At 49.7% G+C, this 115,343-nt stretch carries 98 protein-coding genes and 1 pseudogene (2 of these 99 running past the window's edge); 47 read left to right on the top strand and 52 right to left on the bottom strand.

The window, feature by feature from the left end; genetic code table 11:
• Window positions 1–16, bottom strand: the 5' portion of a protein-coding gene (gene tadA, locus ACYZZ0_RS11510) for a tRNA adenosine(34) deaminase TadA (RefSeq protein ID WP_461536772.1). It extends 488 nt beyond the left edge of the window; the window shows 16 of its 504 coding nt (coding positions 1–16); its start codon is at window positions 14–16; its stop codon lies beyond the left edge, outside the window.
• A 310-nt stretch (window positions 17–326) separates the two neighbouring features.
• On the opposite strand from tadA, the gene ACYZZ0_RS11505 reads away from it, so the two are divergent.
• From ACYZZ0_RS11505 to sctU, 9 genes are all read left to right on the top strand, one after another.
• Window positions 327–821 (top strand): type III secretion system chaperone, encoded by a 495-nt coding sequence (locus tag ACYZZ0_RS11505; protein WP_461536771.1) that lies wholly within the window; start codon window positions 327–329, stop codon window positions 819–821.
• A gap of 169 nt (window positions 822–990) precedes the next feature.
• Window positions 991–2,322 (top strand): type III secretion system ATPase SctN, encoded by a 1,332-nt coding sequence (gene sctN, locus ACYZZ0_RS11500; RefSeq protein ID WP_461536770.1) that lies wholly within the window; start codon window positions 991–993, stop codon window positions 2,320–2,322.
• Window positions 2,323–2,333: 11 nt separating this feature from the next.
• Entirely contained in the window at window positions 2,334–2,798 is a 465-nt protein-coding gene (gene sctO / locus ACYZZ0_RS11495) for a type III secretion system stalk subunit SctO (RefSeq protein WP_461536769.1), read from the top strand.
• A gap of 58 nt (window positions 2,799–2,856) precedes the next feature.
• Window positions 2,857–3,510 carry a type III secretion HpaP family protein gene (locus ACYZZ0_RS11490; protein WP_461536768.1) on the top strand — a complete coding sequence of 218 codons (654 nt, stop codon included), beginning with the start codon at window positions 2,857–2,859 and terminating at the stop codon, window positions 3,508–3,510.
• Window positions 3,510–4,571, top strand: coding sequence for a type III secretion system cytoplasmic ring protein SctQ (gene sctQ, locus ACYZZ0_RS11485; protein WP_461536767.1), 1,062 nt, complete (start codon window positions 3,510–3,512; stop codon window positions 4,569–4,571). The genes ACYZZ0_RS11490 and sctQ overlap by 1 nt, the downstream gene beginning before the upstream one ends.
• A gap of 88 nt (window positions 4,572–4,659) precedes the next feature.
• Window positions 4,660–5,313 carry a type III secretion system export apparatus subunit SctR gene (sctR, locus tag ACYZZ0_RS11480; RefSeq protein ID WP_461536766.1) on the top strand — a complete coding sequence of 218 codons (654 nt, stop codon included), beginning with the start codon at window positions 4,660–4,662 and terminating at the stop codon, window positions 5,311–5,313.
• Between the two features lie 20 nt (window positions 5,314–5,333).
• Complete coding sequence (sctS, locus tag ACYZZ0_RS11475; RefSeq protein WP_461536765.1) at window positions 5,334–5,600, top strand: type III secretion system export apparatus subunit SctS; 267 nt, start codon at window positions 5,334–5,336, stop codon at window positions 5,598–5,600.
• 2 nt (window positions 5,601–5,602) lie between these two features.
• Window positions 5,603–6,409 (top strand): type III secretion system export apparatus subunit SctT, encoded by an 807-nt coding sequence (gene sctT / locus ACYZZ0_RS11470; RefSeq protein ID WP_461536764.1) that lies wholly within the window; start codon window positions 5,603–5,605, stop codon window positions 6,407–6,409.
• Between the two features lie 15 nt (window positions 6,410–6,424).
• Window positions 6,425–7,477: a type III secretion system export apparatus subunit SctU gene (sctU, locus tag ACYZZ0_RS11465; protein WP_461536763.1), complete on the top strand. Its 1,053-nt coding sequence runs from the start codon at window positions 6,425–6,427 to the stop codon at window positions 7,475–7,477.
• 7 nt (window positions 7,478–7,484) lie between these two features.
• Here sctU and ACYZZ0_RS11460 read toward each other — a convergent pair whose 3' ends face one another.
• The 7 genes and pseudogenes from ACYZZ0_RS11460 to gyrA all read right to left on the bottom strand — a co-directional run bounded on the left by ACYZZ0_RS11460 (window position 7,485) and on the right by gyrA (window position 19,639).
• Window positions 7,485–9,428, bottom strand: coding sequence for an inositol phosphate phosphatase SopB (locus ACYZZ0_RS11460; RefSeq protein WP_461536762.1), 1,944 nt, complete (start codon window positions 9,426–9,428; stop codon window positions 7,485–7,487).
• Between the two features lie 152 nt (window positions 9,429–9,580).
• Window positions 9,581–11,257, bottom strand: a pseudogene (rpsA, locus tag ACYZZ0_RS11455) (30S ribosomal protein S1); the annotation flags it as partial.
• A gap of 201 nt (window positions 11,258–11,458) precedes the next feature.
• Window positions 11,459–12,148, bottom strand: coding sequence for a (d)CMP kinase (gene cmk, locus ACYZZ0_RS11450; RefSeq protein WP_461536761.1), 690 nt, complete (start codon window positions 12,146–12,148; stop codon window positions 11,459–11,461).
• An 88-nt stretch (window positions 12,149–12,236) separates the two neighbouring features.
• Entirely contained in the window at window positions 12,237–14,486 is a 2,250-nt protein-coding gene (locus tag ACYZZ0_RS11445) for a bifunctional prephenate dehydrogenase/3-phosphoshikimate 1-carboxyvinyltransferase (protein WP_461536760.1), read from the bottom strand.
• Between the two features lie 30 nt (window positions 14,487–14,516).
• A complete protein-coding gene (gene pheA, locus ACYZZ0_RS11440) occupies window positions 14,517–15,659 on the bottom strand; it encodes a prephenate dehydratase (protein WP_461536759.1) in 1,143 nt (380 codons plus the stop codon).
• Window positions 15,660–15,795: 136 nt separating this feature from the next.
• Window positions 15,796–16,878 carry a 3-phosphoserine/phosphohydroxythreonine transaminase gene (serC, locus tag ACYZZ0_RS11435; protein WP_461536758.1) on the bottom strand — a complete coding sequence of 361 codons (1,083 nt, stop codon included), beginning with the start codon at window positions 16,876–16,878 and terminating at the stop codon, window positions 15,796–15,798.
• 169 nt (window positions 16,879–17,047) lie between these two features.
• Window positions 17,048–19,639, bottom strand: coding sequence for a DNA gyrase subunit A (gene gyrA, locus ACYZZ0_RS11430; protein ID WP_461536847.1), 2,592 nt, complete (start codon window positions 19,637–19,639; stop codon window positions 17,048–17,050).
• Between the two features lie 269 nt (window positions 19,640–19,908).
• On the opposite strand from gyrA, the gene ACYZZ0_RS11425 reads away from it, so the two are divergent.
• Complete coding sequence (locus tag ACYZZ0_RS11425) at window positions 19,909–21,228, top strand: TRZ/ATZ family hydrolase (RefSeq protein WP_461536757.1); 1,320 nt, start codon at window positions 19,909–19,911, stop codon at window positions 21,226–21,228.
• A gap of 45 nt (window positions 21,229–21,273) precedes the next feature.
• Here ACYZZ0_RS11425 and ACYZZ0_RS11420 read toward each other — a convergent pair whose 3' ends face one another.
• Window positions 21,274–22,158: a hypothetical protein gene (locus ACYZZ0_RS11420; protein ID WP_461536756.1), complete on the bottom strand. Its 885-nt coding sequence runs from the start codon at window positions 22,156–22,158 to the stop codon at window positions 21,274–21,276.
• Between the two features lie 115 nt (window positions 22,159–22,273).
• On the opposite strand from ACYZZ0_RS11420, the gene ACYZZ0_RS11415 reads away from it, so the two are divergent.
• Window positions 22,274–23,464 carry a MalY/PatB family protein gene (locus tag ACYZZ0_RS11415; protein ID WP_461536755.1) on the top strand — a complete coding sequence of 397 codons (1,191 nt, stop codon included), beginning with the start codon at window positions 22,274–22,276 and terminating at the stop codon, window positions 23,462–23,464.
• 44 nt (window positions 23,465–23,508) lie between these two features.
• Here the strand turns inward: ACYZZ0_RS11415 and ACYZZ0_RS11410 are convergent, their stop codons facing one another.
• The 4 genes from ACYZZ0_RS11410 to ACYZZ0_RS11395 all read right to left on the bottom strand — a co-directional run bounded on the left by ACYZZ0_RS11410 (window position 23,509) and on the right by ACYZZ0_RS11395 (window position 31,338).
• A complete protein-coding gene (locus ACYZZ0_RS11410; protein ID WP_461536754.1) occupies window positions 23,509–24,576 on the bottom strand; it encodes a DsbA family protein in 1,068 nt (355 codons plus the stop codon).
• A 148-nt stretch (window positions 24,577–24,724) separates the two neighbouring features.
• The gene (locus ACYZZ0_RS11405) at window positions 24,725–25,222 is read right to left on the bottom strand and encodes a GAF domain-containing protein (RefSeq protein WP_461536753.1); all 498 of its coding nucleotides are present in this window, start codon (window positions 25,220–25,222) and stop codon (window positions 24,725–24,727) included.
• Window positions 25,223–25,313: 91 nt separating this feature from the next.
• On the bottom strand, window positions 25,314–26,465 hold the full coding sequence (locus ACYZZ0_RS11400) for a radical SAM protein (protein ID WP_461536752.1): 1,152 nt from the start codon (window positions 26,463–26,465) through the stop codon (window positions 25,314–25,316).
• Window positions 26,466–26,514: 49 nt separating this feature from the next.
• Complete coding sequence (locus ACYZZ0_RS11395) at window positions 26,515–31,338, bottom strand: NAD-glutamate dehydrogenase (protein ID WP_461536751.1); 4,824 nt, start codon at window positions 31,336–31,338, stop codon at window positions 26,515–26,517.
• Window positions 31,339–31,481: 143 nt separating this feature from the next.
• Here ACYZZ0_RS11395 and ACYZZ0_RS11390 point away from each other — a divergent pair, with 143 nt between their 5' ends.
• The 7 genes from ACYZZ0_RS11390 (at window position 31,482) to gltS (ending at window position 38,589) form a co-directional block, all read left to right on the top strand.
• The gene (locus ACYZZ0_RS11390; RefSeq protein WP_461536750.1) at window positions 31,482–32,606 is read left to right on the top strand and encodes a tyrosine-type recombinase/integrase; all 1,125 of its coding nucleotides are present in this window, start codon (window positions 31,482–31,484) and stop codon (window positions 32,604–32,606) included.
• 35 nt (window positions 32,607–32,641) lie between these two features.
• Complete coding sequence (locus ACYZZ0_RS11385) at window positions 32,642–33,070, top strand: adenylyltransferase/cytidyltransferase family protein (protein ID WP_461536749.1); 429 nt, start codon at window positions 32,642–32,644, stop codon at window positions 33,068–33,070.
• A 344-nt stretch (window positions 33,071–33,414) separates the two neighbouring features.
• A complete protein-coding gene (locus ACYZZ0_RS11380; RefSeq protein WP_461536748.1) occupies window positions 33,415–33,690 on the top strand; it encodes an HU family DNA-binding protein in 276 nt (91 codons plus the stop codon).
• A 232-nt stretch (window positions 33,691–33,922) separates the two neighbouring features.
• Window positions 33,923–34,825 (top strand): DNA replication terminus site-binding protein, encoded by a 903-nt coding sequence (locus ACYZZ0_RS11375; protein WP_461536747.1) that lies wholly within the window; start codon window positions 33,923–33,925, stop codon window positions 34,823–34,825.
• Window positions 34,826–34,978: 153 nt separating this feature from the next.
• The gene (locus tag ACYZZ0_RS11370; RefSeq protein WP_461536746.1) at window positions 34,979–35,932 is read left to right on the top strand and encodes a hypothetical protein; all 954 of its coding nucleotides are present in this window, start codon (window positions 34,979–34,981) and stop codon (window positions 35,930–35,932) included.
• A gap of 119 nt (window positions 35,933–36,051) precedes the next feature.
• Window positions 36,052–37,116: a hypothetical protein gene (locus ACYZZ0_RS11365; protein ID WP_461536745.1), complete on the top strand. Its 1,065-nt coding sequence runs from the start codon at window positions 36,052–36,054 to the stop codon at window positions 37,114–37,116.
• A 276-nt stretch (window positions 37,117–37,392) separates the two neighbouring features.
• Window positions 37,393–38,589 (top strand): sodium/glutamate symporter, encoded by a 1,197-nt coding sequence (gene gltS / locus ACYZZ0_RS11360; RefSeq protein ID WP_461536744.1) that lies wholly within the window; start codon window positions 37,393–37,395, stop codon window positions 38,587–38,589.
• A 67-nt stretch (window positions 38,590–38,656) separates the two neighbouring features.
• On the opposite strand, the gene ACYZZ0_RS11355 is transcribed toward gltS, so the two are convergent.
• The 5 genes from ACYZZ0_RS11355 to ACYZZ0_RS11335 form a co-directional block, all read right to left on the bottom strand.
• On the bottom strand, window positions 38,657–39,604 hold the full coding sequence (locus ACYZZ0_RS11355) for a Bug family tripartite tricarboxylate transporter substrate binding protein (RefSeq protein WP_461536743.1): 948 nt from the start codon (window positions 39,602–39,604) through the stop codon (window positions 38,657–38,659).
• Window positions 39,605–39,728: 124 nt separating this feature from the next.
• The gene (locus ACYZZ0_RS11350; protein WP_461536742.1) at window positions 39,729–41,249 is read right to left on the bottom strand and encodes a tripartite tricarboxylate transporter permease; all 1,521 of its coding nucleotides are present in this window, start codon (window positions 41,247–41,249) and stop codon (window positions 39,729–39,731) included.
• A 14-nt stretch (window positions 41,250–41,263) separates the two neighbouring features.
• A complete protein-coding gene (locus ACYZZ0_RS11345) occupies window positions 41,264–41,731 on the bottom strand; it encodes a tripartite tricarboxylate transporter TctB family protein (RefSeq protein ID WP_461536741.1) in 468 nt (155 codons plus the stop codon).
• A 168-nt stretch (window positions 41,732–41,899) separates the two neighbouring features.
• The gene (locus ACYZZ0_RS11340) at window positions 41,900–42,889 is read right to left on the bottom strand and encodes an ornithine cyclodeaminase family protein (RefSeq protein WP_461536740.1); all 990 of its coding nucleotides are present in this window, start codon (window positions 42,887–42,889) and stop codon (window positions 41,900–41,902) included.
• A gap of 60 nt (window positions 42,890–42,949) precedes the next feature.
• Window positions 42,950–43,837 carry an EamA family transporter gene (locus ACYZZ0_RS11335; protein WP_461536739.1) on the bottom strand — a complete coding sequence of 296 codons (888 nt, stop codon included), beginning with the start codon at window positions 43,835–43,837 and terminating at the stop codon, window positions 42,950–42,952.
• A 281-nt stretch (window positions 43,838–44,118) separates the two neighbouring features.
• Here ACYZZ0_RS11335 and ACYZZ0_RS11330 point away from each other — a divergent pair, with 281 nt between their 5' ends.
• On the top strand, window positions 44,119–45,051 hold the full coding sequence (locus ACYZZ0_RS11330; RefSeq protein WP_461536738.1) for a LysR family transcriptional regulator: 933 nt from the start codon (window positions 44,119–44,121) through the stop codon (window positions 45,049–45,051).
• A 95-nt stretch (window positions 45,052–45,146) separates the two neighbouring features.
• Here the strand turns inward: ACYZZ0_RS11330 and deoD are convergent, their stop codons facing one another.
• The 3 genes from deoD to ACYZZ0_RS11315 form a co-directional block, all read right to left on the bottom strand.
• Window positions 45,147–45,857 (bottom strand): purine-nucleoside phosphorylase, encoded by a 711-nt coding sequence (deoD, locus tag ACYZZ0_RS11325; protein ID WP_461536737.1) that lies wholly within the window; start codon window positions 45,855–45,857, stop codon window positions 45,147–45,149.
• An 80-nt stretch (window positions 45,858–45,937) separates the two neighbouring features.
• Window positions 45,938–47,164, bottom strand: coding sequence for a phosphopentomutase (locus ACYZZ0_RS11320; protein WP_461536736.1), 1,227 nt, complete (start codon window positions 47,162–47,164; stop codon window positions 45,938–45,940).
• A 383-nt stretch (window positions 47,165–47,547) separates the two neighbouring features.
• Complete coding sequence (locus tag ACYZZ0_RS11315) at window positions 47,548–48,774, bottom strand: NupC/NupG family nucleoside CNT transporter (RefSeq protein ID WP_461536735.1); 1,227 nt, start codon at window positions 48,772–48,774, stop codon at window positions 47,548–47,550.
• A gap of 747 nt (window positions 48,775–49,521) precedes the next feature.
• On the opposite strand from ACYZZ0_RS11315, the gene ACYZZ0_RS11310 reads away from it, so the two are divergent.
• The 7 genes from ACYZZ0_RS11310 to ACYZZ0_RS11280 all read left to right on the top strand — a co-directional run bounded on the left by ACYZZ0_RS11310 (window position 49,522) and on the right by ACYZZ0_RS11280 (window position 57,291).
• A complete protein-coding gene (locus ACYZZ0_RS11310) occupies window positions 49,522–50,502 on the top strand; it encodes an AAA family ATPase (RefSeq protein ID WP_461536734.1) in 981 nt (326 codons plus the stop codon).
• 29 nt (window positions 50,503–50,531) lie between these two features.
• Window positions 50,532–51,464 (top strand): DUF58 domain-containing protein, encoded by a 933-nt coding sequence (locus ACYZZ0_RS11305; protein WP_461536733.1) that lies wholly within the window; start codon window positions 50,532–50,534, stop codon window positions 51,462–51,464.
• Window positions 51,461–51,958, top strand: coding sequence for a DUF4381 domain-containing protein (locus tag ACYZZ0_RS11300; RefSeq protein ID WP_461536732.1), 498 nt, complete (start codon window positions 51,461–51,463; stop codon window positions 51,956–51,958). Before ACYZZ0_RS11305 ends, ACYZZ0_RS11300 begins: the two co-directional genes overlap by 4 nt.
• Window positions 51,951–53,003, top strand: coding sequence for a vWA domain-containing protein (locus tag ACYZZ0_RS11295; RefSeq protein ID WP_461536731.1), 1,053 nt, complete (start codon window positions 51,951–51,953; stop codon window positions 53,001–53,003). The genes ACYZZ0_RS11300 and ACYZZ0_RS11295 overlap by 8 nt, the downstream gene beginning before the upstream one ends.
• Window positions 53,004–54,983 carry a VWA domain-containing protein gene (locus ACYZZ0_RS11290; protein ID WP_461536730.1) on the top strand — a complete coding sequence of 660 codons (1,980 nt, stop codon included), beginning with the start codon at window positions 53,004–53,006 and terminating at the stop codon, window positions 54,981–54,983.
• Entirely contained in the window at window positions 54,980–56,779 is a 1,800-nt protein-coding gene (locus ACYZZ0_RS11285; RefSeq protein ID WP_461536729.1) for a BatD family protein, read from the top strand. The genes ACYZZ0_RS11290 and ACYZZ0_RS11285 overlap by 4 nt, the downstream gene beginning before the upstream one ends.
• Window positions 56,780–56,982: 203 nt before the next feature.
• The gene (locus ACYZZ0_RS11280) at window positions 56,983–57,291 is read left to right on the top strand and encodes an RNA recognition motif domain-containing protein (protein ID WP_461536728.1); all 309 of its coding nucleotides are present in this window, start codon (window positions 56,983–56,985) and stop codon (window positions 57,289–57,291) included.
• Between the two features lie 352 nt (window positions 57,292–57,643).
• Here the strand turns inward: ACYZZ0_RS11280 and ACYZZ0_RS11275 are convergent, their stop codons facing one another.
• Window positions 57,644–59,995, bottom strand: coding sequence for an efflux RND transporter permease subunit (locus ACYZZ0_RS11275; RefSeq protein WP_461536727.1), 2,352 nt, complete (start codon window positions 59,993–59,995; stop codon window positions 57,644–57,646).
• Between the two features lie 21 nt (window positions 59,996–60,016).
• Window positions 60,017–61,108, bottom strand: a complete 1,092-nt coding sequence (locus ACYZZ0_RS11270) for a WD40/YVTN/BNR-like repeat-containing protein (protein WP_461536726.1) — start codon at window positions 61,106–61,108, stop codon at window positions 60,017–60,019.
• A 569-nt stretch (window positions 61,109–61,677) separates the two neighbouring features.
• Between ACYZZ0_RS11270 and ACYZZ0_RS11265 the strand changes: the two genes are divergently transcribed.
• Window positions 61,678–62,472, top strand: a complete 795-nt coding sequence (locus ACYZZ0_RS11265) for a fimbria/pilus periplasmic chaperone (RefSeq protein ID WP_461536725.1) — start codon at window positions 61,678–61,680, stop codon at window positions 62,470–62,472.
• On the opposite strand, the gene ACYZZ0_RS11260 is transcribed toward ACYZZ0_RS11265, so the two are convergent.
• The 9 genes from ACYZZ0_RS11260 to ACYZZ0_RS11220 all read right to left on the bottom strand — a co-directional run bounded on the left by ACYZZ0_RS11260 (window position 62,423) and on the right by ACYZZ0_RS11220 (window position 73,478).
• Entirely contained in the window at window positions 62,423–64,888 is a 2,466-nt protein-coding gene (locus ACYZZ0_RS11260; RefSeq protein WP_461536724.1) for a TcfC E-set like domain-containing protein, read from the bottom strand. The two genes, ACYZZ0_RS11265 and ACYZZ0_RS11260, sit on opposite strands and share 50 nt — an antisense overlap.
• A gap of 3 nt (window positions 64,889–64,891) precedes the next feature.
• Window positions 64,892–65,851 (bottom strand): hypothetical protein, encoded by a 960-nt coding sequence (locus ACYZZ0_RS11255; protein ID WP_461536723.1) that lies wholly within the window; start codon window positions 65,849–65,851, stop codon window positions 64,892–64,894.
• A 151-nt stretch (window positions 65,852–66,002) separates the two neighbouring features.
• Window positions 66,003–66,572, bottom strand: a complete 570-nt coding sequence (locus ACYZZ0_RS11250) for a hypothetical protein (protein ID WP_461536722.1) — start codon at window positions 66,570–66,572, stop codon at window positions 66,003–66,005.
• 133 nt (window positions 66,573–66,705) lie between these two features.
• Complete coding sequence (gene pepN / locus ACYZZ0_RS11245) at window positions 66,706–69,348, bottom strand: aminopeptidase N (protein ID WP_461536721.1); 2,643 nt, start codon at window positions 69,346–69,348, stop codon at window positions 66,706–66,708.
• Between the two features lie 103 nt (window positions 69,349–69,451).
• On the bottom strand, window positions 69,452–70,318 hold the full coding sequence (locus ACYZZ0_RS11240) for a DUF2797 domain-containing protein (protein WP_461536720.1): 867 nt from the start codon (window positions 70,316–70,318) through the stop codon (window positions 69,452–69,454).
• A gap of 24 nt (window positions 70,319–70,342) precedes the next feature.
• Window positions 70,343–70,609 (bottom strand): YeaC family protein, encoded by a 267-nt coding sequence (locus tag ACYZZ0_RS11235; protein WP_461536719.1) that lies wholly within the window; start codon window positions 70,607–70,609, stop codon window positions 70,343–70,345.
• Window positions 70,599–71,498, bottom strand: coding sequence for a rhomboid family intramembrane serine protease (locus ACYZZ0_RS11230; RefSeq protein WP_461536718.1), 900 nt, complete (start codon window positions 71,496–71,498; stop codon window positions 70,599–70,601). The genes ACYZZ0_RS11235 and ACYZZ0_RS11230 overlap by 11 nt, the downstream gene beginning before the upstream one ends.
• A gap of 97 nt (window positions 71,499–71,595) precedes the next feature.
• A complete protein-coding gene (locus ACYZZ0_RS11225) occupies window positions 71,596–72,591 on the bottom strand; it encodes a metallophosphoesterase (protein WP_461536717.1) in 996 nt (331 codons plus the stop codon).
• A 5-nt stretch (window positions 72,592–72,596) separates the two neighbouring features.
• Complete coding sequence (locus ACYZZ0_RS11220; protein WP_461536716.1) at window positions 72,597–73,478, bottom strand: NAD(+) kinase; 882 nt, start codon at window positions 73,476–73,478, stop codon at window positions 72,597–72,599.
• A 96-nt stretch (window positions 73,479–73,574) separates the two neighbouring features.
• Between ACYZZ0_RS11220 and ACYZZ0_RS11215 the strand changes: the two genes are divergently transcribed.
• Entirely contained in the window at window positions 73,575–74,492 is a 918-nt protein-coding gene (locus ACYZZ0_RS11215; RefSeq protein ID WP_461536715.1) for a DUF1853 family protein, read from the top strand.
• On the opposite strand, the gene yqfB is transcribed toward ACYZZ0_RS11215, so the two are convergent.
• Window positions 74,477–74,788 carry a N(4)-acetylcytidine aminohydrolase gene (gene yqfB, locus ACYZZ0_RS11210; protein WP_461536714.1) on the bottom strand — a complete coding sequence of 104 codons (312 nt, stop codon included), beginning with the start codon at window positions 74,786–74,788 and terminating at the stop codon, window positions 74,477–74,479. The genes ACYZZ0_RS11215 and yqfB overlap by 16 nt on opposite strands.
• Window positions 74,789–74,968: 180 nt before the next feature.
• Between yqfB and ACYZZ0_RS11205 the strand changes: the two genes are divergently transcribed.
• Window positions 74,969–75,592 (top strand): HAD family hydrolase, encoded by a 624-nt coding sequence (locus ACYZZ0_RS11205; RefSeq protein WP_461536713.1) that lies wholly within the window; start codon window positions 74,969–74,971, stop codon window positions 75,590–75,592.
• Window positions 75,593–76,018: 426 nt separating this feature from the next.
• Here the strand turns inward: ACYZZ0_RS11205 and ACYZZ0_RS11200 are convergent, their stop codons facing one another.
• Window positions 76,019–77,950, bottom strand: coding sequence for an ATP-binding cassette domain-containing protein (locus ACYZZ0_RS11200; protein ID WP_461536712.1), 1,932 nt, complete (start codon window positions 77,948–77,950; stop codon window positions 76,019–76,021).
• A gap of 234 nt (window positions 77,951–78,184) precedes the next feature.
• On the opposite strand from ACYZZ0_RS11200, the gene hmgA reads away from it, so the two are divergent.
• The 3 genes from hmgA to ACYZZ0_RS11185 all read left to right on the top strand — a co-directional run bounded on the left by hmgA (window position 78,185) and on the right by ACYZZ0_RS11185 (window position 81,765).
• A complete protein-coding gene (hmgA, locus tag ACYZZ0_RS11195) occupies window positions 78,185–79,495 on the top strand; it encodes a homogentisate 1,2-dioxygenase (RefSeq protein ID WP_461536711.1) in 1,311 nt (436 codons plus the stop codon).
• Window positions 79,496–79,498: 3 nt separating this feature from the next.
• Window positions 79,499–80,815, top strand: coding sequence for a fumarylacetoacetase (gene fahA, locus ACYZZ0_RS11190; RefSeq protein WP_461536710.1), 1,317 nt, complete (start codon window positions 79,499–79,501; stop codon window positions 80,813–80,815).
• A gap of 107 nt (window positions 80,816–80,922) precedes the next feature.
• Complete coding sequence (locus tag ACYZZ0_RS11185; protein WP_461536709.1) at window positions 80,923–81,765, top strand: FkbM family methyltransferase; 843 nt, start codon at window positions 80,923–80,925, stop codon at window positions 81,763–81,765.
• 163 nt (window positions 81,766–81,928) lie between these two features.
• Here the strand turns inward: ACYZZ0_RS11185 and bcp are convergent, their stop codons facing one another.
• Window positions 81,929–82,402 (bottom strand): thioredoxin-dependent thiol peroxidase, encoded by a 474-nt coding sequence (gene bcp, locus ACYZZ0_RS11180; RefSeq protein ID WP_461536708.1) that lies wholly within the window; start codon window positions 82,400–82,402, stop codon window positions 81,929–81,931.
• Between the two features lie 226 nt (window positions 82,403–82,628).
• Here bcp and ACYZZ0_RS11175 point away from each other — a divergent pair, with 226 nt between their 5' ends.
• From ACYZZ0_RS11175 to ACYZZ0_RS11165, 3 genes are read left to right on the top strand one after another with little or no spacing between them, the layout of a single operon-like run.
• Window positions 82,629–83,039 (top strand): DUF350 domain-containing protein, encoded by a 411-nt coding sequence (locus ACYZZ0_RS11175; protein ID WP_461536707.1) that lies wholly within the window; start codon window positions 82,629–82,631, stop codon window positions 83,037–83,039.
• Between the two features lie 14 nt (window positions 83,040–83,053).
• Window positions 83,054–83,578 carry a DUF1190 domain-containing protein gene (locus ACYZZ0_RS11170; protein ID WP_461536706.1) on the top strand — a complete coding sequence of 175 codons (525 nt, stop codon included), beginning with the start codon at window positions 83,054–83,056 and terminating at the stop codon, window positions 83,576–83,578.
• A 3-nt stretch (window positions 83,579–83,581) separates the two neighbouring features.
• Window positions 83,582–84,763: a glutathionylspermidine synthase family protein gene (locus tag ACYZZ0_RS11165; protein WP_461536705.1), complete on the top strand. Its 1,182-nt coding sequence runs from the start codon at window positions 83,582–83,584 to the stop codon at window positions 84,761–84,763.
• A 33-nt stretch (window positions 84,764–84,796) separates the two neighbouring features.
• Here the strand turns inward: ACYZZ0_RS11165 and pssA are convergent, their stop codons facing one another.
• On the bottom strand, window positions 84,797–86,143 hold the full coding sequence (pssA, locus tag ACYZZ0_RS11160) for a CDP-diacylglycerol--serine O-phosphatidyltransferase (RefSeq protein WP_461536704.1): 1,347 nt from the start codon (window positions 86,141–86,143) through the stop codon (window positions 84,797–84,799).
• A 291-nt stretch (window positions 86,144–86,434) separates the two neighbouring features.
• On the opposite strand from pssA, the gene ACYZZ0_RS11155 reads away from it, so the two are divergent.
• The 4 genes from ACYZZ0_RS11155 (at window position 86,435) to ACYZZ0_RS11140 (ending at window position 92,884) form a co-directional block, all read left to right on the top strand.
• The gene (locus tag ACYZZ0_RS11155) at window positions 86,435–86,914 is read left to right on the top strand and encodes an FKBP-type peptidyl-prolyl cis-trans isomerase (protein ID WP_461536703.1); all 480 of its coding nucleotides are present in this window, start codon (window positions 86,435–86,437) and stop codon (window positions 86,912–86,914) included.
• 165 nt (window positions 86,915–87,079) lie between these two features.
• A complete protein-coding gene (locus ACYZZ0_RS11150) occupies window positions 87,080–89,869 on the top strand; it encodes an SET domain-containing protein (protein WP_461536702.1) in 2,790 nt (929 codons plus the stop codon).
• A gap of 224 nt (window positions 89,870–90,093) precedes the next feature.
• Window positions 90,094–91,674 carry an SET domain-containing protein gene (locus tag ACYZZ0_RS11145; RefSeq protein ID WP_461536701.1) on the top strand — a complete coding sequence of 527 codons (1,581 nt, stop codon included), beginning with the start codon at window positions 90,094–90,096 and terminating at the stop codon, window positions 91,672–91,674.
• A 337-nt stretch (window positions 91,675–92,011) separates the two neighbouring features.
• On the top strand, window positions 92,012–92,884 hold the full coding sequence (locus ACYZZ0_RS11140; RefSeq protein ID WP_461536700.1) for a glycosyltransferase: 873 nt from the start codon (window positions 92,012–92,014) through the stop codon (window positions 92,882–92,884).
• Window positions 92,885–92,959: 75 nt separating this feature from the next.
• Here the strand turns inward: ACYZZ0_RS11140 and ACYZZ0_RS11135 are convergent, their stop codons facing one another.
• The 5 genes from ACYZZ0_RS11135 to ACYZZ0_RS11115 form a co-directional block, all read right to left on the bottom strand.
• Window positions 92,960–93,322 (bottom strand): PBPRA1643 family SWIM/SEC-C metal-binding motif protein, encoded by a 363-nt coding sequence (locus tag ACYZZ0_RS11135; RefSeq protein ID WP_461536699.1) that lies wholly within the window; start codon window positions 93,320–93,322, stop codon window positions 92,960–92,962.
• A gap of 93 nt (window positions 93,323–93,415) precedes the next feature.
• Window positions 93,416–94,240 (bottom strand): sulfate ABC transporter permease, encoded by an 825-nt coding sequence (locus ACYZZ0_RS11130; protein WP_461536846.1) that lies wholly within the window; start codon window positions 94,238–94,240, stop codon window positions 93,416–93,418.
• Window positions 94,241–94,262: 22 nt separating this feature from the next.
• Window positions 94,263–95,066, bottom strand: a complete 804-nt coding sequence (gene cysT / locus ACYZZ0_RS11125) for a sulfate ABC transporter permease subunit CysT (RefSeq protein ID WP_461536698.1) — start codon at window positions 95,064–95,066, stop codon at window positions 94,263–94,265.
• 24 nt (window positions 95,067–95,090) lie between these two features.
• Complete coding sequence (gene cysP / locus ACYZZ0_RS11120) at window positions 95,091–96,122, bottom strand: thiosulfate ABC transporter substrate-binding protein CysP (protein WP_461536697.1); 1,032 nt, start codon at window positions 96,120–96,122, stop codon at window positions 95,091–95,093.
• Between the two features lie 140 nt (window positions 96,123–96,262).
• On the bottom strand, window positions 96,263–97,519 hold the full coding sequence (locus ACYZZ0_RS11115; RefSeq protein ID WP_461536696.1) for an MFS transporter: 1,257 nt from the start codon (window positions 97,517–97,519) through the stop codon (window positions 96,263–96,265).
• A gap of 547 nt (window positions 97,520–98,066) precedes the next feature.
• Between ACYZZ0_RS11115 and ACYZZ0_RS11110 the strand changes: the two genes are divergently transcribed.
• Window positions 98,067–98,879, top strand: a complete 813-nt coding sequence (locus tag ACYZZ0_RS11110) for a phytanoyl-CoA dioxygenase family protein (RefSeq protein ID WP_461536695.1) — start codon at window positions 98,067–98,069, stop codon at window positions 98,877–98,879.
• Here the strand turns inward: ACYZZ0_RS11110 and ACYZZ0_RS11105 are convergent.
• Window positions 98,842–99,561 carry a TSUP family transporter gene (locus ACYZZ0_RS11105; protein WP_461536694.1) on the bottom strand — a complete coding sequence of 240 codons (720 nt, stop codon included), beginning with the start codon at window positions 99,559–99,561 and terminating at the stop codon, window positions 98,842–98,844. The genes ACYZZ0_RS11110 and ACYZZ0_RS11105 overlap by 38 nt on opposite strands.
• A 117-nt stretch (window positions 99,562–99,678) precedes the next feature.
• Between ACYZZ0_RS11105 and ACYZZ0_RS11100 the strand changes: the two genes are divergently transcribed.
• On the top strand, window positions 99,679–100,350 hold the full coding sequence (locus ACYZZ0_RS11100; RefSeq protein ID WP_461536693.1) for a hypothetical protein: 672 nt from the start codon (window positions 99,679–99,681) through the stop codon (window positions 100,348–100,350).
• A gap of 75 nt (window positions 100,351–100,425) precedes the next feature.
• Here the strand turns inward: ACYZZ0_RS11100 and sixA are convergent, their stop codons facing one another.
• From sixA to ACYZZ0_RS11085, 3 genes are read right to left on the bottom strand one after another with little or no spacing between them, the layout of a single operon-like run.
• Window positions 100,426–100,893, bottom strand: a complete 468-nt coding sequence (gene sixA / locus ACYZZ0_RS11095; protein WP_461536692.1) for a phosphohistidine phosphatase SixA — start codon at window positions 100,891–100,893, stop codon at window positions 100,426–100,428.
• Window positions 100,894–100,895: 2 nt separating this feature from the next.
• Window positions 100,896–101,234, bottom strand: coding sequence for a DUF4389 domain-containing protein (locus tag ACYZZ0_RS11090; RefSeq protein ID WP_461536691.1), 339 nt, complete (start codon window positions 101,232–101,234; stop codon window positions 100,896–100,898).
• Complete coding sequence (locus ACYZZ0_RS11085; RefSeq protein ID WP_461536690.1) at window positions 101,231–102,286, bottom strand: NAD(P)H-dependent glycerol-3-phosphate dehydrogenase; 1,056 nt, start codon at window positions 102,284–102,286, stop codon at window positions 101,231–101,233. Before ACYZZ0_RS11085 ends, ACYZZ0_RS11090 begins: the two co-directional genes overlap by 4 nt.
• Before the next feature lie 551 nt (window positions 102,287–102,837).
• Between ACYZZ0_RS11085 and fabA the strand changes: the two genes are divergently transcribed.
• From fabA to ACYZZ0_RS11070, 3 genes are all read left to right on the top strand, one after another.
• Window positions 102,838–103,350 (top strand): 3-hydroxyacyl-[acyl-carrier-protein] dehydratase FabA, encoded by a 513-nt coding sequence (gene fabA, locus ACYZZ0_RS11080; RefSeq protein WP_461536689.1) that lies wholly within the window; start codon window positions 102,838–102,840, stop codon window positions 103,348–103,350.
• Window positions 103,351–103,373: 23 nt separating this feature from the next.
• Complete coding sequence (gene fabB, locus ACYZZ0_RS11075; protein WP_461536688.1) at window positions 103,374–104,591, top strand: beta-ketoacyl-ACP synthase I; 1,218 nt, start codon at window positions 103,374–103,376, stop codon at window positions 104,589–104,591.
• A 135-nt stretch (window positions 104,592–104,726) separates the two neighbouring features.
• Window positions 104,727–105,653 (top strand): hypothetical protein, encoded by a 927-nt coding sequence (locus ACYZZ0_RS11070; RefSeq protein ID WP_461536687.1) that lies wholly within the window; start codon window positions 104,727–104,729, stop codon window positions 105,651–105,653.
• Window positions 105,654–105,701: 48 nt separating this feature from the next.
• On the opposite strand, the gene htpG is transcribed toward ACYZZ0_RS11070, so the two are convergent.
• From htpG to ACYZZ0_RS11050, 4 genes are all read right to left on the bottom strand, one after another.
• Complete coding sequence (htpG, locus tag ACYZZ0_RS11065) at window positions 105,702–107,612, bottom strand: molecular chaperone HtpG (protein WP_461536686.1); 1,911 nt, start codon at window positions 107,610–107,612, stop codon at window positions 105,702–105,704.
• Between the two features lie 98 nt (window positions 107,613–107,710).
• Window positions 107,711–108,139: a PaaI family thioesterase gene (locus ACYZZ0_RS11060; RefSeq protein ID WP_461536685.1), complete on the bottom strand. Its 429-nt coding sequence runs from the start codon at window positions 108,137–108,139 to the stop codon at window positions 107,711–107,713.
• Complete coding sequence (locus tag ACYZZ0_RS11055) at window positions 108,136–108,597, bottom strand: PaaI family thioesterase (RefSeq protein WP_461536684.1); 462 nt, start codon at window positions 108,595–108,597, stop codon at window positions 108,136–108,138. The genes ACYZZ0_RS11060 and ACYZZ0_RS11055 overlap by 4 nt, the downstream gene beginning before the upstream one ends.
• Window positions 108,598–108,669: 72 nt before the next feature.
• Window positions 108,670–110,703 (bottom strand): S9 family peptidase, encoded by a 2,034-nt coding sequence (locus ACYZZ0_RS11050; RefSeq protein ID WP_461536683.1) that lies wholly within the window; start codon window positions 110,701–110,703, stop codon window positions 108,670–108,672.
• A 207-nt stretch (window positions 110,704–110,910) separates the two neighbouring features.
• On the opposite strand from ACYZZ0_RS11050, the gene ACYZZ0_RS11045 reads away from it, so the two are divergent.
• Together ACYZZ0_RS11045 and ACYZZ0_RS11040 are read left to right on the top strand one after the other, a co-directional pair.
• Window positions 110,911–111,327, top strand: coding sequence for a hypothetical protein (locus tag ACYZZ0_RS11045; protein ID WP_461536682.1), 417 nt, complete (start codon window positions 110,911–110,913; stop codon window positions 111,325–111,327).
• A 56-nt stretch (window positions 111,328–111,383) separates the two neighbouring features.
• The gene (locus ACYZZ0_RS11040) at window positions 111,384–112,148 is read left to right on the top strand and encodes a class II glutamine amidotransferase (RefSeq protein ID WP_461536681.1); all 765 of its coding nucleotides are present in this window, start codon (window positions 111,384–111,386) and stop codon (window positions 112,146–112,148) included.
• 48 nt (window positions 112,149–112,196) lie between these two features.
• Here the strand turns inward: ACYZZ0_RS11040 and ACYZZ0_RS11035 are convergent, their stop codons facing one another.
• Entirely contained in the window at window positions 112,197–113,621 is a 1,425-nt protein-coding gene (locus ACYZZ0_RS11035; RefSeq protein ID WP_461536680.1) for an arylamine N-acetyltransferase, read from the bottom strand.
• 132 nt (window positions 113,622–113,753) lie between these two features.
• Here ACYZZ0_RS11035 and soxR point away from each other — a divergent pair, with 132 nt between their 5' ends.
• Window positions 113,754–114,242: a redox-sensitive transcriptional activator SoxR gene (soxR, locus tag ACYZZ0_RS11030; RefSeq protein WP_461536679.1), complete on the top strand. Its 489-nt coding sequence runs from the start codon at window positions 113,754–113,756 to the stop codon at window positions 114,240–114,242.
• A 56-nt stretch (window positions 114,243–114,298) separates the two neighbouring features.
• On the opposite strand, the gene ACYZZ0_RS11025 is transcribed toward soxR, so the two are convergent.
• Entirely contained in the window at window positions 114,299–114,751 is a 453-nt protein-coding gene (locus ACYZZ0_RS11025; protein WP_461536678.1) for an NfeD family protein, read from the bottom strand.
• A protein-coding gene (locus ACYZZ0_RS11020; protein ID WP_461536677.1) for an SPFH domain-containing protein crosses the window boundary here: on the bottom strand, window positions 114,752–115,343 show its 3' portion. The gene runs 332 nt beyond the window's last position; the window shows 592 of its 924 coding nt (coding positions 333–924); the start codon falls outside the window, past its right edge; its stop codon occupies window positions 114,752–114,754.

Below are 115,343 nucleotides of genomic sequence, written 5' to 3'. Positions count from 1 at the left end.
TTTTTTGTATTGTCATGCCCTGCTCTGAAATTCAATGCCATAGCTGACCCTGTTGTTGAAAAGAGTCTGCCAACCTGTTGATTTTATTAAAATTCGACTGCAGCGAGGATATGAAAAAAGCGAGATTATCAGCACCGGATCACGTATGGAGCCGACAACTACCCGCCGAAAACCCCACACTCCCGGAATCACGATATATACTAAAACAAAGGTACTATTATTCCAGTCTGATTACCTGAACCCGATACAGCCTCATACCCGAAGCAACAGGTCAGACAGCGGAAGCAACAAATTGCCCAGTTACATGCCAGCGGAGGGTATGTTCAATGTCTTACAAGTCCCATGTTGAGGAAAACCTGCAAAAGTTTGCCGAGACCATCGGTCTGGGAGAACTGAGCCTCAACGAACACGGCGCCTGTGGTCTGTGTTTTGATGAAACCCTGATCGTCAACATGGAATACCTGGAAGAAGATGAAGCGCTGGTGTTTGTATCTTCCGTCAAGCCAATGGAAGCACATGCCAAAGGCAAGGAAGCCCAGTACGAACATCTGCTTTCGCTGAATCTGCAACATCACAGTATGCAGGGTGCCTTCCTGGCGCTGAATCACGACCAGACAGAAATGCTGCTGATTCGCTCTATGGTCGCTTCAATCGATTACGGCCAGTTTGAATCCACCTTGGAAAAATTTGTTAATACGCTGGAATGGAGTGTCACCGAAGTCGACAACTTTGAAGGTGGTGACGGTAGTAGCACCGGCGGTCAGGCCCCATCCCAGACTCCGCCTCCGGGACCGGGCAATGACATGGGCATGATGGTTTAAACCACCATTTATATCCAGCAGACTTCACCGCAACACAAAAAGGGCAGCACTTCAGCTGCCCTTTCTTTTTGGCAAGCTATGAAGATGTTAGTGGCGACCCAAGTGTTATCTAATCAGTCAGCCCGCCGATGTATATCAGGGATATCTTGAACGGGAAAGGGAGTCCGGTGTGTCACAGGCATTGAATTACCTCACCGAAGCATTGGAAACGGCGGTTACTACCAGTCGCCTGGTCGATATTCGTGGCCGAGTGACAGAAGTACAGGGGATGATTATCAAGGCTGCTGTACCGGGCGCCAAGATTGGTGAACTGTGCGAGCTGGTTACCCCCGGAGAAACTGAAGTCAGCTATGCCGAAGTGGTTGGCTTTCAGCAGCACGATGCAATTCTTTCCCCTCTTGGTGAAATGATGGGAGTTTCTTCCAACACCGAGGTTATTCCTACTGGTAAGGTCCACCATATTGGTGTGGGCGACCACCTGCTGGGGCAGGTACTTGATGGCATGGGTAACCCGATCAACCCTGATCTGTTCCCTCACGACGTCGAGCCTGATGCATTCTATCCGGTATATGCGCCCTGCCCCGACCCCATGACACGAAAAATCATCGATAGCCCGATGCCACTCGGATTGAGAGTACTGGATGGTGTTTTGACTTGTGGCGAAGGCCAGCGGATGGGTATCTTCGCTGCAGCCGGCGGAGGTAAGAGTACCTTGCTGTCCATGCTGGTTAAGGGAGCGGACGTCGATGTTACGGTGCTGGCCCTGATCGGTGAACGTGGACGGGAACTAAGAGAATTTATTGAACACGATCTCGGCCCCGAAGGTGTTAAAAAATCGGTTATTGTCGTCGCCACCTCGGACCGCTCTTCCATGGAAAGAGCCAAAGCCGCCTATACCGCCACAGCAGTAGCTGAATACTTCCGTGACCGGGGACAACGTGTACTGCTGCTGATGGACTCAGTCACCCGTTTTGCCCGGGCCCAGCGTGAGATTGGTCTGGCAGCCGGTGAACCTCCAACCCGTCGGGGTTTCCCACCCTCCGTATTTGCCACCCTGCCTAAATTGATGGAACGGGCGGGTATGAATGACAAGGGTTCGATCACCGCACTTTATACCGTGCTGGTAGAAGGTGACGATATGAGTGAACCAGTCGCGGATGAAACCCGATCAATTCTCGACGGCCATATTATTCTTTCCCGCAAGCTGGCAGCCTCCAACCATTACCCGGCTATTGATGTACTCAGCAGCGCCAGCCGGGTTATGAATGCCATCACTTCTGATGAACACAAGGCTGCAGCAGGCAAGCTGAGGGAACTGCTGGCCAAGTACGAAGAAATCGAGCTGCTGGTCAAGGTCGGCGAATATAAGGCCGGCGCTGATGCGGTTGCCGATGAGGCATTGCAGAAAATCGATGCGATCAAAGCTTACCTGCAGCAACGCACTGACGAGCTGTCTCCCTTTGAGACCAATGTGGAACAGCTGCAGCAGCTGATCGGATAACGGACTGAGTTATGCTGCATGATCTGTTGAAGATAAAACGTATTCGGGAGAAGTCAGCCCAGGATGAAGTCAGAAAGTGCCGGCATCATCTGGATGCAGCACGGGCCGAAGTACTGAAGCGGGAACAGGAACTGGAAGAGTACAAAATCTGGCGCTATAAAGAAGAACAGCGCTTATATGATAATATTATTAATACAGAGGTTAAACAAAACGACCTGAGTGGCCTGAAAGCAAAAGTCGCCAACCTGCGGGCAAAGGACTTTCAGCTTGAGCAGGCGATAGATGACGCCAAGGGACAAGTCGTTAAAGCAGAGCAAACGCTGGCCGCCGCTGAAGAAGCGTATCGCAAGGCAATGCAGGCCACCAAAAAGTTTGAAGAGTTTACCCGGGTGCTGGACGAAGAGAAGCGCAAGGAACAGGAAAGGCTTGAAGAACTGGAACTGGAAGAGTTCACCGTCAAGCCCAATCACTTTTAGCACATGGGCATTTTTAGCACATGGACAGTGACATACAGGGACTGCAAGGAGCGCAGCAATGAGCAGAATTGACGGGAGCAGTGCGCCTCAACAGAATAATCAGCCCGATGAGCCGAAAGAAGCCAGTCAGAAGGACAGTGACGACTTCAGCAAGCGCATGGAAGAAGACGGTAAAAAGTCCGGCAAGAAAGATGAAGCCAAGCTGAAAAAGCAAAGCCCGGAAGAATTGATGCGGGCGATGCAGAAGAAAAGTCAGGGCATGGAAGAGCAGATGGTCGGCATTGAAGCCCGTGGCCAGATGCAAACAGGCCCCGGTGAAATGATGCCCGGCAAGGTTGCTGTTCAGCAGGCTCGCGGCAGTGAGAATATGGCCAATGATATGCGTCAGCTGGCCGACAGAATTGCCACCACTGCCGATGCTGCCAAAGGCACCTCCGAAGTTAAAATTTCCCTCAAGAATGACTTTCTACCCGGTACGGACATCACCGTTAAACAGGTTAATGGTGAGCTGAAAGTCAACATTGTCACCAACAACCCTGACGCCCATCAGGTGATCAGCGCTGGACAGGAACAACTGCTCAGCAACCTGAAAGAAAAGTTCGGTGAAGTTTCAGTTGATCTGCAAATGGAAAGCAATGACCGGGATCAGGATGATCCTGATGGCCGTTCCCGTGATCAGCGTGACTACGAAGAAGACGAGGATGACAGCTGATGGCAGCCGCCCGCTCGCTTCCCCTGCCCCGGCTGGCAACCGAGCAGGTAAGACTGGACAACCTGATCTGCCGGCATGGAGAGCCGTTCGATCTGCAGCTGGGTAAACACCATGTTGAAGTCCGGTTGCAGCCAGCGGGCCCCAGTCATGACTACAAGTACCGTATTGATTTTCAGCAGGACGATACCACCCAGAGCCTGCGTCTGAGCGAACAGTGCTTTGATCTGATTCTGCCCGGCAAACTGACCGCCGAGAATGCAGTCAAGATGCCGGAAGAGCTGATGCTGGCTGCTCTCAGTTACAGCTTTGATCAGGCCCTTGGACAACTGGCCCAGACTTTGGGTATTCAGTTTGCGATACAAAATGCCGGTACTGACCAGCAGCACCATGATGCAGCAGAAGCCGGAGTATTACTGGAAATCCGTACCGATGAGGGTTTTACCAGCGGTTTTCTCACCTACACACCATTACTGGAAAAACTGCTGGAACAGATGCCTGCAGCGGCAGCAGGCTGGCAGCCCGATATTACCGTACCGGTTTACTGTCGTGCCGGTGAAAGCACAATTAACGGTGAAGAACTTAAAAGCCTCGGGACCGGTGATATTGTTTTAATGTCACATTGTGACTTTGAGGACGAATCAACAGTTAAAGTGTCGATAGCCAATCACCTGCTGTTTGATGGCTCGCTTTCCGGCAACACAATCACATTGGGTGAAAGGGTTCACAACGCCATGGAAGAGTCAGAAGAAATGGCCTCCCCGGAAGAGGCTCTGGAAGCACAGCACGAAATGGTCGATGACATGGAGCATATGGCTGAAGAGTCAGCGGCAGAAGCTCCGGTTAATCTGTCAGAACTGCCGGTGCAGCTGACATTCGATATTGGGCACAAGGAAATCAGCCTCGACGAGTTGCAACGCTGTCGTCCCGGCATGACCTTCGAGCTGGATCGGGATGCTGAAAGCCCGGTGATCATTCGGGCCAACGGCAAAATTATTGCCGAGTGTGAACTGGTTCAGGTGAACCGCCATATCGGCGCCAGGATTACCCGCATGCGCTCATAGGCAACTATGAGTACTCAAAGGTAACCGAAGCAAGGATAACAGGGGCCTGCAGTAAAAGGACGTTCCCCGGCAGACAGGCAGGCAATTCATGGATCTGAATTCACTTACCAGTCCCTTTTATTTAATGCTGCCGCTGGCAGCATTATCGCTGGTGCCGTTTATCGCCATTATGGGGACGTCCTACCTCAAGCTGGTGGTAGTGTTCAATATCCTGCGAAATGCGACCGGTCTGCAGCAGGTACCACCCAACATGGCCCTGAATGCACTGGCTATTATCCTGACCCTCTACATCATGGCACCCATTGGTTTTGATGCCTACGAAGACCTGAAAGACCGGGAGTTCAGCTTTAATGACATGTCCTGGGTAGAAGCCTTTGATGATGCTTCTGTTCCGTATCGCCAGTTCCTGATCAAGCATACCAGCGCTGCACAGCGTAATTTCTTTTTGAAATCCGCCCGCACCCTGTGGCCCAAAAAGTATCAGGGAGAGCTAACCGGTGACAGCATGCTGATCCTGCTGCCGGCATTCTGTATTACCGAGCTGACGCGCGCTTTCCAGATCGGGTTCCTGCTCTATCTGCCGTTTATTGTTATCGATTTGATTATCTCAAATATTCTGTTGGCCATGGGTATGATGATGGTGTCGCCCATGACCATATCACTGCCCTTCAAGCTGCTGCTGTTTGTGCTGCTGAATGGCTGGACCCGACTGATTCACTCACTGGTATTGAGTTACTACTGACCACTGCAAGGAGGCGGTGTATGTTTGAAACAGACGTTCTGACGCTGGCCGGACATGCTTTGCTGCTGGTCCTGATCCTGTCCATGCCACCCATTATTGCCGCCGCCGGTGTTGGCCTGCTGGTGAGTTTGCTGCAGGCACTGACCCAGATTCAGGAGCAAACCCTGCCTTTCGCCTTCAAGCTGATTGCAGTAATTATCAGCATCTTTGCTACTGCGCGCTGGCTGGGGATTGAGATCTATAACTTTTCGGTCAGGCTGTACGATATGATCCCCGAGATCCAGTAACCGTGTTTGATCCTCCGGCTGAAATGGTCGTCCAGATGAAGGACTGGACGACGGCCTACTCCATGGGGCTGCCACGCATCCTTGCCCTGTTTGCTTTTGTACCGGTTCTTAACAGCAAGATTATGGGCGGCACCATGAACCGCAATGGTGTTGCTGCTGCATTGGTACTCTGCGTTCTGCCAGTCATCAAGGCCGGCAAACCTGAAGTCGATCTTGATGCCTGGATGTATTTTGCCATTGTGATGAAGGAAACCATGATTGGAATGATCATTGGTTTCTGTATTGCCATTCCCTTCTGGGCGCTGGAAGCCTGTGGTTTCTTTATTGATAACCAGCGGGGTGCTTCCATGGCCAGTACCATGAACCCGATGTCTGGTTCGGAAACATCGCCGATGGGCCTGCTTTTCTCCCAGACGTTCAATACCATTTTTATTTTGAGCGGGCTGTTTCTGTTATTGCTGGAACATCTATTTAAAAGCTATGCCATGTGGCCGGTGTTTTCGTTTTACCCATCAATGGAAAGCAGTGGTACCCTGTTTATCCTGACCCAGTTTGACCTGCTGATTACTATTGCCATGTGGCTGGCGGCTCCGGTCGCTATCAGTATGTTTATCACCGAATTTGGCGTTGCCCTGATCAGCCGCTCTGCCCCCCAGTTAAACGTGTTTGTACTGGCCATGCCGATCAAGAGTGGCGTGGCCGCCGCTGTACTGGTGGTTTATGTATCATCCCTGATGGTGCTGGCCAAAGGCCATCAGACCCGCAGTCTTGGCAGTATTTTCGATCAACTGAAAGTCCTGTTCCAGTAACCGGGGGAAGAGATCATGAGCGGTGAAAAGACCGAAGAACCCACCCCGAAAAAACTGCGAGATGCACGAAAAAAAGGTCAGGTCGCCAAAAGCAAGGAAGTATCGGGTACCGTAGGTATGGTTGCTGTCCTGGGCCTGCTCTGGGCCATGAGCGACACCTACATGAATGCCATCAAAGAAATGTTGCTGCTACCACCCAGCGTTTATAACGAAGAGTTTCTTGAGGCACTTGAGCTTGTGGTTGAAGGTATTCTCGAACAGGCCCTGACACTGATTTTACCGCTGGTTGTTGTTGCCATGTTTTCAGCGATCATTGGTAATGTAATGCAGTTTGGTTTTCTGATTGCTTTTGAGTCGATCAAACCGGATATCAAAAAAATCAGCCCGGTTGCTGGTGTAAAGAAAATCTTTGCGATCAAAAACCTGGTTGAGTTTCTTAAGTCAATTCTAAAAATTGCCCTTCTATCCGTTGTTGTCTATTACGTAATCCATGGCAGTATTGGCGATCTGATCAATCTGCCTTATTGCGGCTCAAGTTGCATTCTTCCTGTTGTCGGCGTACTTATGAAAAAATTGCTGATGTACGCCATGATCGCCTTTGTCATTATTGCCGTTGCTGATTTCATGTTTGAAAAACAACAGTTCACCAAACAAAACAAGATGAGCAAGGATGAGGTAAAACGCGAGCACAAAGAATCTGAAGGTAACCAGGAAATTAAGGGTAAGAGGAAGCAGATTCATCAGGAGATGATTAACTCCACTGATGATGTCAAAAAATCAGATGTTGTCATAAAAAACCCGACCCGAATCGCCATTGGCCTGCACTATAAAAAAGGTAAAACCCCTCTACCGATCGTAATGGCCAAGGGAACGAATACCAATGCTAAATATATCCTCGCAATCGCCAAGAAGTACGATATTCCGGTTATGGAAAATGTACCACTGGCTCGTAACCTGATGGCTCATGCAGAACTGGCATCCTATATTCCGGCAGATCTGATTGAGCCTGTGGCAGAGGTGTTCAGGTGGGTTCAAGAGCTGAAAGACCAGAACACACCTGAAGACTAGAAACCTCTCAAGCCTGTACAGCGCCTGATAGTCCTCTGACTCGAGCTCGATATGCCTTGAACTCTTCTTTACTGAGATATTCTTTACCGATGTGCTCATCAATAGAATCGATACCCTCAGTCTTGTACCCTTCAGCCCCCGTATTATATTCCTGTATCTTGAGGTTTTGACTGTGAATCAGGATTTCCCTGAACAGGGCTGCATCTTCAGGAGATAACCGTGCACCAGGCTCAGGCACCTTACCATCACGCTCTGTCATCGTTGCCAGCAATTTAACTTCAGCATCAAGCATTCCGGTACGGTCTTTACCACTCTTGCAGTTTGATAAGGGAACGCCTTCTATCAGGCTTGTTAGTAGCAGAATACGGGCAGGCATCTTATATGTGTCATGTCCTTCACTATGATGAGCCTTGCTATTGAAAATAGAACGAGTCTGGGCTGCAAGTTGCTCTACTACACGCCTCTGATTCAGCATGTCGCCAATCTTTGCACTGATTTCAGCTTTTTTCTCAATAGGAACCTTGTCATCGGCATACTCTGCAGTCAGCTCATTAATTTGCGCTTGCTGTTTGGCTAGATAATCTCCAACAATACCTTTTATCTCACCCGGTTTGGTACTACCCAGCAGATTGGTTAAGCCCTGCTTGTTATACTTGTCTGATGTTTTCCAGCCGCCCACAAAAGGGGTAAGGTATTTTTTCTGGGCTCCTTTATTTACACCAAAATTAAAGGTTGCCATGCGAAAATTTACCCTTATTGTTGTTGCTTTGCCATTCTGATCAACCACTGTTAATTTCAATGGCCGCTGAGACGACAGCTGATCAAACGCCTCCATCTGTTCTTTCAGCATTTTGGCTTCACTCTTGGCTCCTTTTCTGATGGCATCAGGTGTCACCAACGAAGTGGAAGTCAGATCAAGTTGTATAGATTGCTGAGGATTGGCAAGCGCTTTTCCAAGTAACTCCGGTTTTAATGTCAAGGCAGCAACCAACGACTCTTTAGCCCGGTTTATATTTGCCTCTTTCCTTGTTGCGGCATCTTTAATACCAAATGCCGAGTGAATACCATGCCGAACCCCATTGTAATTAAATTTACCTTTTGGTGTTTTAAATGAGGAGGTCCATAAATCAACCGCATGTACCCTTGAATCTGTTGTCTGTGAGCTTATCCCACCCAGTCCGTCGTAAGATTCTTCATGAATATCACGCCCCCCTTGCGCCCCATCAACTCCCTGCAGCTGCATTTTGGCTGCGGGGACTTGTCTATGTTCAAGGCGTCCCGCATTTGTGTCATGCACTTTATGCAGGACTTTCCACTCGCGCTCATTAAGTTTTTTATTGAGTTGATATTTATAGTTTGAGTCAACTACAGTTTCTGGAATCCCGGCGCTCGCTAGTCTGGAACGGAGATTCTCACCCAGTTTTTTAGCATGTTTGATATCTGGCTTAGAAGCGCCCTGCTCCCCCTTTAATAGCAGCTGCTCCCGCTGGAGTTTTTTTTCATTTTTCAGCTGCTGCTCAAGATTCAGGATCTTTTTATCCGAATATCCTCCCGCCTGAGTATCTTTCCAAAGCTCAAGCACTCTTAATGCAGAGTCATAGTGACGTTCTTCAAGGGTAAACAGTTTTGCCAGTGTATGTCCCTCTGCGTCATCAAAGACTTTTTGCTCACTAAGTAATTGACGCGATTCGGTTAAATGCTGGATATCTCGAGATTCTATTGGGCGGTTGAGTGGCGGACGAGGGACCGTGCCTTTAGGATGGTATCGGGCTTGATGAATGGCAGTTCGGATCGGGGATACAATGGCTTTTTTTATTCTTTTGACAATACGATGCCTGAAACTTCCTTCATCATGTCTGACACCTTCTTGAAGCTCTTCTTGCTGGAGAGGCTGGAGCTCTGTTTGATTAACATTATGGCTGGAGCCACCTATCCTCGGAGAATCACCCATTGCCAACAATCCCTGTCGCAATTTTTATATCTTTAATATAGAAACAGGATTAAAGGCAGAAAACAATTCCGGGTATTTTTATTCATAAAAAAAGGGCGGTCATAATGACCGCCCTTTTTCAGAACAATTCAGCGTTCGCTATAAATAGCTGCTTACTTGTCCATTTGCGCCTTGATCAGGTCACCGATGGTAGTCGGACCAGCGGTCTCAACTTCCTGCTTGCGCAGTTCCTTCATCGCTGCCTTCTCTTCGACTTCGTCCTTAGCCTTAATGGACAGACCGATTACGCGGCTCTTGCGATCGATGCTGACAATCTTGGCTTCAACGCTGTCGCCTTCTTTCAGGACGTTGGTCGCGTCTTCAACGCGATCACGGCTGATGTCGGTAGCCTTCAGGCGGCCGATCACTTCTTCAGCCAGCTCGATCAGAGCTTCCTTGGCACTTACTTCCTTAACAGTACCAGTGACGATGTCGCCTTTCTGGTTCATGTCAGCGAAAGAGGCAAACGGATCTTGTTCCATCTGCTTGATGCCCAGGGAGATGCGCTCACGCTCAGGATCGATCGCCAGGATTACAGCTTCAACGTCTTCACCCTTCTTGAACTTGCGAACGGCTTCTTCGCCGGTCTCGTTCCAGGAGATGTCAGACAGGTGAACCAGGCCGTCGATGTTGCCTTCCAGACCGATGAAGATACCGAAGTCAGTGATAGACTTGATCTTACCGGAAACGTGGTCACCCTTGTTGCAGGTGCTGGCAAACTCTTCCCAAGGGTTAGCCTTGCACTGCTTGATACCCAGGGAGATACGACGACGCTCTTCGTCGATATCCAGAACCTGAACTTCAACCTCATCACCCATGGAAACAACTTTGCTCGGGTGGATGTTCTTGTTGGTCCAGTCCATTTCGGATACGTGAACCAGACCTTCAACACCTTCTTCCAACTCAACGAAGCAGCCGTAGTCGGTCAGGTTGGTTACACGGCCGGATACACGGGTACCTTCCGGGAAGCGCTGCTTGATGGCGATCCACGGATCTTCACCCAGTTGCTTCAGACCCAGGGATACGCGGTTGCGATCACGGTCGAACTTCAGAACCTTGACGTTGATTTCGTCGCCAACATTCACGATTTCGCTCGGATGCTTGATACGCTTCCAAGCCATGTCGGTGATGTGCAGCAGGCCGTCTACACCGCCCAGGTCTACGAACGCACCGTAGTCGGTCAGGTTCTTGACGATACCCTTGACTTCCAGGCCTTCCTGCAGGGAGCTCAGCAGCTGCTCGCGCTCTGCACTGTTTTCGGCTTCCAGGACAGCACGACGGGAAACAACAACGTTGTTGCGCTTCTGGTCCAGCTTGATAACCTTGAAGTCCAGCTCTTTGCCTTCCAGGTGAACGGTATCGCGCACCGGACGAACGTCGACCAGAGAACCCGGCAGGAACGCACGGATGTTCTTGATGTCGACGGTAAAGCCACCCTTGACCTTGCCGCTGATGATGCCCTTGACGATTTCTTCGTCGGAGAAAGACTTTTCCAGTTCTTTCCAGGCTTCCATACGCTTGGCTTTTTCGCGGGATACGCGAGTTTCACCAAAGCCGTCTTCAACGGCGTCCAGAGCAACCTGTACTTCGTCACCAACGTTAACGGACAGTTCGCCGTTCTCGTCCAGGAACTGTTCAGCCGGAACAACACCTTCAGACTTCAGACCGGTGTCGATGGTGACCCAGTCCTTATCGATGTCAACAACGGTACCAGTAATGATGGAACCGTTCTGCATTTCCAGCCCTTTCAGGCTCTCTTCAAAGAGTTCAGCAAAGCTTTCGCTCATTGTCTTTCCTGCATCTTTATCGGCGGCATGTCATCCCGGCGGCTTCACTCTGTGTATATAAAGTGAAACTGATTGGGGAATCCACACAACCTCAGCCATGTACCAGGAACATGGGTCTGTTTTTGGAAGTAATGACGGGCAAAAACCTGGCTCGCAACCCATCAAAACTGAAAAAGCCACTTGTTAAAAGTAGCTGATAAAAAGCTAAATAATGCCCTGCTGACGCATCTGATCAAGCATTCGGCTCAGCACTTCCTGAATGGTCAGACGGGTGCTGTCCAGCATGATCGCATCATCAGCCGGCTTGAGCGGGGCAATCTCGCGATTCATATCCCGCTCGTCCCGAGCGATTATATCGCTCAAAAGACGGTCAAAATTAGCATCAATTCCCTTCTGTTTCAACTGTTCCATGCGACGGCGAGCCCGTTCTTCGGCCTCGGCGGTCAGGTAGAACTTGATCACAGCATCAGGGAATACCACCGTTCCCATATCCCGGCCGTCAGCAACCAGTCCCGGACGTTCGGCAAATGCCCGCTGGCGCTGTAAAAGCGCATCCCGAACCCGTGGCAGGGTCGCGATACGGGAAGCCATCTTACCGACTTCTTCAGCCCGGATTGCGGACTCTACCTGCTCACCTTCCAGAATGATCTGGGCATCACTGTCTTCAGTGGCAGCCACAAACCGGACATCCAGATGGCCGGCCAGCACACAGAGGGTTTCTTCATCTTCAGCAGCGACACCATGGTTGATCGCCGCCAGTGCTGTCAGGCGGTACAGTGCACCGCTGTCCAGCAGGTGCCAGCCAAGCTCTTTGGCCAGCAGTGACGCCAGGGTTCCCTTACCTGCACCGCCTGGGCCGTCAATGGTGACAACAGGATTTTTTGGATTAGTCACGTAGAGTACTCATCTGTTCAGGCAAAGAGGCATCAATTACCACAAGCCTGCCGGACTTAAACGCCCCGCAGACTTGGTGGCCGAAATCTCAATGCTCACTGCCAATGGTCTTGATATTAAACCCGACCCCGTTGGCCAGGTCGGAAAACTTCGGGAATGATGTCGCTACATTGGCGCAATCATGAATATTAATGGTTCCCTCGGCTCTCAGCGCCGCAACAGCAAATGCCATAGCGATACGGTGATCACCGTAACTGTCTACCGTACCGCCGCCAATCGAACCACCGGTAATTTCAATACCGTCCGGCAGTACTTTGGTTTCAACCCCCAGCGCCTGCAATCCGTTTGCCATGGACTGGATCCGGTCACTCTCCTTGACCCGTAACTCTTCAGCACCACGCAGTACAGTCTTGCCTTCAGCGCAGGCAGCAGCAATAAACAGTACCGGGAATTCATCAATGGCCAGTGGCACCTGATCCTGAGGAATCTCGATACCGTGCAGCGGTGCGGCCTGTACTCGCAGATCTGCCACAGGCTCACCACCGACCATACGTTCATTTTCCACGGTAATACTGGCACCCATTTGCCGCAGAATATTAATGACACCGTCCCGGGTCGGGTTGATACCCACATGCATCAGGCGCAAGTCAGAACCCGGTACAATAGAAGCCGCAACCAGGAAGAAGGCTGCTGATGAAATATCCGCAGGTACATCAATATCACAGGCTTTAAGGCCTTCACAGGTAGACACCGAAATCCGGTCGCCATCCACTTCAACCGGGCAACCAAAGGCCTGCAGCATACGCTCGGTATGATCACGGGTCGGTGCAGGTTCGGTCACGGTAGTCTTGCCATCTGCATACAGACCCGCCAGCAGCAGACAGGATTTGACTTGGGCACTGGCCATCGGCATATCATACTCGATGCCCTGCAGCGGCTTGCCACCTTCGATTGCCAGCGGAGGGGTTTCACCTTCGTCGGCACTGATCACAGCACCCATCTCTTTCAGAGGAGCGGTAACACGCTTCATCGGACGACCGGACAGTGATTCATCACCAGTCAGGCGGGTATCAAACTTCTGCCCGGCCATCAGTCCGGAGAACAGTCGCATGCCGGTACCGGCATTACCGAGATAGATATCACCCGGAGGCGGCTGCAGACCATGCAGACCGACACCATAAATGGTTACCTTACCATCATGAGGGCCTTCAATAACCACACCCATGTCACGAAAAGCCTGCAGCGTAGCCAGACTGTCTTCACCTTCCAGGAAGCCACTGACGTGCGTTGTGCCTTCAGCCAGGGAGCCCATCATAATGGAACGGTGGGAGATGGATTTATCACCGGGAACCCGCAGTTCCCCTTGAATCGGACCGCCGTTTGCGGCCTGCCAGGTAATCGGATGACTACTGCTCATGTTATCTATATACGCTCTGTGTTCCAAAATCCGGGAAAAGTGAGTACGGGCCGCGCGGGCACGGCTGAATACGCCCAGCAGATGACGGGTATCATCTTCCGCCACTGCTTGCCTCAGCCGTTCCAGATCACCGGAAAAGGCATCCAGCGCACTCAATACTGCGGTTTTATTGGAAAGAAAAATATCATGCCACATGGTCGGATCACTGGCAGCAATTCGGGTAAAGTCCCGGAACCCGCCCGCGGCATAACGAAAAATATCAATATTGTCAGGATTGGCTGCCAACGTATCGACCAGTGAAAATGCCAGCAAGTGAGGCAAATGACTGGTCATTGCCAGCACATCATCGTGGCGATTTACCGGCATTTCCAGAACACGGGCACCACAAACTTGCCACAACGCCTTGACCCGCTGCAAATGCAGTGTTTCTGATTCAGGCAAAGGCGTCACAATCACCATATGATCTCGAAACAGGCCATCACGGGCAGCCGTAATACCACTCTGTTCCGAACCTGCAATCGGATGCCCCGGCACCAGATTACAACAGGAATCGCCTAACGCCCTGCGCGCAGCAGCAACAAACTCGCCTTTGCAGCTGCCGCCATCTGTCAGCGTCTTGCCGGTCAGATCCAGCCCCGACAACCGATCCAGAACGGATTCCATTGCCAGCATCGGCACTGCCAGCATAATGATATCAGCTTCAGCAACAGCGACATCAAGGCGGTCATAACTCTTATCGACAACACCCAGCACAGGAGCCCGCTGTCGGGACAGCGGGTTGGCATCATAACCCAGCACCTTGCGACAAACACTGGCACTACGAACCGAGGCAGCCACCGATCCGCCGATCAAACCAAGACCAACAACGAGCAGAACCTTATCTTGCAACACGCTGGCCGCTTCTGCATCAACCCTGTTCAAACAATCAACTCCGGTACTCATAAAGGACAATTAGAGTACACCTTCAGGGTAGGAGCCCAGCACTTTCAGGTCGTGAGCATTTTCTCCCACCTGCTCCAGCACTGCACTGATTGCCGGATCATTAACATGGCCCCGGAAATCAATAAAGAACACATAGTTCCAGTTACCGGTACGGGACGGGCGAGTTTCAACCCGGGTCAGGTCAATATCGTGCTGATGGAACGGCTGCAACAGATCATGCAGTGCACCCGGCTGATTTCGCATTGAAACGACAATAGACGTTTTATCCTTGCCGCTGACCGGTACATCATGGTTGCCGATAATCAGGAACCGGGTTGAGTTATCCGGCTGGTCTTCAATCTTGTCAGCCATGATATCAAGATCATACAAACGGGCAGCCATATCGCCGGCAATTGCCGCCGAGTTCCATTCACCACGAATTCTGCGGGCCGCTTCAGCATTACTATTGACTGCAATCCGCTCGGCCATCGGCCAGTGAGCATCCAGCCATTTACGACACTGGGCAAATGACTGGGCATGAGAATAAATCCGGGTAATTTTATCACGACGGGTATTCTCGGATACCAGCATATTGTGATGAATACGCAGTACCACTTCGCCACAGATTCGCAGCGAGGTATCCATAAAACTGTCGAGAGTGCTGTTGATTACGCCTTCAGTAGAGTTCTCAACCGGAACCACACCGTATTTGACCGCACCCGCAGCAACTTCACGGAAAACTTCATCGATGGCAGCCAGCGGTACACTGACAGCGGAATGGCCAAAATGCTTCAGCGCAGCCTGCTGGGTAAAGGTACCTTCCGGCCCCAGATAAGCCACTTTAGTGGGCTGTTCCAGCGCCAGGCAGGCTGACATCACTTCACGGAACAGTCGACCGACTTCTTCATCAGCCAGCGGGCCGTTGTTGCGTGCCATAATGCTACGCAGCACCTGTGCTTCCCGTTCGGGACGATAGAACAGGATTTCCTCACCCGGCTCGGAGGCTTGTTTGACGTGGGCCACCGACTGGGCGCACTGGGCACGCTCGGAAATCAGCTCCAGCAACTTGCGGTCGATACCGTCAATTTGCTCTCGCAATGACTGAAGCTGACTTGCGTCCTGATTCTTGTCACAGCTGTCTATCGCGCTGTCTCCACTACCATCACTACTCATTTATATTCTCACATGTTCTTTCAGCCTGACCTCGGAACCTGCAATCAGGGTAACGTCCCTCAGGCCCGAAGCCCGGATTATTATTCCTGCAACTGTTTTGACCTTCCAACTGCAGAATCATTCAACAGCGGCAGTTTTAGCCGTTTCGCTGTTCAAAATCGGCCATAAAATCAATCAGCGCATCAACTGCTGCCTCGGGTACAGCATTATAGATACTGGCCCGCATACCACCGACGGCTTTGTGGCCTTTAAGGTTTAGCAGGCCTGCAGCCTTGCTTTCAGCCAGAAAGACACTATTCAGCGCATCATCCGCCAGAATAAACGGCACATTCATGCAGGAGCGTTGCTCTACGGTAACCTTGTTGCTGTAAAAACTGCTTTGATCAATCGCCTGATAGAGCTTGTCTGCCTTGCGCCGGTTAATCCGGGCCATCGCTTCAAGACCACCCTGACGCTTGAGCCATTTGAACACCAGTCCGGCCAGATACCAGGCCAGTGTTGGGGGGGTATTCAGCATGGAGTCACGCTCGGCATGATTGGCATAGTTCATCAGCGTAGGACACTGGGGCATGGCCTGATTCAGCAGGTCATCCCGAACAATCACCAGTGTCAGCCCCGCCGGACCGATATTTTTCTGCGCTCCGGCATAGATAATGCCAAAACGGGAAACATCCAGAGGTGCAGACAGAATATTGGATGACATGTCCGCCACCAGCGGTACATCACCGGTATCCGGAATAAACGGGAACTCTACCCCGCCAATGGTTTCATTGGGAGTGTAATGAACATAGGCGGCATCAGCCGACAGCTTCCAGTATTCAAACGCCGGGACACAGGTATAGTTTTCAGCTTCACTACTGGCAGCGATATTGATTTCACCAAAACGTTTGGCTTCAGAAATCGCCTTTGAGGACCAGTGTCCGGTATTTACATAATCAGCCTTGGCTGATTTACCCATCAGGTTAAGTGGTGCCATGGCAAACTGCAGGGTAGCACCACCCTGAAGAAAAAGGACTTTATAATTATCGGGGATTTTCAGCAATTCACGCAGGTCGGCTTCTGCTGTTGCAGCCATTTCCATAAAGTCCGGGCTACGATGGCTGCACTCCATTACCGAGTGGCCTCGTCCGCCCCAATCCAACAGCTCATCCCGAGCCTGCTCCAAAACTTCCGTTGGCAAAGCCGCCGGTCCCGCACAGAAATTAAATGCTCGGCTCATAACAGATTTAACTTACACTTTCAGCTGGAGTTTTCTTTTGAAACAGGTATATGCACCAAGGTCACAATACTACACCGTAAAAACCGAAAAGGCTTTCAAATAATGCAAAAACGCCGGACTCTGTAAGAGCCCGGCGTTCGGTGATCAATAACGACTGACTTTATCGGTTTCAGGCGTCATCTGTTGCTGCTTCAGCCTCAGCATCACCCTCTTCTGACTGGGCAACTTCTTCAGGCTCTTCAACCCGGGCTACGCCAACCAGATTTTCATCCGACGCCACCTTGATCAGGGTAACACCCTGGGTGTTACGACTCATGACAGAGATTTCATCAACCCGGGTACGTACCAGCGTGCCCTGGTCTGAGATCAGGATAATTTCCTCACCATCTTGCACCTGAGTCGCACCGATGATTTCACCGTTACGCTCGGTCATCTGCATCGCGATCACACCCTGACCACCACGACCGGTAATCCGGAAGTCTTCAACCGGAGTCCGTTTACCAAAGCCATTGATACTGGCCGTCAGAATGCGGGCATTGTCTTCCGGAATAATCAGCGAGATTACCTTCTGGTCATCCAGCAGTCGAATACCACGCACACCACGTGCAGTACGACCCATGGCACGCACATCGCCTTCTTCAAAGCGAATTGCCTTGCCTCCGTTGGACAGCAGCATAACCTGCTTGCTGCCATCGGTGATTTCGGCACCCATCAGGGTATCGCCTTCTTCCAGTTCGATCGCACGCAGGCCAACAGAACGCGGACGGGAGAACTGCACCAGCGGTACTTTCTTCACAGTGCCGCGCTGGGTCGCCATAAAGACAAAGTTGCCTTCAGTATACTCGTCTACCGGCAGCATGGTGGTGATGCGCTCACCTTCTTCCAGTGGCAGGATGTTAACAATCGGACGACCACGGGAGGTTCGACCTGCTGGCGGAATCTGGTACACCTTGAGCCAGTAGACCTTACCCAAAGAGGAGAACAGCAGAATCTGGGTATGGGTGCTGGCCACCAGCATGTGTTCGACGAAGTCTTCTTCCTTCACCGAAGCCGCAGCCTTACCTCTACCGCCACGACGCTGCGCCTGATAGGTATCCAGTGTCGTAGTTTTGGCATAACCCTGATGCGACAGGGTAACAACCATATCTTCTTCAGTGATCAGGTCTTCAACAGTCAGGTCACGACGGGAACTGGTAATTTCAGTACGGCGTTCGTCACCATAACCTTCAACCACGGCTTCCAGCTCTTCCCGGATAACTTCCAGCAGACGCTGCGGATCAGACAGAATCAGGGTCAGCTCGGCAATACGTTCCAGAATTTCACGGTATTCCTGCAGCAGCTTGTCCTGCTCCAGACCGGTCAGGCGGTGCAGTTTCATTTCCAGAATGGCATGAGCCTGAGCCGGAGACAGACGATAACGGTCACCGTCCACCAGACCAAAACCTTCAGCCAGATCTTCCGGCTGGCAGGCGTCAGCACCGGCCGCACCGAGCATATTCAGCACCTGACCGGCATCCCAGGTTACAGCTGTGAGTTTTTCTCGGGCTTCAGCAGAAGACGGAGATTCCTTGATCAGCTGGATCACCGGATCGATATTGGACAGGGCAACCGCCAGACCTTCCAGCGTATGACCACGCTCTTTCGCCTTGCGCAGCTCATAAACGGTACGACGGGTTACTACTTCCCGGCGATGGCGGATAAAGGCTTCCAGAATCTGTTTCAGGTTGAGAGTGCGGGGCTGGCCATCAACCAGTGCCACCATATTGATCCCGAAAACATTTTCCAGTTGGGTCTGGGCGTACAGGTTATTCAGTACCACTTCACCCACTTCACCACGGCGCAGTTCGATGACAACCCGCAGGCCATCCTTGTCGGATTCGTCCCGCAGCTCACTGATGCCTTCGATCTTGCGCTCTTTAACCAGCTCGGCAATCTTTTCGATCAACCGCGCCTTGTTAACCTGGTAAGGAATCTCGGAAATAATGATGGTTTCACGGTTTTTCTTCTCGTCCCGTTCAATTTCAGCACGGGCACGCAGATAGATCCGGCCACGACCGGTACGGTATGCCTGCAGGATTCCTGCACGACCGTTAATAATGGCCGCTGTCGGGAAGTCCGGCCCCGGAATGTATTCCATCAGGTCATCGATGGTCAGCTCCGGATTATCCAGCAGTGCCAGACAGCCACCGATAACTTCTTTCAGGTTATGGGGAGGAATATTGGTTGCCATGCCTACGGCAATACCGGCAGAACCATTTACCAGCAGGTTCGGTACCCGGGTCGGCATGACTTCAGGAATCTGGATGGTGCCATCGTAGTTGGGCACATAATCCACGGTTTCCTTGTCCAGATCAGCCAGCAAGTCGTGGGTGATCTTTTCCATACGAATTTCGGTGTAACGCATCGCCGCAGCAGAGTCACCGTCGATGGAACCGAAGTTACCCTGACCATCCACCAGCATGTAACGCATGGAGAATGACTGTGCCATCCGCACAATCGTGTCGTAAACCGCACTGTCACCGTGAGGGTGGTATTTACCGATAACGTCACCGACCACACGTGCGGACTTCAGATAGGGTTTGTTCCAGTGGTTCCCCAGCTCACTCATCGCGAACAGTACGCGGCGGTGTACCGGCTTGAGTCCGTCCCTGACATCAGGCAGTGCTCGGCCGACAATAACGCTCATGGCGTAGTCCAGATAGGACTGCCTTAGTTCGTCTTCGATATTTACCGGAAGAATTTCATTTGCGATATCAGTCATAAAGACCCGTCGTTCCCAGTCTGTTCCTGTCACCACCCGGCCCTTCCCCTGACCGGGCTTACCAGCTCTCTTGCCGACCAGCAATATGGCCGCACCATCAAGTGGTGGGGCGAAGTCGAACAGAAAGCCTTAAACCTCGAAATCATACCACATGATGACCGTTATTCGCGACCTAAAACCTCGTGAAGGCCTCAGTATTAACCCCATCAGTGCTGATTTTACGCCGGGATTGGATATACTTGCCGGACATAAGAAGTGGATACTCCCCAATGTCAGAGATAGATACCCTGATTCATGCCCGCTGGATTATCCCGGTTAATTCCAGCCGCGATATCCTCGAACATCACAGTCTCGCAATCCATGACGGCAAGATCCTGGCCATTCTTCCCCGGGCCGAGGCGGAACAACAATATCAGCCAAAACAGATTAAAGACCTGAAGGGGCACGCCCTGATTCCCGGCTTCGTCAATACTCACGGCCATGCAGCCATGTCACTGATGCGCGGCAAGGCCGACGATCTGGAATTGATGGACTGGCTCAACAACCATATCTGGCCCACCGAAGCCAAATGGGTCAACGAGCAGTTTGTCCATGACGGAACCCGGCTGGCTATCGCCGAGATGCTCCGCAGCGGTACAACGACCTTCAGTGATAACTATTTTTTCCCGGATGTCTCGGCAGCTACTGCACATGAAGCCGGCATCCGCTGTCAGATCGCCTTTCCGGTCATCGACTTTGCCAACCGCTGGGCCAAGGATGCAGAACAACATCTGCACAAGGGGCTGGAAGTCAACGACCAGTTCCGTAATCAGCCATTGGTTAATGTCGCTTTTGGCCCCCACTCGCCCTATGCAGTTAGTGAAGATGCCCTGCGACAGGTAGCGGTACTGTCCGACCAGCTGGACCTGCCGGTACAGATGCATATCTGTGAAACCGCAGATGAAGTCAGCCAGATTCGTGAACGTACCGGCAAGCGCCCGGTGCATTACCTGGAAGAACTGGGATTACTGACACCCCGATTGCAGTGTGTCCATATGACCCAGCTTAATGATGACGATATTCGCCGGATTGCCGAATACGGCTGCCATATTCTGCACTGCCCCGAATCCAACCTGAAACTGGGCAGCGGCTTCTGTGAAGTCACCCGACTGAAAAAAGAAGGCATTAATGTTGCTTTGGGCACCGACGGCTGCGCCAGTAACAACGATCTGGATATGCTGGGTGAAATGCGTACTGCAGCACTGCTGGCCAAGGTGGTCGGTAAGGATATGTCTTCCATGGGAGCCTACGAGGCACTGGAGTGCGCCACCCTGAACGGCGCCAAAGCTCTGGGTCTGGATGCAACCACCGGTAGCCTGGAAGTGGGCAAGTCAGCCGATATTACCGCCATTGATCTGGATGTACTGGAATGTGCACCGCTCTATAACCCGGCATCCCAGATCGTCTACGCTTCAACTCGCAATCAGGTCAGCCATGTCTGGGTCGAAGGCCAGCTGCTGCTGGATGACCGTAATCTGACCCGCATGCACGAAAGCGAGCTGATTGAAACAGCGCGTGACTGGCATCATAAAATCACCAGCAAAGCCTGATATTTAATGATTCATCACCCGGGCATTCCGGCCCGGGTGTTTCATTCAGGCATCAACACTTGCTGCAAGCTGCTGCTGTAATGTTTTAATACGTTCCAAGTCTTTACTTGCATTTAATTTTATAGCTAACTGCTCTGCCTCTGCCGCAACAGTTCCAGCCTCTTTAATTCGCCCCCGGGCAAGACAGACTTTCGCCCACTGATACTGATACAGCATCAGGTTACGGAGTGACTCAGGCAGATTTTTTACCTTAAGCAGTATTGCCTCCGCCTTGTCCGGCTGTTCCAGCATCAGATTGGCACGAGCAAGCCTCAGCGCGACGCGCAAAGTGTCAGAGCTATTATTGTTACTGACAAAAATAGCCTGTGCCTGCTCCAGCTGACTGATACCCCGGACCAGATCAGGTGTTTCGGCATCGGTCAGGGCCGCGCCCAGATTAAACCGAACTTTGGCTTCCAGCATATCTCCGGGCTTCAATGCTTCCCGGCACAGGGCCAACGCTTGCTCTCCCCTTGCGACAGCTTCCCCGTCATGGTGACGAGCCCGGGCTACCGCAGACAACAGATAGAGAGATTCTATTTCCGACCGTGTTTTACCCGGATCTTTGCTCTTCAGCTGCCCAGCCAACCGATTGGCCGACTCCGCCAATTGTCCTGCCAGGTCATAATCACCCAGATAAAATGCTGTCGATACAGCCTGCAGCGTCAACACCAGCTCCTTTTCCTGATCACCTACATCCTGCGCCTGCAATACGCCTTCCCTGACCAACACCAGATTGTCTTTCCAGCGCCCGTCATGCTTCAGCTGTTCACTTAACTGCAGCAATGCATCCAGCTCGAGGGTTGCAGCAAAACCTGACAGGGCGATCAACATAACCAGCCACGCCAATAATCGGGTCAACAACGGTCTGGTAAACCGGTTTCTGAACATAGTGATCTTTCCGGATCTTCACTCAGTCGATTAAACAGTAGACAATAGCTTGTAAAATCAATTTCAAATGCCAACAACTCAAACGCTAAAAATACCCGACCCATCAGGAGTTACAGTGGGAAACAATAACAGTTCGAAAACCGGCGGCGAGCATCAGGCTCCCCGTTATGATTTTGATCAGGTCATTGACCGCAAGGGCACCTACAGCGACAAGTGGGATTTGTACAGAGGGCGGGAAGTGTTACCCATGTGGGTAGCCGATATGGACTTCCGGTCGCCTCCGGAAGTGATTCAGGCACTGCATCAGCGGGTCGATCACGGCATCTTCGGTTATACCAGCCCGCCGGATGAACTGGTCGACATTTTTATCGAAAGAATGAAAAGCCAGTACAACTGGGATATTGAAGCTGACTGGCTGGTCTGGTTACCGGGCCTGGTATGCGGCCTGAATATCAGCGTCCGCAGTGTGACTCGCCCGGGGGAAAGTGTGATCACCCAGACGCCAATCTACCCGCCGTTCCTGTCCTCTATCAGCCTGGCCGGCTGTCACCGGGTCGACGCACCGTTGAAAGCAACAGAAGATCAGCAGTGGCAAATGGATCTGGAAGGTATCGACATCACCGACAATACCCAGCTGTTTATGCTGTGTAATCCGCAGAATCCTACCGGCAAGGTTTTCAGCCGGGAAGAACTGATCGCTATCGACGAGTATTGCCAGAAGCATAATCTGTTTGTCTGCACCGATGAAGTCCATGGTGAATTGCTACTGGATCCTGATGCAGAACATATTCCCTACGCCACCATCAGCGACTACGCCAGAGAAAACTCCATCACCCTGCTGGCGCCAAGCAAAACCTTCAACATTGCCGGTTTTGGATGTTCTGTTGCTGTTATTCCCAACAAGAAACTGCGTAACCGCTTCAAGCAAGTCAGAAAATCGATTGTACCTTCCGTCAATGCACTGGCTTATACCGCAGCATTGGCAGCCTATCGTGACAGCCATGAATGGCACAGTCAGCTGCTTGAGTATCTGCGGGAAAATCATCGACTGATGCTGGAGACCATCAATAGCCTGCCCGGCCTGTCCCAGATTCCGGCCCAGGCCACCTATCTGGGCTGGATCAATGTGTCCGGACTGGGATTACAGAATCCAAAGAGCGTATTTGAAGCAGCCGGCATTGGTCTGAACAGTGGAGCCGATTTTGGTGACAGCGATTACCTGCGGCTGAATTTCGGTTGCCCCCGCAGCACCCTGCAGCAGGGACTGGAACGTATCAGACTGCTGGTCGACTCGTTACAGGACTGATATTTCAGCATTGTTTCAGTATTGAAGTGACAAGCCCTGACTTGTCACTTCTTTTTCAACACGGCCTCAACCATACTTCGCAGACTGTCTTCATGATTAGGTGGTTGTATTCGCTGGCCATTCATAAAAATCATGGGTGTTGCCGACAGCCCCAGTCGCTTGGCTTCTGCTTCAGCACGACTGACAAACCATTCAGGCCGGTCACTGTCCAGACAGGCATTTAACTTCTCCATATCCAGACCAATCGCTTCAGCAATCTCCTTGACCGTATCACCTTCCAGCCGTGCCTGCTGATCAAATACCGCCTGATGGAAATCCCAGTAACGCCCCTGCTCCATGGCACAGGCCGCTACCAACGAGATTCTTCGTGAAGCCTTACTAAGCGGAAATTCAATAAATACCACCCGCAAATCATCCGGATATTCCCGTTGCAAGTCGCCCAGTGTTTCGGCAGCGGTCTTGCAGTGGGCACAGAGAAAGTCACCAAACTCAACCACGGTTACCCGGGCATCCGGTTTCCCCTTGTAAGGAAAACCTTCTGTTTTGAGAATGGTTTTGGGCGCTACCGGTTCAGGCATAACCGCTCTGAACCCTTCGGTATGTGCCAGCGTGGCAATCAGCTCCTGCTTGCGGCGCTCCCGGCGATTGTTGGTCAGGTATTCGGTAATCTGGGTACGCACCTGTTCCAGCGGATAGGGAATCCGCTCCTTGTTATCGTTATAGAACAGTTCGATATCTTCATCGGTTGGCGGAACATCGGGAAAAAAGCGTTTTTCAATCTCTTCCCGTTCTACCTTTTCTCTGGCGGCCAGTTGCTGCATATACAGCTCGATCGCCGCATCTGCCAGCGCCTGCTGCTGTTTTTCCCAAGCAGAGAAAGCAATATCGTAGAACTGCTGGGCCTGTCCCACTGGCAGTTCGTCCTGGGTGTATTTTTTTCCGGCAAACTCCATCAGTACCGGCATTTTGGGTTCTGAACTCCAGAATCCAGCCAGAGTTACATCAAAAGGAATGGCAGTGCAGCCAATCAACAGCAGCAATACTAATGCTGCTTTTCTGCTCATCCTTTGCGCGATAAAACCCGGCAACCCCATCAAGACAATCAGTTTCACGGCAACAGCCCCGGTAATCAGTTCTTTTTAAACCACAGGCCATTACCGAAATATTCCATTTCAGGCGAACGGCTCCTGCTAAAAGTAGATCATGATGACCGGGGATGAGTTCCTTACTGCAAAGGAGTAAGGAAGTTAGAGAGCCGCCTTAGAGGTGCTTAAAGTCAATAACACTATTCAGGTAATCTGCCAGACGAGTCAGGCCTTTCTCATCTTCTTCATCAAAACGGTTGGGTTCCGGACTATCGATATCCAGCACACCGATTACCTTTCCTTCAGCGTACAGAGGCAACACTATCTCGCTGCGGCTAGCACTGTCACAGGCAATATGACCCGGGAATTCATCAACATCAGCAACCCGTACCACCCGACCCTCGGCAGCGGCAGTACCACATACACCGCGCTTCAGCGGAATCCGGACACAGGCCGGCAGCCCCTGAAACGGTCCCAGCACCAGCATATTGTCACGCAACACATAGATACCGGCCCAGTTTACATCCGGCAGGCAGTGGTACAGCAGGGAAGCAATATTGGAAACATTGGCCAGGGCATCCGGCTCACCTGAAACCAGCGCTTCTGCCTGCTGTTGCAAACGCTCATAAAATGCGGATTTATCCGCATAATCACTTTTATCAATCTGGAACATTTATACTTCTCACGATCTCAGAGGGTCCAGGGAGTACTCCCCGGGAGAGGGTGCTTTTCATAACCAGTAGCCTGAAATGCAGTAATACAACTCAGGCAAAATAGCGATAGCCGCTGACAGGGTAGGCACTCACGCGTGCATCACTCAATCGGCCAAGCTGCACTTTAAATGATTCCAACTCGCGCTGCATCCAGTCTTTGTCTGATTCCCGCTGTTCGGTGTTAAAATCTGTTACCGGCGGCTCAAACAGCGACAGGTAGACCCGATCTTTGCGACCCAGTCCAAGCAAATGGATATATTCACAACTGCGCTGAACATGAGTATCGGAGCCTGATTTACCAGCTGCGCCCACCAGTACAGTCAACCCTGAAGCGACACCGGCTGCCGCAGCATTTCTGACATCTTCGGTTACCCTTTCCAGTGAACCTGATTTGCCCAGCTCCTGCCGCAATTGAGTCCAACCCGTTTCAAGTCCAATCACCAGATGCCTGAGTCCCAACTGGTGTAACTGCAGCCACTGCTCAGGAGAACGTGCCGGTGCATAATCCGAATCCAGAAAAGAGGAAATGCCACGTTTCAGTTCTAATGATTGCTGCCTGATAAACTCCAGCACCTCAACCAGACGACGCTGTGATAATGCCAAAGCATTAGCTGATCCCAGAAACAGTCCATCCCGTTGATAAAGTTCCGGCCCCCAGAATTGTTGCAACTGTTCCCAGTGCTTTTTAAAAGCATCGAGAGACAGGGGAGAAAAAGGTTTGTCCCGGTAAAAAATACAGAAGGTACACTTGCGGTTGGGACAGCCATACGCCGGATGAACGACCAGATCCCGATAACGATCCGGTGGCAGAATAGGAATACCTTCAGGATAAAGCCGCTGAAACAGCTGTTGCTGGTAACGATAATCCTGGCAGGTTCTGCCCAGAGCCGTTTCCAGCCACTCTGAAGACCCGGCCCTTATTGCATATTGGTGCAGACATTGTTGGACGGCACTGGCAATGGAGTCCGCAACCTCCGACTCACAAGTGTTGAGTTGTTTGGAACCCTCGACAACGGAGCCATCAATACAGCGGCGATAAAACCGGTCACCCTGCCGAAATGTACACCAGTAGCCGTGCCATGACAGACGCAGGCTCCAGCTGTCACATTCCAGTTTGATACTGTCACGCCCCTTGCGACAGATAACTTCATCACTCACAACTGCCATAACGACCTGATAACCCCGAAAACGACAAGAGGCCATATTTCAGGCCTCTTGAATATCATACCAGTGTTAGATCATTCGTTCAGAGTCACTTCACTGTCAGCTGAACCAGCTCCACCAATTCCCGGATGGCCACAGTAAACATTGCCAGCTCCCGACTCTTGCTGGCACTGAGTTCTGTCATCATGTCCTGCCACCGCATCACCTGAACCTGATGACTCTCCAGCCACTGCAACAATTTTTCTGCAGTACTGTCGGGATAGTCCGGCTGCGCTATCAGCGCCATCGTCAGCGCCCGCTGCTGCCAGTAAAGCTCATCCCGAATACTGTCACGGGCCAGAACTTGCCAGTGGTTATCATCTTCAATCTGACCCAGCTCCTGAATAAACCAGTGCAACTGCAGATAGCTGTCGATACCAAAATACAGCTCGGCCACACTCTCCAGTGGCTGGTCGGTATGGTCAGCAATTTCAATTACTGACAGTGCATTCAGTTGATAACGAGAGGCAGCAACCTGTTTAGCCAGTGATTCGGGCACTCCTGCAGTGGTATAGCGTTCCACATCTTCATTAACCCGACTGATCAAAACCTCAGGTAATCTTTGCTCACACTGCTGCCGGAATTCTTCTACCCGGGGCTTGAAGTGAGAGACACAGGTTGCTGAATCCTGATCCTGCCGGTGACGAATAAACCAGCGACTGGAACGCCGCACCTGTTTGGTCAGCTGCGACATCATTTCCAGCTGCAGATTGCTATCTACCTGACCATCCAATGCCTCAATCTGTTGCCATACAGATTCCACCCCGAACACATCGCGACTGATAACAAAAGCTCTGGCAATCTCTTCTACCGAAGCCCCTGTCGTCCGTTGCATCTGCTGCAAATAGGTAAAGCCCATCATATTGATCAGATGGTTGGATATCTGGGTTGCAACAATCTCGCGCCGCAGCCGGTGATTATCAATCAGCGGTTTGAACTGGCTGACCAGCGTTTGCGGAAATGCGGTTTCAACCTCTCTGGCAACATAGGCATCATCAGCAATGTCAGAGTTAATTAATTGTTGTTTCAGATCGCCCTTCGCATACGAAACCAGCAGCGATAGTTCCGGTCGGGTCAGAGTTTTCTGCTGTAAGAAACGTTCCTTCAAACCATCGTTATCAGGGAGAAACTCAATCACCCGATCCAGCTTGCCTTCACTTTCGAGCTGCTCGATAAAACGAATAGCATCCTCCATACCTCTGGCAGCATCATCCAGAGCCATGGTAATGGCCTGCGCCTGACGATAGTTATTGCCCAGAACCAATTGGGAAACCTCATCCGTCATGGCCTCCAGTAACTCATCCCGCTGCTTGCGGGTCATATCACCATTCGCCACAACTTCGTTCAACAGCACCTTGATATTGACCTCATGGTCCGAGCAGTCAACGCCACCGGCATTATCAATAAAGTCAGTATTCAGTGCACCGCCACTCAGTGCATATTCAACTCGGCCCAGCTGGGTCATTCCCAGATTGCCCCCTTCGCCAACGACTTTGCAGCGTAACTGGGCACCATTAATCCGCAGGTTATCGTTAGCTTTGTCGCCCACATCTGCATGCTGCTCCTGCTCGGATTTAATGTAGGTTCCAATTCCACCGTTCCAGAACAGATCAACCGGTGCCTGCAGGATGGCAGTTATCAACTCGGAAGGTGTAAGCTTATAGGCGGTAATTCCCAGACACTGACGAATTTCATCCGTCAGAGCGATGGATTTGGCATTGCGGGAGAAGATTCCGCCGCCCGCAGATATCAACTCACTGTTGTAATCAGACCAGGAGGAACGAGGCAGCTCAAATAGACGCTTGCGCTCGGCCCATGCAGCCTCGGCATCAGGGCTCGGATCAATAAAGATATGCTGATGATTGAATGCACCGACCAAAGCCAGACTTTGGGATTGCAACATACCATTACCAAAGACATCGCCGGCCATATCACCCACACCAACAGCCGTTACCCGGTCCTGTTGCACATCAACGCCGCATTCCCGGAAATGACGCTGAACCGAGACCCAGGCACCCTTGGCAGTAATACCCATCTTTTTATGGTCATAACCGGCGCTGCCACCGGAAGCAAACGCATCATCCAGCCAGAAGCCGTATTCCGCTGCAATCTCATTGGCTATATCTGAAAATGTTGCGGTCCCCTTGTCTGCCGCAACAACCAGATAGGTATCCTGCTCGTCATAAAATATGACATTTTCAGGATGGACAACTTCACCATCCTTGAGGTTATCCGTCAAATCGAGCAAGCCCCGAATAAAGGTGCGATAACAACTGATACCTTCCTTCATAAAGGCATCACGATCACCTTCCGGCAGACGTTTGGCAACAAATCCACCTTTTGCTCCCACCGGAACAATGACCGCGTTTTTAACTTGCTGAGCCTTGACCAGCCCTAATACTTCAGTACGGAAATCTTCCGGTCTGTCCGACCAGCGCAATCCACCCCGGGCAACTTTGCCACCACGCAGGTGCACCCCTTCAACCCGCGGTGAATAGACAAATATTTCAAACCGGGGAGCAGGCTTGGGCAGATCCGGAATCAGCTCCGGCGCAAACTTCAGGGAGAGATAGGGTTTGGGTTGGTCATCACTGTCAATGCAGTAATAGTTGGTTCTAAGCGTCGCCCGGATCAGGTCTTCAATTCGGCGCAGAATTCTATCTTCACTCAAGACCGAAACATCATCCAGCGCTTCCATTAACTCCAGCTGTAACTGTTGCTGATGCGCCAGACGCTGTTCGGCTGTTAACAGCAACTCCGGGTTAAACCGGTTCTCAAACATTTCCATCAGCTTGCGGGTAATGGCAATGTTATTGAACAGCGTATTGGCAATATAGGCCTGACTGAAGCCAAACCGGATCTGTTTCATATAACGGGCATAGGCTCGCAGAATTGAAACCTGTCGCCAGCTAAAGCCGGCAGCCAGCACCAAACGGTTAAAGGCATCATTTTCTGCTGTCCCAAACCAGATATTCTCAAATGCATCGCGAAAAATCTGGTTGACCCGGCGGGCATCAATTCCGGCATCATGGCTGTACTCCAGCACAAAGTCATGAATCCAGATACTGGAACTGTCCTGCCGGTCAATCTTGTAGGGATACTCACTGATTACCTTGAGCCCAAGGTTTTCGATAATCGGAATCTGGTCAGCCAAAGGCAGTGGTGTGCTGTGATGGTAAACCTTGAAGCGAATACAGTGGCGGGGATCACCCAGCGACTGATAGAAGCTCATGGTCAACGGACGATCATCACTAAGCTCATCCAGATAGTCCACATCCACGACTGCTGACTGCGGACTGAACGATTCCTTATAAGCCGCCGTAAAACCATCACTGTAAATCTGCCACAACCGGTTGGCACTGGCTTCTCCCCTGGCTTCCAGCAGATTGGCCTTGAACTCATCCTCCCAGCTGCGAGCTGCCTGAATAATCTCCTCGTTAATCGCATCCAGATCAAATTCAGTCTGCTGCTCAGGATCAAGCCGCAGGGTAAAGTGCACCCGGCACAGAATGGACTCGGAGAAGTAAGTGGTAAATTCAGAATCCAGTGCATTAAGACGCTCGATCAGAATCTGCTGCATTTTTCGACGCAGGCCGGTGCTGTAGATATCTCGGGGCACATAAGCCAGTGCCGAACAGAACAGGCCATTACGATCCTGGCGCAGAAAGACCTTGATCTGATGCCGCTCCTGAATCTGCAGAATGCCCTGGGTTGTGGCAAACAACTCTTCAGGCGACATCTGGAACAGTTCCTCCCGTGGGAACACTTCCAGAATCTGCACCAGATCCTTGGCATGATGACTGCCGGGTTCCAGTCCCGCCGCCGCGGTAATACTGGTTATCTTGTTTCTGACATAGGGAATCTTGCCTGGACTCTGCTGATACACCGGTGAAGTGTAAAGTCCCATAATGCGTGATTCACCGGTAACTTCACCATTTTCATCAAAATGCCGCATCACAATAAATTCAGGATAGGCAGGACGGTGGACACTGGAGCGTGCAGCAGCCCGGGAGAAACTCAGCCGCTCCTTGCAGCTGAAAAAGTCACTGTCCAGCACCGGTTCCAGTTGTTGCTGATCCAGCTCGCCACCGATGACCGGTCTTAGCAGCCCCAACAGGCTGCGGGCAGGTCTGACTATCTGATGATGACTACTACCCGGGTCTTTACCCTGCCCTTTGACTTTTAATTCCTCACAGGCAAGAAAAGTAAAGTTATCTCTCAACAGCCAATCAAGGAATTCCCGCTCTTCCTGCTCATCATCACTCAGAACTGAAATCAGTTTACTGACCTGATCTCGCATGGCCTGATGATCATCAACCACCCGCCGAACATCAGCCAACACGGCAACAAGCTGTTGCTGCAGCAGCTTCAGTCCATCACTTTCTTCAATCCGGTCAATTTCCAGATAAACAAAAGCCTCTCGCACTTCCGGTTGCTTACTGTCAGCATCATGCAGCATGTTGTGATCATCATCCCGCCTGAAATTCATAATGCCATTACGCAGCCGGTGAATAGTCAAACCACGCTCATTCAGCTTCATTCGAATGGAATCAACAATAAAAGGCTGATCGATATGAACCAGCTGGATCACGGTGTGGGTCGAATGCCAGCCATAATGTTCATAATCAGGATTGAAGACGGTAATTTTGGGAGCAGCAGGATCATGCTGCTGAATAAAGTGCCAGAAGGAAAGCAGTGAGCCCGTCAGATCTGATAGATTTTCCTGTTCGAGATCCCTTGCTGTATCCAGCAAACAGTAGCGATCCCTGAACATCGCCAGTGCCTGCTGCTCTTGCTCTGGCCTCTGCTCACTGACATCGGCCAGTAGTTTTTCAAGCAGAGCTTCCTTGCTGCCGGCTACCGACAAAGCCATGTTTCCCTCCTGGAGAACTTTTTGTTATATCCTCAACAAAATATAGACCGATCAATTACATTTAATCGGGGTTTAGTTGTTTTATCGACCTGCTATTTGCATTACCGATACGCTCCCCGATAAACATGGTGAACAGAGAGCCCATGGAAGCCCCTCTACTCCGTCCCGCATCTGCCGGAGCATTATCCGAGACCGCAACCAGTCAACCCACCAGCCGACTGGGCACCGGCAATGATGCCGATGCGCTGGCACTGTTTCTGCGCCGGGCTGAACGCCGCTCGGCAGAAACCCTGCGGCGCTATACCCGTGAACTCGTCCGGTTTACGGCTTTCTGCCGCAAGGAGCTACTGAAAAACTATGACCAGATTACAGTGGCAGATATTGAAGGCTACGTCACCTTTCTGAATGCCCCCTGGCCTCACTGGCAACAACCGGGAATTGATCGCAGTCGTCCTGACAAGGTTTACTTTCCCAATGCTATCAAGCCGGGTAAGAGTACTGACCAAGTTATTACGGTATTACACAGCTTTTTTAATTACCTGCATGCCACCGGTTATATCCAGGGCAACCCGGTTCATGGCTTTGATAAAAGCGGTGAGCGCCATGCCCGCGGCCACGGCGAAGTGCGTTACTTCTATGCCGATGAATGGGATGTGGTGAAGTCCTGTTTAAAACATTATCCGGAAGACACTAAACGCCAGCAGGGTGAAAAAGCCCGGCTGAATTTTATTTTTGGGCTGACCTATGCCACTGCAATGCGTCAGGGTGAAATCGAACGCCTCAGCTGTGCTGATATATTGCCCGGACCGGATGGTGAGCTGGAACTGCATATCAGCGGTAAAGGCCGGCGCAAGCGGCGGTTACCGGTCAATGATCGTACACTGGATATTATTATTCGCTATCGCCAGCATCATAAGCAGGAAGCCTTCAGCCGCGACGGGTTTCCCCTGGCCCCCACCATCTGCCCGGTAAAGAAAGATGGCAGCTATGGCCGAATGTCTGCCCGTCAGATTCGCAAATGGTTTGCCGGTTTTATGCTTCATTGTGCCGACAGTGTCGACAAGGAAAATCCGGAGCTGGCCCAGCGGTTACTGGAAAAAAGCTTTCACTCGCTGCGACATACTGCTCTGTCTCACCTGGCACGCAATATGGATATCGAGGATCTGGCTATTTTTGCCGGCCACGAAGCCATCACAACCACCCAGCAGTATTACACCCCGGAACGCTCACGACTCAGGGAGTTGACCCGGGAGCACGGCCTTGACTGAACTAACCAGTAGCGATCAGCAGCGATACAGGAGCAATGATGACAGCCACAGCAACCAAAACCATCTGCGTCTCCGGCGGATTTGATCCGGTTCATATTGGCCACCTGAGAATGATGCAGCAGGCTGCCACTTATGGTCAGTTGGTGGTCATTGTAAATTCCGACCAGTGGTTGCTGCGTAAAAAGGGCTATGTCTTTATGCCGTTCACCGATCGCTGCGAATTGATTGAAGGCTTCAGCTGTGTGGCCCGGACTGTTGCTGTAAACGACGATGACAACTCCGTATGCGAAGCATTGCGCCGAATTCAGCCTGACTATTTTGCCAATGGCGGTGACCGCAAACTGGACAATGTTCCAGAAGTTGCACTTTGCCAGCAGCTCGGGATCAAAATGCTGTGGAATATGGGTGGCGAAAAGGTTCGCAGCTCATCCGAACTGGTCGCAGCCAGCCCGGGCCTGAAATGAGTTTTGAACACTATTACCACTCAATTTGACGGTAATATTCACTACAGAGCGCTACCCTGTCGTCTAACTGCCAAGGTATCCAAGTAAAATACCTACCTGCAATGTCGTTATGGCATTGCCACTTTTTTGAAACTTGATCTAATCTTGGTTTTGCTTTGTATTCGGCCTGCAGCGCAGTCATGCATGCAGGTTCGTCATGAAATCAGTCTTCGGCAGTTGTTGGATATTTTGATAGTCCATTATTGCTGTCCGAAGGCGAATACCAGGTCCGGGGTAAAGGCAGCCTGCCAGACTGCCCCCCTCTTTCATCACATGATTCACCCCATACAGGTTCAGGTACCATCATGAACAAAAAAGAGCTGGTAGAGCAGATTGCCGAAGATGCCGGTCTTTCCCGCAGCAAGGCAGAACATGCACTTAATGCTTTTATTCATCATGTACAGGATGCACTGGTGCGAGGCGAAACTGTTCAGCTGATAGGATTTGGCAGCTTCGTTGTAGGCAACCGGGCTGCGCGTAAAGGACGCAATCCCCAGACCGGTGCCGAAATTGATATTCCTGCCATGCGGGTGCCGCAGTTCAAAGCCGGCAGCAAGCTTAAGGAGATGGTTAATAGCTGAAACCGTTCAGCAAAACACTGAATCAACTCATGAAGCCGGATCTATAGATACCTTAATACTGCCTTTCGTTATTATTCTTCCGGCTTCTCAACTATTTTCATTACCTATCATCTCTATTCGGTACAACTTTTCCCAAAAACCCTTTTCTACGAGCCCCTTTGAGACTGTTGTTTATCAGAAATCAGCTAATGTAAGATGCTGAGATAATGAATATATGATTGCATAATATTATATGATTGACAAAACAGCAGCCCGACTGGTTATTCGCGATACTCTGCTGGAGTTACAGCAACAAAACCGGGAGTTCAGTGAGCTTTTACTGGGAGACAAACAGCTACCAGCCTGGGTTATGAATGAAGACCCGGAAGATACTCGCCCTGCACGTGAGAAAGCCGCTGATGCTGCCGCCCGTCTGACCTATCGACCTGATCAGAAAAAACAGAAAACAGCCAAGTGTTATGGCCTGGTGGGAATATCCCAGAAAACACTGGAAGCAGGCACACAACTGAATGAAGCCAAGCTCGCCTTCAAACAGGCCATAGGCAACTATCGAAAACTGTTTGGCGCTTCCAGTATTGAGACTATCGAGTTTTCATCTCGGGAGCTGCGCGACTCCCTGCTGGGAAATCTGAAGCTGCATCATCTGCATTTTGTGCAATGCTACCGCCAGCTCAAGTTGTTTCCGGTTCCACCCAAACGCGCGGGTTTCAGCTGGGCCAAAGGCACCTGCGGCAGTGTCAGGCTGACAGCCAAAGCGGCTATTCGTCATCTGCAACAGCAATATACTCAGTCCCAGTCAATTATTGATGACATTATCAATCTGCAGCAACTGCCTCCTGATCAGAGCGTTGTGATTAAACGTCCACTGGCTCCCCATTTAAGAGCCAACCTGACCTGGGATGACAAAGTTAAACAGCTTCGGCTCGATCCGGATGAAAAAGCCCGATATCCACTGCAGGTAAACACTCCATTGCCATTATTTATGCTTTTACAGGAAGGACAGCATTTACCCGAGTTTAATCAGATAAAGCCCCTGGTGCGTGAAGCTGTACAGGATCGGCTTAAACGTTCGGATCGCAAACTGAAACCGTTATCAGATAAAGAAGATACTTATGTATTTGTTGACATAACCTGAAAACCAGAATTCCGCTGCCGTATATTTTTCTTCAGCAATCCTCGACAGTTTTTACTATGCTTTTTCGGACTGCAGCCAACATGGGCTTGGCTGCAGTTTTTTATTGCCTCTTTCTCAGTCTTAACAAAACATACTGTAGTGGCTGGTTTGGTAATGAGAAAAAACAGGGCTTTCGGCTATCAGCATTTTGGTTTGATCTCTCCCGGTTTCAGATACCTGATGACCGGCTGCCTGATCTGTTTGCTTGCCGCCTGTGCCAGCCACTCTCCAATTGCTCCATCAATAGCTCCTTCAGCTCACCAGCAAACAGCATCGATTCCCGCACAAGTTGATAAAGCCGAGTCCGAAGTCGCAGATCTCAAACAGCAAATGCTTGGTATGATCCAGGACAGTATCAATCAGGATTCCGAGATGAGCCCCGAGCTGAAAACCCGGCTGACAGCTCAGGCTATTGAACCCTTGCAGGAAGAGTCAGCGATTTTCCTGACCGGGGAAGACAAAATCACCCGCCCTGTTGCCGTTAACCTGCAAAAAGCCTTTGAGCAGACGCTAGTCGAGCTCGGCAACAGTCAGCATCCCGGACTGACCAGAGCGGTAGCCATTATCCATACCGACAAACCGACAACCCCGCTCTGCAATCCTCAAAAGCAAATTTTGCCCGGTACTGCAGCCAGCGATATGAGCCAGGATGCGCAGCGACTTAAAACAATCACCGACCGCAGTATCACTGTAAGAAAAATGGCTCGCTGCGGCGGTAATTTATCACTTGTTATTGCCTATGCCCGGGACGGACTGGAAAAAAGAACCGCAGCAGAAAAACAGGTTTACCTGCAGGAAACGCTGAAACCTGAAAACTGTAACCTGACCGATGCCAGACTGAATTGCGACGCGGTGCCTGCTGAAATCAGTGGCTCATCCTATATTCTGACAACCCCTTCCGGTGGCGAACTGTACTTTGGCAATAATGGTATGCAGGCGCTGGAAAGCAGCAAGAATATGTACTGGCGCTACTGGTTTGGCAGCACCCAAAAAATAGTTCCGGCACGCAGAAAACAGGAAATTGAGGGTTTTCTGAAAACCTCCGGCTACAAACCGACAGGTTTTTAGACTAATCGGTTGCCAGTCACCGTTATCTGCTGAAAATCACCCTGTCAGGAACTGCTGGCGGCCTATACTGTCCTATCCCTTAACCATTTCCATATACGAAAAACAGGCAGGGATGTGGTATGAGGCCAGCCGGACTATTTGCTTTTACATTTCGAAGTCAGCTCTGTCTGACCACAACAGCTCTGATCGCATCGTACCTGTTTCTCTTGTCATTTCAGGTTACTGCCGAGCTATCTGCCCAGCTATCCCAAGATCTATCTTCTCCATACAACAGAGAGTGCCATCGCCTGCCTGAAATCTGGCAAAGTGCTGAAAATCAGGCCATCTGGCCGGATCCGGTCATTTCCAGACTGACATCCTCTCCTTTCAATACAGAGCTTGCACCTTCTCATCTGCTGGATTTTATCGGTTCTGACCACTTGCAGGATCTGCATTTTGAAAACCTGGTCAATCCGGCTGCGATACAGGTTTTCAGTAACCTGCTGGCGCTGAGTCACTCGGTTACCGAGAAGCATGTTAAATCAGATGTGGTACGTCACCGTAATGCCAGCCAGTCCCATGTCCAGTTGCGAGGACTCGATACCGATATACGTCCTGTCGCTGTGACCTTTCAGAAAGCATTTGAAGCCTCATTACTGCAGAAGCTCTATAACAAACAGTTAAAGCACTGCCGGATTTTTATTCATACGCCACGGCCGGCCACTCCTCTGTGCAATCAGTCAGGTCAGGTTCTGGACAGCAGTATTCACAGCACCATGCAGGCGGATGAGAAAAGACTTAAAACCGTCAGGGACCGAACCCTGACCCTTCGGCAGCTGGCCCGGTTCGGGCCCGAAGTGGAGTTATTTGTAGTCTATCCAAAGTCCGGAATAGAGCGCAGAACCCAGGCCGAGCAAGCCATCTACCAATCAGAGCTGAGTGACAAACGCAATATCAGCCTGTATGACCACCCGCTTGAGTGCGAAAGTATTCCTCCTTCCCTATGTGGAGCTTCCTACTTTCTGAAGCTGGAAAGTGGCGAAACACTGTTTTTCTCACTGAATGGTTCCCAGGCTGCAGACTGTGATGATGCCATGCTGTGGGAGTACTGGTTCGACAATATCAATCATCCCGATGTCAAAGCACGCCATGACAAGGTTGTCAGCTTTCTGGAGAAGCATGGCCTGAAAGTACAGGGAAGATAACGGCACACCAACGACAGAGAATACCGAAGTTATATATGTAAAAAATATGCTTTATTTTTAACGACTTGCACAAGAAACAAAAAGTAACGCATTTACTATTGATCCTCCATTCTCTTAATACAAATCCCCAATAACTACAAAGAAGGACTGGAATACACTGCTAAGGTTTTAAGAGGCATTGTTTTTATTAGGTTATATCAGCTGCTGAGCCTGAAGCCACGCATCAAGAAGCATCCACCAGTGCCGAAATCATAATGAATCACAGGGTACGCGTATATGATCCATATCTCGGGCTTCTCCCTTCTTGTCATGGCCATTCTGGTTTACTTCCTGGGCTGGTTTGTGACTCGCCATGTACGCCTGCTTGATGAATATCATATTCCCGCCCCGGTTACCGGTGGTCTTTTAACCAGTGCCACTATTGCTATTACCAGCCAGTTTATCGACTTCGACATTCAGTGGGATCTCGCCCTGCGTGACCAACTACTGCTGATTTTCTTCTGCACTGTCGGTTTGAATGCCCGGCTAAGACTACTGATCAGTGGAGGCAAAACCCTGCCACTGCTGTTCTGTATTATTGCTGTTTTTCTGGTAATACAGAACACCGTTGGACTGTCTATGGCGATGCTGATTGGTGACGAACCCATTCACGGACTGATTGCGGGTTCAATCACCATGGCTGGAGGTCACGGCACCGCTATCAGCTGGGGTGCATTTCTGGAAAGTGAAGGTTATACCGGTGCGACTGAGTTTGGATTGATTGCGGCCACAATGGGGCTGATCATGGGTGGTATGCTGGGTGGACCGGTTGCTCACCAGCTGATTAAAAACTACCGACTCGACCCCAAGGATGCCGATATGGGCATCCACTCGGATCCGGAAAGTATCGAAACCCGGGCAATTACCCTGTGCATGCATCAGGTATTGAAAGTCGTACTGGTAATCGGTGCCTGTATTATTGCCGGCAAATATATCAATGGCATATTCCGCTCTTACGGTATTGTGATGCCGGATTATCTGCCGGTGCTGTTCCTGGGTATGTTTGCGGCCAATATCGCCGACATAATGAAATTCCAGTTTAACGACCAGTTTATCAACCTGTTTGGTGATATCAGCCTGGAGCTATTTATTGCCATGAGTCTGATGTCACTGAAACTGACCCGGCTGGCGGAAACCGCAGGTCCGGTGGTTATCATTGTCCTGACTCAAGCCGTTGTCATCTGCCTGTTTGCCTATTACATCATGTTCCGCGCCGCCGGCCGGGATTATGATGCCAGTCTGGTTACCGCCGGCTTTGTCGGCCTGGGTTTGGGAGCAACACCCGTAGGTCTGGCCAATGTCAGCACCCTGACTCACCGCTATGGTCCCTCACCCAAGGCTTATCTGATTGTGCCACTGCTGGGCTCGGTGTTTACTGACACGCTCAATGCCGTTGTACTTCAAGGCTTTCTGACTCTTCCTATTTTTCAATAGCCTGAAACCAAACAAGCCCGAATGTTCCGCAGCATTCGGGCTTGTTTCAACAGATTAAAGCAGCCTGTCAGTTTTTCATCTTGTCTGCGGCATCTTTCATAATATTGTAAGTCACCTGCATGCCGTCAACCCACTCGGAACCATAGCGATAATCAACCGTCGCGCCGATGTTCTGGTAGGCCTTGATTACAGCCGGGTCTTTCATCACTTTATTGGTTGCTTCGGTCAGCTTCTTGACGACTTCCTCTGGTACACCTTTAGGTGCAAAGATACCGGACCAGCCTTCAAAGCTGCCTTCAATGCCGTAGTCAGCAAAGGTCGGAACACCCGGGAATGCATCCATCTTCTGGTTCATAACCAGCGCTCGGGCGCGCTCAGACTTGAGGTGCGGGCCAAAGATCGGCGGGAACGATACAGCTGAATCAATGTGACCACCAATCACGGAAACCATAGAGGTTGCACCGTCCTTGGCATGGACATATTTGGGCTTGTAACCGGCCTGGTCAGCAATGATATTGGCCAGAATGGTGCCAGAGGACGAAGCACCCCAGGAACCCTGAGTCACAGTTTTGTTCTTTGCCCCCTTGATAAAGTCATCAAAGGTTTTGTACGGACTGTCTTTGGCTACAACAACAGCCAGCGGTACCGAGGTCATTTTTACGACCGGAGTAAAGCTGTCAAAGCTGTAGGGCGTCTTGCTGAAGTTAGGGGTTACCAGCATATTGCCAAGACCGGCATTGATCAGGGTGTAACCATCTTTTCTGGAGTTAGCCACGAAAGCAGTACCGACAATACCGCCACCGCCGGGCTTGTTGATGACAACGACCGGCACACCCAGCTCTTTCTCGACAGCATCAGCCCAGATCCGGGTTGTCAGATCGGAATCACCACCCGCACCGTAAGGTACAACAACCTTGATCGGCTTCTCCGGATATCCAGCCTGAGCAGCGCCCGCAGACAAGCAAACGGCCAGAGCGCCAGCGAGGATGGTCAGTGATTTTTTCATGTTGTTCATAATAAATGCCTGCTAGTAATTTCTTATAGGTTCATCGTTTGTTTCAAAGTACGGCACGCTGCCTGTGAAAAAGGGAAAGATAAAGCAGGTGCCATGCTCCTTGTGTCTGTTATTGTTTTTCTGGTTACGACGTTACCTCTTGCGCCTGAGTTGAGTTGCCGGCTTTCTTCTTTTTCATATACACGCTGGAATATACGAAGAAGATCGAAAGCGCGATAAATACCCATGAGAAGGGGGAAGCAAACAGCAGGTGGTAGTCAGTACCGACAATCGCCAGTGCCTGATCCAGGTTCTGTTCCAGATACGGGGTCAGAATAAATCCGATAATAAAGATGGCCGGGTTCAGTCCAACCAGTCGCATGCCATAACCCATCACGGTAAAGCCGATCAGGATCAGGATGTCGTTCATATTCTGACCGGCAGTGAAAGCGCCGGTGAAGGCAAAAATGGTCACACACGGGAAGATATAATAGCGCCGCAGTGAAGCCACTTTGACGAAGAAACTGAACCCGGACTTGGCAATACCCAGCAGGAACAGATCTGTAATCAGGAAGCCGGCAAAAATGGCATAGATGGTTTCAGTATGCTCAAAGAAGATCAGCGGACCCGGTGTCAGGCCGTGAATCAGGAACGCACCCATCAGCAGTGCCGCGACATCATCACCGGGAATACTGAGGGTCAGCATCGGGATCAGACTGGAACCACAAACCGCATTGTTGGCTGATTCTGCCGCCGCTATACCTTCAATCGAACCCTTGCCATACTCTTCCGGCTTTTTGGAAGTACGCTTCGCCTCACCGTAAGCCATAAATGCAGCAGTACTGGAGCCCAGACCCGGCAACGCGCCGATAAAGGTACCGATACCACTGGATTTCAGAATGGTGCCAAACACCGAGCGGTACTCTTTCCAGCTGATACGGTTATCAGCCGGATTGGGCGAGCGGGTAATGGCCATATCACTGTGTGACTTCTTTCGCTGTCTGACTACATTCAACACTTCCGGCATTACCAAAATACCGATCAGCATCGGAGTGAATGTAAACCCGGACATCAGCTCAGTGATACCGAAGGTGAAACGGGAAGCACCGGTAATAGTCGACAAGCCAACCATGGCAAACAGCATACCGAGCGTACAGGACAACAAACCACGAGAAATCGATTGTCCAGCCAGAGTACTGATAACGGTAAAGGCAAACAGCAGCAGGAACACCTTCTCAATCGGACCGGCCTGTAGCGATATCGCAGAAATCGGTGCAGCAACCAGAATCAGCACCAGAGTGGCTATGACCTCACCGGAAACAGAGGAGAACAGGGAGATATCCAGTGCCTTACCTGATTTACCTGCCTTGGTCAGGGCATTGCCATCAACTGCCGTCAGAAAGGATGCTGCAGCTCCGGGGGTATTAATCAGAATGGCAGAGATCGAGCCACCATAAATACCGGCCTTGTAAACTGCCAGCAGCATGGTGATGCCGATAATCGGATCCACATAAAACGTCAGCGGCAGAATAATGGCAATGGCCATAATGGCTGAAATGCCAGGAATCGCCCCGAATACGATACCGACAATAACGCCGGCAATAATACCGAGTATGGGCCCGACCGCGAGAATCGAAGAAAATCCACCAATAATATTTTCAATCATAGGAACAGTTCTCGTCAGGACAGGGTCCAGGTTGGTAGATAAACCCGGAGGAAGTGGCTGGAACCATAGAAGATAAGCAGCGGCGTAATAACAGATACCAGTGTTATAGGTATCCAGTTACGACCACCCAGCAACACAGCCACACTGAACATCACGAAAGGTGTTGCCACCAGAAAGCCGACATGGGGTACAGCCAGCCAGTAAGCGATAAAAATACCGATATAAACCAGAACCCCGGAGAAACCCTGGGTAACAATAATTTCGGACTCTTCCTGTTTCGCCTGCCGCAACAGTTTCAGCAGTGATTCAATGCCCATCACGGCGGCAAAAATAATAATCAGGCCGGCAACAATGCGCGGCAGAAACATCGAACCCAGTTCGGTTTCAACGCCACCTTCAACCAGATTGTCATTGGTTAAAATGATTACGGAGATAATGATTAGCAGCGTTGATAAAACGACATCAATTTTCCGTCTATCCATATTTATTCCTCTCAACGTTTATGGTGAGCAGGCTGTCTCAATACCTTTCAGGTATGACAGTGACAGCCCCGGCAAGACAGCAGTCACTTGCCTCACCACAAAATTCTGAATACGACAGCACAGCAGGCTGCCTATTCCACTGCTGGTCTATGTACACCAGTTAGTAAATTATTTCTTTGCTCCCGGTACCGGGTAGACACCCGGGTCATAAGGCAGGTTGACACCCTGCCCCTTTTCCCGGGCCAATTCGCAAACCCGGTGGGCAATCGCAATATCGTGAATAGCCAGGCCAAGGTTGAAGTTGAGAATGCGCTGCTCCTGGGAAACCCGGCCGGGTTTCAGATCGGCTACAACTTCACCCAGCTCAAGGGATGATTCAGGAATGTTGTATTTGCCATCGAGGAAAGAGGCAACCTGCTGATGGCTGTCAGTAATCAGCACATCTGCCTTGTTCATTACATCAAACTCCCAGCCACCACCGTGCACCGGCAGTACCAGCGCACCCGGCTTGACATCATCCCAGAAGAAAATGGGTTCTTTCAGAACACCGGTACAGGTCATAACAATGTCAGAGCCCTGAACCGCCTCGGATACCGAGCTCACCGGCTGCACATTGATATTCAGCTCGCGCTTCATATCTTCAGCAAAGCTCTCCAGGCCTGGCTGATAAATATCAAAGCCTTTGACCACTTCCAGCTGGGGGAACATATCCTGCATCATCAGCATGTGATAACGGGCCTGCATCCCGGTACCGACAATACCGATAGAACGAACATTAGCCGGTGCCAGCTGCTCAGCTGCGACTGCGGTTACGGCTGCAGTCCGCATATTGGTGATCCAGCCTCCGTCGATAATGGCAGTGGGTGCACCGGTATCGGCATCATTGAGAACAATTAGTCCCATAATAGCCGGCAGGTTCTGTTTAGGATTATCGAAAAATCCACTGACCCATTTGATACCGGCTTCACGGGTCTCTTCCAGATAAGCCGGCATGGCATGCAGGAAAGTTTGCGGCAGCGGATGAATACCCGGCTTGGGCGGATTTTCAACTTTTTTCCGTCCGTGCTGTGCCAGTGCACCGGCGACCAGGGTACGAAATTCCTGGTTGGTAATACCGGTTGCCAGAACATCTTCAGGTGTAAGATAGAGAATTTCCAACAGCAATACCCCTGTTATAATTTTTTATAATGCACTTGGTGCTTTGACTGACCATGACATTTAATGGCCGGATTCATAGGTATGGGATCTGCGCCCCAATCTGATTTTTTTAAACGGAAATGAGACCAGAACCCCCAGCCATACCAGATACATGGCTATCTGCTTCAAAGGACTTATTTCTTCCTGAAAGACTGTTAATGCCAGCACATACATGATGACGGGTTCGATATACGTCATCAGTCCGGCTGTTGTAATCTGTCTGACACTGCGAACACCCATACCGTACAGTGCCAGTGGCAGGTAATAGATCGGAACGATACAAAGCAGCCAGAGATCACTGCTCCAGCTGAAACCGATAGTTGGAGTGGTCCCCCAGAGAATGAAAAGTGCTACCGGTAGCATCAGCACCACTTCAGCACCCAGCCCTGCCAGCTCACTGACCTGCCCCTTGCGTTTGACCACACTGAACAATGCGAAGGCAAACGCAATCATCAGCGTCAACCAGGGCAGCTCACCGTTAGCAATGCAATAGAAAACAAAAGCAACAACACAGATAACAAACGAAAGCCACTGCTGCACTGACAGGCGTTCATTGAAAAAAAGCATCCCTGCCACAATGGTCAGAATCGGGCTCAGAAAAAAAGCCAGACTGACAGCCAGCAGTTGACCATTCAGGGTTCCCCACAGGTTACCGAACCAACTGGTCGAAATTAATGCAGCACCTAACAGAGCCCAGCCTGCCTGAGAGCAGGAGGGACGCTTCAGATTCTTACGAACAAGAAAAAACACAATGGCCAGTACCGGCACTGACAAAAGTACCCTGGCGGCAAGAATGGTGGATGCGCTATGTTCAGCCAGCTGCTGAAAGTACAGCGGCAGCAATCCCCAAATCAGAAAAGACGTCAATGTCAGCCACTCACCACGATATCGAGCCAGCATTGTTTTCATCTCCGGCCATCCAGTACAAAAAAGCCAGACAGATTAACCATGCTTGCTGATATGAGAGCAGGCATATCATCATGCCGGGACTGACTGTTTGGGTGCTCTGACAACATTGCAGGATTACCGGAAAGGCTCATATCGATCACTCGTAACTTATTGTGATGCTGCTAAAAATTATTTTTGTAGTGTGTTCGGTAATGATTGTGCAAAATACTCAAACATAAATACATTTAATATTGCTTATAAATTCATAAACAGAATTTATATCTGAACATTTCAGGTTTGTTATGAATTTCAATCTGAGAAAACTGGAAATCTTTTTTGAAGTCGTACGTTGTGGAAATATTTCACGCGCCGCACAACGATTGTCGCTGACTCAACCTGCTGTCAGCAGTGCTATATCAAGCCTGGAGTCCGAAGTTGGCTTCCTGTTATTCAAGCGCACCAAATATGCTGCCGAACTGACACCCGAAGCCCGGCATATGGCAGAAAGCGTTGATCATATTCTTGCGTCCTGCAGAAACCTGGAAAGATTGTCAGATGAACTGAGAAACGGACGGGTTGGCAAGTTGCAGGTCGGCTGTATGCCTGGATTGTCGTACAGTTTTCTGCCCAAGGTAATATCGGGATTCCATGCTGAAAATCCGGAAGCCCGGATTGCACTGAAAACCTTCGACTCGAAAAAGGTGGTGAACTGGGTTAAAGCCGGACACTGCGATATCGGTATTGCTGAAATGCCCGAAACTCCAACTAACCTGATTACTCACAGCTATCAGCTAAAAATGCTATGTGCCGTCCACATTGATTCGCCACTGGCACAAAAAGAGGTGATTACGGTTCAGGATATGCATGAACAACCCATGATTACCCTGGAAGAAAGTCATCCGGTTACCAGTGATATCAGCACCCTGTTTCGTAAAGCCTGCTGCAACCTTAATGTCATCGCCGAAATTCATGTTTTTCCTTCCGGCCTGTCGATGGTCAACGAAGGCATGGGTAGCATGTTGGTTGATCCGGTTACCGCCCGTGATTTTACCCGCCGCAGTGACTCCCAGATTGTACTGAAGCCTTTTGAACCGGATATCACCTTTGATGTTGCTGTTATTCTGCCAGCACTACACACCTCTTCACGGTTGTGTCAGGCTTTTTACCAACAGCTGAAATCCAAGATTGATGAACTGGTAGAAAAGAACATCACGCCGGAAATTAACCCGGTTTAAAAACAGAATGCCCGCACATCCTTCGATATGCGGGCATTCTGTTTGCAGCCAATAAGTCCGGGAGCTCTATAGCCCGAACTCTTCAGCCGTCAGGATCAGAACTGGGTAGCAGCTTCCAGTGCAACGACCATCATTTCCTTGAAGGAAACCTGACGAGCTTCAGCATCCAGCGCTTCACCGGTACGGATGTGGTCACTTACGGTGCAGATCGCCAGACCCTTGGCACCGAATTCAGCACATACGCCGTACAGGCCGGCAGCTTCCATTTCAACACCCAGAACGTCGTACTTTTCCATTACGTCGAACATTTCGCCGTCTGGAGAGTAGAACAGGTCTGCAGAGAACAGGTTACCGACCATGATGTTGACGCCTTGCTCACGCGCAGCAGCAACAGACTTTTCCAGCAGGCCGAAATCAGCGATAGCAGCAAAGTCGTGATCCTTGAAACGGATACGGTTAACCTTGGAGTCGGTGCAGGCACCCATACCGATAACAACGTCACGTACCTTAACGTCCTTGGAAACAGCACCACAGCTGCCGACACGAACCAGGTTCTTCACGCCATACTCGGTGATCAGTTCCTTGTAGTAGATGGAGGCAGAAGGAATACCCATGCCGGAACCCATCACAGAAATTTTCTTGCCCTTGTACTCGCCGGTGTAACCCAGCATGTTGCGGACATTGGTTACTTCCTCAACGTTTTCCAGGAAGTTCTCGGCGATGAACTTGGCGCGCAGCGGATCACCCGGCAGCAGAACAGTTTCAGCGAAAGCACCTGGCTGAGCATTAATATGAGGAGTAGGCATACATCACCTGCAATTATCTAAAAGGGAGGGGGGAACGCGGAAGGACCCGCCGCAAAGCGGGTCACCAAACCTGAAACGGTTTATACATCCGCAAGGAAAGAACTGCCGTATTCCAGCGGCTCGATTCCAAACCAGCTGGCCAGTGACTGGCCAATGTCGGCAAAGGTACCACGGGCACCCAGACTGCCAGCCGGCACTTTTTCACCGTAAACCAGCACCGGAATATTCTCACGGGTGTGGTCAGTGCCGACCCATGTCGGGTCACAACCATGGTCAGCAGAAATAATCAGTACATCTTCCGGCTGCATCTGTGCCAGCAGCTCGGGCAGACGACTATCCAGACGCTCCAGCGCATCGGCATAGCCGGCAACATTACGACGGTGACCATATTCACTGTCGAAGTCTACGAAGTTGGTGAAGACCAGACCCTGTTCAGGCAGCTCGCGCAGAGCGTCCATGGTCGCATCAAACAGGTTGTCCAGGCCGGTCGCCTTGATCTTGTGGGTGATACCACGGTGAGCAAAGATATCAGCAATCTTGCCGACACTGACAACTTCACCGCCGGACTCGACCAGCTTGTCCAGCAGGGTTGCTGCCGGTGGTGGTACCGCGTAGTCACGACGGTTACCGGTACGCTTGAAGTCTTCCGGGCTGGAACCGATAAACGGACGCGCAATAACACGACCAATGTTGTATTCGTCCAGCAGCTTGCGAGCGGTTTCGCACAGCTTCAGCAAACGCTCAAGACCAAAGCTTTCTTCGTGGGCAGCGATCTGGAAGACACTGTCAGCAGAGGTGTAAACGATCGGCTTGCCGGTCTTCATGTGTTCTTCGCCGTACTTGGCGATAATTTCAGTACCGGAAGAGTGGCAGTTACCCAGTACACCCGGCAGCTCACCCTCTTCGATCAGAGCCTGCAGCAAAGGCTCCGGGAAAGAATTTTCGGTTTCAGAGAAATAACCCCAGTCAAACAGAACCGGTACCCCGGCCATTTCCCAGTGACCGCTTGGTGTATCCTTGCCACTGCTCAGCTCGCCGGCATAACCCCAAGCGCCTGTTGCAGTTACCGGTTCCATACCTTTCGGATATTGACCAGTGCTCAGACGGGATGCTTCCAGCAATCCCAGCTGGGCCAGATGTGGCAGATTCAGCGGGCCCTGACGGCCTTCATCGGCTTTACCGTCAGCGCAGGCTTCAGCGATATGACCGAGGGTGTCGGCACCTTTATCACCAAACTTTTCTGCGTCTGCGGTTGCGCCAATACCAAAAGAGTCCAGAACCAGAATAATAGCTCGACGGTTTGGCATTTCAGTATCCTTTGACATTCAATATAAACGGCAGCAGTTCAGTCATCAGAAATTTCTTGATGAAAGTTTTATAGCAGGGGGTATCCACAAGTTCAGGGAGGAGAAACGTTTATGGCCTGATAAACTGCCTAGCCAGTAGGGAGAGAATAGCACTCAATTATTGTCGAGAACACTTGTCAGATCAATGAATTCCGCTATTTACCAACTGTTGACAGCTATTTCAGGGGTAAAAAATTGATAAAGATCACTGTATTGTATTTTTAGCCGAAACCGGGGTTTTCTTTACCAATTTTCCCTACCCGAAAAAACAAAAAAAGGCAGCCATAAGGCTGCCTTTTTTGATAGTCAGATCAGATAAACTGACCTGAACCTTTCAACCGATATCAGAATGCAGTCAGGGACAGGAACAGACCTGCAATAGTCGCACTCATCAGGTTGGACAGGGTACCGGCAGCAACAGCTTTCAGACCCATGCGAGCGATGTCACCACGACGGTTCGGAGCCATGCAACCCAGGCCACCCAGCAGGATAGCGATAGAAGACAGGTTAGCGAAGCCACACAGAGCGAAGGTGATGATAGCCTGGGAGTGAGCGGAGAAGGTATCGCGCACTTCAACAAAGCCGGCGTAAGCAACAAATTCGTTTACAATCAGCTTCTGACCAATGAAGCTACCTGCAGCAATGGCTTCAGACCAGGGAATACCGATCAGGAAGGCAATCGGAGCGAAAACCCAACCCAGAATCATTTCCATGCTCAGTTCAGGCATGCCGAACAGACCACCGGTCCAGCCCAGCAGACCGTTAACCATGGCGATCAGAGCGATGAATGCCAGCAGCATTGCGCCTACGTTCAGGGCCAGCTGCATACCGCTGGAAGCACCGGATGCGGCAGCGTCGATAACGTTGGCCGGCTTGTCATCTTCTTCCATGTCCTCAGCGCCGCCATCGTGCGGAGTTTCGGTTTCAGGCTTGATGATCTTGGCCATCAGCAGACCACCCGGAGCCGCCATGAAGCTGGCTGCGATCAGGTACTTCAGCTCAACACCCATGCTGGCGTAACCCGCCAGAACCGCACCGGCAACAGAAGCCAGACCGCCACACATTACGGCGAACAGCTCGGACTGGGTCATCTTGGAAATGTAAGGACGAACAACCAGCGGTGCTTCAGTCTGACCAACGAATACGTTAGCGGTAGCAGACAGGGATTCTGTACGACTGGTGCCCAGCAGCTTGCTCAGACCACCACCCAGAATGGAAACAACCTTCTGCATGATGCCGAGGTAGTACAGTACGGCAACCAGAGAGGAGAAGAAGACAATGATCGGCAGAACATTGATCGCAAAAATGAAGCCCAGCTTGAACTTGCCCAGATCACCAAACAGGAAGCCGATACCGTTGTTGGCATAGCCGATTACGTTGCTGACAGCTTCACTGACAGCCAGCAGCATCTCACGACCCGCAGGAACATACAGCACCAGAGCACCCAGGCCGGCCTGAATGGCGAATGCACCACCAACAGTACGCAGGTTGATTGCCTTGCGATTATCGGAAAGCAGGAATGCGATGGCCATCAAGGCAACCATCCCAACCAGGCTCATTAACAGACTCATAACAGATATCCTCAAAGGGAAAAGGATTTGCAAACAAAACAAAAAGAAGACTTGATCGGGAAACGCAGTATACAGACCGCCCCACCACGTCACAGAGCGTAATTTCCGTAGTTAAAGGATAACTTTCGCTGCGTTTTTTGCTGAAAAAGGCAGGTATTTACGTACCATTTACAATTGCCGTAGGCGTAATAACAGAACTGACTACAGAGATGACGGAACTCAATCGGCATTGTTCGGTCAAGAAAACGTAAACATTTCTTCAATTGCCACTGCCGATTTGATGACACAGGCCTGATGCTTCAAAGTATCAGTAGCAGGTAAAAATGATGTAAAGGATGCCCTGCTTCGGCCACTGTTCTGCATGACACTATGGAAATAATAACTGTGTATGCAGTATGTAAAAGTGCAAACCCGGGGGCAATTGATACTACACATGCAAGGTTCTGTTGACATAAGTTTGCAGCACTCAGTGACCCGTAAAGCTGCCATACGCAAGGCGGGCTTGTGCTGGACATAGTGGTTCTATGTTCGCATAAGTCCAACGCAGCCGGATGGCAGCTTTACGGGCCACCCGAAGGGCCAAAGCGAGAGCTTCCGTGGACGGCGTTGCAACAGCTTGAAAGACATGAGTATTCCGGCGCTGCTGCGTCTTGCCACAAAAACTCTCGCTTTGGCTGAGTGCAGCAAACTTATGTCAACAGAACCTAAAACAATTGCGATAACAAGCAGCCATTGGATGCCGTAATCATGAACGGGACTTTTGAAACAGAAGAAAATGTACAACTGCAACATCTGCAGAGTTACCTTCAGCAAACCATTATCGGTCAACCGGGATTGGTCGAGCGGTTGCTGATTACCCTGCTGGCAGATGGCCATTTACTGGTTGAAGGACCTCCGGGGCTGGCAAAAACCAAAGCCATCAATGAACTGGCCAGAGGAATGGAAGCAGATTTCCATCGGATCCAGTTCACGCCGGATCTGTTGCCCGGCGATATCACCGGTACCGATATCTACCGTCCGGAAACGGCCAGTTTTGAATTTCAGCCCGGACCTATTTTCCATAACCTTGTGCTGGCCGATGAAATTAACCGGGCACCAGCCAAAGTACAATCGGCCTTATTGGAAGCCATGGCAGAACGCCAGATCAGTGTCGGCCGGCAGTCCTGGCAGTTACCCAAGCTGTTTATGGTTATGGCCACTCAGAACCCGATTGAGCAGGAAGGTACCTATCCGTTACCGGAAGCCCAGCTCGACCGTTTCCTGATGCATGTCCGGGTCAGCTATCCGGATACGTCTGCTGAGCGTGCCATTCTGAAACTGGTACGGGGAGAAGCCCTGCAGCAGGATGTCGCGCGTCCGGAGCAATTAATCAGCGAAACCACAATCCTGAATATTCGCCGTGAAGTGCTGCAGCTGCATATGGATGACGGACTGGAAGAGTATCTGGTGCAATTGATTCGCTGTACCCGTGAGCCGGATGTCTTTGATCAGGAACTTGGCCGCTGGATTGAATACGGCGCCAGCCCCCGGGGCACACTGGCGATGGATCGTTGTGCCCGGGCCAGAGCCTGGCTGCAGGGACGGGTATTTGTAACACCGGATGATATCCAGGCCATTTCTCACGACACATTGCGCCATCGGATTATTCTCAGTTACGAAGCCGAAGCCGAAGGCATCACCACCGATCAGGTGATTGACCGTATTTTGCAGACTGTGCCGATTGCCTGAGGGCTGGAAACCAAGGATTGTAACCGACGATGAAAGGCGTTTACTGCACCCTGCATGACTTGTTACTCCAGCAAATGGCGGCCCGACAACTGCCGCTGTTCAAGCGTGGCAGAGCCCGGGCCAGACTGGCAGGTCAGCATACGGCCTGGCATAAGGGCCGGGGAATTGAATTCGAGGAAGTGCGGGGTTATCAGCCTGGTGATGATATCCGCACCATCGACTGGCGGGTAACCGCCCGGAGTGGTCGAACCCATACCAAGGTGTTCAGGGAAGAGCGGGAAAAGCCGGTATTCCTATTGGTTGACCAGAGCCAGAATATGTTTTTCGGCAGCCACACCCGTTTCAAGTCAGTTGCTGCTGCCGAGATAGCGGCCTTACTGGCATGGGCCACCCTGAATCATGGCGACCGGGTGGGCGGTATTGTGTTTAATCAGGATCAGGTTCGAGAGATTCGCCCTCGTCGCAATCGCTCCAATGTATTACAGCTGTTACATGAAATTCACAGTCGCAATTCCGAGCTGACAGCCGCCCCGACTCAACAACAGCAAACCGCTCCTCTGATTCAGGCTCTGCGTCAAACCCGGCGACTGGCCACACCCGGTTCTGCAGTATTTATAATCAGCGACCTGGCTGATTATGACACTCAAACAGAGCGGCAGCTGGCTCAACTTTCCCGACACAGTGAAGTGGTTGTACTCAAAACCAATGATCCGCTTGAACTGTCTTTGCCCCCGGCAGGTATATATACAGTCACTGATGGCCAAAACCGTTCCCGGCTCGACAGCAGGGATCGTGAACGCCGGATATTATTTGAGAAAACAGTGCAGGAAAAAGAACAGTCTCTGCAACAATCGCTGGCCAGCCATAACATCACCTGTCTGGCTATCGACAGCTCTGCGCCATTGCTGGAACAACTACAGCTTGGTCTGGGCCTCAAGTCTGGCAGGAATCGCCAGTCATGAGCACTAGTCCTCAACTCCAACCGACACAGAATCCGTTACTTGAACAATTGCGACCGGACATTCTTCCCGAGCCGGTCGACTGGTGGCCCCCGGCTCCTGGTTGGTGGCTGTTGGCAGGTATTGCCATTCTGGTTGTACTGTTTCTTGGTTACCGGCTTATTCGCTTTTATATTCACCGCCGCTACCGACGCGAGGCATTAAAGGCTGTAAAGCGGTTACACCAATCCGCTGAAAAGATGAAACCGGCGCAATTGCTGGGGCATTACAATCGAATTCTCAAACAGGCTTCCCTCGCCGCTTTCCCGGATCAGGACATTGCCGGCCTGCATGGCTCTCAGTGGCTGAGTTTTCTTGATGATTCGGCCAACACCAAAGGCTTTACCCATGGTCATGGCCGGGCACTGGGTAGCACCCGGTTTGCCCCTGCCCCGGAAGTTGATATTGAGGGTCTGTATCGATTGGCCAGCCACTGGATCAGGAAACATCATGTTTGAATTACACTGGCCATGGATGCTTGCGCTGATTCCTATTCCACTGCTGATCTGGAAATTTGTACCTGCTGCACCGGAGCAACGCCAGGGCGCACTCTGGATTCCCTTTTATAGCTCTTTACAGGCTGTCGGACTGGGATCAGCATCAAACCGCAGTAACCCCAAAATTCGCCTGCTAATGATGTCGCTTATCTGGCTGGGACTGGTTCTGGCAGCAGCGCGCCCGCAATGGATTGGGGAACCTCTCAACCTGCCAACATCCGGCCGCGACCTGATGCTGGCCGTCGATCTGTCAGGCAGCATGCAGGTTGAAGATATGACACTGAAAGGCGGGGCTGTTGACCGCCTGACCGTAACCAAGGATGTCGTCAATGACTTTATCCTGCGACGTCAGGGCGACCGACTCGGGTTGATTCTGTTCGGCTCACAGGCTTACCTGCAGACACCCCTCACCTACGACCTCGAAACCGTAAAGCAATTACTGGACGAGTCTGTTATTGGTCTGGCCGGGAAATACACGGCCATCGGTGATGCTATCGGACTTTCAGTCAAACATTTACGCCAGCGGCCTGCCGATTCGAGAGTCCTGATTCTGCTGACCGACGGTGCCAATACCACAGGCGAAATTTCTCCCCTACAGGCCGCCAGACTGGCTGAACAGGAAAACATTAAAATCTATACCATCGGTATTGGTGCCGATGAAATGGTCCAGCCAGGTTTTTTTGGCAGTGCCTTCGGTGCACGAAAAGTTAATCCCTCGGCAGATCTTGATGAAAAGACCCTGACAGAGATTGCAAAGATGACCGGAGGTAAATACTTCCGAGCCAAAAACCGGGAGCAACTGGTCAATATTTACGCCGATATCGAGCAGCTGGAACCGGTAGCACAGGAAGATCGGGTATTCCGTCCTACCCGTTCACTCTATTTCTGGCCTTTGGGAATCTCACTGTTACTGAGTTTTATGTTGGCGCTCGGGCAAGTCATAACCGGTTTACGATCAAACCCCGGAGCATTGTTTACATCAGCAAGGCAGGAGCGCAATCAGTAAATGGAAATGCTGTCAGACTTTCACTTTCTGCGTCCGCTGTTATTACTGCTGCTGATACCGGCACTGGGTTTGTGGCTGTTGATCTATCAGCGCCGGGAGTCCGGCAACGCCTGGCAACGGGTGATTGATCCCGCATTGCTGCCGGCCCTGTTACAGGGTGCCGAAGTTCGTTCTCATCGTCGCCTGTTTGCAATGATTGCTATTGGCTGGATTTTCGCCTGCCTTGGACTGGCCGGCCCCAGCTGGGAGAAGAAAGAAGTACCCGTATTCAGCAGCGATGATCCGCTGGTTATTGTGCTGGATCTGTCCCACAGCATGTATGCGACAGATGTCAAACCTGACCGACTGACCAGAGCCCGTTTCAAGATCCACGATATTCTGCGCCAGCGAACGGATGGTTACACGGCACTGATTGGCTATGCCGGAGATGCCCATATTGCATCTCCTTTAACTGATGACTCCCGCACCATTGCCAATCTGCTGGATGCCATGAATCCTGACGTGATGCCTGTTGCCGGTAATCGTCCAGCAGCCGGTATTCGGGAAGCAGTTGAGCTTTTGCAGCAGGGCTCGGGCAATTCCCGGGGGCAGATTTTGCTGGTAACCGGAGGGATCGACAGCAGGGAACAGAAAAAAATCGAGAAACTGCTGCAATCAACTTCTGCCTCGCTGGCAATTCTTGGTATTGGTACTCCTGACGGAGCCCCGGTGAAACTGCCGGATGGTCAACTGCTTAAAGACAAGCAGGGCAATATTGTCATTCCCAAACTTGAAAGCTCAGCACTTCAGGCTCTGGCAGATCAGACCGGTGGCATTTACCGTGAAATGGCCGTTAGCGATGCCGACATTGATGCACTGGTTCAGAACAATGAGCATGTATCTCAGGCTGAAGAAACCCTGAAGCAGTTCGACCATTGGCAGGATAATGGCTGGATGCTGGTTTTCCCTCTCCTGCTGCTGGCACTAGCCGGTTTCAGGAAAGGCTGGCTACTGATTATTATGATCGTGATATTGCCTTCAGATCCGGCAATGGCTGCGCCCTGGGACAACTTCCGCTGGCAGAATCTGTGGCAAACCCCGGATCAGCAAGGTCAGGCAGCACTGGAAGCCGGGGACAGTAAACAGGCAGCCGAACTATTTGAAAATCCCTTATGGCAAGGACAGGCAGAGCAGCAGCATGGTGATATGGAAGCCGCCGCAGAGGCCTTCGCCAGTGCCAACAGTGCTGCCGGTTATTATAACCAGGGCAATGTGCTGGCCAAATCAGGCAAACTGGATCAGGCTCTGACGGCATATGACAAGGCACTGGAAATAAACCCTGAGCTGGAGAATGCCAGCTTTAATCGCAAGCTGGTAGAACAACTCAAACAACAGCAGGAACAGCAAAAGCAGCAGAAAGGTGATAACAACCAGCAGAATAACAGTGACCAGCAAGATCAGGGTAATCAGCAGCAGGACAGTAATAAGTCAGGCAACGAGCAATCCGGAGATCAATCTCAACAAAACAGTCAGCAGAGCGACTCTAAAGAAGAACAGACTGGTTCTGAAAACCCGTCACAGCAAGACACTCAGGGACAACAACAAAATCAGCCTGGAGAAAACCAGCAGGACTCTGCCACCAACCAGCAGAATTCCGAAGAAAACGATCAGCAACAAGCATCAGCATCAGATAATGAGCAAACTGATGCTGACGAAGACAGTGACCAGCAAGGCACCACATCTCAACCAGAAAACCAGGAATCCGATCAGGATCCCGACTCAGGCGCTGCAGCAAACAACAGTGATAGTATCGGTGACGATGAAAGCACAGACAATATGACAACTTCGACCAGCTCTGGGGAAATGGAATATGCACCCCTGACAACTGAAGAGCAGCAGGCAATGGAACAATGGTTAAGGAAAATCCCCGATGATCCCGGTGGACTTCTGCGCAGGAAGTTTATGCTGGAACATCAGCAGCGACAGGAGCAGGCTCGATGACAACCAATAACTTCAGCCTGCCTCATACCGTACTGTACCTGCTTATACTGCTTCTATTGCCGGCTACCACCGTATTTGCTGCTGGCCAGCCGCTGACTGCTACGGTTAACAGAACCATTCTGAATGAAGGTGAAGTGCTGCAACTAACGGTTCGCAGTGAACAGGGAGGAGATCTTGAACCGGATCTGTCACCACTGGCCAGCGGCTTTAAAGTACTGGGAGTCAACACCCGCCAGTCCTATGAAAATATCAATGGTAAATCCCGCCACACTACCGACTGGTTGATCTCTCTTATTCCGCTGACAACCGGCCGGATTACTATACCGCCATTGCAGGGTGGGCAATATAAAACCGACCCTATCACTATCGAGGTGCTTGATACCAATGCCCAGCTACAGTCACAGGGTAAAAGTTTGCCACCCGTATTTATCAAGTCGGAAGTCAGTCAGGATCACCCTTATGTTCAGGAAGAAGTAATTCTGACCCTGAAGATTTTTTACTCGGTGCAACTGGATTCCAACAGTCAACTGACGCCCCTGGAAGACGACAATCTGGTGGTCAAACAACTGGGAGATGCCCAGTCCTATGATACGGTGGTGAACGGCCAGCGACTGGGCGTCTACGAAGTCAGATATGCCATATTCCCCCAGACCAGTGGTGAGCTTGAGCTGCCCCGACAAACCTTTGCCAGTGCTATCGTCAGTCGTAACGATCCTTTCGGAGGCGGTTTCTTCAGTATGCAGAGTGGTCGACCTATTCAAATCCGGTCGCCCGCAATAACTTTGAATGTACAGCCGGTTCCCGATAACTGGCCTGGAGGCCCCTGGCTGCCTGCTCGAAAACTGACACTGGAAACCCAGTGGAGCCAGAATGCCGAAGATGCTGCTGCCGGTGACGCCCTGACCCGAACAATCACCGTTACAGCTGAAGGGCTTACCGGTGATCAGCTGCCACCACTCCATATTGATAATATTGAACATATTCGCCGCTATCCGGATAAAGCAACCAGCAATGACCAGCTAACCAGTGATGGTCTGGTAGGCCGAAGAACTGAAACTGATGCCCTGATTCCTGAACAGGGTGGCAGTATCACTGTTCCTTCGGTAAAAGTGCGTTGGTTCAATACAATTTCCCGTCAGGTCGAAGTCGCCAGGACAGAAGGCCGAACACTTACCGTTAAAGCCGCCCTTGCTTCAAACCCGGCTACCTCAAAAATTCCTGCCTCAACAACCGAAGTTGCTGATAACGCTGTTGCTGAGGACCTAAACCAAGAGGTTGTAGCTACATCAATCCAAAATCTGAAGCTGTGGCAAGGACTTGCCTTGTTATTTGCCCTGCTCTGGCTAGGCACATTGTTTTTGCTATTTCATTACAAGTCGCTCTTGACCCGATCTGCAAATCTGGATTCAAGCTCGAAACATGCCGTAAATGTTGGAAAAACAACGGTAATAAATCACGAAATCAACAACAAAACCGAAAAAGAATGTCGCAGGGAGTTAAAGAGCGCCATTAAAAATGCTAATCCGGCAGAGATTCGCCAAAAAATAATTCAATGGTGCCGGATTAAATTTAACCAGCCTGCTCTGATTTCACTGGAAGAATGTTTGCATTGTCCCGGTGGTAATCAAATGAAAAATGCCTTTCACAAGCTTGAGGAAGCTCTATATAATCAGACGGGTCATGGGGAGTTGTCAGAGCTGGAACGGGCTCTTGATAATTGGCTGAGTGACATTAAATCCGGCAATATTGGCAAGGAAGCTGCCAATGGCTATTCAGACAGCCTGTATCCGGAATAGATTACAATACCGCTACAGGCAGTTCTGGAACAAATAGTGACCACCGTGGTCTAGAATAGCGAGTATTCCAGCACACGGCGTGAACTGAAATACTAACTCATAAAATATTTAGTGTTCTTTTCGTGTTAGTGAATAATCAACGTTCCCAATGATGATTTGAAGCTAGACAACCAGAAAGACGCATCATTGAGGTACAGAACGACATGTCCAACAAGTTATTTGTAGGTAATCTGGCTTTCACCGCTACTGAAGCTGACCTGGAAGAAGCTTTTGCTCCTTACGGCGAACTGGAAGAAGTCAAGGTTATCATGGATCGCGAAACCGGCCGCTCCCGCGGATTCGCTTTCGTAACCTTCACCCAGGCTGACGACGCGCAGGCTGCTCTGGAAGCTGTTGACGGCAACCCGGTTAGTGGTCGTAACGTTCGCGTAAGCGTTGCAACCGAGCGTCCGCGTAATAACGGTCCTCGTCGTGAAGGTGGCTTCAACCGCAACAGTGGCAACCGCTACTAAGCCATACCCGAATTTAAAAAGCCGACTTAATTAGTCGGCTTTTTTATTTCTGTATTTTTTAACAAACAGACAAAAACAAGCTTGTTTCAGTGATAGTAACTCCTAACAAAAAATCTCCGCCCTTGATTCCTTGAGTCATTATCACTTTATTCCTTCCGCGATAATCAACTACCCCTTCCTAGCCACTGATACTTCGACTTTGGCATATATACAGGAAACCATATTTCTTATATGAAATTCAGGTTGGAATAATTTTGAATGAATAAAAAAGGCGCTTGAACGTTAGCAAGAACAAACAACCAGCAAGAAACTGCTGGCTGTTTGTAATTCAAACTTATGTTTGAAAAAGCTATTAAGTTGCAGGATTAGCCAGTTCCCGTGGATGGGCTCCGGGTTTAAGCAGAAAACGAGCCAGCGCTGGCAACAGACAAATTGCACCCACCATGTTCCAGATAAACATAAAGGTCAGCAACAATCCCATATCAGCCTGGAACTTGATTGGAGACAGTACCCAGGTAGCCACACCTATACCCAGAGTGACGCCGGTAAATACCACCGCCTTGCCGGTTGTACGGAGTGTCATCAGGTAAGCCTGCTCCAGCGGCATTCCTTCCTTCAGGAATCCTTCCAGGCGGCTATAAATATAGATGCCATAGTCCACACCGATACCTACCCCCAGGGCAATAACCGGCAGGGTAGCAACCTTGATACCGATACCCAGCTGGGCCATCAACGCCTGACACAGTACTGAGGTGATAGAAAGCGGAATAATGATACAGAACACCGCTCTCAGTGAGCGGAAAGTCGCGAAGCAAAGCAGAGCCACCACACTGTAAACCCAGACCAGCATCTGGTTTTGGGCACTGCCAATCACCTGATTAGTGGCTGATTCGATACCGGCATTACCGGTCGCCATCTGGAACTTCAGGGTGTCGGTATTGTTCTGCAGTGCAAACGCTTCTGTCGCTGCAACAACACGCTCGAGGGTCTCGGCCTTGTGATCGTCGAGATAGATCATCACCGGTGCCAGACTGCAGTCGGTATTGTACAGGGCTGTGGCATCTTGCAGTGAGCTGTTCAGCACATAAGAGTTACGTGACAGTGCTTCCCACTTCGGATTACCTTCGTTAAGCCCCTTGATAACCTGCTTGGATGCAGTCACCAGCGATAGTGTGGACTGAACCCCCGGCACATTCTGCATGGTCCACATATAGCGATCTATGGCATCCATGGTCTCAAATGAGGAGCACTGCTGAGGTGCGGTCTCAACCATGGTGACAAAGACATCAGCACTGGTGGAGTAGTTGCCGGTAATATAGCCATTGTCCAGATTGTAACGGGAGTCCGGTTTCAGCTCCGGTGCGCCCGGGTCAAGATCTCCAATCTTCAGATCCTGACTGAGATACAGCCCTGCTCCGGCAAACACAACAGCAACCACAATCATCACCGGCGCGACAACCGGACTGGCACAATGGGCCACCAGCTTCCAGATGCCACCATCTCCGCCATGGTCTTTCTTCGCTGCACGGATACCGCTGTCAGTGACCCGCACATAGGACATCAGCACCGGCAGCAGAATCAGGTTGGTCAGGATAATAACTGCTACACCAATACTCGCTGCCATTGCCAGACTGCGAATCACGTTGATATCAATAACCAGCAGGGTCAGGAAGCCGATAGCATCGGAAACCAGTGCAATCATGCCCGGAATGTACAACGCTCTGAAGGTATGACGACTGGCTGTCAGAGGGCAGATACCCTTGGCCGATTCAATCCCGATATTGTTGATCATCTGGACACCATGGCTGACACCGATGGCAAATACCAGGAACGGCACCAGCATCGAGTACAGATCCAGACCAAAGCCCAGCACCTGCAGTAATCCCAGCAACCAGACAACCGCAATGATGGAACAAATCAAAGGTACCAGTGTGCAGCGGTAGCAACGGGAATAAAAGAACAGCAGTACAGCCGTAATTACGATCGCAGCCAGGAAGAAGACGACAACAGCGCTTACACCTTCAAACAGGTCTCCAACCACCTTGGCAAAACCGACGATATGCAGGCTGACACCATGCTCTGTCTGGTAACGGTCACGCAGCTGCTCCAGTTGCTTTGAAAATCCGGGGTAGTCCAGGCGTTCACCGCTAACCGGATCGACTTCCTGCAACGGCACTTCAATAATGCTGGAACCGAAGTTATTCGCCACCAGCCGCCCAATCTGTCCCGATTTCAGAACATTGGCCCGTACTTCATCTGCACAACTGACATTACACTGGTCGGTCTGAGGGGCAACAGTGCCACCGACAAAACCGTCTTCGGTAACTTCCAGCCAGCGCACATTGGGTGTCCACAGAGACTTGAGACCGGTTCGATCCACGCCTTTCAGAAAGGTAACTTCATCGGTCAGCTTCTTCAGCGCTTCCAGATAGGCCGGAGTGAAGATATCACCTTCTTTTGCCACTACTGCAATACGAATCGTGTTTCCACCGCCACCCAGATCTTCACGATGCTCCAGCATCTTGACGATATAAGGATGCTCCAACGGAATCATGTTTTCGAAACTGGCATCCGGGCGAATCGATTTGGCCTGATAACCCAGAAACAGTGTTACCAGCGCAAAGACAATCAGCAGCAAACCCCGATGACTGAAAATCCAGCGCTCGAGAAACGGCTCAAGATCATTTTGATGAGTATTTGTCATTGTTATTATTCTCCGGTCTTTTTACTGCACACCGGTGGTGCTGCTGGCTGGTGATAAAATATGGACGCCGCCCTGACCTACTGCAACCAGCGAACCATTGGCTGCCAGCGTAACCTTGCTAAGGGTCATACGATCAGCACGGGTATGACTTTTGTATTCCGGTGTTGCCGAGGAAACACCCTGGCCTTTGACTACAACACCGGAATAACCCACCATCATCACATCACCCTCTACAGCGATAGCACCAAACAGGGTCTGATCAGTATCCAGCTCGACCTGCTGCCAGTTATCTCCGCCATCACGGGTACGGTATACATTACCGCGCAAACCATGCGCCAGCGCCTGATTTTCACCTGGTAGACTGATCAAGCCAAAATAGGAACCATCATATTCACCATAAAGGGTTTCCCAACTTTCGCCCTCATCCCGTGAGCGATACAGCGTGCCGGCTTCACCCACGATCATCAGGCCTTCCCCCAAAGGCGCAATGGCGTTGTAGTGAAATTCGTCCTCATTCTCCACCGCATCATAGAGATCTTCCCAACTTTTGCCGCCATCCCGGGTTCGCAGAATCAGACCATAGGCTCCGACAGCAATACCGTAATCGGCATCACGAAACCAGACATCCATCAATGGCTTTTCTAGCTCAAGATCGGAGTAGACTTTGTTCCAGTTCTTTCCGCCGTCTTCGGTTTTCAGGATCACCGCATCATGACCAACGGCATAACCAATATCAGCTGTTGGAAATACTGCCGCAGTTAACATCTGCCGGGTAGGAACAGTCGCCTGTTTCCAGCTGATGCCATGATCATCAGAAAACACAATATGACCTCGCTCACCCACAGCAACAAGGCGTTCGCTGTCAGGCAATCGGTCAATATCGAGGAGCAAAGAGCGACTTGCCAGTTCAGTCGGCATAGCAAGTTCAGATGATGGTTTAGCCTCGGTTAATTTGGCTTCAACAGTCGAAGCCTGAGCCACGGGAAAGGATGAAAGAGAAGTGCTTATCAGCAGAGATACAGCAGCAGCCTTATACCTCTTGACTGATCGGGTTGCCTCCCCCAAGGCAGAAACCCGCCTGGCAAAAGCCGGCAGCCAAACTTCAGGTTTCATGAGTACCCCTTTTTTATATTATTTATTATTATCTGTGACGGCATTATATCGATAAGGTACTAAAATCCAAATAAAAACCGAACTTCCTGTACCAATCAGTACAAAGAAAAGAATAATAAAATGATATTTACGTTTAAAACGGTCGTTTTCCCCTCTTACCATCTCAAGTAGAAGGAGAGTGGCATGGCTCTATGTAACGCCCAAATGACCACCTAGATTATTATTACCTCAACCCTCTCACGTTATCTGACTGATCACTTTTATCGCATCATCAGCGACAAATTGAACAAAGGTCTTTCCAACAACAATAGATACGAGAAATCAGGCTCAGATTATTTCGACACTGGGTATAACTCATCGTCGCAGCAAAGAAACCTGTACTGGCAAAATAGTTTATATGCAGACCAGAGCAGCACGGCTAGTCGATGTCGTATCACCACCAACGCACAGGTTCAATATCATTTTTGAGTCTAGAATCAATTACGCAGCAATTGGGGTGCAATCAGAACTCTATGAAACCCTAGGGCTGAATGGATCACACAATAAACTCAGGTTCGAATTGCATTCAAATGTATAAACTTTCAGCTCGGATTGTCCAAATCATCGATTGTTGGAAAATCACTATCGTGATTCAGGTACTGCTGACCCTGAGCAGTCTACCAGTACAGTCAGCTATGGTACTGGATCGCATCATTGTTTATTTCGAACCAAAGGATGCGAGACTACAGGATATTCAGGTATTTAACCCAGATCCTGAAAACCTTTATCTGAAAACAGATGTATTCAGAGTATTAAACCCGGGTACAGATAATGAAAAAAGGGTTCCTCCTTCAAGCAGTGATCAGATTCAGCTACTCGTAACACCCCATAAAGCGGTTATGCCGCCCCAAACCCAACGCATTTTCAGGCTTTATTCACGGAGTAAACCAGACGCAACCGAAACGGTTTACAGGGTACTATTTACCCCCGAAACCGGCCCGATAAAAGAGGGGCAACAAGGGGTCAAACTCCTGATATCCTATGAAGTTTTGGTGTTTATTCGACCGGAAAACCCTCATTATGATCTTCAGGCTCGGCGCGATGGCAAACAAATCATGTTTTCGAACTTGGGAAATATAAACGTCTTGATCAGAAACGGCAGTATTTGTAACCGAAGTAAACCTTCAGAATGTTCTCAAAATAATTTATCCGAACGAATTTACGCTGGACAAACTTGGACAATTGACGCAATGGATAACGAAGTTGCCCGCCTTGGACTTTTTGATGGTTACAAGGAAAATATTCGCTATTTTGATACCAGAGATCTCACTACGGTCAATCACACACCACATCGCCAAGGTCCAGCAGCAGTTCATGCTCGCTAATTTCTGGCACAGTAATATGGCAGGTTTTACCAGTATCAATCAGATTGAAAATGATTTCCTTTATGTTGCTACGTCCTTCAGCCTGAAATACTCCTCTCTCATCAGCACAAACAGGTACTGACCCAAAATTGCCACACACATTGGGTAATAGATTCCCACCATTATCCAGCAAGCGTCCTATAACTATTTTTCGTTGCCAGAGTTCAAAAATCAGTGTTTTGACATTCCCTGGGTAAAGCGTAACAGTCTCCACCCGCTCGACTCCATCAAAGACAGTATTTCCAACAGGACGCAATGCAACACGATATGACGCAAAAGCTGTTAGCGGCACAGCAACTTGATCTCCACCATTGGCAAAAGCCCTGGGATAGTTGTTTATCAATACCTGAAACCGGTCTGTGGCGGATGCGCCCTGAACAATCACCACAACAGCACAATTCCCCCCGCTCTGTTCAGCACCACCAATGGCAACACCACGGTTATCAACAGACAAGGTGGTAACAAGACCCGCCGAGTAAATCGTTCCTTTCTGCTCTTTGTTCTCCTTGTGAGCCACATAAATATTCCCACTGCCAGGCTCACCTCCATATGCAAACCGTCCATCAACAGCTTTGCTATGCTCACTAAAATTCGCCCCCATTGACCAGAAAGTATTTGCCATCCGGTAGGAATCATAATTATTCCAACTGGTCTGAATACCCGAATTCCATGAGGCAACCTTATCTCCATGTCGGGGATCCTCCCGGGTATAACCTGCGGCAGCAATATGTGTCCATTCAAGGTCGCTAAAGTGCCAACTCAACGTGCAGCGAAAAGTAAAACTCCCATCAATACGACCGGCATCAAAACCAAGTGACAAAAAGCCGTGAGCCTCTCGAAACAGAGCCGTTGAATAAGCCAGCGACCCGGAATAAAAATTCCTATCTCTTTCTGTCCGTTCACTATATCTTACAGCTGCATGCCCTTCCCATAACCTCTTGCTAAGAGAAATGCTGGAGTATTCCCGCTGAAAGCCAGTCAGGTACATATCCTGCTCATCAGGTGAGAAACGCTTTTTTGCAGCAATTGCCTTTAACTTCTTTCTTTCAGCCGGAAGGTGCCAGAACTTTTTCCACTCCACCTGCCCAGTTAAAAACCCCGTATCCAGCTCTGCCTGAGTATTAAAGCCATATTGATCCTGAGTCCCGGCAAGACTCGTCGCCTCAAGCCATAATTTACGAAAACTGTACCCAAGCCCAAACTCACCAACTTGCTCTCGTTCCGTACCGGAAAAAGCCGTAAAAAAACCGGACTGGGAACCAATTCCCTGCTGCCAGCCACCACGAAAAATGTAACAGTGTAATCGCTCTGGCAGCCCCGACTCAGAGAAACTTGTCATATCCCCAAACTCAAGAAAGTAGTCATAGAAACCATTAACAGGCAATCGATTACGCTTCACATAAAGCCTTGACTGTCTAAAAAGCTCCTGACCTGAGCGAGAACGACCAACAAGTTCAATATCATAGGTTCCTCCCGGAAAGGACCTTGTATCCAGCATTCGGTTCCCCACCTCAAATTGCTGGGTAGATATCAGACGAGTATCACGATAAACCTCGACCAGCCCCTCTTCCGGCATAAAAAAATCGATCGGACTGGTGCTGCTTGAATTGTTATTGATCAGTGTGTTTGGAGAACTGCCAAATTGAAGGCCCAGAATTTTGCGGCTATAGGTAAATCGAGAAAAGTTATAGGTACTCGAAAGATAGCCTCCGGCATAATAATGTCCGGCGAAATCATGAGCGGCTAATAAAGATCCAAACGAAACTGCATTGTGCCTGTCTGTAGTCCAGTCACTTTCTATCCTGTTTTCCTTCCAGCCCAGAAGTGTATTCCCATACAATGACCAGTTGCTACTGCTGGTAGTAGCACCATGACTCCCTGTCGCATTAAGTCTTATTTCCTGCAATAACCCGGGCTGCTGTGCATCAGATGATGGCAGGTAGAGGTCGGAAACCCTGTCAGCCTGAATCAGGTAAGCTGGATTAATAAACAATAAGACCTTGTATGTACTCTCATCAAAAATAACTCCGGCAATATCCGGGGAGAGCCGTCCACAGCGGGGACTGTAACCACGCCCACAGACATACTCAGCATTAGTATCCATAGGTTTGGATAAAGTATCACGAATCAACTCCGGGTTGGACAGACCCGGGATACTGTCAGTAACAGTCACAGCATCATTAAACTGGATCTTTTCAATATTGAACATTGCAATTACAGTGGTTCGATAATGCCCACCAAAATATATATCAACCGGTGCTTCTTTCAGGGTGAAAAGCGATTCATAACCTGAAGGTGGATAAGTTTCAATAAAATCTGGATAGACTGATCCTATCGGTAACAACAAGACCGGAAAAATAATCCATAGATTTTTCATTATTCAATCCGGTGAAAGCGTAATACTCACAGTATCCGAATAGTTTCCTGATGTAGCTCTGTGAAGATCCCGGTTAAAAACCATTGCCCAGATTCTTGCGCAAGCACACGTTGAATCACAACGATCGAACCATTGATCACAATGATGTCTAAATGTTTTTTTTTGATTCAGATAGTCAAAACAAAAACCATTTTTATTGGATGTCACATAAAAACCAATTGAATAAGGAATATGACCCGCACGACAGTCACCATCTAAACACAATCTGAATCGATTTCGCCAATGGTAATGACTACTGTCGGATATCCAGATTTTATATCTAGGTGATGAGTTATTGCTGAAGATACAAATATCAGTGTAACCTTCTTTTGCACCATGAGAAGCCACACTTCCTGGGTGAATATAAAGATCAGAAGCAACACCAATTTTCACAAGAGGTGGAATCCTGATGCTCAGTCTGAAGGTCTCTGAAACATCAAGGTAGTCACTAAATACATGCAAATCAAACTCACCGGACCAGTCACCGGCAGCAGCTTTCAATAAATCGTTACGATGAATATCGACCTTGATAATATATCCGTCACGAGCCCCTCCTGCCCTGATTTGCGGGGCAGCGACATTAACAACATCACGGCTTTGAGTAAATTCATAGATGGTACCTGAGGCAATACGTTTGAAAGTGATTTTGACAGGCAGGATATGTCGCCTGTATCGCGAGTGATGGTGATCATGATGATGGTGTCCCCTCCCCTCCGGGCGCAGACAGAGTTCACGCCCCCTTGCCCATTGTATAATCTCCATTTTATGTGGCACCGGATATCTTTCCCTGTACCTAAAATCACTAAAAATGATGCGATCAAGAAAGTCCCAGTCATCATCCCGGGAAACAAAGAAACTCAAAATATCTATATCCCGTCCTTCCTCCCATTCAAAGTTCCTTACTCCATTCCATTCACCCATCATATTCCGAAAACTGAATTTTCTGATTTTCAGCACATATCGATCTGCATATACAGTTGAGCAGCTGATAAAACAGATGCTCGCAAGACTACATAACAGGATCTGAAACTTTCTTTTAATTAAAGGAGCAATCATCAATTTTTTTAGTTACTTTTCAGCCAGGACTCGCAACGATTAATATTGTTACACTATAGTTTCCTGAATCAGTTTCATCTGGAATATTAGCCGATACAATCAATGAAGCATTTTCAGGAGTATTAGTTAGATCTGATGTTTTTGTAAGGGTAACTGTGTCCCCATCTCTGCGTACACTCGTTGCCCTTCCACGCCCATTAGTCTGGTTGTACACATCAATACTGACAACCACAGCTTTATCCTCTTCAGTGGCAGGGACACCATTCATAGTCATTTTGAATTCTGGTTCAGGGTTGCTGCTGTTAAATGTCAACGTCACTCTTCCCGAGTCATTGGAAAACACTTTAAAATTCATTGCCTTGCTGCGTACCGGCCCTGGCGTGCTCCCTGCAGGAATCTGATGAAATGACACATCTGAAACACCATCTATACGAACCGATGGCCCAACCACCAAATTTATCTCAAATGAAGCTTTTGATGTTGGCCCCAAGGTTCCATTAGTTGCTGAATAGATAGGATGAGATAATAAAGCCAGAAATAAAATGAGAGTGAGCCTTGCGGCAAGATAACACTGAAAATCAATCTTCATTAGCAAGACCCATGAAGCAATTGCTCGGGAAGTTTCCAGTTTAGAATAAGATGAGAGCTTTTCTGAAAAATGTTTCTAGATGAACATGTCATAATAATTAAAAACATTATGACATGTTCAACATTTTAATTAATTACACCAGAGATTTTGATACTACTTCAAACACATCTGGAGACAAATTGCCACCAGCCTTTATTGATTCCAATGCGGACTTCATATGGGTTCGCGCTGTCTCGTTAAAACGTTTCCAACGGGTCAGCGGAGTAAGCATTCGAGAAGCCACCTGCGGATTCAGTTCATTAAGCTTCAGAATCAGCTCAGCCAGCAGCTGATAAGCGGCACCATCTTCACGGTGGAACTGAGCCGGGTTACGCATGCAGAAACCACCGACAACGGAACGTACCTTGTTGGGGTTTTTGATATCGAAATCCGGGTGCTCCAGCAGTGACTTGATGTAATCCAGCGTACCCAGCTCCGGGCTGCTGCTCTGAACGCCAAACCACTGTTCCATAACATTGGCATCGTGCTTCCACTGTTGGTAGAACAGTTCCAGACACTCTTTCGCCTGTACCTGAGCCTTTTCGCCCGGGCCATTAACCAGAGTTGCCAGCGCAGCAAACTGATCGGTCATGTTGTTGGCTGAATCATACTGATCGCGAGCCAGTACAACACCTTCACCATCCAACAGCACCAGATAACCCAGACAGGTATTTCTCAGGCTGCGCTTGGCAATATCATCCGCATGAGGACGATACTCACCTTCTACCTTGCAGCGGTCATAAGTAGCCCGCAGCTTGTCCTGCAGGGTTTCAGCCAGTGCCAGACGCGCCTTGTCTCGGGCAGCATGAATTGCCTGCGGCCAGGCTTCTGCAACCTGTTCAGCCAGATAGGACTCTGCCGGCAGGCGCAGCATTTCTGCCATCACCGCAGCATCCAGTTCGGCATCATCCAGTACTTTACCAAAAGCTTCGACCAGACGTCCGTCAATCGTTTCTTCAGCACCGTCACGAATCTTGTCAGCCTGATCCAGCAGTACATCAACGGCCAGACGCTGACACGCATCCCAGCGATTGAAACCATCGCTGTCATGGCTCATCAGGAACATCAGGTCATCACGACTGTAGTCGTATTCAACCTTGACCGGAGCTGAGAAACCACGCAGCAGGGAAGGCAGCGGCTTTTCAGCAATACCGTCAAAGACAAAGGTTTCTTCTGCTTCTTTCAGATGCAGAACCTGGGTAGTGCTGCCTGCCGCATCCAGTGACAGATCATTGCCCTGCGGGTCAATCAGGCCCAGTGCAAACGGAATATGGAACGGCTTTTTCTCAGCCTGTCCCGGTGTTGCCGGGCAGCTCTGGCTGATGGTCAGCTGATACTGTTGCTTTTCAGCATCATAGTTATCGCTTACCTTCAGTACCGGTGTTCCAGCCTGAGAATACCAGTTTTTGAAACGGGTCAGGTCAACACCGTTGGCATCTTCCATCGCCTTGACGAAATCATCACAGGTTGCAGCCTGACCGTCATGGCGGTCAAAGTACAGATCACTACCCTTGCGGAAACCTTCCGGCCCGACAATGTTGTGAATCATCCGCACCACTTCAGCACCCTTTTCGTAAATAGTCAGGGTGTAGAAGTTGTTGATTTCGATATAGGAATCCGGGCGAATCGGATGGGCCATCGGACCGGCATCTTCTGCAAACTGGGCAGAACGCAGTACGGAAACATCTTCAATCCGCTTCACCGCACGAGAGTTCATATCAGCCGAGAACTCAGAGTCACGGAATACAGTAAAGCCTTCTTTCAGGCTCAGCTGGAACCAGTCGCGACAAGTGACACGGTTACCGGACCAGTTATGGAAGTATTCGTGGGCTACGATCGCTTCAATACGCTGATAAGTCGCATCAGTCGCAGTATCCGGGCGGGCCAGTACGCAGGATGAATTGAAGATATTCAGTCCCTTGTTTTCCATCGCACCCATGTTGAAGTCGTCGACTGCAACAATCATGAAGATATCCAGATCGTATTCACGACCATAGACTTCTTCATCCCATTTCATGGATTTCTTCAGGGACTCGATACCATGCTCACACTTGTCGATATTGTGCGGCTCGACAAACATACGCAGAGTGACATCACGGCCACTGCAGGTGGTGAACTTGTCTTCCACATGCTGCAGATCACCGGCTACCAGCGCAAACAGGTAGCTGGGCTTGGGGAACGGATCTTCCCAGGTCACAAAGTGCAGGCCACCATCCAGGTCGCCGCGATCGATATCATTACCGTTGGACAGCAGTACCGGATAATTCTTCTTGTCCGCAACCACTGTGGTCTTGAAACGGGACATTACATCCGGACGATCCAGATAGTAGGTGATCTTGCGGAAACCTTCCGCTTCACACTGGGTGCAGTACATAGTGTTGGACTTGTACAGACCTTCCAGTGAGGTATTGTCCTGGGGACGGATCAGGCTGACAATTTCGACAATAAATTCCGGCTTGTCGACCGCAAAACGTACACTGTCGCTGGTCAGCACATACTCATCAGCAGCCAGTTGCTTGCCATCGAGGGTAATACTTTCCAGCTGCTGCTCGGCACCCACCAGCATCAGATCAGGCTGGGTTTCGTGTTCGTGAGCATCGTTAAGGCGCATGGTCAGACGGGAGCTGACTTTGGTGGTTTCCTCACCCAGCTCAACACGCAGTTCGGTATGATCAATCCAGTAGTCCGGCTGGCGATAGTCCTTCAGATTTATCGCGCGGGGACGTGCATCTTTCATTGATGTTTCCTTATATTCAAAGATGATCAATCTCATCAGAGGGTGTTCTTCGCTTGCATGACCAACGGATCAGATGGCCAAGCGAGAACAACCCGCAGGATTATCAGGCAGCCAACAGGCTGAACGAGACATGGTAGCCGGTATGCTTGCGGATGTTGAGTACACCCGAATCCATAATCAGATACTGGCCCTTGATACCTTCCAGTTTGCCTTCGATTACAGGCGTTTTATCAAAGCTCAGGGAAGATACCTTAACCGGCCAGTTACGTACCGGATACTCAAGAATGGTTTCACTGGCTTCCAGCACCGGCACAATGGCATGCAATCCGAACCGCTGCTGCATGGCCTGAATTTCAGCCTGACAAGACGACAGAAGTTCCCTGCCTGCTGCATGCAGATCCTGAGGAACAGAAGGACCTTTCAGCAGAGTGCGCCAGTTGGTTTTATCCGCCACATGCTGTCGCAGAACATCTTCAATCAGGCCAGATTGCTGTCGGGTAGCAACTCTGAACAGGGGAATGGCCTGGCCGGCACCCTGATCAATCCAGCGGGTGGGAATCTGGTTGATCCGGGTTATGCCTACTTTCAAGCCGGACGTATTGGACAGATAGACAACATGATCAGTCATACAGAATTTTTCGCCCCAGGCCGCATCACGGCAGGTACCCTGATGAAAATGGCACTTTTCAGGACTCATAATGCAACTGTCACACTGGGGCAGTTTCTTGAAACAAGGGTAACAGTAACCCTGGGAAAAACTCTTCTTTGACTCCCGGCCACAGTGAATACAATTGATATCACCCAGCCACTGCAACCTTATCCGCTTACCCAGCAGAGGATTCATTGCAACCTGCTGTTCTCCCAGTTGCAGCCGGTATTGCACCTGTTCACTTAACTGCGCTGGCATCTTGCTCAGACCACCCTGCAGTACTTGCCCTGCTTCGAGGGTGATCAGTTGTTCTGGATTCAAAAATTAATACCTGTAATTGCGTGCTTAAACTTCAAATCTCAAAATTGAAGATTCATCTTTTTCCTGTTCATCTTCTTTACTGCTTTGACAGGTCTGCGCCATATAACCCGTACGCTGCTCTTCCGGGGCATGAATCTGCTCCCAGGCAATGACTGTCTGCAGACAAAGCCCAACCTGCTCCGGCTTCAACCTTTCGCCATTGGGCCACTTGCCCAGTTCTACTGCGCGCTTCAAGCTGGCATAGACATCAGCCGACATGGTTTCAACAGTAGTACGAAAATCAGTTGTCATCGAAGACATCCCCCTTACTCCCTTTTCCCAGTACAACAGTAAGCCAGCCACCCAGCAGACCGGCCAGCAATCCGCCAAGGTGAGCGGCATTGGCCATGGCTCCGAAGCCAATAGCTTCGAGAATTCCGGTATAACCAACCGCCAGCCAGACTAACATAAAGCCATAAACACCCGGTGGTACACCCAGCTGGTCTCCGGCAAATTTTTCTCTGGCCAGACAATAGCCCAGCAGGCCATAGACAATACCTGAAAAGCCGCCGAACAGCGCATACTGTGGGCCACTCAGATACTGCAGAATATTGGACAACAGCCCTGTAAGAATAATAATGGAAAGCAGTCTGAAGCTGCCCTGTACAATCTCTATTCTGCGCCCCAGATCAAACAGCCACAGCATATTGAAAATCAAATGCATAATACCGAAGTGCAACAGAACCGGCGTAAACAACCGCCAGTATTCCCCTGAAACCAGCGTATCCTGTAACGTTCCAAGCTGGGTTCCCATAGCCGTTGCCATGGGTGGCGTAAATGTCAGCATCAGAACCGATACATCATGTCCCAGCCCGGTATAGATCGCCACCAGTCCGCAGACGATCAGAAACAGCATGGTCACCGGCATCCGCTTCCAGTCCGCCAGCGGCCCCTGAAGCTTTACGCCTGATCTGGCGGAAGCTCGTTGCTTCAACGCTTCGGCAAACCCGTGCAGCGGCATAACACCGGACTCCCAGTCACGGTACCAATTCAATACCTGCTCTTTTGCTTCCTCATCACCCAGCCACAATACCTGCTGTCCCCGGTCTTCGGTAATGCGATGTGCAATCCGTCGGGACCAGAGAAAAGCTGAAAAAGGTCGCAGATCTGTTTCACCTGGCACTTCCAGTATCTGAATCATCTATGGGTACTTAGCTCCCTGAAATTAACAGTAACCAACTATTGTTAATGCCCGTGGCATAAATCAGCAATTATTCGAACTCACACCAGAGATATTATTAATGGGGCAGTTTTTCAATACTCGGGCGCATTGGTTCGGCCGGATCAACGTCTACCCAGAGAAAATGCTCCGGTTGCAATTGGGCTTCATGATTCATTCGGTAAGCCACCAGCTTGCCATATTTAACCGCGCTGTAATCCAGACAGGCGATATTCGATCGTATCAATCGAGGCTTGCCACTGCGCCAGTAATGACCAATAAATAATGGTTTTTCACTGTGACTGTAGAGTGGAATTTTCTCCAGTACCTTTTCGGGTACAGTCTCACAGGCTAACTTTTCCGGCAGCGGGTCCGGCTGGAATACCAACTCCCGGTAACTGGCCGGTTGTTCTTTCCAGAAGCAGGCCCTGAACGAGTGGCGTTCAATGCCATCATGTCCGGTAATGCTAATGCCTTCCGGTAACGGCAGATCAATTCCCCGCAACAACCGATCCGCCAATTGCCACTCAAAACTACCGGGCTGAGCTGAGGCGTGCAGAAAACTTTCGGTCATTCGGTTGCCGCCATACTGCTGACGAAACCGGTTAATCATAGTGTCATCCCAGCAGGCATGAACCACCCGAAAGTGTTCGAATTCAAGAAACAGCGGTAATGTCGACATCCAGCGCAGATAGGTCTGTAACTCCTGTTGATGATGCTCGAACTGATCCAGTGTTTCCTGAACCTGACGAGTGCTACGCGGAGTATGCTGGCGCAACCAGCTGTCAGACTTTCCATCCCGGCTTCGGGTCAGATAGCAGAGCAGGTTAAACTCATGGTTCCCCAGTACAATCTGGGCAGCCCCGGCTTCGACCATATTTCTTACGATATAAAGTGCTTCCCGCACCCGGGGACCACGATCAACAATGTCTCCGACAAAAATGGCCTGCCGTTCAGGATGCTGCCATACACCGTGCCTTTTCTGATATCCCAGTCGCTGCAGCAAATAACACAACGCATTGCCACAACCATGAATATCACCGATCAGATCGAAACCGGCAAATACTTGTGCCATCGATCTTAATCTCCCAGCCGATGGCCCCAGCCAAGCTTGCTGCGACAGATTTCATAGTAGTTATGGTCAAGCGGATGAATCAGGCGCAGTTTGTGGTTTTTCTTGCGAATGGTCACCGTATCACCGGGGGCACTGGATACCAGTTCCTGCCCGTCACTTGAAACATTCAGACAATCTTCATTGTCATGACTGATAACCAGCTTGATTTCACTGTTACCGTCAACAACCAGCGGCCGGCTTCCCAGGGTATGGGGGAACATGGGCACCAGCACCAGCGCATTCAGCCGTGGGTGCATGATCGGTCCACCACCGGACAGGGAGTAGGCCGTTGAGCCTGTAGGTGTGGAGATAATCAGTCCGTCAGAACGCTGACTGTAAACAAACTGGCCGTCAATAAAGACTTCAAACTCGATCATGCGAGTCGCTTTACCCGGATGCAGTACCACCTCGTTCAGGGCATCAACCCGGCCGACCTCTTTACCATCACGGCGCACAATGCCCTTGAGCAGAAACCGGCTTTCCATGATGTAACGACCATCCAGCACTTCATCAAGCTGTTCTTCCAGCTGATCCGGAGAGATATCGGTCAGAAAGCCCAGCCGTCCACGGTTAACGCCCAGCACCGGCACCTGATATTTGGCCAGAGCCCGTGCCGCACCCAGCAAGCTGCCGTCACCACCGACTACAATCACCAGATCACAGATTTCCCCCATCTTGTCCCGAGTGCAGGTGTCCAGCCCGTGGTCCGGCATCAGCTCTGTCAGCGGTTCTTCAAGCACCACCTGCGCCCCGCGCCCCAGCAGATATGTACAAAGGCGCTTGAGGGTTGCTTCTATCCGATCACTGCCCGGACGCCCGATCACCCCGATATGCTTGAATTGCTCCATGGAGTTGCAACGATTATCCCAGAAAATAGTATGCGTAGTATAAACCGTTAGTTTCTGCGGAGATACGCCTGAATGCCAGCGCCCTCAGAGGATAAGATGACCGACAAACTGTTCAGAAAACATCTTGAATTTCTGCTGACCAGCCCTTCCCTGCTGGCCACCTCCGATACTCAGCCGGTATTTCATTCTGACCAACTGGTTCCTTCAACTTTACTCGAATCAACAATCGATTCTCTGGCTCCTCTAAGGGATGAGTTTGAACAACAGTTGAAGCAACGACGATCAAGCCGGCTGGGGATTTATTACGAAGCCCTGTGGGGGTTTGTTTTGCGACACTTGCCGGATACAACCGTACTGGCAGCCAATCTACCAGTAAGAGATACCAGCAGAACACTGGGAGAGTTTGATTTGATCTGCGAGCACCAGCACAAATTCATACACCTTGAGCTGGCGATCAAATTTTATCTGGGTGTTCCTGCCACTCCAATTGATGACAGTTCGGTTTCCTTAACCCGGCAATGGGTCGGGCCCGGATTGAGAGACAGGCTGGATATCAAGCTTGAACGGTTGCTGGGACATCAGCTGGGTTTATCGGCCACAAACGAAGGCCTTGCGACATTGAACCAGCTAATGGGTGAATCCAGTACAATCGTTAACGCCAAAGCTCTGGTTCAGGGTCGACTGTTTTATCCATGGCAAACAGTTGTCTCTCCACCTGCCGGTATTGCCTGCAATCATCAGCGTGGTGTCTGGATAACACTGGCAGAGCTGGAGCCCTTTTTAGATAGCCAGCCTGCTATTGCAACATACCAGTGTCTGCAAAGGTCAGAGTGGCTGGCTCCAGTCTTCGAGCCAGGTTACTCCTCACAACAGTTATCAGATTACTTTTCAGATCAGGGGGGCGAGTTCTCACCCCTCATGATCTATATGCAAGTACCTGAGACAAATAACGATCTGTTTTTCTTTGTGGTTCCTGACAGTTGGCCTGAAGCAGCCCGTCAGTCAGTCACCTGAAAACTGATCACATAAAACCGGCTTTCATTCGGGTAAATCTGAGGGATCAACTCACGCAATTCCTGCAGAGGCATATTTTCCTGACGGGCATGATGCTCATTCAACTGATCGAGAGTGATTGGTTCCACATGAGTAATTTTCAGCGTGGCGATCTCCTCTTCCTCAGGGTTGGTTATCGCCCTGACAACCTGCTCTGGCTGATAGCAGGATTCTGCCTCATTTCGGATAGTGATGGTTTTGCGCCCGGCGCGAATATCGTCTTTAAAACGCGAATAGAAACTGATGATACTGGTCATATTTTCGGTCTGATATTACTGGAGTAAGCAGATATTAATAGCAGACAGGGTTACTCATTCCTGAGCACAAAGACATCTGCTATCAAGATTCGTTAAAACTAACTATTCTGGATAATCTGCACAGATCCAAAACAACAAGCATTGCCTTGTATCAAAAATTTAACATTTCAGGATCGAACAATGCCCGGGCTTGTACTATTTGACTTTGACGGTGTGATTGCAGACAGTCTGGACGTTTTTCATCAGGCATGCCTTGAAGTTTTCAGTGAGCACGGCCTGCAGCGACTGGCAGAAAGGGAAACTTTCCTGTCACTTTTCGATAACAATTTTTATCTATCATTGTTGAATTGGCGAGTATCTCCGGAACAGATTCAAGTCATGATGAAACAGGTGGGAAGCAAGCTGGAGCATCGCTTTATCAATATTCCTCCCTGTGACGGTATCGAAAAAACCGTCACAACGCTGAACGAACGGAATTATGAGCTGATCATTATCACATCCAATCTCAGTGATATCGTCAGCCACTGGCTTTATCAACACCAGCTACTGGACAGTTTCAGAGTAGTACTAGGTGCCGACAAAGGCTTGCAAAAAACAGAGAAGATGGCATTAGCTACAAGCAACAGCTTATGCCGACCTGCATATTACGTAGGCGATACTCTTGGTGACATGATAGAAGCCCGACAAGCTGGACTGAAAAGTATGGGTGCTGCCTGGGGCTGGCATAACAAGAGTCGTCTTGAAAGAGGCAAGCCGGATTATCTTTTCAGTACACCCGCAGAGTTGCTTTCAGTTTTGAAATAAAAGTTAGTCATTTAGATGAAACATCGCACGTTCAGCGTCGCATAATGACAGCGGATAAGAATATAACAAAACGACATTAGACTTCGGTTACTGGACATAAGTAGAATCCGAAACCTATAATAAATTCATAACAATAACAAAGCGGCCTCAACTGAACTCGAAACAGAGTTAAGGGTACAAGCTGCGAAGGGGGTAGATGTGGAGCGGCTGTATTTAAATACGCTTCTGGCTGTGGGTTTGGTGTACAGCATTGAGCTTGTTTTGCTGTAGCACTGCTACCCGATTGCGGTATTAAATCCGTAACGGGCAGCAGAATTTCAAGACAGGCGCTGTTGTTAAAGTGCTGATTAGCTTCACAGTGACCTGAAAACTAAAGCCAGTCTGAATCAACAGGCTGGCTTTTTTCATTTTTACATATCAGTTGCTTCAGTCACCAGACTGCATGGCTTCCAGCTCTTCCCAACGCTCAAGCTTGCTATCGACAATTTCAGCCAGTTCAGTCATTCGGTCCAGAATCGGCTGAAACTTTTCCTGGGGCTGCTGATAAAAGCCCGGATCGTTTGCCTGTTCTTCAAGTTCAGCCTGCTCGGCTTCAAGCTGTTCCAGTTCCGCAGGCAACTGATCCAGTTCGCGCTGTAACTTGTAGCTGAGCTTTTTAGGCTTTGGCTTTTCTGCAGATTTTTCAGTCTTAACTTCTTTGGGTTTCTCTGCTGCTTTTTCCTGTTGCTTTTTCAGCTCCAGTTCACGCTGCTCGCTATCCAGCATTTCCAGCGAACCGCCCTGACGCAGCCAGTCATCAAAACCACCCACATACTCACGGACGATACCATCGCCTTCAAACACCAAAGTGCTGCTGACCACATTATCAAGGAAATCCCGGTCGTGGCTGACCAGCAGAACGGTGCCCTGGAAATCGACCAGAATGGATTCCAGCAGCTCCAGCGTTTCTACATCGAGGTCGTTGGTCGGTTCGTCAAGCACCAGTACATTGGCAGGCTTGCTGAACAGTCGGGCCAGCATGACCCGGTTACGCTCACCACCGGACAAGGCCTTTACCGGCGTACGAGCACGTTCCGGCGGGAACAGAAAATCGCCCAGATAGCTGATAATATGCCGGTCCTTGCCATTAATGGTCAGCGCTTCACGTCCTTCTGACACATTATCAATAATGCTTTTATCCGGATCGAGCTGATCACGTAGCTGGTCAAAGTAAGCGACTTCCAACTTGGTGCCATGCTTGACCTTGCCCTGTTGCGGTTCCAGTTTACCCAGCAGAATATGCAACAGTGTTGTTTTACCGGTACCGTTGGCTCCCAGCAAACCGACCTTGTCACCCCGCATCAGGGTAAAGTCCAATCCTTCAACAATTTTGCGAGTGTCGTAGGCATGCTTCAGGTCGGTAGCTTCCACAACCAGCTTGCCACTGCTGGAGGCCTTGTCCAGACTGAAACCTGCCTTGCCTTGCAGCTCACGTCTTTCCCGACGTTCTTCCCGCAACGCTTTCAATGCCCTCACCCGGCCTTCATTACGGGTTCGTCGCGCCTTGATACCCTGACGAATCCAGACTTCTTCCTGTGCCAGTTTTTTATCAAACTCGGCATTTTGCTGCTGCTCTACTTCCAGTCGATGCTGACGTTCAGCCAGATACTGGTCATATTTCATATCCCAGCTGGAGAGCTGACCACGATCCAGTTCCACAATACGGGTGGCCAGCCGTTTCAGAAATGCCCGGTCGTGGGTAATAAACAGCAGTGCACCACCGTAGCTGGCCAGCTGTTTTTCAAGCCAGTCAATGGCGACAATATCCAGATGGTTAGTCGGCTCGTCCAGCAGTAACAGGTCAGGCTGCACCACCAGCGCCCGGGCCAGCTCAACCCGACGGCGCCAGCCACCGGAGAGCTCTTTCATCATCTTGTCTGCCGGCAGCCGCAGACGTTCAATCATGGTGTCAACACGCTGTTGCAGCGACCATCCATCTACCGCTTCCAGTTGTTGCTGCACTTTTTCCAGCTGCTTCAGACTGGCCGGATCATCCGCATGGGCCACCAGCTCATGGTAGCGGCTGATCAATTTGCCGGCTTCTTCCAGTCCGGATGCTACCACTTCGTATACCGAGCGATCATCCGCCGCCGGTAACTCCTGATTCAGCATGCCGATACGAATACCGGGACGACGCCAGATGGTACCGTCATCGGGCATGATCTGACCGGAAACCAGTTTCAGCAGAGTGGATTTGCCCTCACCATTACGACCGATCAGTGCCACCTTTTCACCCTTGCGAATGGAAAAGTCAGCATGATCCAGCAATGGCTTGGCACCATATGCAACAGAAAGGTTTTCAATTTGAAGCAGCGGCATGAAATATCCCTGAAGCCTTGAGGACATACTGCCCCGGAGAAAAGTAATACCGGGCAATATGGATAATATTTGAGCGTGCGAAGCTTATGCTATACAAAGGTTGCTGACAAACATTCCGGATCAACATTGCTGACAAACGCTGTCAGATAGTTGATTATCAGAATGCTGGACACATGTTGTCCGTACAGACTCAGCTATAACAATAAAAAATCAAAATACGTAGTGAGTAATGCCATGATCGACCCCGAGAAGCTCGAATATCAGACGGGCTTTGGCAATGAGCATGAAACCGAAGCTCTGCCCGGGGCCCTGCCGGTTGGTCGCTTTAATCCTCAGCGAACACCTTACGGGCTTTACACCGAACAGTTTTCTTCCACCGCTTTTACTGCCCCCCGGCATCAGAACCGACGTACCTGGTTTTATCGAATTCGACCCTCTGTTGTTCAGGGGCACTATAAGCCTGTCGATACCGGGTTAGTAAGAACGGCTCCTCATGGCGAGTCCCCTCCCCTGCCCGATCTGATGCGGTGGGAGGCACTGCCTGATTCAGAACAGCCCACGGATTTTATCGATGGCATGATCACGATGGCTGTCAATGGTGATGCCCTGAGCCAGACCGGTTGTGGCGTTCACCTGTATCAGGCTGACCGGGATATGACTGACCGGTTTTATTGTAATACTGATGGTGAGTGCCTGATTGTTCCGCAAAGCGGTGATCTGATGCTGTATACGGAATGTGGTTTGCTATCTATCAAGCCCGGTGAAATTGCCGTAATTCCCAGAGGCATCAAATTCAGTGTCAAACTGACAGATGGCAAGGCCCGTGGTTATATCTGTGAAAACTATGGCGCGCCCCTGACCCTTCCTGAACGAGGCCCGGTTGGGGCCAACGGTTATGCCAATGACCGGGACTTTCAATACCCTGTGGCCTGGTTTGAAGATCGTGAGGGTGATTTTGAGCTTGTCAGCAAGTTTGCCGGCCGTCTGTATCAGACAACGCTAGGACATTCACCGCTGGATGTTGTAGCTTGGGTTGGAACATCAGCCCCCTATAAATATGATCTGTCCCGCTTTAACGTAATCAATACTGTCAGCTATGACCATCCTGACCCGTCTATCTTTACCGTACTGACATCCCAGTCAGATACACCCGGGGTTGCCAATCTGGACTTTGTTATCTTTCCTCCCCGCTGGATGGTGGCTGAAGATACTTTTCGCCCGCCCTGGTATCACCGCAATATCATGAGTGAATTTATGGGGCTGATTCATGGCATCTATGACGCCAAGGAACAAGGCTTTGTTCCCGGTGGTGCCAGTATGCACAACTGCATGTCACCGCATGGCCCGGAAGCTGGTGTATTTGAAAAGGCCACTCAGGCAAACCTTCAACCTGAACGTTACCGGGACACCATGGCGTTTATGTTCGAATCCCGCCATCCCTTTACGCCTACCCGCTTTGCTCTCGACACACCGGCCCGACAGAATGACTATATTGATTGCTGGCAGGGATTGAGCAAGCACTTTAATGGTAAAAACGACGGATAACCTATGCCTCAACTGAATGAAACCCATGACCCGGCACTGACCAGTTGGGTCGAATCCGCCAATTCGAAAGATACTGACTTTCCGATACAGAACCTGCCTTTTGCTATTTTCAGGCGCAAGGACAGTCACGAGAGTTTTCGGGCAGGCGTCGCTATTGGTGATCAGGTGCTGGATCTGCAGGCTGCAGGCGATACCGATATTTTAACCGGTGTATCCCAGGAAGCTATCCAGGCCTGTTGTGAACCCACACTGAACCATTTTATGAGTCTTGGCTGGCCCAATTGGTCTGCCCTGCGGCTGACACTATCCCGGGTACTCAGAACAGGTTCCGGAGCTCAATCCAAACTTGAGCGGTGTCTGATTCCTCAGGCTGAGGTGGAATACAGCCTGCCCTGCACCATTGGTGACTACACCGATTTCTACTCTTCGATCTATCATGCTACTGCAGTTGGTTCCCTGTTCCGGCCGGATAATCCACTGCTGCCAAACTACAAATGGGTGCCGATTGGCTATCATGGCCGGGCGTCCTCTATTGCTGTCTCCGGTCAGAAATTTCATCGTCCCAAAGGGCAAATAAAACCACCTGATGCAGAAGCGCCGGTTCTTGCGCCCTGCAAGCGTCTGGATTATGAGCTGGAAATGGGAATATTTATCGGTTCCGGCAATACCGCTGGAGAGCCCATCAACATCGACAAGGCCGAAGGCCATATTTTCGGGCTTTGCCTGTTGAATGACTGGTCTGCCCGGGATATGCAGGCCTGGGAATATCAGCCTCTTGGTCCCTTTCTGGCCAAAAGCTTTGCCTCGACAATATCGCCCTGGATTGTAACCTTTGAGGCACTGGCACCGTTCAGGACAGCATTCAGCCACCCCGCGGAAGATCCTCAACCATTGCCCTATCTCTCATCGGAACATAATTCTGAAAAAGGCGGGCTCGATATTCAGCTGGAAGTACTGCTGGAAACCCCGGAGATGCGCCAGACAGAAGAGAAGCCAACACAGCTATCGCAGTCCAGCTTCAGGCACTCCTATTGGACCGCAGCCCAAATGGTCACCCATCATACGGTGAATGGCTGTAACCTGCAGCCCGGCGATCTGCTGGGAACCGGTACCCAGTCTGGCCCGAAGCCGGAGGAAGCAGGGTCAATGCTGGAACTTTCACAGGGAGGCAAGCAACCACTCACATTACCTAACGGTGAGCAGCGCACCTTTCTGGAAGATGGTGACAGCATCACCATGAGAGGCTGGTGTGAGAAAGACGGGGCAGCCCATATCGGCTTTGGTCATGTCCAGTCGCTCATTCTACCGGCAAACAGCTAGGCACTGATCAATCAGGCAAGGCTCCCTATCAGAGATACTTTGCCTGATTGAACATTTTCATTTTTTTCGTATCTACAACTGCAATAACTATTTTCAAAGCATTTGTGATGTCAGAAAACAGAACTGTCCATATTAATGATAAAACTTTCACTGTATCCCGTGGCTGTGCTGACTGGGTGTGGGATGCATGGCAGCAGGGAGACTGGCAGAAAGATACCCTGAATGTATTTGACCGCTTTATTCACCCGGACAAAGCCGTCATTGATATGGGGGCATGGATCGGTCCGCTGTCACTCTATGCTGCAACACGCACCCGTGGCGAGATTCACTCCATTGAACCGGATCAGACCAGCTATACAGAACTGACTCATAATTTTTCCCTCAATCCTGAATATTCTAACCGCCTTTTTGCCCACCCGGTTGCCATCGGGCCTGAAAACAAGACAGCCACACTCTATGGCCGCCGGAACTTTGGGGATTCGGCTTCGAGCCTTTTATCACGCACAAAAGATCGCGGTTTAGAGCAATCGGTTCAAGTTCAGACACTGGAAGCCTTCCTTAAGCAGAACAATATATCTGATATCGGTTTTCTGAAAATCGATATTGAGGGTGGGGAGTTTGCGCTACTGCCACAGATTAGAAACTGGCTGGCAGAGCATACGCCAACACTACACCTTTCGCTTCATACCCCTTTTCTCAGAGAGGCATATTTCAGACAGTATTCAAACCAGTGGCTGGGCAAGCATCTCAATAAATTGGAGTCAAAGTCTGGCATTTCCCTACTCAGCAACCGCTTTGTTAATCCTAAACTAACTGCATTACTGTCGAGTCTGGCTTGCTACCGGTTCATCTATTCAGAAGAGGGCCACGAGGTTAGTCTGAACAATCTACATCCGAATAGACTATGCAAAGACACTATTGATTTAGTGTTCACTAATGAAAAATGGTAAACAGAACAGGTTATCAAAAAGGTTCCGTTGACTAGCAGTTACAGGCACTACAACTCAAATATTGGTAAGTTCTGATTCAGCACTCTCAACGACACAACAGATCAATGCTGAGAATGCTGAATAAAACAAACCTGAAAAGAACTAATAGCTGCTCTTTTCTGAACTATGATTGAAAGTAATCCAGCACCACCTGATGATGATCCTTGGTTTTGAACTTGTTAAACACATTCTCAATCATTCCATTTTCATCAATCAGGAAAGTGATTCGGTGAATGCCATCGAAAACCCTGCCCATAAATTTCTTTTCACCCCATACACCGAAAGCATCAGCAATCGCATGGTCTTCGTCAGACAGCAAGGTAATTGCCAGCTCTTTTTTTGTCTCAAAATTCTTCAGGCGCTTTACCGGATCGGGACTAATCCCGAAAACCTTAACTCCCAAATGATCAAACTCGGATTTGTGCTCTGTCAGGCTACAAGCCTGAACAGTACAGCCCGGTGTTGATGCCTTGGGGTAAAAGTAGACCAGCACTTTGCTTCCCTGCTGATCTGCCAGTGATACCGGCTCACCATTCTGATCATTGAGGGTAAATGCCGGAGCCTTGTCACCTGCCTGCAGTGTTTCAATTGCTGCCATAATTCTCATTCTCTATCGTAAATTGACATCAGTACCCGCTCTAGAGGAGTGGTACGAACGACCCGCAAACTATAGCACTCGATATCTGAAAGCGGCAGTTTTACGCTCAGTTGCAGCATTATATTTTATTGCAGAATACAGTATGCTGTGCGCTGCATTTTGCACCGTGTTATTCGGCAAAAATAATCTGCAATACAACCTGATTGCCTGGAAGCATAGAAAAATAATGCCGCACCTTCTTGAATACCTCGCCAGCATACCTCTGTTTCTGGCCTATTTTGGTACTGCTGCCGGTCTGACAGCGCTCTACATTATTATTTACACCCTGATCACCCCTCATAAGGAAATGGAGCTGATCAAACAGAATAACCCTGCTGCAGCACTGGCGTTCGGAGGCAGTCTGATCGGTTTCGTACTGCCGCTTGCCAGTGTTATTGCCAATTCGGTTGACCTGCCGGATATGATCCTGTGGGGTGCTGTGGCACTTGTGGTTCAGCTGCTCACCTTCTATACCCTGCGTCTTTTTATTCCCAGAATCTCCGAGCATATTGCCAACAATGAAATTGCTTCCGGCATCTGGCTAGGCACTGTATCCATTGCTGCCGGTATCCTTAATGCCGCTTGCCTGACCTACTGAGCGGAGTCAAAGGAATGAAACGTTCAAAAAGCCTCCGGCTTTCATTGCTGGGTGTGACTCCTTTTGTGCTCGCCGGATGTGGCGCCCCTTCACAGGATGCGCTGATATACCCTGATGCTTCAGACTGCGCCCGTGACGGTCAGTTGTCGTCTGCACTTTGTACTTCCGAATACAAACAGGCCTACCGGACTCATCTGCGCACTGTACCCCGCTACAAATACCGGATGCATTGTGCTGATGACTTTGGCTCTACCTGTGAACGACAAACGACCGGTGATTATATTCCAACCATGCAGGGCTATATGCTGGCAACCCGCGAACAGCGGGATCAGGGTATGTCCTTTGCTCCGGTACCCCTCTATCTCAGCGACGATGGAGATTATGTAACCGGTGACTATCAGGATATAGATCGCCGTTCCCGCTCAGGCAAAATCAGGGTGCCGAAGCACAAAACCGTTAAGCCTACAGTCAAAACCACCACCATGACCCGGGGCGGTTTTGGTAGTCGGGCAGCGTCTTTCGGCAGCTGGGGAGGATAGCCGGTGCAGCGGATCGGCATGGAGCCCAGAAAGCATTGGCAACGACAGGCAGAGTCCCTCGGTTTCAGCTTTCACAGCATGAATGGTGATACTTACTGGGATGAATCAGCCTGTTACCGCTTTTCCCTCAGCCAGATAGAGAATGATATCGAGACTCCGACAGAAGAGATCCACCAGATGTGCCTGCAACTTGTCGACAAGGCAGTCCACTCTGAGAGAATGATGGACCAACTTTGTATTCCGGCTGTTCACTGGGATCTGGTACGAAACTCCTGGCTTGACCGGGAGCCTCATCTCTACGGTCGGATGGATTTTGCCTATGACGGCCGGGGGCCAGCAAAGTTCTATGAATACAATGCCGATACACCAACTTCACTCTATGAGTCAGCCTTCTTTCAGTGGCTATGGCTGGAAGAAATGGTCAATACCGGCAAGCTGCCCCCAGAGTCGGATCAATTCAACCTAATTCAGGAAATGCTGATTGAGGTGCTGGTGTTATTGAAAAAAAACCGGCTTGGAGACAACCCTCTCTATCTTTCCAGCTGTAAGGACACAGCTGAGGACTTTGGAACAGTAGAGTACTTTCGGGATTGCGCACTTCAGGCGGGTATCGATGCCCGATTTATCTATGTAGAAGATATCGGCGTCAGTACTAATGGCCAGTATACAGATCTGGATAACATGACGATTCCTGCACTGTTCAAACTGTACCCGTGGGAGTTCATGTTTGAAGAAAGCTATGGTCGTCATCTGGAAGAGTCCGGAACACTTTTTCTGGAGCCGCCATGGAAAGCCATTCTCTCCAACAAGGCAATTCTGCCGTTGCTCTGGCAGGAATACCGGGGGCACCCTAACCTGCTGCCGAGTTATTTTGAATCAGATAAAAAAAGCTCGGATCTGGGATCACGGTTTGTGAAAAAACCGCTGTTTTCAAGAGAAGGGGCGAATATTTCCGTATACAGTGAAGGACAATGTACTACTCGGGTTGATGGTCCTTACTGCACAGATAACTGCATTCTTCAACAATACCATCCGGTACCGCAATTCAACGGCAACCATACCCTGATTGGCAGCTGGGTTATTGGCGATCGTGCTGCCGGCATCGGGATCAGGGAAGACAGCACAGCCATTACCAGAGATAGCTCCCGGTTTTTACCTCATATTATCGAGGATCGGGAGCTGTAGTTCTGTAGTTTTAGTGATAGTCAGAGGTGCAGACTAAATGATCTTTTTGATCAATACCTGCACCTTCAAGCGTCGAATACGCTTCAGTAGTTGTTGCACTTCTGCAGGATAATCGCGTACTTTTTCCAGCTGGCGATAATTATCAATGCGTCGGGCATTGGCCAGAATCAGCATTTGCTCATGTTCAAACTCTGCCTGCAGCTGCTGTCCGTTATCCTGCACCAGAATTCCATTCTCAAGATCCAGCCCCCATGCCCTGGGGTTGAGATTGCTGCCGGTTATCATTGCCCGCTTGCCATCAGCATACAAGCCTTTCAGGTGATAGCTATTGTCACTGTGTTTCCACAGCATCAGGTTCAGCAGCCCGGAATCAATATCATTTTGATGTCGACGGGCAAATGAGCGCAGGTTGTGCTCATACAGATAAGGCAGGCCACCAATTGTGGAAAACGGTTGGTCCGGCGCAATATAAAAATCGTTGGCGGTTTTATCACCCACAACAATCGTTACTTTAATCCCGCGTTTTAATAACCCGTTGATATCCCTGGACAAGGACCGGGGCATATTAAAATAGGGCGTACAGATAAACAGCTCGCGCTCGGTTGAACGCACCAGATCACTGATAGCCCGATTTAACCGGTTTCCGCGAGCTCCGATACCACATAACGGCGTCAGGCCGATCTGACCATCCACATGATCAGGAGCATACTCATACTCTGCGTTACGCAGGATACGGCGTGAACGTCGAATGGCCGGCTTTATCTTCCTGTGCTGACAGTTTTCAGCATCATTTAAAGGTTTTACCGCTGGATTTTCACGCAGGTGCTCATCCGCAAACCGGACAAAGCTGTCACTTAACGACTGACTGCAGATTTCATGATAACGATCGTAACGGTAGCGCTCAGCCTGGTGAAGATAGACATCATTGATGCTAGCCCCTGAATACAGCACCGTATCATCGAAGACAAAGCCTTTGAGATGAAGCACGCCAAACACTTCCCGATTTTTTACCGGTACTCCATGGATACAAACCGGATGCTGATATTCGGCGCAAATACGCTGATAAAAGTCCCGGTTGGTCTGAGCAGCCTTTTCTCCGATACGTCCCCGTTGTGCCCGGTGGAAGTCAACAAAGATATGAACATCCAGTTCCGGCCGGGCCTGTTTAGCTTCTAGCAGAGCCCGCAACACCTGCTCCCCGGCAGTGTCAGCCTCGAGATACAGGGCCGTGATGTAAATTCTGTGTGATGCCTGTTGAATCAACTCCAGCAGGCGTTCCCGAAAGGCGCTGGTCGATTTGATAATACTGTAATCACCGGCTTCAACCGCCACCTGGGGCAAGCTGGACAGTCGTTCCCGATAATATGCTGGTGCGAACATTTCTATGCCTGAGTAACATCCTGCCTACCTGAAACGGCCATTAATGCGGCATCCAGAAACTTCCCCTTATCGAGCAGTCCCCCCGCTGCCAGACAGTCTTCAGTAGCAGTACCAAAATACGAAACCATGCACTTTACCAAAATTTTCAGTGCACCGCAGACTTTGTGCTCCGATTGTATCGAATTGGAACCATCTCTTCCTTCAGTACCTTCCCCAAGAAACGGTTCCTCTGTTGCCGGGAAGAAAAAACTTATAGGATTCCGACCAATACTTATGTCAGGAGGAAACATTGTGACCAATATTCTGTTGCTGGTCTTTATTGCCGCCATGTTGTTCTGGGGCAAACGCCGGATGGATCGTATCAAGCAACTGGCCAAAGAAAACCTTAAAGAAGGTCAGGAGTTTTTGAAAAAGAATGCTGAACAAGAGGGGGTATTCAGTACTGACTCCGGTTTGCAATATCAGATTTTACAACAGGTTGAGGACAACAATAACAAGCCTTCGGCTACTGACCGGGTTCGGGTTCACTATCACGGCACACTGATCGATGGCACTGTTTTCGATAGCTCGGTTGAACGTGGCAGTCCGATATCATTCGGCCTCAACCAGGTTATTCCCGGCTGGACTGAGGGCTTACAGCTGATGTCCGTCGGCGAAAAGTACCGTCTTTTTATTCCTTCCAATCTCGGATATGGCACTCAAAGCGCTGGCAGTATCCCGCGCTGCTCTGTGCTGATTTTTGAGGTGGAGTTGCTGGGTATTAATGAATAAGTAACTTTAGCGCCTGCAGGCACAAGATCGTGCCTGCTACTCCCATCACACAAAGCCTCCCTGAATAAAATCCCGCTTCAAGCCACTATAATCACCTTATTCTTATACGCTTTAACCCACTGGTCACGGAGGATCAGTCAACAATATCAACACATCAATACTTCAATGTATCTTAACGTTCTGATTGGGCTGGTATTTTTTCTTACCTATCCATGTTCTGCGGCAAAGCCTGAGCCACTGGTTTTCCACTGGAGGCAATCTGAAGTACACACGGCAGCCATAACTCAGGCCGTCAATACTATCCTGCGAAGTTATCAACAACATCCTGTTGCGCTGAAAGAAAGATTAAAGATTCACCTTTTTGCCCGTGCACGCAGGGAAGGAAAGCTGAAAGTCTCTCTCGACATCATTAACCTGACTCACCACTCCGGGATTGAACAATGTGAACAGGGTGATAGTTTTTGTGAGTGGAATTTACCCGCAGGTGGGCAGATAAGAGCAACCATCACCGGCAGTAAGCTGCAACAGGTTCTGATATCAAGAACTACTACCTCCTCCAACACTACAACTTTACAGATATTACCTGCTTATCATGAAGTACCGATTGATGCATCTGACTTGCAATGGCTGGAAGAGTTAACAATTTATATCAGCGTCCCAGGCACATGGACTCCGGTTGACAGCGTTTATGTCCATCTAATGCACCTGTCCGGCCAAAAATTTTGTTGTTCTCCACCCAATAGAACACGGACCAGATTTCGCCCCGGTTTTTTCAGCATTTACTGCCCGGGTAGTGAATCGGAAACAGAGCAGATACTCACCCCAGACTTTGCACGTCAGTTGCTTGACCGCGAAATGGCTGATCTGAATTTACAGCTCAAGGCCCTGACAGCAGATGAACCTCCGTCTACATGCAGTTCGTTGTATGAGTATGCTCCTGATCCGCTTGAAACAGTCGCTATTTCCTCAATAGAAGAAATGAAACAGCAATTGCAACCGGCGCTTGATTTAGCCAACCACGGAATGGACTTTTCTGATCCGGAATCAAGACCGTGGCATCGCTACTTCACCTCTTTGCCGGTTTATTCAATGATAAGTACCCTGGCAACGTGCGTAAGCCAGACGAAGAGCAAAAGCCTGCAAGTAGATTCATGGGGTAGTTTTCTTGACAAGCCACATGAAATCCGTCGCAAACTGGAGACCGATCTCTCCGGTTTACTCACTGATACAGATTCAGACTTTCATAATCAAAATCTGTCACACCGAACCTATGCCGCCCTGATACTGGATACTGACCCCAGATCAGCACTCAGGGGTCAGCTTGGATTGTTTGCACGCCGTCAATTGGACAGATATGTCTGCCTTGGAGCTTATGGTGGTTTTTTATGCCACCATAAAGAGCAGAAGGCACTTGAACGTTATTATGGTCTGGAAGTAGCAGATTATATTCACGATACGGGACCCAGCCGTTCCAACCGGTTGATTATCAGCCCCTATCAAACAGGTAATTTACTCAGTCTGGTCAACACGGATCGCCTGCGGGAACACCAGCCTGACCCTCAACACCCACGAAATCTCAACAGAATCGGCGTCAGATACAATGGAATCAGTTATATTGTTTTTGCTACATCCGAACATATACCTGCTCATACCGAGCTATTAAGTGATTATGGAGGTGTCATTCAATCTGCTCTCCAACAGGGCAGTGATCATGAAACCCCGCCAGACAATAGTGACGATTTCGATGACAGTGCGAGTATCATCAGCATTTCCAGCACTCAATCCGAGACTGGATATGAAGCAATGGAACTTGGTGAAGGGTCTGAAACAGGTTCCGAAGAGAGCTCAACCCTCCCCCAGACATTGATCAAGTCAAAGCAAAGCCGTACGGACTCCCGACGAAGACTGAACTACGCCTGTGAGCAATGCGACAGGAGGTATTCTCCCTATGAAATTATTTATCACATGCTCGCTTGCCACAATGAACCAGCTTTTATCTGTCCTGTGGTACATTGCCTGTCTGTGTTCAAGGTCAGTGAATTTGATAAATATCTGGAGCACATTCAGCAGGCTCGGGCTGGACATACGATAAAGAGTAATCACTTATGCAAGGAAGCTGATTGTCATTACGGCTCCCCGCGACTGGATTTATTTCAGAAACACTGCAAACAGCCTCATCGCAAACGCTCCGTGTACTCATTACCTTTCCGTAGCAACTGCAAAATACTCCAAAGCTGGAATCTTCACTGGACCCAGCTTGGTAAAGGTATTAAATCAGCATATATATGCCCGATCTGTGCCGCTACATTTGACGGCGGCCAAAAGCTGGCTTCGCATGTCACATCATCACACGCAACACCCTGCCTGTTCTGCCCCGTAAAGGGATGTAGCAGTGCTTTCAGCAGTTATGATTACTGGTTTTATCATGTGTTAATGATCAAACGTGTTGCACAGGGGCTGGGATTAAAAGTATGTGAAAATAAATTGTGCCATCACATCTATTCCCGCCCGGAAGTTCCTCACAGCTGCACCGAATCAATAGCACCAGAGCTTTTGCCTGCCAGCTGCCCGACTCATCAATGCCCGGAAAAATTCTCCTCAGCCGATGCAGTAACAGAACATGTCCAACTAAAACGCACGGCAACGGGTGACACCCTGCACTGTCCCAATAAGTACTGTCATATCAGAACAAAAGTTCAATCCAGGCTGGATCGCCACTTGGGATCAAAAGGGGTATGTCCATCATCACCCCGGGTTTTTCAGGCAATTCCTCATCATCTGTATAACATCACCCCAAGATTGCTCAGAACTCACACATCTCAGGACATACTGCGCGGACTTAAACGAGGTCAGCCTGAGAAAACGGCTGTAGACAAGGCCAAATTAACTTCTGGCAAAAAAACAACAAAAAAGAAGGTCCCGGCTAAAAAGATAGGAACCAAAAGAAGTAAATAAATATCAGAACAAGAGTACGTTTTCACTGTACAGCAATAACATCAAAAACCAGTCATTCCGGAGAAGCCGCTGTTAATGAAATGCACAGAATAATCATGTGCCTCTTTTGCATATCCTATTCTGTACTGGCTTTCAGCGGCCGCACAGAGCCCATGGTATTTCACTGGCTTCAGACAGCCCCCATCGAATCCTCTCCTGAACATCCTCTATGCCTGAAAATGATATTGCGTAGCCTGCAAGAGTTCCCCGTTAGCCTGAATGACGGCACTTCATTCACGCTTTTGTTATATGCCAGAGCTAAACGCCCCGGAACAGTAAAACTTAAACTTAAAATAAAGAGCTTGATAGATCAGTCAAGCCGGACCATGTTAAGCCACCCCGATGAGGGTTTCTGCTGGCATCTTACCCCGCATTCCCTGGTACATTTGAAGCTATCCGGCCGAAACCTGAAATATATTTCGGTCAGAGAAACGCCCGAAGAATGTAGCCCTCTCCCGTTCGAAACAGTTCTCCCAGTTACTCACGAAATAGCCCTCGATAGCCCTGCTCTGGACTGGCTGGAAGAGTTAGTTATCTTTATAACAAGTCGAAAAACTATCCTGCCGGAACAATGCCAAACCTCCATACATTTAATGGGACATTCCGGGATGTGCTACCAAAATCATGTCAGCAGCATCAGTTTAATGGAGGATTACTATCGACCCGGATTTTTCAGTATTCTTGTCCACCCTGCCCAGGGATTAGCTGAATCTCAACTATCACGAGCACTGTGCGGCAACCTATTGGAATGGATGTATTCACAATACCAACGCCCCTTGTTGAATCAGATATTTTCAGCTGAGCCTTTTGAACCTCAATCACCCTGTATGCAAATTTCACCTCTCTTAAGTACAGTGCATGTTGAAACGTTCGAACAAAGGGTTGAACGGCTTGAACAGGCAGTTTCCGCTACATCACCATTACCTCTTATCCTCCCAGGGTCACCAAACCTGCCCGATGAGCATCGCTACTATACTGGAGGCCCTGTTTATCCTTCAGTATCGGAAATGGCCGAAAAAAGTTTTCATAGTTGTGGTCAGGGCCTCACGGTTAATTTGCTGGGAGAGATGATCAAGGCCTCTTCTGAAGATCGTGCAGAGATACACGCAAATGTGGAAAGTTTTATGCTGGAGGGGTTAAGAGATCAAAATAGTCATCTTAACAAATTGACCTACCCTGCCCTGATTCTTGATACCGACGCCCGAGGAGCACTGGCAGGACAGCTGGGACTGTTCGCCCGACAGGATATTCCCGCTTTCATGCCTCTGGGTGCCTATGGAGGCATGCTGTGTCATAAGCAGGAACAGTCAATTTTGGAGCGGCATCAGGGAGCTGCCGTTATGGATTATTGTCATACTACCGGTCATCAAAAGCGCAAGCTGTTGATTATCAACCCGTATCAGGTTGGGAATCTTTTGAGTCTTTGTAATACCGATCGACTTGTGGAACATCAAATCGATCCGGACCATCCTCGCAATCTTGAAAAACTGGCAGTTATATCGAACCAGATGAGCTATATAGTTTTCGTATCAAAGCGTGTTATTAAAAAAAACTCTGAACTTTTTATTGATTACGGCTCCGAATTTCAGAAACGTCTATTACAGCGACAAGCAGCCATACAAAAACTTAAGGGTGACGCACAGTTACCCTCTCCTTCTTTGGAAAGACATTCAGCAAGAGATGATGAATCTGGATTTAGAAAAAGAAAAAATGAATATAAGCCTCCATTCACCCGGCTCAAGAAGAAGATTGCGGCAGAAGCCTGAGCCACTCAAGTTGCTATACTGGCGTCATTGCAAATAAAAAATAATATTCCAGGCGGATGTTCTCTGTATGCACACGACCCCCACCAAGCCTGTTCTAAACCCTCAAGCCAATAATCCACAGAAACAAAAGACTTTTGTTATTTTAATTGGCACCATGAAAATGTCCGGGGTTTCAACCTGGGCAGTAAACCTCGCTACAGCACTGAAGGCATCTGGAGAGCATGTCACTTTGCTTTGTATGGGTGAACCCGGAGAGATTACTATTCCGGATCAACTCTCTATAACTTATCTGCACCGACCCAGAACAAATCCTGCCCTTCGTGTCCTGAGGCTATTGATGGTTCAGAAGTTGTTGCCGAGATGGTTTAAACGTATGGAGTGGAGAGTCCGGGAGCATCGAGTAGAAAAGTCGTTACAAAAAATCCATGCCGCTACACCGATCGACCTGATTATCAAGGATTTTACAACAGATGCTCCAGCATCTATTTATAACTACCCGACCACGGGAGTCATTCACCAATTATTATCAGAGTGCTGGCATATCCCCAAAGTAAAACAACATCGGGAAGATCCTTATACGTGCCGTATAGCGGTATCCAGAGCAACACAAAGTGATGCTGTAGAGTTAAACCTTTCTGTACGCAACGTCATTTACAACCCACTCCCATATGGCGGAAAAATTGAGCAGAAAAATACAGGAGGTGCTGATATTTTGTTTGTCGGTAACGTCAGCAAAATGAAAGGTGCATTCAGACTTTTTAATGCTTATATAGAATCGGGGCTTAAGAACCGGCTTGTATATATTGGCTATGGAAGTGCTGTAAACCCGCTGAAAAAACTGATCTCGGAACATCATCTTGAGAACAGGGTGATAATGAAAGGTTATATTGCTGATCCGAAGCCATTCATAAAAAATTCAGCTCTGTTAGTACTGCCTTCTTACCATGAAGCCATGGGCTACTCCGCTATCGAAGCACTGTGCCTTGGTACTCCGGTTATTGTGACTCGCTATGCCGCTGCAGAAGAGTTCATTGATCCGCAGTATATTGTCGATGGTCAAGATGATGTAGAAGTTTGTTCCAACCTGGCAGTAAAGATGAAACAGGTACTAAAATCAGACTATTGTTTTGATTATAGCCTGAGCCGATTTAAAAAGATGCAACCCAGTTTTGTTGCTGCAGAATATCGCCGTCTGGCAGATTCTCTTTGAATTTTAAATCTGAATATAATAGCTCCCCGGCCAGCTTATACTCTCAAACCGGCCGGGAAAATTGTGCAGATCAGATCAACCGCAGCACTTCTTGAACTTTTTGCCGCTGCCACAGCTGCAGGGATCATTTCGGCCCGGAGTTTTCTCTACCACTACGGATTCAGGACGGCTCTTCAGAATATCAAGATCACTGATATTTTCTTCCGCTTCTTCATTCACTTCAAAGATTACATTCCAGCCCTTTTCCAGACAAAGCGCTTCCAGCTCCTTCATCCGTTCTTCAGTCTGAACCACCAGCTGGGCCGGATTCTTTGGCGTACCCAGACGCACTTCTTTGGTCCGCTCAAAAGACTGCTTGTTCTGGCTTGCAATCTGGCCCATTGTCATAGACGCATCACCAAAAAATTTCGACATCAGACCACCTTGTACTTTATTCAATCGAAGTCTTGATCCTGCGGCTAACGAATTACCAAAGCCCCGGAAAAAGACAAACGGCGTAATCTACTGTATTCAACCAGCTGTGACCAGCAGTTATCTTGATTCTGCTGGTTTTGCACCGGTTTTTTCACGCCACTCCTGTACTGACTGCAATACCAGCATCAGTAGTGCCAGCAACACCAGAAGCATCGCCACAATAAACGCACTGGCAGTATTGTACTCATTATATAACTGCTCAATCTGCAATGGCAGTGTCAGCGTTTCTCCTCGAATATGACCGGAGACAACCGAAACTGCACCGAATTCCCCAAGTGCCCGGGCATTACAGAGCAACACACCATAAAAAAGGCCATGCCTGACTCCGGGAAAGGTAATATGGCGAAACAGCGACCAACCCTTTGCCCCCAACAACAAAGCCGTCTCTTCCCGGTCAGAGCCCCATTCTTCCATTACCGGCACAAGTTCCTTGACAATATAGGGACAGGTCACAAATACAGTAACCAGCAGGATACCTGAAACATGAAAAACAATTTGCATATTGTGTGTTTCCAGCCAGTCTCCCAGCAGCGTACCTCTCCCAAACAACAATACCAGCATCAGTCCTGCAACCACAGGAGAGACAAATAAAGGCAGGCTTACAATCAGTTCCAGCATTCTGCGTCCGGGACACCTGCACATCACCAGCAACCAGCTACAGGCCAGTCCAAAAAGAATATTCAACGGGATAGCTACCAGCACAGACAGCAGCGTCAACTTCAGCGCGCTGATTGTTTCAGGGCTGGATAACGTCTGCACCCACTCTGCACCACCACTTTTTACAGCGAACCAGACGATGACGCACACTGGAGCTATCAAAAGCAATCCCGTCAAACACCACGCTATGCTGATCAACAGTCTGGCTTGCCAGTTTGATATCATTAAACGGAAGATATGCCCAACACTAACGAGCATATTCCGCTCCGCCTTGCTCACTTCGGGAGCAGGAAATGGATACAACCAAACGGCTCAGAAGATAAAAGATCAGAGCCAAAACTGTCAGTGAAAGAGCCACTGCAGAGGCACCTTCATAGTCATACTCATCCAGCTTCAGCACAATCAACAACGTCAGGTACTCAGACTCATACATGATATTTCCAGCCAGAAAGACCATGGCTCCAAATTCACCCAATGCCCTGGAAAACACCAGGCAAGCGCCAGTGCTCATTGGTGGTATCAGCCGGGGTAAAATCACTTTGAAGAAAATACCGAAAGGCAAGGCACCCAAAGATTTTGCCGCATCCTCCACCTCTTGAGGAATGTCTTCCAGCACAGGTTGCACTGTTCGAACAGCAAAAGGCAGTGTTACAAACACCATGCCCATTACCATTCCTGTCTGGTTATAGACCAGATCAATCCCCCAGCATTGAAGAAAATAAACGCCAATAGCTCCACTGGAGTCACACAGTGTGAGCAGTGCCAGACCGGCTACAGCAGTAGGCAATGCCAAAGGAAGATCGATTACAGCATTCATCAACCTTTTGCCGAAAAAGCTGTAACGAACCAGCACCCAGGCGAGGAGTAACCCGATCACCATATTTATAAGTACTGCTGCCAGAGACGATACCAGGGAAACGTACAAGGCACTTAGCACTCTTGTATCCAATATCGTTTCAAGTAGCTGGGATAGACCGCTATCAAACCAGCATAACAAGAGCGCAACAAAAGGCATCACGATAACCGGCACAATAAATAGCAGGGTTATCATGGCAGTGAAAAACCTTCCCGGCACTCACTTCACCTTGCTGGATAGCTGCCCACGCTCCCGCAGCAGCTTTTCAAATGCACCACCCTTTTCAAATTGTGCTGTCGCCCGGGGCCATGAGCCATAGACCGATTCAACACTAAGCAATCGAGTCTGCCTGAACTGCCCAGCCCATTGTTTCATCACTTCATGATTACGCACACGATAATAATTTCGGGCGATAATCTGCTGAGCCTGCTCGGCATAAAGAAAATTCAGATACGCATCCGCCTCATCAGATGTTTGCCTTCTGCTGGTTACAGCATTGACTCTGGCAACAACGAAATCAGCCTGTAAAGTACAGTCAGGCACTACTATATCGAGGCCTTCTGCAGCCTTCATTTTCAGCAACGCCAGTACCTCGGCTTCGAAGGTGATCAACACATCGCCCTGTCGCCGATTCACAAATGTCGTGGTAGCCGCTCGTCCTCCGGGAGGAAATACCCGGATATTGCCCAGCAGCTTTCGCATGAAATCCTCGACCTGCATCTCTGTCATTCCCTGATCACAGGCCCAGGCCCAGGCCGCCAGCCAGGTATATCTGCCATTACCGGAGGTTGAGGGGTTTGGAAAAACAACGGACAGCCCCGGCCGTGCTAGGTCACCCCAGCTTTTGATTGCTTTTGGGTTGCCCTCTCTGACCATAAAAACCGGAATCGAGTAATAGGGCGAGCTGTTATGAGGAAAACGTTGATGCCAGTCTTCCGGTAACAGGTTGGCTGCAGTATACAGATACTGTATTTCAGGCCACTGTACAAAGGTCACAACATCAGCCTGCAGCCCTTCTACAACCGAGCGGGCCTGACCGGTTGAACCCGCATGGGACTGTTTAATATGTATTTTCTGCTGGTATTTTTGCTTCCACCAAGGCTCAAACTCGGCATTAATATCACGGAACAACTCCCGACCGATATCATAGGAGACATTCAATAGCTCTACCGGCTTTTGTTCAGCCAAAACAGTATGAGCAAACAACTCAACGCTAATTAACACCAGAAAGCCAAGATACCGGATTATCATTGCAATCCCCCTTGTTGTAATTAACCAGCTGTTGTTATTAACCAGCAAAACTGAATTATGGAGCTTTTAAGGCTGTAGCAACTGCTTATGTTTAGACGCCAAGGTGCACTCTTACCAGTTTCTTTAAACAGTTTTGGATTTCAGGTGTGCGATATGCCTGATGAGGACGCATAGGGTTCATCATCTGTAATGTCTGTCTCTCTAAACTGCAAAGCAAGTAACATTGCAGCCAGCGGGCAAAACGCCAAAAGCACCAGCGACATCTGAAAATCAGCCAGCACCGGAAGCCCCTCCGTTTGTCCCAGATGCCACCCAATCAATGGCTGGAGCGCAATCGTTCCAAGCGCATTCGCGACCATATTGATCACGCCATTGGCCACACCCTGATGAGCCTCATCAACAATACATCTGGAAAGTGCAAAAGGAAGCACATAACCGCCACTGGCAATTCCCAGTAACAGCAGCAGACCTGCGGTCAGTGATTCGCCCGGTTGCCAGAACAACACCGTTATAATCAGGATTGCACTTATTACGGCACTGCCAATGATTACCGGCCTTGATTTACCAAATTGACTGGCCAGAGCACCACAGGCAGGCGCCCCCACTGCAGCACCGAGAAAAATCAAACCTGCAGCAAAGGCCGGAAAGTGACCGCTACCCGGATAGGCTTGCTGTAAAAATGGAATACTCCATAGCGCAGCAAAAGCTGAAATAATGGCATACATCAATCCACAAATAATGCCTGCATTCCAGACTGCGGTATTGGTCAATACCGGTTTCAGACACAGGTTCCCGGCACGACCGGTAACTCTCCGTACTCCCGCTGGAGCATCTCTTATCACACTCCATGTAATCAACAGCAACAGCATACTGAGTCCGGCAAATACCAGCATGGCATGGCGCCAGCTTGTGCCTTCCATTAACCATGGGATCAGATAATCACCTGTTGCCCCACCACTCATACAGACCATTTCCATAATGCCCAGCAACAACGGAAACAGACGCGCGGCAAACCAGTGCCGTCCCAGATAAAGGGTACAAACAATCCCGGGAGCACAGGCTGTTCCTGCAAGAATACGAGCAAGCGTGGCCTCTAACAAAGTTTCGGCCTGCGAAAACAACAGACAGGAAAACCCCATAAGAAGCAGTGAGAATGCCAGCACCCGACGGGGGCCATAAAGATCGACAGCAATACCGGCTGGTATCTGCAACAGCACATAGCTATAAAAAAAACTACACGACAACAGGCCAAGCTGCAGGTGGTCAAGTGCAAGTGTTTGCATCAGTTCTTGCGCCATGACGCCTACGGCGCCCTGCATAATAAACTGATACCCGACAAACAGGGATGAAACCCCGTAAATCAGGCAAGCCTGCCACTGCCTCGCTGGGGTGCTCATACTGTTTTGCTCCTGCTTACTGTAATGACCCACCCCGATACCATATTGTCAATTCAGAACGACGCGATTCTGGCTTTAAATTTACCCTTGGTTCTTTCGGTTTCTGTACTGATCTTTTGCAACAACGACAACGGGTTGTTCAAGTATCAAAGGTGATGAGTCACAACATTTCCCCGAACACATCTCTCAAGGATCTGAGTCAGTCTCAGCATAGTGCGTCCAAAGCAAGTTGCATCACCATTTATCGGACTCTGCAAAAGACAGGAAATAACCCTGAGTTACCACTCAGGGCCTATTGAAATAATTATTATCGCTGGCAGAGCAATGTAATTATTCATTATTCTCAGCGAAAAATGATCGGATACCGGTTATTTTGCTTCCTGTTCTAGTGCCTGACTTTTCTTAGAGCCTGTTCATGATCTTTCGTGGATAGCGAAAGATCATGAACAGGCTCTTAACCTATCTGGAAACCCTGAGTAATCAATCTGCTATAAATTAGCGTGAGCGATATTTTTCCGTATCTCTCTCATCTATGCAGGCCTGAACAATGATAAGTCACAACCGTATTCTTTGTGCCAGTGAGGGTATTCAGTTTTCTACCCAGGGATTTCTGATCAAAAAAAACTTCATATCTCCGGATTCAATATCCCGATTGCAGCGAGCAGCAGAGAAGCTGGAACAACGTGCCTGTGATAATGACTCCACTGTCATTCCTTACACAACATATATTCACCAGTTACCCTGGGTTACTACTGAAACCTCATTACATGCAAAGAAACGAAATACTCCATACTTTATTGAAGGTATACCTCTGCTGAGCCGTTCGTTTGACAGTCTTATTTCACTCAAATGTCTGTGGGAAATGGCAAGCCGCCTGCTCCAAAACCGTCAGCTCAGCTATCACAACACATGCCTGCTGTTTAAACCGGCTTATATCGGTCCCAAAGTGCAGTGGCATCGTGATTTTATGCGCAATAATATACTCAGCTTTACCAGTAGCCGGTTTCTACGGATTTTTATTCCACTGGACAGATTTGATCAACATAACGGGGCACCAATGGTTTACCCGGGGTCACATAGAATTCCGGAGAGAGCCGCTTTCTTGCGACTTAAACATCGCTACGGTACGCATCCGTTTCCACACACCCTGAGTTGTAGCCCGGGTGATATCGTTATCATCAATCCGAAAATACGTCATGGCAGTGGCCCAAACCGATCAGCCCGAAATCGTACCAACCTGCTGCTGCAGCTAGGAACCTATGGTATGACTGTACCTGGCTCCCAGTCCAGAGAGCTCTGGTTTGGTATGGATCGAACCGGTATCAAAGCAGCACAATCATCCTTATTGCCAGCAGCGTAATGATCACTTTGAACAGTAAATGAAATGACATCTCAGGCACATATTTGCGTAATCGGGTTCCAACCCATGAAGCCACAATAACACTCAGGGACATGGCAATAATTAACGGAATATATGCTGATAAATCCAAGCCAAGTACTCCGAATACAATAACCTTTAATCCATGGGTCACTGTCATATAAGCAGCCACTGTCGTGATAAGTGGATCCCTGCTCAATCCCTGCCTCGATAGAAATGCACCGGAAAGCGGCCCCGTTGCACCAGCTAGAGTAGCCAGAAGCGCATGCACAACACCAAACGAGGTAAAACGCCCAGGGATGAGATCCAGAGGCAATGGGGGTAACCAAGTTACAACCAGTATAAGGCACCCGAGAAGTGTAGGAATATAAGCTGCCTCCAGAGATAGCACCAATTGTGACCCCAAAAACGTTCCAAGCCCCGCACCCGTCAGATAACGCAGCACCATATCCTTGCGAACGGAACGCCAGCCAAAAATCATACGACTGGCATTACTACTTAGCTGCACCGCACCATGCACTGGCACAATAGCAGCGGCAGGTAATAATCCCGGCATTAGAGAAATCAGCATGATACCGCCGCCTGTACCGAATAAAGCTGTTAACAACGAAGTAAAAAAAGAAGCGGCCACCAGCCACCATTGCACCCCATCAAGAGCAGCCATTTGTTGTCCTAATTATCTGTTTATTATTTTTGATGCTGAATTGTAAGTTTTATTTAACTGTCCAACTAACAATTGCACAGCATCTATACTCTATCTCTTTTATGCCGGAGCAAGATTATGTCACCCATCAAAAAGTACTTGTTTTGGCTATTATTTTTCTCTGCTGCGTCGGTTGCTTCTCAATATGGTTCTAAATATGCCTTTCCGCTGGGAACCTGGTTTGGTGTAGATTTATGGGTTCCCTTTTCCGCAATAAGTACCATTCCATTACTTGATGTCTCCCGTTCATTTGTACAGCACTATTCAGAACTGGCAGAAGTAGAGTTCAAGAAATCGCTCTGGCATATGTTGCTGATTCCGAGCACGGTTGCACTGATATGCTCCCTGACAGCAGGGCTACCCTACCCCATTTTTTGGGGTGCTCTTGTTGCTGTAACGTTGGGAGGGTATATCGATATTCAGGTTTTCCGTTGGGTCAAGTGTATCAGCCTTAAGCCCCACGTACGTATGCGCTTTTCAAATCTTGCTGCGACCTGTAGTGGCTCAGCGGCATTTTTTGTTATTGCTTTCACTGACTGGCCATTATGGCTGGGTTTTTCCCACAATGATCTGGCAAAGTCCTGGGATGTTATCGCTATTGGCTGGGCAGGACAGGTCACGATTATATGGCTAATGGGAATGGTGATAGCTCATATGATGGCGGTCATTATTAGTCATCTTGAAAAATCTGAAACAACAGCTGCTGAATCTCACCAGAGTATTAACGACAGACAGCCCGAGCCGGATTGAAATCCAGCCGGGCATTACGTTCCGATTTTGAGTTAACGCTCCTATTTATTAGCTCAACAGCGATTCAACTCAAAACTAAACGACTGAATCAATACGCCGGATAAATCGACCCAGTCCTGCCGCGGGATATTCCAGCTCTATCACCACTGCTGATGCCGTACCGTACCCAGGACCAACATAGGGGTTACCATCAATCAGCAAACCTGTCAGATAACTTACCAGCGGCATATGGCTCACCAGCAGTACATTGCCGGTTTCCGGCAGTTTCTCTATGGCCTCAGTTACAGAAGCATCCGGAGTAAACCCGTCATCCAACTGCAGGGTTTCAATACCCAGAATATCAGCACACTCTCTGGCCGTTTGCTGGGCACGGCAATAGGGACTGCAAATGATGGTTTCAGGAGTCTGCTCAAGTGCAACCAGTTGCTGGGCAGTTCTGACAGCCTGATTCAACCCATAAGGTGTCAGCTTGCGATCTGCATCCTTTACCCCTCGCGCCATAGGCTCAGCTTCACCATGACGCATAATTGTGAGCTGCAACACGGTTACATCTCTCTGGGCTTTTCAGGCTGCTCCGGTTCGTCAGGAACCAGTTCCGGCTCTGAAATCTCTTCAGCATCAGGCCAGTCACTGAACGGAAACGGTTTGACCGGGCTGTTACCACAGATAAATTGCATCACCTGAAACAGAAACCGGTTTACGCCTCCAGAAACCGAAGCCAGCGTGGCATTACCTTCACCGGAAACCAGACTCAAGGCTAGCTGGATCAGTGCTATCACTGCCACCAATGCCATCGCCAGACCTGCCAGCAGATAAAACACGACAAGATATACCAGTCTCAGCCACCAGGCCTCATCTGACAGGTTTGTCTTGAAGTCACTCATTTTTCAGCCTTCCCATCCCGTTGAGTAATAAATTCGACATCAGTCTTTTGTTCCCGCATCAGCATAACCCGTGCAATCAGCCAGGCATCACGCTGTTTGAATGCCACTTCATAAAGGCCGGAAACAATTGGCATGACGATGCCCATTTTGTCCGCTTGTTGTTTTACCATTCGCAGCGTATTGATGCCTTCGGCAACCTGCCCCAGCACCTCTTCTGCTTCCTCCAGACTCTTTCCTTCACCCAGCGCCAGCCCGACCCTGAAGTTTCGACTCAACGGTGAAGTACAGGTGGCAATCAGGTCTCCGACACCGGCCAAACCAAGAAAGGTCAGCGGGTTGGCTCCCATCTGCACTGCAAACCGGCCCATCTCGGCCAAACTGCGGGTAATCAGCATACTGTGAGTATTCTCGCCCAACCCCATGGACGATGCCATACCTGCAACAATGGCGTAAATATTTTTCAGTGCTCCACCCAGTTCGACCCCGTAGCGATCAGGGTTGGTATAAACCCGGAACGATTCCGAAGTCAGCAATTGCTGAATCTCTTCACACAATTCATGGTCTTCACTGGCGACTACGGTTGCCGTTGGTACACCAGCCACAATTTCCTTGGCCAGATTCGGACCGCTGATAACACCAATGCGATTGCCTGATGCCTCCTGATGCAGGATCTCACTCATCAGGTCAAAGCTGTCCCGCTCTATTCCCTTGGTACAACTGATCAGCAGTTTGCCACGGTTTTCCAGCTTCAGGCTCTTAACAACCGACCGGAAAGCCTTGCTGGGAACAGAAACAAAAATCACATCCGCCTCTTCAATTGCAACCTCAGAATCCGTGGTGGCCCTGATTGCCGGATTCAGTGCATATCCCGGCAAATAGCGTGAGTTTTCGTGCTGTTCGTTAATCGCAGTCGCCTGGGATTCATCCCGCAGCCAAAGTGTGACCTGGTGACCATTACTGGCTGCAACTTCTGCAATCGCGGTTCCGAAGCTGCCACCACCAATCACCAGCATGCGGCAGGGGGTAAGAGTGGATTCCCTGGAGGACTTCATAATATTCGCTAGATTCCCAAATCCGTATCAGTACGGAATAAGTGGCTTTACGACCGGCACCATGAACAGCCAGTGCGTGGTAAAACGCGTATTTTACCCTTCCGCACAGCACCATGTCACAGGTAATTTGGCGTAAACCCTTCTATCTTCTAACTACCATGGAAACTGCATTTATTGCTCTAACGTTGTTTTAATAGCCGGGCAGGCAGATTTATTCCATTTCGGGGTATCCGGAGGGTGTTCACAGTAGCTTCATACTTCTGTTGCAAGCTCTTTCAGAGTAGAACAGGCGGGATATATTAACGTTTACGCATGCTTCTGTTGTGAAATGTATCCTTTTTGTTATGAATGCTCTCGTACCATTAAAGCGCTGTGAGTCGGGTGTTATAGTGCGTCAGCCCTGGCCCGGGTGATAACAAGGCCAGATGGCAGTCAAACATGTTGCTGAAGGATTTTCAGCGACAATCACGCCCGGGCGACAAGCACAGGGCAACGGAAACCAGGCCACTTCAGGAAGAGATCGAAGTGGTTCGATAGTCCAGGATGCGTGCATGAGAAAATCTCAATACGATAGAGAAGACCTGTTAGCCTGTTCTCAAGGGGAACTGTTTGGCCCGGGTAACGCCCAATTGCCAGCCCCGAACATGCTGATGATTGACCGAATCAACCGCATCGCGGAAGATGGTGGTGCATTTGGCAAGGGTGAAATCATCGCCGAGCTTGATATTAAGCCCGAGCTGTGGTTTTTTGACTGCCATTTTCCCGGAGATCCGGTTATGCCCGGTTGCCTCGGCCTCGATGCCATGTGGCAGCTGGTTGGTTTTCACCTCGGCTGGCTCGGTAACCCCGGGCGCGGGCGCGCACTGGGTTGCGGAGAGGTTAAATTCAGCGGACAGATACTACCGAACAGTAAAAAGGTGACTTACCATATCCACATCAAGCGGGTTATTGCCCGTAAGCTGGTACTGGGCATCGCCGATGGTAGTGTCAGTGTTGACGGCCGTGAAATCTATACGGCTGAAAACCTCCGTGTCGGTCTGTTCCAGTCAACAGACTCTTTCTGAACTGAATACAGGTTATATCCAGAATGAAACGTGTTGTGGTCACAGGGATCGGCATCACTTCCTGCCTCGGCAATGATATTGAAACTGTCGCCAAGGCCCTGAAGGAAGGCCGTTCCGGCATCAGCCTGAACGAAACCTACAAGGAAATGGGTTTCCGCAGCCAGATCTGTGGCAAGGTCGATATCGACTTTGCCGAGCATATCGATCGCCGCACGCTGCGTTTCATGGGTGATGCAGCAGCTTATACTCATATCGCCCTGGCTCAGGCTATCGAAGACGCTGGTCTCGATGAGAGCCTGGTATCCAATGATCGTACCGGTCTGATCGCCGGTTCCGGTGGTGCATCTTCCACCAATATTGTGGAATCTGCCGATATCGTTCGCGAGAAAGGCGTCAAACGTGTAGGCCCTTACCGGGTACCGCGCACCATGGGCAGCACCGTTTCTGCCTGCCTGGCGACTCCATTCAAGATTCGTGGCATCAACTACTCCATCACTTCTGCCTGTGCTACCAGTGCTCACTGTATTGGTAACGCAGTAGAACAGATCCAGCTGGGCAAGCAGGACATCATCTTTGCCGGTGGCGGTGAAGAAGAAAGCTGGAGTCAGACTGCACTGTTTGACGCCATGGGTGCACTGTCTACCAAGTACAATGAAACCCCTGAACAAGCGTCCCGCGCTTACGATGCAAACCGTGACGGTTTCGTAATCGCTGGCGGTGGCGGCATGGTTGTACTGGAAGAGCTGGAGCACGCCAAAGCGCGTGGCGCCAAGATTTACGCTGAGGTCACCGGTTACGGTGCCACTTCCGATGGTTACGATATGGTTGCTCCTTCCGGTGAAGGTGCACAGCGTTGCATGAAGCTGGCCATGTCCACTGTTGATGGCCCGATTGATTACATCAACGCTCACGGCACCAGCACCCCGGTTGGCGATATTGCCGAACTGAAAGCTGTCCGTGCAGTATTTGGTGACAATGCGCCGACCATCAGTTCCACCAAGTCCCTGTCCGGTCACTCTCTGGGTGCCGCCGGTGTTCAGGAAGCTATCTACTGCCTGCTGATGATGCGTGATAACTTTATCGCCGCTTCTGCCAACGTAGAAGAACTGGACGAAAACGCTCAGGGCCTGCCGATCCTTTACGGTGAAGCTCGCGAAACCAAACTGAATCGCATCATGAGCAACAGTTTTGGTTTTGGTGGTACTAATGCAACGTTAATCTTTGATCGTTACGAAGCATGAATTGAAGCGTGATATTGAGCCTGAATGGCTTAATTAATCTGGAAAGGTGGTCGAATTTAATTCGCCCACCTTTTTATTTTGTGCTGAAAAAATAGAGAGCTAAAATCATAAATCATAAATTCAAAAAATCAGAATATGTTTTTTCTCAATAACAGAAAGAAAGACATAAACAAAAAACATAAAAAAGCACCCTCTCTACCTTTAACTGACTTCATCAACATACTCCTATCACTTTGCATAATATTAATTTCCTTTAATATTCATCAAAATGCTTTTTCCGCACCTACGACAGCCTATTACAAATTTAAAGTCTCATGCCAACACAAATCAATTTATCGCCTGATTTGTGGCTGTCCTTTCAGGGAATATGTTTATGCCGATGGTATTGTCAGAGTCGATACAACCCAAAAATCATCTTCTCAATCTGCCTATAACGTAATGACACTACTCGAAAACCGGCACAGAGACGATTTGGAGTATTTTCCGGCAGGTCTTAATCAACCATACCTGCGGTACTTGAGAAAAGCACCTGATGGTAGCGGCAGTATTATAAGTGAAAGATATGATCCCGACTCAGACGGCACCACTCGAATAGCGCTCAACTGGGGTGATGGCATAGGAAGGAACATGGAAGAAAGAACAGAGAGTGCAGTCTATATTCTTGATTTCATGCTGCAACATAGCATTAGAAGAGGTGTTGTCTTTGATCCATATATTTCAGCAGGAAAACCAGTTGAAGTGATAAGAAAAGAACCTAAATCCTGGAATATCACCATAGAAGGATATGAAGGTGAATTTAACGCAGCATGCTATAAAATAACCCCAACATTGAAGTCTCTAAGAAAATTATTTTACTGGCGTTACTTCATTGTCGATATGAACGGATCAAAAGTTCATATGGTACACGAACTCATTCTTTTAGATCACCCTGTCAAAATAACCTGGTATGCAATGTCAGACAGTGAGTATTATGAAAGACAGGATCAAGGAAAACTGATTTCTGCCCCCATACTCAGGCGGCCCATGCGGTCGATCCTGCAAACTGAAAGAAACATGCTATAAAAAAATAGCCACACAAGGTGGCTATTTTTTCTGTCGCTGGATGACTATTTAATGGGAAAGCTCCAGCAACAATTTGTTCAAACGCTGAACATAACTGGCCGGATCTTCCAGCTGACCACCAGCCGCCAGGTTAGCCTGGTCAAAAACGACACGGGTCAGATCAGCAAAACGATCTTCGTCCGGCTCGTTATCCAGCTTGATTACCAGTGGGTGTTCCGGGTTGATTTCAAAGACCGGCTTGGATTCCGGTACATCCTGACCGGCAGCCTGCAGGATACGCTTCATCTGCATCCCCATATCGTTCTGACCAGCAACCAGACAGGCCGGAGAGTCGGTCAGACGGTGAGTGACACGCACTTCGTCAACATCATCACCCAGCACATTCTGAATCCGCTTGACCAGATCTTCATTGGCCTTGGCAGACTCTTCCTGAGCCTTCTTGTCGTCCTCGTCATTCAGCTTGCCCAGATCCAGGTCACCACGACCCACATCTTCAAACTGCTTGCCGTCAAACTCGGTCAGGTGAGACATCAGCCACTCGTCGATACGATCAGACAGCAGCAGAACCTCGATACCCTTCTTGCGGAATACTTCCAGGTGCGGGCTACTCTTCGCCGCAGTATGGTTGTCAGCACAGATGTAGTAGATCTTTTCCTGACCTTCCTTCATTCGGGACACATAGTCAGTCAGTGACTGCGCCTGAGTAACCACATCGTCATGAGTCGTGGCAAAACGCAGCAGACCGGCAACCTTTTCACGGTTACTGAAATCTTCAGCCGGGCCTTCTTTCAGCACCTGACCAAATTCAGCCCAGAAGCTGGCATATTGCTCAGGCTCTTTCTTGGCCATTTTCTCCAGCATATCCAGCACACGCTTGGTCAGGGCACTCTTCATGCTCTCGACCTGTGGATCCTGCTGCAGGATTTCACGGGAGATGTTCAGGGACAGGTCATTGGAGTCCACCACACCCTTGATAAAGCGCAGGTACATCGGCATAAACTGCTCGGCATCGTCCATGATAAAGACGCGCTGAACGTAAAGCTTCAGACCCTTCTGCATATCACGGTTATACAGGTCAAACGGTGCCTTGGCAGGAATATACAGCAGGCTGCTGTATTCCAGCTTGCCTTCTACCCGGTTGTGGCTCCACTTCAGCGGATCAGCAAAGTCGTGGCTGATATGCTTGTAGAATTCCTTGTATTCTTCTTCCTTAACGTCAGAGCGGGAACGGGTCCACAGTGCTTTGGCGGTGTTCACAGTTTCCCATTCCGGCGCTTCGTCCTTCTTCTCTTCCTCGCCTTCTTCTGCCCCCATGCTCTCTTTTTCCATCAGGATCGGCATGGAGATATGGTCAGAGTACTTGCGAATAATGTTGCGCAGACGCCAACCGTCAGCGAACTCTTCCTGATCTGATTTCAGATGCAGGGTAATAGCGGTACCACGGGATGCTTTCTCGATGGCTTCAATGGTGAACTCACCTGTGCCTTCGGATTCCCAGCGTACGGCTTCAGCTTCACCGGCCTTGCGAGTTTCAACGGTTACCCTGTCAGCAACGATAAAGGCGGAGTAAAAGCCCACACCGAACTGTCCGATCAGGTGAGAGTCTTTCTTCTGGTCGCCGGACAGCTGCTGCAGGAACTCGGAAGTACCGGACTTGGCGATGGTACCGAGATGCTCAACCACATCAGCACGGTTCATACCGATACCGTTATCGCTGATAGTTACAGTCTTGGCTTCCTTGTCGAAACCAATCCGGATCTGCAGTTCGGGATCGCTTTCCAGCAGTTCAGGCTGTTTCAGTGCCTTGAAGCGCAGTTTGTCAGACGCATCAGATGCGTTGGATACCAGCTCACGCAGGAAAATTTCAGGGTGAGAGTAAAGGGAGTGAATCATCAGGTGAAGCAGCTGCTTCACTTCAGTCTGAAAACCCAGGGTTTCTTTACCAGCTTCTACAGTCATATGTGTCCAGATCCTCTGCCAGTGCAGATCTCAGTGAATCAGAAAAATTATCAACTTGAAGCATTAGGTGGGGACGGAGGTTGAAAGTTTCAACCCCTTCAGATCCGGAAATGTGTTCTGCCCTTTGCCACCGGAGTATCCGGATCATCCTGCCAGAACACTATGCCGACATTGGCAACCCGCCGCCCCTGCCGTTCCAGCGTACAGCTGGCCCATGAATCGACGAGCCGGGCCGAGTGCAGATAATCAATGGAAAAGTTGATCATTCGGGGCAATGCTTCCAGATCCAGTGTCATCAATAGATGCATCGCGGCAGCATGCTGCATAAAACTGCCAACCACTCCGCCATGAATTGCCGGCAGAATAGGATTCCCCACATTGGTGTTTTTGGGCGGCATAAGGAACAACGGTTTGCCATTCTCAATTCGGCATTCCATCCCCAGCTGCAATGCCCAGGGAATCATCTGGTTAACCGACTGAAAATCACCGGTCTGGCGGGCCTGCTTAATAGCTTCGTGGATACTCATTGGCCGCCCCCCAGCTTGCTGATATTAAACCGGGGATCATTCCCCATCCTCATAAAAGCCCCGGTAGCACTGGCTACAGGGTTTGAGCGATCTTGCTGCCACACAGTGCCCCGGGTAAACACTACATCCTGAGTCACTTTATAAGTTTTGGCATGGGCATACAGTGGGTCGGTGCCAAAAATCGGAGCCAGGTAATCCAACCTCAGATCCAGCGTCGGACAGATCTCGATATCATCCAGCCCACACACCACACTGAGACCACAAATGGTATCCAGTAGAACAGTGACAACACCCATATGGATTTCACCACTATCCGGATTTCCTGCCAGCTGTTCACTCCACGGGAGTTCCAGCTCCACACCATCGGTATCAGCCTGTAGCAGCTGGATTCCCAATTGCCGGGCATGGGGAATGCCCGACAGAAATCGTTCAACCAGAAACGCATCATCTTTTATCACGGTGATAAGTTACTCTTGTTCTTGTTTTGACTGTTATTGTTATGACAGAGCATCATATCACCATGAAAACCCTCAGAGATGATCGAGCGCCATTACCTTGAGGATAAAGGCCTGTTCAAATGCCGCTTCATGTAACGCCTGATAACGCCCTGAAGCACCACCATGACCAGCATCCATTCGGGTATGCAACAGCTGCTGTCTGGAACCCTTGTTATTCTGACGCAGTCTCGCCAGCCATTTGGCCGCCTCCCAGTAAGGTACCCGGCTGTCATTCATGGCTGCCTGAATCAACATATGCGGATAATCAGCCTGCTCTATGTTGTCATAGGGAGACCATTGCCGAATACGCTGATACGCCTCTTCTTCATTAGGGTTGCCCCACTCTTCGTACTCAGTCACAGTCAATGGCAGACTGTCGTCCAGTAAGGTATTGATAACATCAACAAAGGGCACATCGGCTGCCACTGCATGAAACAGCTCCGGCCGCATATTAGCTACTGCGCCCATTAACGTACCACCAGCACTGCCACCGGTAATCACCAGCTTGTCCGATGCGGTGTAGCCGTCCTGAATCAGCGCTTCAGCACAGGCAATAAAGTCATGGAAGCTGTTCTCCTTATGCTCCATTTTACCGGCCAGATACCAGGGTTCTCCCAGATCACCACCGCCACGCACATGGGCAATAGCAAACATCATTCCCCGATCCAGCAGATTCAGCCGACCGGAAGAAAACCAGGGATCAAGGCTTTCACCGTAAGCGCCATAACCGTACAACAACAGTGGTGCCGGCTGATAAAAACTCTCTTTTCGCCCGACAACACTGACCGGCACACGCTCGCCATCAGCTGAAACAGCCCAGATACGACGGGAAAGATATTCAGCCGGCTCATAACCACCCCGCACTTCTTTCTGCTTTAACAGCTGTTGCGTTCCGTCTGTAATTTTCAGCTCGAATACTGATTCCGGTCGGGTCAGAGATTCATACCCAAGGCGAACAACATCACATTCATAATGAATATTATCGAAGGCCCCGACACTGTAGACCGGATCAGGAAACACCACAGAATAGGCAGGCGCATTGGTTGGTCGAACTTCCATCCGCACACAACCGTCACTGGCAAAACGCCGGAACAGGATCAGCCCCTCACTGAATATTTCATAATCATCCAGCGTGATACCGGACTGGTGAGGAATTACTTCCTGCCACTGATCTGGTAGATCAGCAGGTGCAGTTACCAGTCTGAAACCCGGTCCGGTATCATTGGCCCGAATCCAGAACTGTTTACCATCAAAGTCAGCGTAATATTCCAGTTCCTGCTGGCGGGTCTTCAGGCAGGTAAACGACACACCGCCGGTTAACGCCGAGGCATAATGTATTTCCGATGTTGTATTGGATGCCAGCGTAACCAGCACCATTTCATCCGTTACATTTCGACCGATGCCCATATAGAAGCGCTGATCCGGCTCTTCCATACACAACTTCAGCTCGTTTTCCGAACCACCCAGCCGGTGATAAACCAGTTGCCACGGCCGACACTGGTCATCCAGCCGGGTAAAATAAAAGCCTGCGCTGTCCATAGTCCAGACCAGTTCGCCGGCACATTCACCCGGTGCATCATCCAGCCATTGTTGCTGTTGAAGATCCAGTACACTCAGGGTGTAATGTTCATCACCCGCTTTATCGACCGCCAGTGCAAGAAAGCGGTGATTCGGGCTGACAGCAACGTCACCAACTTCAAAAAACTCATGTCCATCGGCCAGCAGATTAACATCCAGCAGACATTCGTCCTGGCCATCACTGCGACGCCAGTAGCTGGGATACTCCTTGCCAGCATGGGTACGCAGGTAATATTCATACTTCCCCTTGCGCACCGGAACCGACATATCATCTTCCTGAATCCGGGCACGCATCGCTTCGTATAATGTCTGTTGCAGCTGTTCGGTATCTGCCAACTGAGAACTTGTCCACTCGTTCTCGGCTTCAAGCACGGCCATCACATCCGGGTTATCCCTTTCACGCAACCAGTGAAACGGATCTTCACGGGTATCGCCGTGAAGCGTGATCTGAAAAGGTTTTTCGGGAATTTGCGGGGCACGCTGGGTCAACACCTGTCTCCTTGTTAGAATCAAAAGTTAGAATGGAAAGTTACAATGGAAAAACACCGGGCATCACCTTATAGTCGCCGGTAATTTATAGGGCTGTTCGGGATTTATCTCCCACACCCTCTTGAACTGAATTAATTTATCCAGCTGTATTCAGGTGGATATCGTTTATCATAACCGGCAAAAAGCCAAAAGGTTTCATAACAGGATATGACTACAACGCAATATCTCGGAGGCTGGATAGTATACCTGTTCGCAGCCCTTGGTTGCTTGCTGGTATGGTTCAGAATGACACGCGCCATGCAACCCGGTTATTTCCGACGCCTGATTCGCTGGCTTCCCTTTGTACTGGTCTGTGTACCTGCGTTTATCAAACCGGAAGAGCCCTGGCTCGGACCGGGACTGTTTATCATGATCTTTGATGGCCTGAGTTATGGCCCTGAAGCCATGATGCGTACTGCAGAAAGCGTCGGTATTGCAGCCGGTCTGGCGGTTGTACTGGCGGTGTTTGGCCCGCGCAAAAAGCAGCAGCCAAAGTCTGACGACAGTGATCAAAAACGGCACCCGGAGACCAAAGCCCGGACATCAACGGGACGGGTTGAACCCACAGTCGGCGGCTTTAGCTGATAGCTGCGCCATCAAGAACACTGTCTTATTCAAATTGATAGAAGTTGTAACTTATCATGTGTGAACTATTGGGCATGAGTGCCAATACCCCAACCGATATCTGCTTCAGCTTTACCGGGCTGATGCAGCGTGGTGGCCATACAGGTCCTCACCGCGATGGCTGGGGTATTGCGTTCTATGAAGGCAAGGGACTGCGAGAATTTCATGATCCCAATCCTGGCTGCAGTTCTGAAATTGCCCAGCTGGTACAACGCCATCCGATTAAAAGCCAGATTGTGATCAGCCATATTCGTCAGGCTAACTCGGGCAGGGTTTGCCCGGAAAACACTCACCCCTTTCGTAGGGAGTTGTGGGGCCGTTACTGGTCCTATGCTCATAACGGCCAGTTGAAAGGCAGTCGTGAACTGAAAATGGAAGGTTCATTTCAGCCGGTCGGAACAACCGATAGCGAACGGGCATTCTGCTGGATTATGAATCACCTGCAACAGCGTTTCCCCAAGCCTCCTCGTTCAAAAACACTCTGGCGTTATATACGAACACTCTGTGATCAACTGCGGGAACGGGGTGTATTCAATATGCTGCTCAGCGACTCCCGTGATCTGGGCTGTTACTGCACCACCAAACTGTGCTGGATTACCCGCCGTGCGCCGTTCAAGGAAGCATCCCTGAAAGACACCGAGCTGTGTGTGGACTTTGAGAAGGAAACCACTCCCAACGATATCGTCACCGTGATTGCCACCGATCCGCTGACAACCGATGAAGAGTGGACTCATCTGAAACCAGGTGACATGCTGGTATTCCGGGACGGACTGGTCGTTTAACCATTCCGCCCCGGGGTAGTTCAGACTAGATAGTTCAAACTGGATAGCTCAGGCCGCCAACAGCGTCAGTTCCGCGGCTGCTGCGCCCATTGCCGCAGCAGCCGTTTCCTCTCCCAGACTCAGCCCCTCGGCCCAGACATGCTTGATATGCTCAAACCCCAGCATTCGAAAATAGCTGTCGAACATGGGGGTAATACCGTCTTCCGGTGTACCCTGAAACTGTCCACCCCGGGTATGAACAACAATAACCTGTTTCCCTTTCCCCAACAGTCCCTCCGGCCCCTGCTCGGTATAACGGAAGGTAATGCCCACTCTGGCCATATTATCCTGGGCATTCTTGAGTTCCACCGGAACACTGAAGTTATACATTGGCGCAGCAACAACCAGCGTGTCACAAGCCTTTACCTGATCAATCAGCTCATTGGACTTGTCTGCCAGATATTGCTGTTCACCGCTGCGTTCGTCTGCCGGTGCAGACCATGCAGCAAACGACTCGGGTTTCAGTGAGGGCACCGGGTTAACCGTCAGATCCCGTACGATCGCCTTACCATGAGGGTGAAACTTCTGCCAGGCACGGATGTAATGTTCGGTGAGCTTGTTGGATGAACTGTTTTTACCCAGAATGCTGGAATTCAATACCAATACGCTTTCATTGGCATTTGCTTTTTCTGACAAAACCAGACCGAACTGGACTGCCAGTAATTCCCTTTCTTCTTCCTGAGTAATGACTTCTGTCGTAGCCTGATCTGCAACTGTAGTTGTCAGCACAATCTCAGACTGATCCTGTTTAACTTCATCAGATTCACTGGTCATTCGTTGAGACAGTGTTATACGTCCATCAGAAGTCAGCAGAGAAACTATTCGGGAACGGGTAAATACAGAATCCGGTGAAGTCTCGATATACTCACAGGCTTCAAGGAAATCTTCACGTGATACAGGATCAGCAGTAAATGCATAGCGAGGCAACCACTCACTATCATCGCTGTTAAGATCGCGAGAAAACAGCGCCAGTCGCTTTTCATCAAAAGCAGCAACTCTATAGCTGACATTCTCACTCAGACTGATGTGATCACTCTTCAGAGGTACCGGATCACCAAAGGCTTTGCCGTTACCAACATCAACCAGATACTGTTTCCCTTCAACCCGAACCAGCAAAGCCATATGATCATTGCGTACGGTCACACCAACCTTGGGAAACATCACTGCAGCAATAAACTCAACCTCAAATCCCAAAGCCTTCAGTGCGTCATGGAAAAGACCATTATTTTCATAGCAAACACCACCCCGGCGCTGCATCACCAGTTTTTCGTATACAGCCGCTTCACTGAAATCCAGCTTTATACCCCGATGAATATCAAGGTTCTCAAACGGAATCGTTAACAAAAATGATTGCTGCAGTGCAGCCAATACTTCAAGGCTCGGTTCGGTATTACCGATATAACCAATGCGGCTCAAAAACCTGTCAATATTCATTATCAGCTCCTTCTATGGTCTGAAAGGTAGAGTCCGAAAAGGCAGCCTCAAAGTTGATATAAAGCACCGCTGCCCAAATGATGGAGAGCAGTCTAAAAGTTAAAGTTAAGTTGAGGTCAAGAATTTATTTCTGTGTTACTTTTAGCGCCAGAACAGGCTTGTGAAATCAGTGTTATGACGACCTCTATCAAACGTTCCCTCACCATTGGCGAAACCGTCGAACGCAGTGGTGTTGCTGCATCAGCGCTACGCTTTTATGAGTCACGGGGTTTGATTCATTCCTACCGTACCAATGGCAACCAGCGCCGGTTTCACTCATCCATGCTGCGTCGTATTGCAGTGATTCAGGTTGCCCAGAAACTGGGAATGACACTGGAAGAGATCAAACAGGCGCTTTCCACCCTGCCGGATAATCGCACACCAACCAAACGGGACTGGGATAAACTGGCGACTCAGTGGCGCAAGCAAATGGATGACAGGATTAGTCGACTGGAAGACCTTCGTGACAATTTATCATCATGCATCGGCTGTGGTTGTCTATCGATGCAACAGTGCAGGCTGGTAAACCCTGAAGATATTTTACAGGAAGAAGGTTCTGGACCACGCCAGTTAGTGAGTTAAAGCAACCGTTGACAAAGCACCCCGCATCAAGCGGGGTTCAAGCTGCCAACTATGTTTCAGCTATCATGCTTTTCCAGCATGAGTATCATGCCTTCATAGCCTGTAACTTTTACTGAAGATGCTTTTGTCAAAGTTTCAGTTGCACGGACTTTCCAGAAGGTATCACCAATTTGCACCCTGCCCTGTCCGTTGGGCAGATCTTCAGCCAGTACAAAAACATGGCCTACTAACTGGGAAGCACGATTATTCAGTTCCGGATGATCATTCTTCTCGTTGATACTCCGAAAAAACTTCCAGTACGCCAGTGAGAACACCAGGCTGCCAATACCAAACCAGATCAACTGAGCCGCCCAGCCCATATCAGGCAACAGCCAGAGTGCCAGCGCCAGCAGCAGTGCTGAAAATGCACTGCCCAGCAAAAAGCCACTGGCTCCCAGTGCTTCCATGCCCAGACAGGCAAACATCACAATCAACCAGTGCCAGGGCTCAATTTGCTGAAAAAATTCCATTTATTTTCCCTGTTTTGCTTTTGATGTCTCGCCTACCAGTTCCTTGATACCGGCGATAGCCCCAATCACATCGCTGGCTTCCAGTGGCATCATGATAACCTTGCTGTTATCCGATGCTGCAACCTCTTTCAGGGCATCGACATACTTGGTAGCCACAAAGTAATTAATGGCACGACTGTCACCGGCTTCAATCGCTTTGGATACAGACTCCGTTGCTTTTGCTTCCGCTTCGGCCAGCCGCTCACGGGCTTCCGCTTCACGCCTTGCAGCTTCCAGCTCACCTTCGGCTTTAAGAATTTGCGCCTGTTTTTCACCCTCAGCCACTTTAATAGCCGCTTCCCGTGCACCCTCGGCTTCCAGAATCTGGGCCCGTTTTTCCCGCTCGGCTTTCATCTGGCGTGCCATGGACTCAACCAGGTCAGAAGGCGGGGTGATATCTCTCAGCTCGATACGGGTACATTTCAGCCCCCAGGGATCAGTAGCTTCATCCACCTTGGTCAGTAGCTGTGAATTGATTTGGTCACGGTTTGACAGCATCTCATCCAGTTCCATTGAACCCAGTACCGCACGGATATTGGTCATCACCAGGTTC

Source organism: Spongorhabdus nitratireducens (assembly GCA_947387575.1).
Lineage (GTDB): Bacteria > Pseudomonadota > Gammaproteobacteria > Pseudomonadales > Endozoicomonadaceae > CANDOC01.
Note: the sequence above shows the minus strand (reverse complement) of the source record. Positions and strands in the feature narration are given on the sequence as shown.

Excerpts from the sequence above, each read along its gene's own strand:
- ACYZZ0_RS11505 (WP_461536771.1), top strand. The coding sequence starts at position 327 with ATGTCTTACAAGTCCCATGTTGAGGAAAACCTGCAAAAGTTTGCCGAG.
- sctO (WP_461536769.1), top strand. The coding sequence starts at position 2,334 with ATGCTGCATGATCTGTTGAAGATAAAACGTATTCGGGAGAAGTCAGCC.
- ACYZZ0_RS11490 (WP_461536768.1), top strand. The coding sequence starts at position 2,857 with ATGAGCAGAATTGACGGGAGCAGTGCGCCTCAACAGAATAATCAGCCC.
- sctQ (WP_461536767.1), top strand. The coding sequence starts at position 3,510 with ATGGCAGCCGCCCGCTCGCTTCCCCTGCCCCGGCTGGCAACCGAGCAG.
- sctR (WP_461536766.1), top strand. The coding sequence starts at position 4,660 with ATGGATCTGAATTCACTTACCAGTCCCTTTTATTTAATGCTGCCGCTG.
- sctS (WP_461536765.1), top strand. The coding sequence starts at position 5,334 with ATGTTTGAAACAGACGTTCTGACGCTGGCCGGACATGCTTTGCTGCTG.
- sctU (WP_461536763.1), top strand. The coding sequence starts at position 6,425 with ATGAGCGGTGAAAAGACCGAAGAACCCACCCCGAAAAAACTGCGAGAT.
- ACYZZ0_RS11460 (WP_461536762.1), bottom strand. The coding sequence starts at position 9,428 with ATGGGTGATTCTCCGAGGATAGGTGGCTCCAGCCATAATGTTAATCAA.
- pheA (WP_461536759.1), bottom strand. The coding sequence starts at position 15,659 with ATGAGTAGTGATGGTAGTGGAGACAGCGCGATAGACAGCTGTGACAAG.
- serC (WP_461536758.1), bottom strand. The coding sequence starts at position 16,878 with ATGAGCCGAGCATTTAATTTCTGTGCGGGACCGGCGGCTTTGCCAACG.
- gyrA (WP_461536847.1), bottom strand. The coding sequence starts at position 19,639 with ATGACTGATATCGCAAATGAAATTCTTCCGGTAAATATCGAAGACGAA.
- ACYZZ0_RS11425 (WP_461536757.1), top strand. The coding sequence starts at position 19,909 with ATGTCAGAGATAGATACCCTGATTCATGCCCGCTGGATTATCCCGGTT.
- ACYZZ0_RS11420 (WP_461536756.1), bottom strand. The coding sequence starts at position 22,158 with ATGTTCAGAAACCGGTTTACCAGACCGTTGTTGACCCGATTATTGGCG.
- ACYZZ0_RS11405 (WP_461536753.1), bottom strand. The coding sequence starts at position 25,222 with ATGTTCCAGATTGATAAAAGTGATTATGCGGATAAATCCGCATTTTAT.
- ACYZZ0_RS11400 (WP_461536752.1), bottom strand. The coding sequence starts at position 26,465 with ATGGCCTCTTGTCGTTTTCGGGGTTATCAGGTCGTTATGGCAGTTGTG.
- ACYZZ0_RS11395 (WP_461536751.1), bottom strand. The coding sequence starts at position 31,338 with ATGGCTTTGTCGGTAGCCGGCAGCAAGGAAGCTCTGCTTGAAAAACTA.
- ACYZZ0_RS11390 (WP_461536750.1), top strand. The coding sequence starts at position 31,482 with ATGGAAGCCCCTCTACTCCGTCCCGCATCTGCCGGAGCATTATCCGAG.
- ACYZZ0_RS11385 (WP_461536749.1), top strand. The coding sequence starts at position 32,642 with ATGATGACAGCCACAGCAACCAAAACCATCTGCGTCTCCGGCGGATTT.
- ACYZZ0_RS11380 (WP_461536748.1), top strand. The coding sequence starts at position 33,415 with ATGAACAAAAAAGAGCTGGTAGAGCAGATTGCCGAAGATGCCGGTCTT.
- ACYZZ0_RS11375 (WP_461536747.1), top strand. The coding sequence starts at position 33,923 with ATGATTGACAAAACAGCAGCCCGACTGGTTATTCGCGATACTCTGCTG.
- ACYZZ0_RS11370 (WP_461536746.1), top strand. The coding sequence starts at position 34,979 with ATGAGAAAAAACAGGGCTTTCGGCTATCAGCATTTTGGTTTGATCTCT.
- ACYZZ0_RS11365 (WP_461536745.1), top strand. The coding sequence starts at position 36,052 with ATGAGGCCAGCCGGACTATTTGCTTTTACATTTCGAAGTCAGCTCTGT.
- gltS (WP_461536744.1), top strand. The coding sequence starts at position 37,393 with ATGATCCATATCTCGGGCTTCTCCCTTCTTGTCATGGCCATTCTGGTT.
- ACYZZ0_RS11355 (WP_461536743.1), bottom strand. The coding sequence starts at position 39,604 with ATGAACAACATGAAAAAATCACTGACCATCCTCGCTGGCGCTCTGGCC.
- ACYZZ0_RS11350 (WP_461536742.1), bottom strand. The coding sequence starts at position 41,249 with ATGATTGAAAATATTATTGGTGGATTTTCTTCGATTCTCGCGGTCGGG.
- ACYZZ0_RS11345 (WP_461536741.1), bottom strand. The coding sequence starts at position 41,731 with ATGGATAGACGGAAAATTGATGTCGTTTTATCAACGCTGCTAATCATT.
- ACYZZ0_RS11335 (WP_461536739.1), bottom strand. The coding sequence starts at position 43,837 with ATGAAAACAATGCTGGCTCGATATCGTGGTGAGTGGCTGACATTGACG.
- ACYZZ0_RS11330 (WP_461536738.1), top strand. The coding sequence starts at position 44,119 with ATGAATTTCAATCTGAGAAAACTGGAAATCTTTTTTGAAGTCGTACGT.
- deoD (WP_461536737.1), bottom strand. The coding sequence starts at position 45,857 with ATGCCTACTCCTCATATTAATGCTCAGCCAGGTGCTTTCGCTGAAACT.
- ACYZZ0_RS11320 (WP_461536736.1), bottom strand. The coding sequence starts at position 47,164 with ATGCCAAACCGTCGAGCTATTATTCTGGTTCTGGACTCTTTTGGTATT.
- ACYZZ0_RS11315 (WP_461536735.1), bottom strand. The coding sequence starts at position 48,774 with ATGAGTCTGTTAATGAGCCTGGTTGGGATGGTTGCCTTGATGGCCATC.
- ACYZZ0_RS11310 (WP_461536734.1), top strand. The coding sequence starts at position 49,522 with ATGAACGGGACTTTTGAAACAGAAGAAAATGTACAACTGCAACATCTG.
- ACYZZ0_RS11305 (WP_461536733.1), top strand. The coding sequence starts at position 50,532 with ATGAAAGGCGTTTACTGCACCCTGCATGACTTGTTACTCCAGCAAATG.
- ACYZZ0_RS11300 (WP_461536732.1), top strand. The coding sequence starts at position 51,461 with ATGAGCACTAGTCCTCAACTCCAACCGACACAGAATCCGTTACTTGAA.
- ACYZZ0_RS11295 (WP_461536731.1), top strand. The coding sequence starts at position 51,951 with ATGTTTGAATTACACTGGCCATGGATGCTTGCGCTGATTCCTATTCCA.
- ACYZZ0_RS11290 (WP_461536730.1), top strand. The coding sequence starts at position 53,004 with ATGGAAATGCTGTCAGACTTTCACTTTCTGCGTCCGCTGTTATTACTG.
- ACYZZ0_RS11285 (WP_461536729.1), top strand. The coding sequence starts at position 54,980 with ATGACAACCAATAACTTCAGCCTGCCTCATACCGTACTGTACCTGCTT.
- ACYZZ0_RS11280 (WP_461536728.1), top strand. The coding sequence starts at position 56,983 with ATGTCCAACAAGTTATTTGTAGGTAATCTGGCTTTCACCGCTACTGAA.
- ACYZZ0_RS11275 (WP_461536727.1), bottom strand. The coding sequence starts at position 59,995 with ATGACAAATACTCATCAAAATGATCTTGAGCCGTTTCTCGAGCGCTGG.
- ACYZZ0_RS11270 (WP_461536726.1), bottom strand. The coding sequence starts at position 61,108 with ATGAAACCTGAAGTTTGGCTGCCGGCTTTTGCCAGGCGGGTTTCTGCC.
- ACYZZ0_RS11265 (WP_461536725.1), top strand. The coding sequence starts at position 61,678 with ATGTATAAACTTTCAGCTCGGATTGTCCAAATCATCGATTGTTGGAAA.
- ACYZZ0_RS11260 (WP_461536724.1), bottom strand. The coding sequence starts at position 64,888 with ATGAAAAATCTATGGATTATTTTTCCGGTCTTGTTGTTACCGATAGGA.
- ACYZZ0_RS11255 (WP_461536723.1), bottom strand. The coding sequence starts at position 65,851 with ATGATGGGTGAATGGAATGGAGTAAGGAACTTTGAATGGGAGGAAGGA.
- ACYZZ0_RS11250 (WP_461536722.1), bottom strand. The coding sequence starts at position 66,572 with ATGAAGATTGATTTTCAGTGTTATCTTGCCGCAAGGCTCACTCTCATT.
- pepN (WP_461536721.1), bottom strand. The coding sequence starts at position 69,348 with ATGAAAGATGCACGTCCCCGCGCGATAAATCTGAAGGACTATCGCCAG.
- ACYZZ0_RS11235 (WP_461536719.1), bottom strand. The coding sequence starts at position 70,609 with ATGACAACTGATTTTCGTACTACTGTTGAAACCATGTCGGCTGATGTC.
- ACYZZ0_RS11230 (WP_461536718.1), bottom strand. The coding sequence starts at position 71,498 with ATGATTCAGATACTGGAAGTGCCAGGTGAAACAGATCTGCGACCTTTT.
- ACYZZ0_RS11225 (WP_461536717.1), bottom strand. The coding sequence starts at position 72,591 with ATGGCACAAGTATTTGCCGGTTTCGATCTGATCGGTGATATTCATGGT.
- ACYZZ0_RS11220 (WP_461536716.1), bottom strand. The coding sequence starts at position 73,478 with ATGGAGCAATTCAAGCATATCGGGGTGATCGGGCGTCCGGGCAGTGAT.
- ACYZZ0_RS11215 (WP_461536715.1), top strand. The coding sequence starts at position 73,575 with ATGACCGACAAACTGTTCAGAAAACATCTTGAATTTCTGCTGACCAGC.
- yqfB (WP_461536714.1), bottom strand. The coding sequence starts at position 74,788 with ATGACCAGTATCATCAGTTTCTATTCGCGTTTTAAAGACGATATTCGC.
- ACYZZ0_RS11205 (WP_461536713.1), top strand. The coding sequence starts at position 74,969 with ATGCCCGGGCTTGTACTATTTGACTTTGACGGTGTGATTGCAGACAGT.
- ACYZZ0_RS11200 (WP_461536712.1), bottom strand. The coding sequence starts at position 77,950 with ATGCCGCTGCTTCAAATTGAAAACCTTTCTGTTGCATATGGTGCCAAG.
- hmgA (WP_461536711.1), top strand. The coding sequence starts at position 78,185 with ATGATCGACCCCGAGAAGCTCGAATATCAGACGGGCTTTGGCAATGAG.
- fahA (WP_461536710.1), top strand. The coding sequence starts at position 79,499 with ATGCCTCAACTGAATGAAACCCATGACCCGGCACTGACCAGTTGGGTC.
- ACYZZ0_RS11185 (WP_461536709.1), top strand. The coding sequence starts at position 80,923 with ATGTCAGAAAACAGAACTGTCCATATTAATGATAAAACTTTCACTGTA.
- bcp (WP_461536708.1), bottom strand. The coding sequence starts at position 82,402 with ATGGCAGCAATTGAAACACTGCAGGCAGGTGACAAGGCTCCGGCATTT.
- ACYZZ0_RS11175 (WP_461536707.1), top strand. The coding sequence starts at position 82,629 with ATGCCGCACCTTCTTGAATACCTCGCCAGCATACCTCTGTTTCTGGCC.
- ACYZZ0_RS11170 (WP_461536706.1), top strand. The coding sequence starts at position 83,054 with ATGAAACGTTCAAAAAGCCTCCGGCTTTCATTGCTGGGTGTGACTCCT.
- pssA (WP_461536704.1), bottom strand. The coding sequence starts at position 86,143 with ATGTTCGCACCAGCATATTATCGGGAACGACTGTCCAGCTTGCCCCAG.
- ACYZZ0_RS11150 (WP_461536702.1), top strand. The coding sequence starts at position 87,080 with ATGTATCTTAACGTTCTGATTGGGCTGGTATTTTTTCTTACCTATCCA.
- ACYZZ0_RS11140 (WP_461536700.1), top strand. The coding sequence starts at position 92,012 with ATGGTTCAGAAGTTGTTGCCGAGATGGTTTAAACGTATGGAGTGGAGA.
- ACYZZ0_RS11130 (WP_461536846.1), bottom strand. The coding sequence starts at position 94,240 with ATGATATCAAACTGGCAAGCCAGACTGTTGATCAGCATAGCGTGGTGT.
- cysT (WP_461536698.1), bottom strand. The coding sequence starts at position 95,066 with ATGATAACCCTGCTATTTATTGTGCCGGTTATCGTGATGCCTTTTGTT.
- cysP (WP_461536697.1), bottom strand. The coding sequence starts at position 96,122 with ATGATAATCCGGTATCTTGGCTTTCTGGTGTTAATTAGCGTTGAGTTG.
- ACYZZ0_RS11115 (WP_461536696.1), bottom strand. The coding sequence starts at position 97,519 with ATGAGCACCCCAGCGAGGCAGTGGCAGGCTTGCCTGATTTACGGGGTT.
- ACYZZ0_RS11110 (WP_461536695.1), top strand. The coding sequence starts at position 98,067 with ATGATAAGTCACAACCGTATTCTTTGTGCCAGTGAGGGTATTCAGTTT.
- ACYZZ0_RS11105 (WP_461536694.1), bottom strand. The coding sequence starts at position 99,561 with ATGGCTGCTCTTGATGGGGTGCAATGGTGGCTGGTGGCCGCTTCTTTT.
- ACYZZ0_RS11100 (WP_461536693.1), top strand. The coding sequence starts at position 99,679 with ATGTCACCCATCAAAAAGTACTTGTTTTGGCTATTATTTTTCTCTGCT.
- ACYZZ0_RS11090 (WP_461536691.1), bottom strand. The coding sequence starts at position 101,234 with ATGAGTGACTTCAAGACAAACCTGTCAGATGAGGCCTGGTGGCTGAGA.
- ACYZZ0_RS11085 (WP_461536690.1), bottom strand. The coding sequence starts at position 102,286 with ATGAAGTCCTCCAGGGAATCCACTCTTACCCCCTGCCGCATGCTGGTG.
- fabA (WP_461536689.1), top strand. The coding sequence starts at position 102,838 with ATGAGAAAATCTCAATACGATAGAGAAGACCTGTTAGCCTGTTCTCAA.
- fabB (WP_461536688.1), top strand. The coding sequence starts at position 103,374 with ATGAAACGTGTTGTGGTCACAGGGATCGGCATCACTTCCTGCCTCGGC.
- ACYZZ0_RS11070 (WP_461536687.1), top strand. The coding sequence starts at position 104,727 with ATGTTTTTTCTCAATAACAGAAAGAAAGACATAAACAAAAAACATAAA.
- htpG (WP_461536686.1), bottom strand. The coding sequence starts at position 107,612 with ATGACTGTAGAAGCTGGTAAAGAAACCCTGGGTTTTCAGACTGAAGTG.
- ACYZZ0_RS11060 (WP_461536685.1), bottom strand. The coding sequence starts at position 108,139 with ATGAGTATCCACGAAGCTATTAAGCAGGCCCGCCAGACCGGTGATTTT.
- ACYZZ0_RS11045 (WP_461536682.1), top strand. The coding sequence starts at position 110,911 with ATGACTACAACGCAATATCTCGGAGGCTGGATAGTATACCTGTTCGCA.
- ACYZZ0_RS11040 (WP_461536681.1), top strand. The coding sequence starts at position 111,384 with ATGTGTGAACTATTGGGCATGAGTGCCAATACCCCAACCGATATCTGC.
- ACYZZ0_RS11035 (WP_461536680.1), bottom strand. The coding sequence starts at position 113,621 with ATGAATATTGACAGGTTTTTGAGCCGCATTGGTTATATCGGTAATACC.
- ACYZZ0_RS11025 (WP_461536678.1), bottom strand. The coding sequence starts at position 114,751 with ATGGAATTTTTTCAGCAAATTGAGCCCTGGCACTGGTTGATTGTGATG.